The sequence below is a fragment of the Pantoea sp. EA-12 genome, from assembly GCF_030053355.1.
Classification (GTDB): domain Bacteria; phylum Pseudomonadota; class Gammaproteobacteria; order Enterobacterales; family Enterobacteriaceae; genus Pantoea; species Pantoea vagans_C.
The window spans coordinates 346,030-461,372 of sequence record NZ_JASGBY010000001.1 but is presented as its reverse complement, the minus strand read 5'-3'; the positions used below and the strand labels follow the sequence as shown (position 1 = coordinate 461,372).

Genomic DNA, 115,343 nt, shown 5'->3' with positions numbered 1-115,343 from the left:
TAATGTCACTTGTTGGATCGCGGGTTTACCCTGCTTGGTACAATTTGGCGTGTAGATTTCACTGATGGCTTTTTCAAAATCAGTGCCCGTTTGTACGCCCACTTTCAGACCGCATAAAGTCAGTGGATCGTTGGTGATCGACTTCTCCGTAGCCAGCGTGTAAACCTCGCTTGTGGCGTAGGCATAATTGACGAACGACACCTGTTTTTCGCGTTCGGCACTGTCAGAGATGCACTCCATGGCTACGTCATAGCGACCACTTTTCACCCCCGGGATTAAACCAGCAAAATCAATCGAGACAGGTTTTACTTTTACGCCTAACACCTGACCCAGTGCGTCCCACAGGTCAGGCTCAAAACCCACCATGGTTTTATTATCCTCAGCAAAAGACTCACATGGGGGATAGTGCGCATCGGTAACCAGGTTCAGTGTTTTGCTGCTGCGGATCTTTTCCGGCAGTTGTGCATGTAAATCAGCATGCATACTGAGCGGTGTATCAGCACCGTGAGCAACCAATGAAAGAAGTGAAGAAACAGCAAGTGAAGCAGCAACAACCAGACTTTTCATTCTCATGCTTTTAACTCCAGTAGAAAGGCACAATGCCAAAGACCCTGATGACTTAAAAAAGCAAAAAACGAAGATGGTGCATGGGGAGAACTGCAAGCGCTATGCCAAAATTTAAATAATTGATTAATTAATCTTCAGGCCAGAAGGCGCCTGACATGGCCGTTGACAGCGGGTTGGAGCGCAATCGAGGTGGTGAACATAAAATCACCAACAGAGTGCAAAACGGCCTGGTGTGGTGCAGCGGTATGAGGAAGCCGCGGTGCAAAAAGATGAGCCTTAAACAGGTGTACAACGATGTGCAAACGCATTTTTTGTGGCAAGCAAGTAGAGGTGATGTATGACAAAAGCGTATTGGTTCACTTTTGCCATACCAGTCGCAGTGTTAACGGGCGCTTCCCATTTTCCTACGGTTATGGAAACGCCTTTTCTTTTTGCTGTGGACCATAGCGTAGACAGAATAAATAATAATCACGCACAAAATAAATACTAAGGATAATAAACTCACGACAGACATACTCAGCCTTATTATTTCGTCACAATGCCTTTGGCGATATAGATTAATGCACGTTCAGAGAATGTACTTTTAATGTGCAGCCTTCGCTTGCAGTAGGAAAAGTTATTCTTGATCGTCGACCGACTACGTTGCATCAACAACGCAATATCCTCAATCGCTAAGCCTAGTGATTTCATGTAAATGATCTGCATGCTTTGCAGTGAAAGCTTCACTGAACCTTTATCATGCATTATCACTGCGCTCATGATGTAGCACATTAATTCATTAATCGGTGCGTGCATCGAGACGAAATGAATACCCTGATATATCTCGGCGCTGTCTGGATCGCTGGTCAGCACAAAAATATAGGCACTCTTACCGTAGATCTTCCTTAACCTGAACACATCCGATACTTTTGCTTCCAGCGACGTAGAGCAAGCATTAACGATGATGATACTGCTGCATTTATGCTGTTGTGGAAACCTCGCCATCATGGTTTCTGACAAACCAAGCGTAGTGAACTGGCAATCAGAATAGATGATGAGCGAGGTTAATCCGATATGGAAAACCCTGGCGTTTTTGAGTGGCACGTTTATACCTAGACTAAGCTATTTCGCTTAGAAATTATTTTAAATGATTAGCTGCTGTGCACAGTAAAACATACGCTGCAACTCACCCAGGATAAAGGTTATTTCATTATAATTTCGTTGTCTTTGCGAAAAACTTACGCATCACTCTAAGTCTTACTTAGGAAGTATATTCATTCAAATTAGTATTCGTCCTAATAAAAATTCCATCAGTATGGAATCAAAGAGTAAAATAACCCACCAGATATAATGACGATATTAATTATTCATTGAACGGCGATAAGCATGTCGGCATGTAAGTCTGCCGTAGAGCAGCATCCTAATTGGGCCAGTGTGCGGTCGATTTCCTGAATAAAATTTGAAATGGTCTGGCTTGCTCTCTCTTCGCCGCCACTGGCAACGGCATATAAAAGTGGACGCCCTAGCAAAACGGCGTCGGCTCCCAAGGCCAGTGCTTTGACTATATCGGTTCCGCGACGAAATCCGCTATCAATCATCAGCTTAAAATGACGGCCCACAGCACGACGGACATCCGCGAGGATCAACATCGGACTGATGCAACTGTCTAACTGGCGACCACCGTGATTTGACAACACCACACCGTCAGCACCTGCCTGTTGCGCCTTAATCTCATCTGCCACGGTCGTAATGCCTTTGATATAAAGCGGTCCAGACCACAATTCGCGGATCCACTTAAGGGTTTGCCAATTGATTGTCTGGTCCATCTGGCTGGCGAAATAGGCTGCAGCACCCATGCCTTGCTGATACTCCGCGGGTAAATAGGGCGTCAGATTTCCAAAGCCAGGCATGCCGTGTGGAATCAAAGTGCGGGCCAACCATCGAGGATGAAAGGCTGCATCACACAGGGCATTTAACGATAATTTCATTGGGCGGCGATAATGTGCTTTGTCGCGCTCACGGTTACCAAAATGCACCGCATCCACAGAAACCACTAAAGCCTCACAACCTGCTTGCTGTGCCCGCTGGATAAGGTCACTGGTTACACGACGGTCTTGCAAAACGTAGAGTTGAAACCATCGTGCTCCCGAGGATACCTCCGCCAGTTGTTCAAGAGAGGCAGTCGAAACCGTACTTTGAATATGCCCTATCCCCTGTTGGGCAGCGGCACGTACCAGCATCATATCGGCTTGATGGCGCAACATGCCGTTATAGCCAGTAGGTGCCACCAGCAGAGGGGCGCGCAGTTTAGTGTCTCCAATCTGACAACTCAAATCGCGCTGACTGACATCTTTAAGCACCGACGGAGCAAACTGCCAGCGATCAAACACACTCTGATTCAGCGCTAACGTCTTCTCATCATCCGCGCCACCGTCAACATAGCTGAAGACAAATGCCGGTAAGATACGTTTTGCCTCACGCCGCAATGATTGCCAGTTCAGGATCATGGTGCTGTCTCTTGATATGCAGCATAACTGCGCTGAATCGCAATTTGGTCGGCGATATACTTCGCGTCGTGCCATACACCCCAGATAAAGGTCGATCCGCGTCGTGACTGCCACGGTAAACCAAGAAAATAGATCCCTGATTCGCGTGACACTCCGCGCTGATGAATCGGACGCTGCCGATCGTCAAAGCAGTCCACATCCAGCCAACCATAATCCGTAGCGTATCCCGTGGCCCAAATGATGGTTTGAATATTTTCGTCTGCGAGGTTAAGAGCCAAAACCGGATGAGTCATACATTCGGGATCATCGAGCAAAATTCGCGCTTCGGGCTCTGCTGGCAAGTCGGCTCCATTTCGCTCAACCCAAGCGTCTGCCGCGTCCAGCACCGAGAGGTAGTTTTCGTCGCCGTTACGAACATTTTCGCGCAGGTCATCGGCAAACTGCACATTGCCATCGTTGAACTGGCGCGTCACACCCGTCAGACGAATTCCTTGTTGGGCGAGGCGTCGGAAATCGATAGTTTCTCCTCCGCGTGCGCCACTCACCGCGATGGTTACGTGCTCTTTATGCGCCTCTTTGGTTACCGCATCCCACATGCCTAACACGCCCAACCACCAGCAATAATCTCTGCCTCGGTAAGCTCGAGGTGGGCGGTCGTGCGGACCAACCGATAACCAAACCTGACGTCCGGCGCGTTGCAGCTCATCGGCAATCTGCACCCCGGAGGATCCCGCACCCACGACTAACACCTCACCCTCAGGAAGTTGCTGTGGACTTTTATATTCGGCTGAATGCAGTTGATGAACACGCTGCTTATCGGGGGCGATCGCCGGAATTAATGGGCGATGGAAGGGGCCAGAAGCCGCCACCACGCGTTGTGCCTGAATAGTCCCTTCACTGGTCTCAACGGTAAAACCACTGCAACCCGAGTTGCGCGTGACTTTATTGACTGAGACACCCGTGCGGATAGGTGCTTTGAATTGTTCAGCATATTTTTCAAAGTAATCCGCTACCGCATCTTTAGCCACAAAACTGTCTGGATGCGCATCAAATAAGCGGTTTGGAAAGCGATCGTGCCATGCAGGGCCGTTCGCGACTAAAGAATCCCAACGCCCGCTGCGCCATGCTTCCGCGATGCGTTTCTTTTCCAGCACCAGATGGGGAATTTTCAATGCTGTCAGGTGCTCACTCATGGCAATGCCCGCCTGCCCTGCGCCAACCACTAATGTATCAATTTCAGTTGGCATAATCGGGCTCCTCACGATCCAGAATACGTTTCATTTCTTCAAAGTGAGCGATGGAGAAATCACGAATTCCCTCCCAATCCTGAGCGGTCTTTTCTGCCACCCCTGCGGACAACACTTTCAGGGGTTGTTGCGTTGCATACGCCTGAACCAAAATCTGACACGCACGTTCCAGCGTATACATATCGTCAAAGGCTTCACCAATGGTTTCAGATGTCACCATGACGCCGTGATTCCCCATCATCAGACGCGATTTATTACCGAGCAGAGCGACCAATCGTGCCCCTTCATCTTCTGTGTCAGCCATTCCACCAAACGCCCGGTCTACGGCCACGCGATTAAAGTAACGCGCGGTATTCTGCTCAATGGGCATGATGGTGGGATCGGCTAAGGTTGAAAGCGTGGTGGCAAAGACGGGATGCAGGTGCATCGCCACACGAATATGTGGGGCACGTCGATGCAATTGACCATGAATCGCCCAGGCGGTGGGATCAACCACGCCATTTTCCATGCTGCTGGCATCATCCGCATCAAGGAGAATAAGATCGCTGGCGCGCACGGTGGAGAAATGCTGCCATTTTCGGTTCATCAAAAAGCGACGCCCATCAGCAGATACCGCAGCACTGAAATGATTGGCCACGGCTTCATGCATGCCTAACCGGGCAAAAAGTCGAAATGATGCGGCCAAATCAATACGAATCTGTTTTTCATTCATTACGCTTTACCTCAACTGGACACGCGTTTACTGCGTGGTTTCACCATTTGCATCGCAGCAAACAGTACGATGACCACTAGCAGCACCATGGTCGAAGCTGCCGCCAGTGTTGGACTCACCTGCAACAGGATGTCGTCCCACATTTGTTTGGGAATGGTGGTTTTCATCCCGCCGCCCATGAACAATGCAACGGTCAACTCTTCAAAGGAGGTCAGGAAACCAATAACAAATGCGGCCGCTAAGCCCCCTTTGATCGACGGCAACGTGATACGCCGCAATACTTGCCACTTACTGGCACCGAGCGTGGCAGCCGCGTGATCCAGTCGCCAGTCATGCCCTTGGAAGGTCGTCAGCAGAATCACAAACACCATAGGTAAAGCAATCACCACATGCCCTATGGCGATACCGGTATTCGTCGCCACCAGGCCCAGTTGCGCGGCGAAATAAAACAGCGCAATGGCAATCACAATCGAGGGGATCATCATCGGCAGCAGGAACAAGAAGAACAGCCAGCCTCGGACGCGGCTTTGAGAACGCGAGACGCTCAGGGCAGCCATCGCGCCCAGTGCGCAGGTCACCAGGCCAACGACAATACCAATACCAAATGAGCGTATTGTGGCCCCTACCCACAGCGGCGAATTAAACCAAACCTCAAACCACTTCAGGCTAAAGCCCTGTGGCGGGAAGGTGAGAAAGCTGGCGTTGGTAAAGGACATGGGAATGACCGCCAGCACGGGGAAAAGCAGGACCATCAGGGTAAAACAGGCATAAATACCCAGCATGTTTATGCGTAGAATGCGCCCCACACTGTTGTCATAAAGGCGCATCCACATTGATGCGAGCAGCGCCAGGCTATTGACCAGCCATAAGCCCAGCCGACGCAACAGGCGACTGCGCGAAGACGGCACATGCTGACTCTCACCAGCTAATGAAGAGAGACCAAAGATCAGGTTGTAGACGATACAACTGATCAACGCGGCCAGCACCAGCACCACCGCCAGCGCACTGCCCAATTGCCAGTTTTGCAATTCATTGATCTGCATAATGATCATCTGACCCAACATCATTTCACGCGGACTGCCCAAAAACGTTGGAGTAATAAAGAAACCCAGACTGCTGATAAAGACTAATAAACCCGCCGCTGCCACACCCCGCATGGATTGAATAAAGAACACACGCCAAAAAGCTTGCGCACGATCCGCTCCGAGGGTTGCGGCTGCCAGGGTGAGACGTCGATCGAGCTGATTCATCACTGGCAGCATCGTTACCACGGCTAACGGCAGCAACGTGTGCACCATGGCGAAAATCACGATGCTGCGATTAAACAGAAAGTGAACGCTGCTGAAACCCAGCGCCTGCATCACGCTTTCTGCGAAACCATTCCGTCCCAGCAGAATCAGCCAGGTAAAGTTCTTTACCAGCGTGCTGCTCCAGAACGACAGCAGGACCACCAGCGAGAGAATCTGTTGACTGCGCTTTGACAATCCTGCCAACCAATACGCCAACGGATATCCTAATACCAGGCACCACGCTGTAGTCCAAAAAGCGATATTGAAGGTATTAAGCAACACACGGTTATACACGCCCGATCCAAAAAACCGGGCGAATGCAGAAAATGAGAAGGCCCCGCTGCGATCAAACAGGCTCAGGCTGAAGATGCGCAGAGACGGCCAAATCAAGAAGAGCAGCAGAAAAATTACCCCAGGCAGTGCCAGCCACAACGGGCCTAATCGAGGAATCTGCAGTGTTCTGCGCGGTTTTTTGCCGACTTCAACCAGGCTGGTCATGGTTTTACCCTCCACCCCTTATCGGCTATGGCGATTAGCTGGACGCGCCAATCCCAGATGCTCTCGCAGGGTATTACCGCTATAGGCAGTGCGGTAAACGCCTCGACGTTGCATCTCGGGAATCACTTTGTGAATAAAGTCCGTGAGATCGTCTGGCACGACATGGAAGCTCATCATGAAGCCATCCGCCGCACCACTCTCCATCCACTCCATCATGTGATCAGTGATCTGGTTGGGGGTCCCACACAAGGTCACTTTGCCGCGCTCATAGCTGGAATAGAGCTGACGCAGCGTGAGTTTCTGCTCGCGAATCATGCCGGCGATCTGGTTGAAATAGGCCTGATGGAAATTCGCCTTTGCTGGAATGAGATCAACCGGCACGGGCTCATCCAGAGGCAATCCACTGAGGTCGGTCTCAAGATCGGCGCTAAGGCGCATGCGACCCACATCAGGATGAATCAGACGTTGCAGCTCCTGATACTTATCGTGCGCTTCTGCCTCACTCTCCCCGACCATTACCGACAGTCCGGCCATTATCTTCATAGAATCAGGATCGCGGCCAAATTGCGGCAAACGACCTTTTAGGTCAGCATAGAACTTCTGCCCAGCGGCCAGCGTCGGGTCCGACGCAAACACCACCTCAGCGGTTTCAGCCGCGAAGTTTTTCCCAGTCTCAGAGGAGCCCGCCTGAATAATCACCGGACGCCCCTGCGGCGTGCGCCGGATGTTGAGACCGCCAAACACTTTGAAGTATTTACCCTGATGATCGGTGACGTGATATTTCGCCGGGTCGTAATAAGTCACAGACTCACGGTCATAGACAAAGGCGTCGTCTTCCCAGGTGTCCCACAAGCTTTCCACCACCCGATAAAACTCATGTGCTTTCACATAGCGCTCGTCATGCGGCGGCAACTTGTCGAGCCCATAATTGCGGGCAGCATAATCATTGGCCGAGGTGACAATATTCCAGCCAGCACGCCCATGGGAAATATGGTCAAGCGAGGCGAACAAGCGCGCAATGTTGTACGGCTCGTAAAAGCTGGTTGACGCCGTCGCACCCAAGCCAATGTGTTGGGTTGCGCCCGCAATCGCCGACAGCAACGTGACGGGTTCAAAGCGGTTGTTGTATTCCGGATTACGGCTGTGAACATGCAAATTATCGGTGCGTGTAGCCGGGGTATCTGCAATGAAGAAAAGGTCAAACAACCCTTTTTCAGCCAGTTGTGCCACCGAACGGTAGTAATCGATATCGGTGGCCGCATCCAGTGGTGCACTGCTTTTTAGCCAACAGGCGGGATGGTCCCCTTGTGGTTGGGCTAATAAACCAAGATGGATCTGTCGTTGGGTCATGGCAACACTCCTGAACAGTGATGATTAGCCCTCAAGGAGCCATTCCTGGAAACGTTCATTCACGGCATCGTAGTTTTTCGACCACCACGCTTCATCACGACGCTGCAAGCCTTCCAGATTTTCTGGATAAGTGGTCAGCAACTGCGCTTTACTCTGTTCCATCATTTTCAACGCATTCGGGTTACTCGGCCCGTTGCTGGTCATCGCCGAGTAAATCGCCTGACGTTCTGGGTGCATGCAATAGCGCACAAAAGCCTGTGCCTGTTTGAGATTTGGCGTGCCGGCGACTATCGACCAACCGTCCACGCTGTAGGTGCCTTGCCACGCGATATTGACCGGCGCACCCGATTTGATTGCCGCAATGGCACGCGCATTCCAGGTATCCGACATATCCACTTCGCCGCTCTGCAGCAGTTGGGTGTTCTGCGCACCGTTCGACCACCAGACCGAAACAGACTGGCGAATCTTGTCCATTGACTTCATGGCCCGTTCCACATCCAGCGGATAAAGATCTTTCGGCGCGACGCCGTCTGCCAGCAGCGCCATTTCCAGCGTGCCGCTGGGTGAGCGGTAGAGTGCCCGGCGGCCGGCATATTTTTCAGTATCCCAGTAGTCTGCCCAGCCCTTCGGCGCATCGCCCTTGAACTTGTCGGTGCGGTAAGCCATCACCGTGCCCCAAACCGAGAAACCAAACCAATTTGGTGTCACCATGCCAGGGAGAATGTCTTTGCTGTCTGGCATGTCCAGCGGAGCGATATAGTTTTTATCTTGTGTTAAACGCTGCACGTTATCTGGCGTGACCATGGCCAGGTCCCAGATATGGGACCCCGCATCAACCGCCACTTTAAACTGGGTAACGGGATCGGATTCATGTGCCACATTAGTGATACGAATCCCGGTTTCTTTCTCGAAAGGATCGTAAAACGCAGCGCGCAATGCGGGTGCCAGTGCGCCGCCGTTGTCGGCAACGATTAAAGTGTTGTCAGCTGAGAACGCGCGAGGAATCCACAATGAAGGCGCAGACAGGGCTGCACCGGTTACGGCAACGGTCTTGATAAAATCCCGTCTGCTGGCTGGTTTTTTCAACATGAATCATCACTCCAGATTATTGATAAACAGGAAAATCAATGAAATGTGCCACTGTTGCGACACTCAGGATCCAATCAGGCGTACATCGGTGGTTTGCCACTGCAGCCCAACCCGATCTCCCAGCTGACGCGGCAGATGGCCCGCGCTCTGACGAGCGGTCATCAGGGTGCCGCTGGCGAGTTTAATCAGCAGGCGTGTTTCCGATCCGACGTAGATGCTTTCCACCACTTCACCTTGCAGATAGCCCCCTTGCTCGGCCAACGCGATGTACTCCGGTCGAATAACCATCGTGGCGTGCTTCTGGCCTGCAGGCAGCGTCGCGGGAAGCGGCAATTCGCCATCTGCACAACGAAGGAAACCTTGCGCTGTCACTTCGCCACTAAGTTTGTTAGAGATACCGATAAAGTCCGCGACGAAGGCGGTTCGCGGGCTCTCATAAATCTCAAACGGCGTACCAATTTGTTCGATTTTTCCGGCATTCATCAGGCAAACGCGGTCAGACAGGGCCAGCGCCTCTTCCTGGTCATGGGTGACGAAGATAATGGTGGCGCCGGTTTCGCGGTGAATGCGCTTGATCTCGACCTGCATGTTTTCACGCAGCTGTCGGTCCAGCGCAGACAGCGATTCATCCATCAGGATGAGTGAGGGCTGATATACCAGGCAGCGGGCCAGAGCGATGCGTTGTTGTTGGCCACCTGACAGTTCACGGGTAAAACGATGTCCGAAATTTGCCAGGCCAACCATCTCAAGCGCGTGTGCGACTTTATGGCGAATTTCCGCTGCGGAGGCGCGGCGCATTTGAAGCGGAAAAGCGATGTTTTCATCGACGGTAAGATGGGGAAACAAAGCGTAGTTTTGGAAAACCACACCGATGTCACGCTGATGCGTGGGTGCACAGGTTTTATTCACGCCATCAATAAATAGCTCACCCCCACTGGGTGTTGTCAGGCCACAAATGAGTTGTAGCAGCGTGGTTTTACCCGAACCGGATGGCCCCAGCAAAGTGAGTAACTCACCGGTGCGAACCTCAAGGTCGACAGGGTGTAATGCTGTGGTTGCACCATATTGTTTGCTCAAGCCAGCAGTGCGCATTTTTATTTCCGGCATGGCAACAGAAGAATGAATTTCCTCCCGGAGAGAGAAATAGGACATAGTGCGCTCCTGATGCAGGTGAACATTATCAATTTATAATCATCTGGCAATCACGGGCTTAGTTAGCGATGTCCGCGTGATAATAAAGCGTGCATTTCTTCTCGAGGACACTATGCGATCGATAAACAAAATCATGCAATTAGCAATTATCTTCACTGACCATTTAAAAAAACTATAACATGATTAAAGTCAACGATTACAGGCACATACCAAATCCAGACGAGAACATCAAAGTAATAATTAATAATTAATTCACTTTCAAACTCAAAAAATAAATATAAAACACGCCCTGTGATGACGCAATTAACGCGCAAAAAAGAGGCGTAAGGCATGATGGTAGTGCAAAGGCACTAATATAAGAAAAGTGTATCTTAACCATATGGCACAATAATTAATAACCCCGTTCTTTCTCGAATAACAAAGGCAAGGGCTGTCCGGCGCGGTCGGCTTTAATCACCGCAATCGCATGATCTGCTTTAGATTGATTCGATATCAAAGAAGCCACGTGGCTGGTAATGATGATGTTGGGGTGTCGCCACAACCGATCATTAAATGGCAGAGGTTCCTGAGGAAACACATCCAATATGGCACTCGTTAGATGACCACTCTCCAGCGCACGCAGCAGAGCGTCACCATCGAGTTGCTGCCCACGACCAGCATTAATCAAACTGGCACCAAACGGAAGTTGATGGATGACCTCATCATTAATGAGATTTCGCGTTTGCGGCGTATCAGGTAACAAATTGACCAACACATCACTCTCAGCTAAGAACGCGGGCAAGTTTAAGTAGCCACTAAACGCGTTAATCCCCGGCAATACGCTTGCACTGCGCGACCAGCCATTTACGACAAATCCATTTGCCAGCAACCGTTGTGCTGCCGCCTTGCCCAGATTGCCCATGCCAAGGATGCCCACACGCGTGTGACTGACTCTTCCACCACGTAGCTGATTTGCCCAACGCTGTTCACGCTGTGCCGCAATGATCTGCGGCATCTGCCTTACTAACATGTAGGCCGCCATTGTGACGTAATCGGCCATGCGCGCTGCAGTTTCATCTGTCACCATGCGCGTCACAGGAATGTGAGCAGGGAGCATTGGATCACAGGTTATATGATCGACACCCGCACCTTCACTGATAATAACCCGCAGATGAGGAAATCGCGCCAGCCGTCCAGGTTCTGGCTGCCATACCAGAGCGTAGCTTACTGATGAAGGATCTACCGTTGTGTCATCCCATAACGCCAGTTGGATACCGGGAATTGCGCGATCAAAATAGGTTTGCCATTCCGCCAACTCATCACAATGAATAAAATTCAGCAGTAAGACCGAAGAGGCACTATTCATCACCGGGTACGCCATAACTAGGGGCTTCTCGCGGGTCAAGGGCACGGGTCACGTAGGCTTCCATCTGCGGTTCGTAGGCTTGCCAGAGCTGTATAAGTGACTGAACCGGATTTTGCTCAACCCAATCCACGCGCAGATCCACCAGCGGCCAGGCATAGTCATCCACGACTTTGACTGCTGCTGAATGCTCGGGTCCCATTTCGCCGCCGCGATCAATTCCCGCCTGTAATGCCGCCAGTAAGCGCGTGGTCAGCTCTCCCTGCGTCTCCACAAAAGCTGTCACCATGGCATTGATGACTGCGCGATCCGCTAACATATTGCCTGCCGCAACGCAGTTGTCGCCTTCCACCACATGCCAAATTCCCAGCATTTTGCTGCCGCTGGCATGCGCGGTGTTTCCTGCCGCATCAATGACGGCAACCTGACGATATTCTCTGAAACGGTCTTCCGCCAGAGTCATGTTTAGCGCTTGCTGAATCGACAGGCCATGTTCTAACTGCGTCAGAATTTGTTGCCCTAATAAAGGCAGTGTGATGTTTTGACTCGACACGGCTCCCACACCGGCCATCAGCCACGGGCAACGCGCACCAACGGCAATACTGGACGAACTAATGGCAATACCCAGTTGCCCAGATTCCACGCAGCGCGCCGTAATCGAAAGCGTCATATATCCTCCCGGAAATACAATGTTGGAGAAATAGGCGATGAAGTGATTAATGTGAATGTTGAGACTATGTGAATTAATTAAGGGTTAAAACTATTAAAAATTTACTTAGCCTATATAAAAATTATTAACCTCACCTTCATATTATTTTATTATCACCCTGATTTAGTCGGCCTTAACTCTGCCTTGCGGCAGTACTCCATAAACAATCGGGCGGGATGTGTGGGTTCATTATTTTCTAGATAGGCCATAATCAACGTTGAGGCTTCCATTTCATCTTCAATATCCAGTTGAACTAACCTCTCTCCGTCGTAGGTTTGATCGGTAAATGGACGCGTCACCAGTACAGAAAACCCCAATCCCTGACCTACCATGCAGCGAACCATTTCGATTGAAGGCGAACTGTAAGCCACCTCGGGATGATAACCTTTGGATTTAAAAATGCTGATAAAGTAATTTTTGCTTGGCACTGCATCTAACAAAATCATGGGTTCCTGACTTAATTCCTTTAGGGTAACCTGAGTCTGTTGCGCCAGTCGATGATGCGCGGGTAACAAGGCGTAAGGTTTGTGTGGCGCGTTGAGCTTCTCCTTGTAGATAGAATTATCCAGTTCTAAATCATAGAGAAAGGCGAGATCAAAGCGCCCACGATGTAAGCCATGCATGATTTCGTGCTGTTCACCGTCATAGAGTTGGATTCTGATCTCCGGGTAAAGGCGGCTAAAACCAGCGATCAATCGCGGCAAATAGAGTGGAGCCGCAGACTCAAAGCAGCCAATCGCTATCGTTCCTGATATCAATTCATTATCTGCACGTGAGTTCTGTTCAAATTCATAGGACAACCGCAGCAACTCTTTGGCTTTTTCATAAAATCGTCGCCCTGCAGGCGTAAGCGAAACGCCTTGCGCGTGATGACGCATTAATAATTGCTGTTCAAACGTTTCTTCAAGGTTTTTTATTGCGATTGATATTGAGGGTTGCGCGATATGCAATTGCCGGGAGGCCTCTGCAAAACTTTCAGTCTCTACCACCGTAACGAAATATTTGAGTTGCTTTAGAGTGAAACGCGTCATATTCACACCGCCAATGATGATGACCAGGCGAAATGAGTTCACCCATGAAAGGGTCATAATGCAAGCGATGTGCCATCAGGCACTAAGAGACAAATATTGAGGCAGAATTTCAGAGTAAGGCATAATAAATGGCACTTTTTATCTACTCATGACGTCATCGCATTTTTTTGACGCACTACAATCACGCATGATGAATATAAATCGGATGCAAAGTGCGCTGTGATTGTGCACTTGCATCCGACTTGGGACACTCGGTTAATGCTTCACACTCACCAACCTTTTACCCGCACCCGCCTCACACGGTGCAGAAGGATTGATATCGCAGTTGCGTGGCAGCAATGCGGTGATAATGCCAGCGACCACCAGCGATCCCGCCAACCAGCATACGGCCACATTCTGTCCATACAGCATCGTCATGATGCCAACCAAATAGGGTCCGCAGAATCCACCCAGGTTACCCAACCCGTTAATCACCCCACGCGCGCTGCCTGCTACTTCAGGCGCAGCAAGACGGCCAGGAATGGACCAGAATGGACTGGTTGCGGCTTTCAGGAAGAAGCCACACACCACCAGCGCGATGTAGGACGCCACGACATTGCTGTGCAGTACCACAGAAGCCAGCAGCGCGGCAGCAAAACAAAACAGCGAGACCATCACCCATAAGCGGCGTTTGCCGGTACGGTCGCTGAGCCAGGAGATGGCATAGATCCCGAGAATGGTCGCCACAAAGGGCACTGCCGCTAACAGGCCTACGCCAGCCATATTGCTGCCGGTCAGGTTTTTCAGGATGCTCGGCAGCCACAATGTGTAGCCGTAATCACCGGTTTGATAGAAGAAGTTCAGGGCGACCAGTTTCATCAGACCTGAATTGCGGAAGACGGCGCTCAGCGGTGCTTTGGTCACTGCCTCGATACTGCGATGCGCCGCACGCTCGCGGGTTAACTGTTCAAGCAGATAGGCCTTCTCACGGGCAGGTAACCAACGTGCCTCTTCGGGACGGTCTGCAATCACCAGCCACCACACCAATAGCACGACTGCAGACAGCAAGCCTTCAATAATAAACAGCCAGCGCCAGTCGAGGGCATTAATGATGTAACCGGAGATCGGTGCGGTAAACATGCCACCAAGCGGCGCAAACATCATGACGAAGGCGTTCGCACGCCCCAACTCTTTTTCCGGGAACCAGTTACTCACCATGGTTAACACCACCGGCAGCATGCCACCCTCTGAGATGCCGAGGACAAAGCGCAATGCCAGCAGTTGGTAGTGATTGGTGACAAAGCCAGTAGCAATCGATACCACCATCCACGCCACCAGCGACCAGGCGATAAAGCGTTTACCGCTGCCATTCACCGCAATACGCCCGCCCGGCACCTGTAAAAACAGATAACCAATAAAGAAGATGCCGCTGACCATACCGGCCATCTGGCTGGTGATCGCCAGGTCCTGATCCATGCCGCCCGGCAGCGCGAAACTGATGTTCACGCGATCCATAAACGAGATAATGCAAGTAATCAGAATCGGGGCAATAACGCGATACCAACGTGTTCCGGGGATTTTCTCGTGCATAACGCCCTCTCTCTTAACGCAACACTACGTAAGCTCAATGGCTTCTTATTAAAGAGAGTTTGGGAATTATTATTGCGATCCTAATCACTCGGATGAATGTTAAGAAACTGTGTTACTTATGGCGTGATCGAGAGTGCACAAATCAATGTGATAAGGGTAGTTGAGCGCGGCAATGCCGCTTCAAGCGAGGAGGATTCATTAAGAAAGGTGATAAAAAAGGCACGGTGTAACTTGCTGGTGTAACACACGTGCCAATGAGGTCGCCATTAATGGTGTAATACTTCTGACGATAACGCCGTCTGGGCTATCTGCAACGCTGAGACTTTTACGTTGGGCCAGGAGCCCCACGCTTGCGGCGCATCACACGCCAGACGGCAATACCCGCCAGCAATATGATGATCGCGCCAATCATTCCCGGCAGCATCAGCGGTTGCAGACGCGCCAACAGCGGCGGATGCCCCCCTTTCCTCACCCACGCCACGTCGCCAGCGGTCACCGTCACAGCGGCATTACCGTAATGCGCCAGTACGAAGTTACTGATGTCCGCGACTTGCTGATCGTTCAGCTTGTCGACGTATGACGGTGAACTGAAGCCGGGCATCAACACCTGATGGTCCGCGGTGTCACGCTGTACGCCAAACAGGATGGCGGCAATCAGGTTATTGGGATTGCGCAGTCCGGTTGCGGTGTTGTGGAACAGCGAAGGATAGGCCTGATTGCTGCTGCCCGCTCCATCCGGCTGATGACAGCTGGCACAGTTACCGCTAAACAGCGCGGCACCGTTATCCAGCGAGTGATTCGCGTTATTTGGATTGCGTCCGCGCACACTATTTTCCACATCATAAGGCGCACCGTAGCTGAACGCCGGGAGCGTATCGCCGGCATCACGAATTGGCGTCGTGCCTTTCAGGTAAGTGGCAATCGCGCGCAGATCGCTGTCCGACAGATATTGCAGGCTGTGCTCGACCGCTTCCGCCATTCCGCCCGCCGCCTGATTTTTGCCTGGGGCGCGTCCGGTTTTCAGATACTGCACCAGTTCGTCATCGCTCCAGCCGCCAATCCCGCTGATGGCATCCGAGGTGATATTGGGCGCATACCAGCTACCGAGCGGCCCGCCCGCCAGCGGCTGATCTTGCTGCTCCTGCATCATAAAACCGCGTGGCGTGTGGCAGGTGTTGCAGTGTGCCAGGCCGTTCACCAGATAGTTACCGCGATTCCACTCGGCACTTTTGCTGCCGTCGTTCTGCCACATCTTGTCGTTGGCAAACATCATGTTCCAGAAGCGCATGCTAAAGCGCAGGTTGAACGGGAATGGCAAATCGGTTTCTGGATTGTGCTGCGCCTGCGCTTTCACGCCATGCATCATGTAGTAATAGAGCGCATGCAGGTCGCTATCGGTCATCATGCTGTACGAAGTGTACGGCATTGCCGGGTAGAGTTGCGCCCCATCCGCACGTACGCCGTGACGCACCGCATCCGAGAATTGCGCCTCGGTATAGTGACCGATACCGCTGCTGTCCGGCGTGATGTTGGTAGCGTAAATCGTGCCCATCGGCGAAGCGATACCGTATCCACCGCTGTAGGCGGTTTTGCTGCCCGGCGCGGTGTGGCAGGCCTGGCAGTCCGCGGCAATGGCCACCTGCTCGCCCTGATGTAGCAAACTCACATCAAGCGGTTCCGCCTGCACGCCACAAGCGATCAACGTTGCTAACAGAAGTGATCTCATGCGAACTCCTTCATGCGCAGGCTGATGTCATGTGCGGCTTTCAGGCCGAGAGCTGCCATGGTCAACGTGCTGTTCACCACGCTAGCAGAAGGGATCGCGCCGCCACCTGGCAACCACAGGTTTTCATGGTCAAACGCGCGGCAGTTGCCATCCACCACCGCATCCTTACCGCTGGTGCCCATGATCACGCCGCCCATAATATGGTTGTTGGCGTTCAACCCTTTGCTGATGGCAAACTCTTTGCCGTTGAACAACTTGCCTATTTTTTCCAGCTGCTCGTGCGACACTTCCGCGCCTTTGCGCACGTAATCCCCCACGTCGTAGTAAATATCCGGGCAGGCCAGTCCATGTGGATCTTTGCGTGTTTTGCTCAGGGTTAGACGGTTCTCTGGATCGGGCAGTGGCTCCAGGCTGATGGAAATGTCGACGCTGTGTACTGAGCGATAGCGAATCTCTTCATCCAGCGCTTTGCCCACCAGCCCTTTCTTTAGCGCTTGCTGGGTGGCGGCTACCACACGAGAAATGTTATTCAGAATCATTTTGTTAGCGGAATAATCACGACGGAATTCCCCATCGCGATAGCCCACCATACAGCTGCTCTGCGCCGGGCCACGTCCCAGCCACACCGGCTCTTCGGTGAGGAATGAACAGTGGAAACCGGAGTGATCCATCATGTTGCGGCCCACCATATCGGAACCGTTGGCAATGCCGTTCGGATTACCGCCGTTAGCCGCCAGCAGCAGCAAACGCGGGGTTTCAATTCCGTTACACGCCAGTGCGAAGGCTTTGCCGCTGGCCTTATGCGATGCGCCAGAGGCATCCTTCCAGTGCACGGCAGTGATACGGTTGTTGCCATCAGTATCGATTTTGTAGACGACCGCCTCGGCCAGCACTACTGCACCGTTACGCTCAGCACGTTCAATGTGGTGAATGCCGTTATACATGGCGCCAATCGGGCAAATCGGCTGACAGTTATTGTTGCCGCAGCAGGTAGGACGCCCTTCCCACGGCCGCGTGCTGCGCCCCTGTGGAATCGGCACCAGGTTATAGCCATGCGGATTCACCACGCTGGCGAAGTAGTTATCGCCGTGCGCGAACGGCACCATATCCATCGGATAAGGCTGGCTACGTTCAGTCGGCGACTGCATGCTGGCATCATTCGGGCCCGCCACGCCAATCTCGTTCTCTGCCCGGCAATACCAGGGCTCCAGTTCGTCATAGCTGATCGGCCAGTCACGCCCGACACCGTATTTGGATTGCATCACGAAATCGCTGGGATGATGACGCCAGCACGATGCCGCCCAGTGCCAGGTGGTGCCGCCCACAGTACGGAGGTAACCCTGCTGGAAACTGGACGCATTCGGTCCCGTGACGTTGACATAGTTGTTCGGCGGGAAATACAGCGGCGCAGGGGCAAATTTGGATTGCGGATACAATCCCTGAAAATCTGACCCGGCACGATTGGCGAACGGCATGTTGCGCCAGTTTTCGACTGCTTGAGCACGATCAATACGTAAACCTGCTTCCAGTACCAGCACCGAGTAGCCCTGGCTGACGAGTTCGTTCGCCATCAAACCACCGACCACACCTGAGCCCACAATGACAATATCTGCGGAGGCATCACCCTGCGCAGTAAACGTTGGTTTTTTCATGATTTTTCGTCGTTTTAGTTTTTAGGAAATTACAGCTGTTCGAGATGACCGTTGTGCTCATCCGGTACCGGCGCAGTCCACCAGATCGGGCCGTTGCCGCAGTAGGTCGGCACCACCAAACCATCGCTGACCGTCTGATACATCAGCGCCTGTTTGTAAGCCACCAGGGTGCCGTGATAGTCATCCCCTACCGTGCCGGTGTACCAGGCGGTGACGATTTGATAGAGGAAATCGTGCAGCCCCGCGCTGCTGGCCTTAGCCAGGAAATCCTGTGCGTTGATTTGCGTGGTTATCAGGGTCGTGAGTTGCGCCAGTCGCGGGACAAACTGCGCGTCACGCGTGGCCATCACCTCGTAAAAACGTGCTGCCAGCGCCACATCCAGATGCTGGTGTTCAGTGATGGCTTGTGAGACGCGAACAAACTGTTTTACCGCGTCACTGGCATGAATCACGCCCGCGGCCAGTGCCCGTCCTGGCAGGGCGGCGACCGCGCCCGTCACGGTTAAGCCAAGCGTAGCCAGCAGGAATTCCCTGCGAGTGGAACCGGTTCCATTTTTACTGACAGAAACGGTTTCGGGTGCAAAATGTCGTTTCATGGGGTTACCTGATGCTGAGAAATGAGGAGAAAGCCGAACGGCGCTATCCTAACGACTAAGTTGCAAAACTGTTATCAGGATTTGAACGAAATCCCATTATTCAGTGTGGGAATAGCTCTAAATGATAATTTAGGTCAAAAATTGTTGGGTCTGATGATAGTTGCAGTGCGCAATGTAGGTGCCGCAGAAACGCTATGGCCCCAGACGGCGTTATCGTCAGTCGCTTAAGAGGCCAGCATGAGTCCCGCTCATCTCACTCAGGCAAAATACGAATAGCGGTGATAGATCAACAGCGGGGTTTTGATGTCATTGACTGACCGTTCACTGATCGGCTGGTCGAAAATCGCCAGACACTGCTCGATCTCGCGCCGCATATCATGACCCAACACCATATCCATTACGCCACGCTCCAGAAGCACACGGCTGGACTCGCTGAGTTCGTGACCGATAAAGATCACCTGATCCTGCACGCCGTAAGCTTCCAGCGCTTTTGCCACCCCTTCATTCCCCCCGGCAGTGTTGTAAATGCCCGCCAGCGGTTTCCCCTCGTCGAGCCATTTTTTTACGCTGTGCCAGGCGGTCTCCGCTTCGTCGTTGATATTGACGCGATCGCGAATTGTCAGCCACGGGAAGGCTTCACGTAACACGCGGCGGAAGCCAATTTCTCGCTCTTCTTGCGTGCGATAGGTCGAGCTGCAGATCAGCAGAATGTTACCTGGCTGCTGTGCCGGCAACATGCGGCCCATAAACCAGCCCGCCGTCGCGCCCGAGGCGATTTGATCAATGCCGACGTATGCAGTACGGCGAGAGTTGGGCAGATCGCTGGTGAGACAAATCACCTGCACGCCGTCAGCGATGGCGGCTTTGACCGCACGATTGATCTTTACATCATCGCGACACACCAGAATGATACCGCTCGCCTCAGCAGCGCGGCGCTCAATCAACTGGCTAAAACGTTCAGCATTGAACTGGGCGCTCGGTAAAGTATCAATGCTGATGCGCAACTGGGGGCGTTCCGCCATCACCGCACGCGCCTGACGCTCCAGATGCCCGAGAAAGCTGGTGCCGGATTCACACAGAATAGCCACGCGCTGTACACCTGCATTGCGGCTCTCCTCTCCGGCAAGCATGCCCAACCGCGCCATGGCGCTTTCGACCTTCTTACGCGTCACCTCGCGTACGCCTTCACGTCCATTGAGTACCCGGTCTACCGTAGCCGGGCTGACGTCCGCTTCCTGCGCAATGTGCTTAATGGAAGGCGATTTCCAGTTGTGTTGCGTCATGACGATTCCTGATGTCTTCCACCTCGATGGGCACACAATATCCCGATAAGCTGAAGTAAATCAAATTGATATAACATCATGAATTTCAATCATTAACTGCCTTTTGAGGTAAAAAACATCAAATTTTCATGTGATCAGCCTCATCTTTTCACTCTCCTTTTTCGGCTTTGTTTTGACTTAAAAGCAGGCAAAATCGATTAATAGCGCCATCACCTGTTGCCCTCAAAGGAAATAAAAAATGCTCAATGTTGCTCTGTTAGGTGCTGGTCGTATTGGTCAGATTCACGCTGGGAATATCGCTGCGCATCCTCAATGTCGTCTTGCTTACGTGATGGATGTCTATGCGCCGGCTGCCAACGCACTGGCTGAAAAATACGGCGCCACGGTGGCGGATCTGGACACTATTCTGGCGGACAGTTCCATTGATCTGGTGGCGATTTGCAGCGCCACTAACACCCACGCTGATTTGATTGAAGCCGCCGCGCGCGCCAAAAAAGCAATCTTTTGTGAGAAGCCGGTGGACTTAAGCCTGGCGCGCGTCGAGAAGTGCTTAGCCACGGTGCGTGATGCGGGTGTGCCGTTGATGATTGGATTTAACCGTCGTTTCGATCCGAGCATGGCGCATTTGCAGGCCTGCCTGCGTGACGGTGAAATCGGTGAGACGGAGTTGGTCACCATCAGTTCACGCGATCCAGGCGCGCCGCCTGCCGACTATGTCAAAGTCTCAGGCGGTTTGTTCCGCGACATGACGATTCATGACTTTGATATGGCGCGCTGGTTGCTGAATGAAGAGCCGGTATCGGTTTACGCCAGTGCCGCAGCACTCACAGACCCGGATATCAAGGCGTTGGGCGATGTGGATACCGCAGTGGTCACACTCACCTGCGCCAGCGGCAAAATGGCGGTGATCACCAACAGCCGTCGCGCCAGCTACGGTTACGATCAACGTATTGAAGTACACGGCAGTGAGGGGATGTTACAGGTCACCAACCAGTTAGAGTCACAGTTGGTGAAATCGGTCGCTAATGGCGTGGTGGCCCAAAAACCGCAGCACTTCTTCCTGCAGCGTTACGCCGATGCTTATCGCAATGAGTTAGCGACCTTTATCGAAGCCTTAGCTAAAGGTGAAGGCCACTACCCAAGCGGCAATGATGGCTTGCAGGCACTGTTGTTGGCGGATGCGGCGTTGGCTTCTCTGCAAAGCGGTAAGCCGGTAACCCCGCAATCGCTGTTGTCGTAACCCCGCACAGCTCGTAGCGGCACGATTTATCGTGCGATTCGAAAAGGCGCGCAATGAATGTCGCCGCTACGATTTAGCCATTAACGCTGTGGATGATTCACTTCCAGTGGACGCAGATCGAACAGCAGTACTTCGGCATTATCGCCATTGCTGAACTGCAGCGCAGTTTCATTGCGCACGCGCGCACCGTCACCTTCTTTGAACTTCACGCCGTTCACTTCGATGCTGCCGCGTGCCACATGAATGTAGGCGTAACGGTCGGCACTTAACTCGAAGGTTTGCTGCTCTGCACCATCAAACAATCCCGCGTAGATGCGGATATCCTGGCGCACGCTCAAGCTGCCATTCTGCCCTTCTGGCGAGATGATCAACCGCAATTGGCCACGTTTGTCACTCTCAGCTACTGAAACCTGCTGATAGCCGGGTTGGCTGTTGCGCTCGGCGGGCACAATCCAAATCTGCAGGAAGTGCACGTTATCGCTTTTTGAGTGGTTGAACTCGCTATGCGTCACGCCGCTGCCGGCACTCATCAACTGCACATCGCCAGGGACGATAACCGAACCGGTACCCATGGAATCTTTATGTTCCAGCGCGCCTTCCAGCACATAGGAGATGATCTCCATGTTGTTGTGCGGATGCGCACCAAATCCGCGACCCGGCGCAACACGGTCATCGTTGATCACCAGCAGATCGGAAAAACCGCTCTGTTTTGGATCCCAATAGTTAGCGAAAGAAAAAGTATGATGCGAGTTCAGCCAACCGTGGTCACCCACTCCGCGTTGCTCTGACAGACGTTGTTCAATCATGGTGTGCTCCTCAAATGTGCTGTGGATTGGCGGTTGCCCTTCCGAATGAGGATAAGTATACGTAAACTGATTCGCTCAACAATGCACTGAAATGACAATGACTGTCACATTTGAGTGGACAATATGCAGATAGAAGATCTCCGTATTTATGTTGCCGTGATTCAGGCCGGCAACTTCACCGCCGCCGCCGAACAGTTAATGCTGTCGAAGCAATATGTCAGCCGCCGCATTGCGGCATTAGAGGAGTCACTTGGTGCCCGCTTGCTGAATCGCAATACGCGCAAATTATCCGTGACGGATAACGGCCAGATCTTTGCCCAGCACGCGCAGCGTATTCTGGATGATGTACAGGAAGCCGAGCAGGCCGTTTCCGGGCGGCAGCAGGTATTACAGGGCTGTTTTCGTCTTAGCGTACCGATGTCTTTTGGCATCAGCCATTTGTCACCCTTTATCGCCGAATTCCTCAGCCAACATCCGGGATTACAGTTCCAGGTGGAGTTGGCCGACCGCTATGTCGATATGGTGGGTGAAGGCTTCGACATGGCGATTCGAATTGGCACCCTGCCCGATTCCAGCCTGATCGCTAAACGTTTGGGGGTGTTCCGTCGCGTAATTTGTGGCAGCCCGTCTTATATTCAGGGCGCGGGCGCACCGCGTGAACCCGAGGATCTGTTGCAGCACGCCTGCCTGCGCTATGGGCGCGAAAGCCAGACCGGTTGGGAGGTGTTTAACGGCGACCAACGTAAAGTGATGGCGGTACAGGGGCCAATGGTCAGTAATAACGGAGAGATGCTGCGCGATGCGGCTGTGGCGGGACTGGGATTGATTTTGCTGCCCGAGTTTATTGTCGCGCCGGCCATAGCCCGCGGTGAATTGATGACAGTTCTCGATGCGTGGCAACCCGCGTCGCTAAACCTGAATGCGCTCTATCCGCAGCATCGACAACGCAGCGAAGTGAACCGGGTGTTTATGGCATTTTTGCAGGAAAAGCTGGCGGGGGCCTGAAAACCAGGGCGCCATAAATGGCACCCCTACAACGGATTAGACCCCATGGATGCATATTTATGTGCATTAATGGCATTTGAGGCGCCATTAATGGCACCCTACGGCGGATTAAACCGTAGGGTGTGCATTTATGCGCACCAGGTTAGATGCCGCTTTCGTGCGCAAAAGTGATCGACTTCTTGCGCGCATCGCGTACCGCAATGCCGTGGATCAGCAAACCAAACACCGCGAGGATCGCACCGACCCAACCGGTGGATTGCCAACCGAGACCAGCAGAGATGGTCACGCCACCGAGCCACGCCCCCAGGGCGTTTGCCAGGTTAAACGCCGAGTGGTTGAGCGCTGCCGCCATGGTTTGCGCATCGCCCGCCACATCCATCAAACGGATTTGCAGCACGCTTGCCAGCGCGACCATGGTGCCTACCAGCATCACGTTAAGCGAACCCGCAAACGCATAGTGTGCGGTGAACACGAAAGCACTCAGCACCAGTACCGACCAGATCAGCACCAGACGAATGGTTTTCTCCAGACCGCGATCGGCCAGTTTTCCGCCCACCACGTTGCCGATGATCATACCGAAACCAAACAGCGCCAGTACCGCCGGGATCCAGCTAACCGGCATTTGCGCCAGTTCGGTCAGCGTTGGCTTGACGTAGCTGAATACCGAGAACAGGCCACCACTGCCGATGGCACCAATCGCCAGCGTTAACAGCACCTGCTTACGCGTCAGTGCGGAAAGCTCTCGCAGCGGGCTGGCCAGTTTGTCACCGGCGACATTCGGCACCCACATCCCGACCAGTACCAACGTCAACAGCGCCAGCACCCCGACAATCGCAAAGGCTTCGCGCCAACCGAATATCTGACCAATCGCGGTCACCGCAGGCACGCCGAGCAGGTTGGCGATGGTCAACCCAAACAGCACCATCGACACCGCCTGCGCGCGCTTTTTGCGCTCAACTAATCCGGCGGCTACCAATGCGGCGACACCGAAAAAGGTGCCATGCGGGAAACCGGCGAGGAAACGCGCCAGCAGCATTGAGTAGTAACCCGGCGCGATGGAACTCAGCAAATTACCTGCCGCAAACAGGCCCATCAATGTCATCAGGAAGTTACGGCGTGAAGCACGCGCGCCGAGTATGGCTAACAGCGGCGCACCAATCACCACGCCCAGCGCGTAAATACTGATCAGATGGCCCGCTGAAGGAATCGAAACGTTGAGCCCTTTAGCTGCATCAGGCAGCAAGCCCATAATGACAAACTCGCCGGTACCAATGGCAAAGCCACCGGTGCCGAGCGCAAACAGCGCTTTCAGCACGCTGGCGCGCGGCAGCGATGCCTCGTCCGGCAGCTGATTAAGTGGGGGTTGAACAGATGACATGTTTTTCCAGAAACGCAGGTGAAGAATTCAGTACAGATCGTGGCCACGCCATCGTCAGACTGAAAGGATTTAGCGGCATATGATAACTGATTTAGGGGTGAATTGAATGACAGACAATTATGTGGCGGCTAATTAATTCTTTGCGGTCACCATAAATGATGCCCCTACATGAAAGGATACCGTTTTACGTAGGGTGCACCTTTATGCGCATCAGGCGTTTATCGTTGCTGGGCCAACAACGCCGCTCCCATCATCCCGCCATGATGGGCAAACACACCCGGCACCACCAACGGGTGCTGCGTACTGCGCAGCACATAGCGCTGCACTTGCTCATTCAGCGCATTGATCAGCGGCGTCACTGAAGCCAACCCACCACCCACCGCCACCAGCGATGCGCCGGTGATATTAATGGTGTACGCCAGCGGCTGGCTCACCAGTTGCAACCACACCTGAATCGTACGCACTGACTGAGCTTCCTGCTGCTGCCAACCCGTGATGATATCAATGCTGCTGGCATTCAACTGATGCAATGTACGATGCAAATTCTCCAGTCCACGCGCACCGCCATAACTGTCAAGACAGCCTTTTTGCCCGCACGGGCAGGTCTGGCGCGGCAAACGGAGGGTTTCACCTGCGATTTCCACCTCCGTCAGAGTAATGGGGCCATGGCCCCACTCACCGGTCAGGCCATTCTGTCCGGTAATAATGCGCCCATCGGCCACCAATCCACCGCCCACCCCGGAACCAAGAATGGCACCAAACACCACTTTGTGCCCTTTGCCCACGCCTGCCAGCGCTTCGGCAAAAGTAAAACAGTCGGCATCATTGTGTACAATCACGTTACGTTGTAACGAATCGCCAAGCGATTGACTGAGGTTACGCTGATGGAAAGCCGGAATATTGCTGGCAAATATTTCACCTGTGTCAGGTGCCACAATGCCCGCGGTGGAGATCGCCAGTGGAGAATCGGTGCAGAAATGCGCTTGATGTTGATCGATCATGCGAACAATCAGCGCGGTAAAATCTGACCAACTGTGCGCGGGAATTTTTTGCTGATCGAGTATCGTTAACTGCTGCTGCGCATCCATCACGCCCAGCTTGACGAACGAACCGCCGAGGTCGAGGCAGATCACTGCCGGTATTGTACTCATAAACGTTTATCCATCACATCGCGCAGACCATCGCCCAGCACATTAAAGCCCAGCACCGTAATCAATATCGCCAGTCCGGGGAACAGCGACACGTAAATATTCAGGCCAAGAAAGTTACGCCCATCGCTCATCATGGTGCCCCACTCTGGCATCGGCGGTTGCACCCCTAACCCCAGAAAAGACAAACTGGCCGCCGACAGCACCACCGCACCCGCCGTCAGCGTCGATTGCACAATCAACGGGCCAATCGAGTTCCGTAAGATGTAATGGGTGATGATGCGTGGATAGCGCACGCCCAGCATGTGCGCCGCCTCAATGTATTCCATATTTTTCAGGCCGAGCGTCAGGTTACGACTGAGACGGGCGTACACCGGAATCGAGAACAATGAAATCGCGATTAACATATTGGCCAACCCTTCGCCGAGCACACTCACGATCAGAATCGCCAGCACGATACCGGGAAAAGCGAAAATAATATCCATCACCCACATCACCAGCGCATCGATTTTACGTCCCGCCAACCCGGAGATGATACCGAGCGGAATGCCGATCACCATTGAGATCGCCACGCTCAGGCAGACTTCAAATAATGTAATGCGCGCGCCGTAAATCACGCGGGAGAAGATGTCCCGACCGTAATCATCGGTACCAAACCAGTGTGCGGCGGAAGGAGCTTGCAAGGTGTTCAGCAAATCCTGCTCCACCGGATCCCAATGCGTCAGCAACGGTGCCAGTACGGCGGCCAACACCACCAACAACACCAGCCCGCCACCGATGGCGATCGATGGGTTACTCAGCAGAAAGCGCAGCATTTGACGGGGACGCGAACGCGCCGGCAGCACCGAAGTATCGAGGCCGTTCATCAGTCGAACCTTATTTTTGGATTGAGCAGACCAATCAGGATTTCACCCAGCAAATTCATCAGCACCACGCCCGTCACCGCTACCAGCGTGACGCCCTGAATCACTGGATAGTCACGGTATTTCACCGAATCCACCAGCAGACGGCCAATACCGGGCCAATTAAACACCGATTCCGTCACCACCGCGCCGCCAATCAGGCTGCCGAAGTTGAGCGCCACAATCGTAACGATCGGGATCAGCGCATTACGCAATGCGTGTTTCCAGTGAATGCTGGCGGAAGGTAATCCTTTGGCCTTGGCGGTGCGAATGTAGTCCTGACTCAGCACATCCAGCATGCTGGAGCGCGTCATGCGGGCAATCATCGCCATCGGCAAAATCGCCAGCGTGACGGTGGGCATCACGTAGTTTTTCCATGAGTCCGCCCCTAACAGCGGCAGCCAACCCAACTCCACCGCAAAATAGTTCATCGCTAACAGCGCCAGCCAGAAGTTGGCGATGGAGGCCCCGGCGATGGTGAGCACCATGACGATTTGATCGGGAATGCGTTGGCGATAAATAGCACCGGTCATCCCTGCGGGCACACCAATGGCAATCGCCAGCAAATACGCCAGCGCCGCCAGCGATAGGGTGTAAGGCAGTCGTTCGCTGATTTCAGTGATCACCGGACGCTGAGACTGTAAGGATTCACCCAGATTGCCATGCAGAGCATCGGTGGCGAACTTGACATATTGCAGCGGCAGTGGCTGATCCAGCCCCAATCGGAGGCGCATATTGTCTACCGCTTCCTGCGGCGCTTCCGGCCCCGCCATCAGGCGTGCCGGATCGCCCGGCAACGCGCGGATGGCGATGAACACGATGATCGAGACGCCGAAAATAATCAGCGGCAGCGAGAGCACCTTCTTCGCAACGTACGCTTTCATCGATCAGTTCTTCACCGCATCGCGAACCACAATCTGTCCGCCGGGCTGCATAGTGACGCCGCTGATATTTTTACGCGAGGCGTAGAGATCGTCCTGATAGAACAGCAACACCTGCGGCGCTAATCCGCTGATCTGTTTCTGTGCCTGTAAGTAGAGATCTTTGCGTTTGGCATCGTCAAGGGTAGAGGCTGCGGTATCGATTAAATCATCGGTTTTCTTGTCGCTGAAGAAGCCCAGATTCGCCCCGCCTGGCGCAAAGCTGGCGCTGTGATAGAGCGGGCGCAGCTGCAAGTCAGAGCCATACAGACCCGATGACCATGAAGCCAGCACCGCATCGGTACCCTGCTGGGCTTTCTCTTTGGCGTCCGCAAAGGCGGCTTTGGTCCAGACGCCGCTTTCCATCTGGCGCACGTTGAGTTTTACACCGATTTTACTCCACATCCCCTGCAACACCTGTGCGGTACGCGCATCCGGTGCCTGCACCGCAATCGACATGCTAAAGCCATCGGCATAGCCTGCCGCTTTCAGCAGATCTTTGGCTTTCTGCACATCATACGGGTAATCATGCAAACTCTTGTCGTAGTTGGCATCCACGGGTGCCAGTGCGGAGTTGGCCGGTTGCGCATAACCAAACATAATCGCCTTCACCAACGCCGTCTGGTCGGTTGCCAGGTTAAGGGCCTGGCGCACGCGCACATCACTCAGCGCTTTGCTCTGCGTATTGAGATCCACCCAGAACACCGCCGCTCCCGGTGACTGTTTTAAATTCACGTTGGGATTGTTTTTCAACATCCCGGCAAATTGCGGCGGCACCGGGTTAATAATATCCACCTGACCTGACTGCAGCGCCATGTTCATAACCGAAGGCTCACTGCTCCACGTCCATTTAATTTCATCAGGCCCGCTGGATTTGCCCCAATAATCGCTGTTCTTCTGCTCCAGCACGTATTCACCGGATTTATATTGCACCAACTTATAAGGCCCGGTTCCGTCAGCTTTATTGTTGATGCTGCCCGCTTTATCGGCGGTTGGGCTAACCATTAAACCAGGGCCGGATGCCAGCACGGTTAAAAACGCCGGATTAATTTTCTTCAGCTGGAATTCAACGGTTAAATCATCGGTTTTCTTCACGTCCTGAATAAAGGTGCGGATTTTGCCGCTGCCCGCCAGTCCGCGTTTGGTGTCTAAGTGACGCTGGAAGTTTTCCACCACCGCATCGGCATTAAACGGCGTGCCATCATGGAATTTCACGTTAGGACGCAGCTTAAAGGTCCAGTGCAATCCACTGCTGTCCGCGCTCCACGACAGTGCCAGTGCGGGAATAATTTTTCCGTCATCACCCAGACGCGTCAGGCCTTCGTACATCGGGTCCAGTACCGTGCCGGTGAAGGTCGCCGTTTGGTTGCCGGGGTCCATGCTGCGAGGAGGCTCGTTCTGCATGATAACCAACTGACTCGCCAGTGCGGCGGAACTCATCATCGACGCCACAATACAACCGGCCAGCGTCAGTACCTTGAAATGCTTAAGTGTGCTTTCCATGAAGGCCCTCAATGAATCATTGAAACGTTCGGTGAAATAACCTCGCTATATAAGGCACATTCTCTAAACAAAAGCCAAGATGCTGGTTCATATATTTTACTTATAGTTAGATCTACGTTCAGAAAATTAACTAAATAACGTTGAATTTGTTTTTCAGCCTTATTATTGTCAGGGCATATCGCTATTGCAGTGAGAACCTGAATGCTCAATGCCCACCAGCAACAAATTCTGCGCCTGCTTATTGCCTCACACGGCTTAAGCCGCACCGCTATTGCGGAAAACATGAAATTGAGCAAAGCCGCCATTAGCACGCTGGTTAAAGAGATGCTGAATGCCGGATTACTGGAGGAGAGCATTCCAGAATCAAACGGTCAGGGGCGTCCTTCTGTATTACTTAAAATGCGTGCTGACAGCGCCTATTTCCTCGGTGCCTCGTTGCTGGGTGAACAGGTTGTGTTGGTGCTGATCGACATGCACGGCTTGGTGTTGGCCAGCACCCAAATGGCACTCAATCCTGATCCGCAACAGTTGAGTGCTGCCCTGGCTGCGGCCATTCCAGGCTTGATAAAACAGCAAGGAATTTCAGCCGACCAGTTAATTGGCTTGGGCGTGACGCTGTCTGGCTTTGTGGATGAAAATCAGGCTGTTTGCGTGCAGTCCGCCCTGCTTGGCTGGAAGGACGTGCCGCTGGCTGAGATGCTAAAACAGCAAACGGGTCTCGAGGTATCGCTGGAGAACGATGCCAAAGCACTGGCTGTCAGCGAGAAAATTTTTGGCGTGGCGAAAAAAGCCCGTAACTTCACCCTGATTTCGCACGGTGATGGCATTGGATCGGCCCACTTTTTCCAGGGCCAGTTGCATCGCGGCGCACACGGCGGCGCGGGTGAAATTGCCCACTGCACCATTGAACCTGGTGGTCGCCCTTGCCGCTGCGGCAAACGCGGTTGCCTCGACACCCTCGCCTCGCTCACCGCTATTCGCGAAAGCGCGCGGGAGAAGTCGCTGGACGCGCACACCCTTGCGGCGCTGGAAACCCTGGCGGTGAAAGGCAACAGCGCGGCGATCAGCATTTTGCACCAGGCAGGACATGCGCTGGGCCTCGCCATCGCCAATATCATCCAGATGAACGATCCGGAGCTGATTGTCATCGCTCATCAACCTCGGGCTTTCGACGGCCTGCTGAAAACCGTGGTGATGCAATCAATAGACAGCCACGTGCTGCCATCCATGATGGGCAAGACACCGATTTCTACCATCGAAATTCACACCGAGAGCTGGGCGCGTGCAGCGGCCAGCGTGGCGGCATATCGATTTATCATTCAATTACCTGACTAGCGGAGGCTGTATGCGCATTGCTTTTGGTGGCATTCATACGGAGTGCAGTACGTATAACCCGGTGCTGAACTATGCCGACGACTTCCGCATCGTGCGCGGTCAGGATCTGCTGACCAATCCGTACTTTGCCTTTTTGCAGGATTACGAAGCGGAGTTTCTGCCGACCTTTCATGCGCGCGCCATCGCCGGTGGTCCCGTTGCCCGCATCACCTACGATGATTTCAAACAAGATTTCTTAACCCGCCTGCAGGCCCATCTGCCGGTTGACGGTGTGTATCTCGCTATGCACGGTGCGGTGTATGTTGAAGGTATGGAAGATGCCGAAGGTGACTGGATCAGCGCCACGCGTGAGTTGGTGGGGCCAGATTGCCCTATCACCGTGAGCTATGATCTGCACGGCAACGTCACGCAGCGCATCATCGATGCCATCGACATGTTCTCCACCTATCGCACTGCCCCGCACATTGATGTGGAAGAGACCATGCGCCGTTCGGTATCGATGCTGATGAAAAGCCTGCAAACCGGCGTCAAACCGGGCGTGGTATGGGCACCGATTCCGGTGGTGCTGCCGGGTGAACGTACCAGTACCGAAGACGAGCCGGCAAAAAGTCTGTATGCGCGCTTGCCGGGCATCAACGACCTGGAACACATCTGGGATGCGTCACTGATGGTGGGATATGTCTGGGCCGATGAGCCTCGCGCCACGGCTGCCGCGATCATGACCGGCACCGACGCCGATGTGCTCTCGGAGCAGGCAGCAAAGCTGGCACTGGCTTACTGGCAAGCGCGTGATGAATTCTGCTTCGGTTGTGTGACAGGCAGCACTGAAGAGTGCGTCGCGATGGCGATAGCCAGTGAAACTGCGCCCGTGATCCTCGCTGATTCGGGTGATAACCCAACCGGAGGCGGCGTGGGCGATCGCGCTAATATGCTGGCGGAGCTGATGCGCCAGGGTGCACAAGGCGTGATCGTCGCAGGCATCACTGATAAACCGGCTACCGAAGCGGCTTTTGCTGCCGGAGTCGGGGCAAAACTGCACCTGACGGTGGGCGCCACTCTCGATCCCGCTGGCGGTAAAGTCAGTGCGGAATTTGAAGTGTTGTTGTTGAGTGACGATCCCCGCTCGCTGGCGAAACAGGCGCTGCTGAAAACCGGCGATATCACGGTAGTGGTGGCCGATCGTCGTCGTCCTTACCACAATATTGCTGATTTTGAACTGCTGGGTCTGCATCCCGCTCAGGCCAAAATTGTGGTGGTGAAATCGGGTTATCTGTCACCCGAGTTAGCCCCGCTGGCCAATCCGAACCTGATGGCACTGTCAGAAGGTGTGGTCGATCAGTACGTGGAGCGTCTGGAGCGTAAACGTAAACTGCAACCCGCCTACCCGTTTGATACCGACTTCGACTTCCTGCCAGTCAGCACCCGCTCGGCTCGCTTTGTGGCGGCAAAATGAGTCAGCAACCGGTATTGCAGGTAGAAAACCTCACCGTTGCCTTTCGTCACGACGATCGCTGGCGCGAGGTGGTTAGGAACGTTTCACTGACCATCAACGCCGGTGAGACACTGGCGATAGTTGGAGAATCCGGCTCAGGAAAAAGCGTCACCTCAATGGCGATCATGCGCTTGCTGAATATGCGCCACGCGCGCGTGACCGGCAAAGTGCTGCTGAACGGCGTAGACCTGTTGAGTCTAAGTGAAAAAGCGATGCGGGACATTCGCGGCAATGCGGTGGCGATGATTTTTCAGGAGCCGATGACCAGCCTTAATCCCTCTTTCACTATCGGCAATCAAATTGCCGAAGCGCTGATTAACCATCGCAATATCAGTAAACGCGCGGCGCGTGAAGAAACCATCCGCCTGCTGGAAAAAGTGCGTATTCCCAATGCGGCCAAACGCTTTGAAGATTATCCACATCATTTTTCAGGCGGGATGCGCCAGCGTGTGATGATTGCGATGGCGCTGGCGTTACGGCCCAAACTGCTGATTGCCGATGAACCCACCACCGCGCTGGATGTCACCATTCAGGGGCAGATTCTCGACCTGATTAAAACGTTGCAAGAGGAAGAAGGCACCGCCGTGCTGTTTATCACTCATGATATGGGCGTGGTGGCGGAAGTGGCAGATCGCACGCTGGTGATGTACCAGGGCGATGTGATGGAAACCGGCAGCACAGCGGATATTTTCTCCGCCCCCGCTGCGGACTATACCCGTACGTTAATCGCCACTGTGCCGCAGCTCGGCGCAATGCGTGGCATCGCGGGTCCACAGAAGTTCGTGTTTAAAGGTGATGTTAGTGCGCCACAGGTCGCACACCCCGACGCTTCGCAACCGTTGCTGTCGGTCAAAAATCTCAGTACCCGTTTCAGCATCCATGAAGGGCTGTTCAGCCGCAAAACCGGCGCGGTGCACGCGGTGGAAAACATCTCGTTTGACCTGATGCCCGGCGAAACGCTGTCTCTGGTGGGTGAGTCCGGCTGTGGCAAATCCACTACCGGGCGCTCCCTCACCCGCCTGGTGAAGTCGGATGCGGGTGAAGTCGCTTTCGACGGTTATGACGTGTTGAATTTATCGCATCAGGAACTGCGCCAACTACGCTGTTCAATGCAGATGATTTTCCAGGATCCGTTTGCCAGCCTTAATCCGCGTATGTCGGTGCTGGAAGCGCTGACTGAGCCGTTCCTCCAGCACCAACTCGGCAGCAAACAGGCCGCGCAGCAAAAGGCCGCTGAGTTGATGGAGCGTGTGGGTTTATCGTCTGCGATGATGAAACGCTACCCTCATGAATTTTCCGGCGGTCAGCGCCAGCGTATCTGTATCGCGCGGGCTTTGATGCTCGACCCTAAAATGATCATCGCCGATGAGTCCGTCTCGGCCTTAGATGTCACAGTCAAAGCGCAGATCATCAATCTGCTACTGGACCTGCAAAGCAGTCTGGGTCTGTCGTATCTGTTTATTTCGCACGATATGGCGGTGGTTGAACGCATTAGCCATCGCGTGGCGGTAATGCTATTAGGTGAGATCGTCGAGATTGGCCCGCGCGCCGCCATCTTTGAAAATCCACAGCATGATTACACGCGTAAGCTGCTGTCATCGGTACCTTTGCCCGATCCCTCACGCCGCCATCTCAAACGCCATCTCGACGTCAGTGAACTGAAAAGCCCGGTGCGTCCGCTGGGATTTGTGCCCGAAGCGCGACGGTATCGCGAAGTGAGCGCGGGCCATTGGGTGATGGAGAGTTAGAGCAGACGTAATAGACGCGCCGGGTTTCCGGCGTAAACGCCTTTCTGGGTAATATCTTTGGTCACCACACTGCCAGCCCCGATCACCGCGCCGTCGCAGATGGTCACGGCCAGTATGGTCGCGCCACTGCCAATCGACACGTCATTCCCGATACGGATGCGACCCCAACTGGCGCTGTCAGCGTTGGGTTTGCCGTCGCGAAACATGTCGTTGGCGAACATCACACCGTGGCCGATAAAGCAGTTTTCCCCGATCGTGACGTACTCACAAACAAACGTGTGCGATTGCACCTTGCTACCACGGCCAATCACCGTATGTGGCTGGATTTCAACAAACGGACCGATAAACACGTCATCATGCAGAGTACAGCCATAGATATTGCTAGGCTGGTAGATGGTCACGTTACTGCCTATTTCAACGTTTTTGACTGCTGCTTCGCGTAAATTCGCCTGCATTCTTGCTCCTTTCTAACTGGTGCGCTTCAATGCGCACCCTGCAATATCCATCCACCATTATCGTAGCGGCGCGATTTATCGCGCGTATTTGAAGCCGCATTGTCGCGCGATTTTTATAGCCGTATTGCCTTTACTTTACACGCAATAAATTGCGCCGCTACTGGTACGGCAATCTATTGATTACTATAGTAATCACCTCATAAACCTGTTATATAAGTTCGCTAATTTCGGCGCAACATCCTATAAAGGTTACACGATTTAAGAATGAGCCATGACTTTCTTATACAACGCGCAGGAAGCGATTACGAGTCACGGCTAACCTCCTAAAAGTCAGAAAAAGCGATTTACATCATTTCATGTTCTAGCCTTCAAACCCTATTGCGAGATGATGTAACACATTGATTTAAAATCATATTATTTTTATAGATCAACTCATTTTCTATTGCACATGCTTCAGCGGGTGATAAGATGACCACAGATTTTTTTATTGGCTTGCCGTTAAATTTCAATAGAAGGTGCAATTTCCGTCATCTATAATCGAAGAGCATTTTTTTGATTGGGAGTCTGTATGTTTAAATTTGACATGCAAATAGAACAGAATTACGCCTCGTTTTTTGATGCTGAAAGCGGTAACGCTGTCTTTGTCGATTCATTTGATAATGAAGAGTTCGATGTCAGAATGGGAACGTTAAGTTTTAGCACCCACATCGCCACTGTTCATGCCTTATCAAATGAAGAGCTCAATAGGAAACTGAGCGAGATTGCTGCACAGCATTATGACCATCACGGAACAACAACTTCTCGATTTACAAGCTGATATCAATGACATCCTCGCTGAGGACTGCGCCAGAATTCATTTTACTTTCCATGCAGCATTTGAACGCTTAAATGACCCGCGAATTAATCCACCTATTACCTTGAATGAACTGAATAAAGTTTTTCAATCATTCATTGAGCGCCATCTCACCACTATTTTAGATTACGAGGAAGGAACGCGTTTTGTATTAAAATGCAATAAAACACACTTGCATTTTCCCTGCGCTATCACTCATGACCGCCAATTAGGTAAATTATGGGTTGTACAAAATGTCATTACGGTCATGCGTAAAAAGGATTTTAAATCGCCCGACAATTTTCTGGTTATAAACTGATTAATTCATCATATGCTTATCTCTGATCCTGACCTTCAATAACCACGCCAAGGAGAGACGATGACGCAACTGAATCAATACGGTCAGCCAGTGGGATTTGCCCTGCCGGACTGGCAGCCGCTGGACGTTCCGCCTGCCGAGACGCTGAAAGGGCGATTTTGTACTCTGGCACCGCTTCATATCTCCCATGCCCCAGCCCTGTTTAGCGCCTTCTCCCTGGCACCAGACGATCGTGACTGGACGTGGTTGGGCGCAACCAAGCCGACATCACTGGCTGAGATGCAAGCGTGGATCAACGTCAAATGCCATGACGGTGGATTGGTCAGCTATGCGGTGATCGATCATCGTAGCCAGCAGGCGGTGGGTGCCGTGTGTTTCGCCAATATTGACGGACAAAACGGTGCGATTGAAATTGGCCATGTCACCTGGTCACCCTTGATGCAGCGCAACGTGCTGGGCAGTGAGGCGATCTTTCTGCTGCTTCAGCAGGCGTTTCAACTGGGCTATCGCCGCGTGGCATGGCGATGCGATTCCACCAACCTTGCCTCTCGTCGCGCAGCAGAACGTCTTGGCTTTACTTTTGAAGGGCGTTTTCGTCAGGCGATGACACGCAAACAGCGCAATCGCGATACCGACTGGCTTTCGATGATAGACAGTGAATGGCCACAGGTTGAGCGCGCATTAAAAGCATGGTTGTCGCCTGCAAACATTGATGACAACGGGCGCGAACAGAGTAAGTTGCGTGCATTTTCGGGCAAGTGCGCCTCTACTACTTCATCAACACCTGAAACTGCGGGTTAAACTCGTCAAAAATCGGCAGCGCCGCCGCGCCAAGTGCGGCGGTGTCACTGCCGGTCATGCCGATTTTCAAACGTGACCCGGTCAAATAGCGCCCGCGCACCGACTGATAAAGCGGTGGCAAGCGTTGGATGATCTTATCCAGCAGTGCCGCTGGCATCATGCCGCCGATTATCACGCTCTCCGCATCAAAAATGCACTCCAGCATATTGATAGCCTGACGCAGTGGCGTCAGCATGGTATCGATCCAGCGATCGAACAGCGCCGCATCGACCTGCAGTAAATCTTCCGGCAGTGCGGTCATCGGGTCCAGACCACAAAACTCATAGGCGGCCTGTAAGGAGACATAGCGCTCCAGACACCCCTGATTGCCGCAATAGCATTCGCGTCCGCCCGGTTCCACCACCACGTGACCGATTTCACCGGCGTTATGTGCATGACCGCTGTAAACATGACCATCCATCAGAATACCCGCGCCCAAGCCGGTACCAATATAGAGATAGATAAAGGAATTCAGTTGACGCGCCACGCCATGAAAGCGCTCGCCGATCGCCGCGACGGTGGCATCGTTCTCCAGCGTCACTGGCAAATGACTCAGTTCGCCCAGCCGCGCTTCAATATCCACCTGTTCCCAGCCGTGCAGCGTGGTTGGCCCAACCGAAGAGATGCCCTCTACGCCAAACGGGCCCGGCATCACCACGCCAATCCCCAGCACTTTTTGCCAGCGGGCACCCAACTGGGTTTTCATCTCGGTCAGCACTTCCGCAATGCGCGCTAAAGTGGCATCGGGCTGGGGCTTTTGCACCAGTATAAGGCGACGAAAGTGAATTTCACCGGTGAGATCCATCAGCACAATTAACAGCGTTTGGTGATCCAGATGAATACCGATGGAGAAGGCGCTGGCAGGATTCAGCGTGACGGGAATCGCGGGTTGTCCCCGCCCCTGCTTGCGCGGTTGTCGGCTAGAGAGCAGTTCCGCCTCTTCAAGTTCAGCGACGATATTCGACACGGTTTGTGGGGTGAGCGCAGTCAGGCGGGCCAGCTCAGCCCGCGTCAGTTCGCCGTGCAAGCGGATCGCTTCGATGATCACGCGTCGATTGTGCGCGCGTGCATGTTCCAGATTGGTTCCCGATGTTTTCATCCTGCTTCCCTCTCCTCACCCGCGACTGACCGCGCATCAATATCTATGATCGGCGGCACATTTTACAACCTGTTTACCTGACAGCGGCAAAAATCTGTGCAAAGTAGTGTGCAGCGGCAACACGATTTATGCCCTGGCACGTCACTTGCTTAAGCTTACCGATGTCAGCCGCAGCAATCTGACAACCTGTGCGCGTTATTAAATCAATCAAATTGATTTAATTAAACACCCTCTTCTTGCATCAAGGCGGAAAATGTTATGAAAACCCGGTTCTCGACCACATTGAAAGGCTGTGCCATCGCGGTTTTACTCGCCAGTGCCGGTCACGCGGCAGCAGCGACCACGCTTAATGCGCTGTTCATGACTCAGGCGGCGTACAGCGAAAATGATATCCGCGCCATGACGCAGGAGTTCCAGAAAGCCCATCCGGACGTACAGGTGAATCTGGAGTTTGTGCCTTACGAAGCGCTGCATGACAAGATTGTGGCGGCGCGTGGCGCAGGCGGTAATGGCTACGATGTGGTGCTGTTTGACGCCATCTGGCCAGCGGAATTCACCAAGTTCGACCTGCTGCAAGACGTCAGCAGCCGCATCGCGGCGGATGAAAAAGCACAGATCTTCCCCGGTGCCATGAACACCGTGGTGTTCAACGGTAAAACTCTGGGCATGCCGTGGATACTCGATACCAAATATCTCTACTACAACAAAGCCATGCTGGAGAAAGCCGGTATCACCACCCCGCCACAAACCTGGCAGCAGGTGATCGACGACTCGCGCATCATCAAGCAGAAAAATATCGTCAAATATCCACTGGTCTGGAGTTGGTCGCAGGCTGAAGCCCTGGTGTGTGACTACACCACGCTGGTCTCTGGCTTCGGTGGCAAGTTCTACAACAATGGCAAACTCGACTTCTCTTCTCCAGCCTCGTTGCAGGCGGTTAAGCTGATGAAAAGTTCGCTGGATGAGGGTCTGACTAACCCGGCTTCGCGTGAATATCTGGAAGAGGATGTGCGTAAGGCGTTCTCCAACGGCGATGCGGCCTTCGCGCTGAACTGGACCTACATGTACAACATGGCTAACGATCCAAAACAGAGCAAAGTGGCCGGTCAGGTCGGTATTGTCCCTGCGCCAGGTGATGCACCGGGTAAATTTGGTGCGGTCAACGGGTCGATGGGCCTGGGTATTGCTAAAGGCAGTACCCATCCTGATCAGGCCTGGCAGTACATCAGCTACATGACCTCTCAGCCGGTGCAGAACAAATACGCCACATTGAGCCTGCCGATCTGGAAAAGCTCCTATCAGGACCCTGCGGTGCTGAAAAACCAGGAAAGCCTGATCGCCGCCGCTGACAAATCGCTTAACGTGATGTTGTCGCGTCCTGAAACCGCCGATTATTCCCGTCTCTCCAATACCTTGCAGCAGCAGTTGCAGCAAGTACTGGTAGGCAGCGCCACGCCGGACGCCGCCATGCAGACGGTGGATAAAAGCGCGGCGCGTCTGCGTTAAGGAGTGAGCATGCTGAGTTTGCGTCAACGCGAACAACGGCAGGCATGGGTGCTGTTAGCACCCATGTTACTGGTGATGCTGTTGCTCACCGCCTGGCCGCTGCTGCGCACCATCTGGCTCAGCTTCACCGATGCCGCCTTAATCGGCAGCGGTGAAGCCCCCGGCTGGGTGGGCGTGGAGAACTATCTGTTCGCCCTTACCGATCCCGATTTCCAAAGCTCACTGTGGCGCACGCTCTACTTCACCGTAGTGTCGGTGGCGTTTGAAGGGGTGTTCGGCGTGCTGGTGGCGCTGCTACTGAACCAGAAATTTGCTGGCCGCAATGTCCTGCGCGTGCTGGTGATCCTGCCATGGGCGCTGCCCACCATTGTTAACGCCATGATGTGGCGTCTCAATTTCAACCCCGATTACGGCAGCATCAACGCCCTGCTGACCCAGCTTGGCATCATTGATGGCTATCGCAGTTGGCTCGGCTCGCCCGATTCGGCGCTCAATGCCGTGATGTTTGCCGATATCTGGAAGAACTATCCTCTGGTCACTCTGCTGGTGCTGGCGGCATTGCAATCCATTCCGGAGGATCTGTTTGAAGCGGCACGTCTGGATGGGGCATCGGCATGGCGGCGTTTTCGCGCCATCACGTTACCGGCAATTGTCGGCCCTCTTAGCGTGGCCCTGGTATTGCGCACCATCGATGCCTTCAAGATCTTCGACATCATCTATGTGATGACACGTGGCGGCCCGGTGGACAGCACCAAAACCCTGAGTTTTTACGTGTACCAGGAGTCGTTCAGCTATCTGCGCGCGGGCAGCGGTGCGGCTTACGCCATGTTGATGACGTTGCTGTGTGCCGTGCTGATCACGCTGTATATGTTGTTACTGTGGCTTCAGCGCCGCAAAGGGAGCGCGTATGAAGGCTAAATTGCGCAGCACCGCGAAGTACGCTGCCGCGTTGCTGGTAGCGATTTCCGTACTGGCACCGATGGGCTGGCTGTTTTTAATGAGCGTCAGCGCCACCAGCGATCTGACGCGTGTACCGCTGGAGTGGCTACCGCGTCAGTGGGATTTCAGCCGTTACGGCAGATTAATGTCGCTTGAACCGGGTCAACCTGGCGCGCTGTTCCTGCACGCCATGGGCAACAGTTTGCTGGTGGCGACTGGCGCAACGATCATCTGCCTGCTGCTGGCTATCCCGGCCGCATTCAGCTTCTCTCGCTATCGCGGTCGTGATGGTTGGCTGTTCGCCTCACTCGCCATTTACATGGTGCCGCCGGTGGCTTTTGTGCTGCCACTCTACTTCTTGTTGCAGCAGTTTGATCTGCTGAACACCCGACCGGGTTTGATCATCGTGTACTGCTCGCTGATCCTGCCGTTTCTCACCTGGATGCTGAAAAACCAGTTCGACACCTTACCGCAGGATATCGAGCAAGCAGCAAGGTTAGATGGGCTGCGCGTCTGGCAAGTGCTGTTGCGCATTACGCTGCCGCTGGCAAAACCGGTGCTGGGTGCTGCAGCGCTGTTTGGCTGGCTGTTAGCGTGGGATGAGTTTTTCTATGCCTTGCTGTTCACCAGCAATATCGCCGCGCAAACTCTGCCGGTCACCATTGCAGGCTTTACGGCTGGCCGTGCCACCGATGATGGATTAATCGCCGCTGTCGGTATTCTGGCCTCCGTGCCCCCCTTATTTATTGCTATCTGGCTGCAGAAAACGCTGGTCAGCGGCCTGGCCAGTGGCGGGAGTAAAGGATGATCGCGAACATGGACTCCACCGCCACCCTGTATGTGGTGGGCAATATTAATGTCGATTTGATTATGGGTACGCTCGACAGCTGGCCACAGCGCGGCACCGAAGTGATGCTCAATCACAGCGAACTGCGCCCGGGCGGATCGGCGGGAAACTGCGCACTGGCGCTGGAAGCAATGAAGGTACGTCATCGCGCGGTAGCCAACCAGGGTGATGACGGATTGAGCGCCTGGCTGGCGAGTCACTTTCCGCATAGCGCTGAACACTGGAAACGCTATCGCTGTGAAACGTCACTCACCGTGGGCGTCACGCACTCGGATCATGAGCGCTCGTTTCTCAGTAACCTCGGTCATATCGTGCGACTCACCGCTGCCGATGTGCTGGACCAGTTGCCGCTGCGTGCAACCGAAGGTGATATCGTGCTGCTTTGCGGCACCTTCTTATGTCTGCATCTTTATGACGAGTATCCGCAGTTGCTAAGTGAGTTGCAGCAGCGCGGTTATCTGACCGCTGTCGATACTGGCTGGCCGCCGCAAGGCTGGACGGAGACCGTGCGCGAGCAGTGTGCCCGCTGGCTACCGCTGTGTGACTGGCTGCTGTTGAATGAGGTCGAAACCTTAGGCTTAGTGGGTCAGGACGATCTTGCTACCTGCGCTCAACAGCTAACGCAACAACTCAGCGGACGAGGTGGCTGCGTGGTGAAATGCGGCGCACAAGGCGCGGGCTGCTGGCAAGCGGATCAGCAAATCAGCCAGTTGGCACGTCCGGTGACAGTAGTGGACACCATCGGCGCGGGCGACAGCTTTAATGCCGGATTTCTCACCGCGCTACTGCATCAGCAAGACATCACCACCGCTTTGCAATGGGGCATCGCTGTGGCATCACTGGCAATCAGTACCCTGCCGCGTCGCTATCCCGACTGGCATCAACTGCAACTTTCTGCACAGGAGCGCTAAATCATGGCCAGTGTTGAACTCGTTAAAGTGGCCAAGCGCTACGGAAAACAATCGGTTCTGCATCCGCTCGACCTCACTATTCCCGACGGCAGTTTTACCGTACTGGTCGGTCCGTCCGGCTGTGGTAAATCCACCCTGTTACGCCTGCTGGCGGGGCTTGAGAGCCTGTCGGATGGCGCGATCCTGATGGATAAAGTCCAGATTAACGATCGCGATCCCGCCGACCGCGATATTGCCATGGTGTTTCAGAGCTATGCGCTCTATCCGCATCTTACCGTGGCGGAAAACCTCGCCTTCCATATGCAGGTCAAGAAAGTAAAGCGCGAAGAGCAGCAGAGCAAAATCGAGCGCATCGCCGGAATTCTCGGCATTGATAAGCTGTTGCAGCGCTATCCTCGCGCCCTGTCTGGCGGTCAGCGACAACGCGTCGCCATGGGCCGTGCCATGGTGCGCAATCCGCAGGTGTTCTTGTTCGATGAACCGCTCTCTAACCTTGATGCGCAACTGCGCATGGAACTGCGTGCGGAGATCAAATCCCTGCACCAGCGTTTCAAAACCACCATGGTGTATGTCACCCACGATCAGGTGGAGGCGATGACGCTGGCGGATCAGATTGTGGTGATGCGCGAGGGCCGTATTGTGCAACAGGGTGCGCCTCTGGCGATATACGATCGTCCAGCAGACACTTTCGTCGCCCGCTTTATCGGTTCCCCGCCAATGAACCTGTTACCAGCCCAATTGATCACGCGTGATGGCGTGTGCGGCGTGCAGTGCCAAGACTTGTGGCAACCGCTACCTGCCCGTTGGCAAGCAGCGGGACGTGAACGCGAGGGTGCTCACGTGACGCTCGGCGTGCGTCCCCACGACCTGATTGAGGCCGAAACCAGCGCGCTGGCCACGGTTAAAGTGGTTGAAATTACAGGGGAATCGACACTGCTGCACCTGGAGTGGCACGGACATGCGCTGCATATGCAAATCGCCGGACGCCACGCGGCAGTGAGTGGCGACCAGATTCGTATTGGGTTGAGAGCCGAAAAGATGCACTTGTTTGATGCCGAAACCGGATTGCGATTACCTGATATCGCCTGATAGCCATTTAAAAAATAAAAAAGCCACCCAATTGGGTGGCGAAAAAGATATTTAATTTGATGCATAACAACGATGGTGGCAGGCACTCATTCCTTAAGCACCGTACCCTGACTATTTTACCGATCCGGCTATTTTATTCTGTCATTGCGGTTTAAAGAAAGCGTAAAACTTACTTCGCACGTTAACAAAATAATATAAATCACCAGGTCTTACCGATATTAAACTGGAACTGTTCCGACTTATCGCCATCATATTTCTTCAGCGGTAAGGCGTAAGAGAATACTAAAGGCCCAAGTGGTGATTGCCATTGCAATGCCAGACCGCTGGAAACACGAATATTCGTGGCATCACCGTAATCCGGCACGCCTGCGGCTTCCGTTGCGGCAGTATTTTGCCATTTGGTATCCCAAACTGTACCGGCATCAACGAAGAACGAGGTGCGTAACGAATCAGCGTAACGGTCGCTAACAAACGGCGTCGGCACAATCAGCTCGGTGCTCAACACCGCCATGGCGTTACCGCCCACCGCATCGTCCGATTTGTTCACCGCACAACCGCTATAGCTGCTCTCGCTGCCGCTGCAGCTGTAGTACGCCGCTTTAGGACCGATGGTGTTGGATGAGAAGCCACGCACTGAGCTGGATCCACCTGCATAGAAGTTGTCGTAAAACGGCACTTCTTTCCCGCCAAAACCGTCCGCATAACCCGCCTTGGCGCGGCCCATTAACACCCAGCGATGGTCTTTGCTGATGGGCACATAGGCATTGGCATTCAGCGTCGTTTTGTAATAGCTGTTGGTGGAACCCGGAATTGTGACTTTGGTGTTAAACCCAGCACTCACGCCTGATGTCGGGAAGAAACCACGGTCCAGTGAGTTATAGCCCCAACCCACATTCCAGAAGAAGTCGTTGGCGGTGAATTTATCACTGCTGGTTGAGTAGTCATCATCATCGTCGTCATCCGTTTCAATCACTTTCGGATGGATGCCCTGCGAGCCGAGATAACGCCACATCGCCACCTGCGGTGCCATATTACTGACGCGGTTATAGCTGTAATCCAGCCCGGTGCTGAGGTTGCTGTTTTCGCTGATCGGGAAGCTTAAGGTACTGCTGGCGCCGAGGCTTTTCAGCTTGTACTCAGACAGGTCGTTGTCTTCCGCGCTGTAGTCGTTGTAGAACAGCTTGCCGCCGAGGCTGACGCCATCCACAGTGAAATACGGATCGGTGGCGGAGATCTCCACATAGGTCTGGTAATCGTTTTTGGTGCCGCTGAAGCCGACCGTATTACCGGTGCCCATCCAGTTATCCTGGCTCACGCCAAGCTGATAACTGATGCCGCTGTCGGTGCCGTAGCCCAGCCCGACGTTGAAGGTACCGGTGTTGCGCTCCTTCACTTTGTACACCACATCAACCTGATCTGGACTGCCCGGCACACGTTGGGTATCTACATCCACGGATTCAAAATAGCCGGTACGATTGAGTCGCGCCTTACCTTGATCCACCTGATCGCTCGCCAGCCATGCCCCTTCCATCTGACGCATCTCGCGGCGCAGCACGGAGTCTTTCGAGGTGTCATTACCGGAGAACTTCACCTGGCGCACATAGAAGCGACGGCCCGCATCCACATTGAGATGCAGCTTCACCGTTTTATCGGCATCGTTAATTTCCGGCTGGGTGCTCACCTGCGGGAAGGCATAACCGTAGCGTCCGAGCAGAGTTTTAATCGCCCCTTCGTTCTCGGTAATTTTGGCACCGCTGTATAATGAACCTGCCGGTATATGCGCAAGTTTCTCAATTTCTGCTGAATGGCCCGCCATATCACCGGTTAAAATAACGTCGGAGATATGGTAAACATCGCCCTCATGAATATTCACCGTCAGATAAATACTTTTTTTATCTGGCGTTAAACTCACTTGGGTCGAATCAAGATTAAAGCGTGCATAACCGCGATCAAGATAATAACTGCGCAGCGTTTCTAAATCGCCCGCCAGTTTCTGTTTCTGATATTTCTGGTCGGCGACCAAATTCCACCACGGCACATCATCGCGCAGCTGGAAATGCGAAATCAGTTCGTCGGATGAGAACGCATGATTGCCAACGATATTGATCTGTTGGATTTTAGCGGAGACGCCTTCGGTAAAGATGAACTTCAGGTCGACGCGGTTGCGTGGCAACGGCGTCACCACCGCTTTTACGCTCGCGGTGTATTTGCCGACGCTGTAGTAGAAATCTTCCAGTCCTTTTTCAATATCCGATAATGTGGTGCGGTCCAACGCTTCGCCCACGCGGACGCCTGATGCGTCGAGGTTTTGCTTCAGCTGGTCGTCTTTGATGGCTTTATTGCCCGAGAACGAAATGCTGGCAATCGCCGGACGCTCTCGCACTTTGATCAGCAGGACATCGCCGTCGCGCAGGACCTGAACGTCTTCAAAGTTGCCGGTGGCGAACAGTGCGCGGATGGTGCTGCGAATATCATCATCACTGACGCGATCGCCCACACGCACCGGCATACTCAGCATCGCCGCACCCGGTGCAACGCGCTGTAAGCCATCAAAGTGTATGTCTTTGAGGGTGAAATCATCTGCACCAAAGGCAGTGGTGGTTACCATGAAAAGTAACCCGGTTAACATCTTTTTCATCTGCTATGAGCCTGCCGTTTTTCCTGTGCCTGATTCAAACGCCTGTCTTCCGCACCACATAAAAACGGGCTGAACACGCGGTTCAGCCCGTTAGTTGCGGCGATATGTTCCGGAAAAAAGACCACTGAGCCAAAGGTAAATTCAGCGCGACTTACGGATTTTCGCTTACCTTACAATAAGCTGAAAGGCTCCTGCTTAAATCTCACCAGAAGAATTACCCTTCTGCTGTGACAGGCTGGAAAGTCCGACGGTTAAAACCAGTGACAACCACCACCAAGACCATCATTAATAGCTCGACACCCAAGGTGCCCGAGATGGCCGCCAGATGGTTACCGTGCAGATTAATTTGCGTGAACACGCCACCCAGCAACATCGGGCCTAACCCCAGTGCCGACTGCTGCACCGTGGATAACACGGCACTCCCCGCGCCGGCTTGATGATGTGGTACGCCACTCATGCCAATACGATAGAAAGTGCTGACGATAAATGACTGACCAAAGCCAATCAGGATGGTGGCTGGGATCAGCGTGAACACGCCAACATTCGGCCAGGCAAGCTGGAAAGTGGCGATCAGCGCCAACAGGCCAATCATCTGAATGCCGCAACCTGTCAGCAGCGTGGCGCGTTTGCCAAAACGCTCGACGATACGCGTTGAACGCATCGCACCGATAAAATAGGCCGCCCCCAAAGCGATAAAGGCGTTACCGGACTGGAATGCGCTCAGGCCGATGCCTGATTGCAGCGTCAGCGCCACCGCAAACATAAAGCCGCTCCAGCAGGAGAAGAACAGCACCGCCAGGGTTAAACCGAAGCGCACACTCGGCAGACGCAGCAGTGAAGGTGGCAACAGGGGCGCACCACCACTGGCTTCAAGACGCAACGAACTCTGACGCAAACGGTGTAGCAGCACCGGGAACAGCACTAATAGCAGAATGCACGGCCAGGACCAGTGCAGCAGCGGACCGAGCGCCAGCGCCAACATCAGGCAGCCTATCGCCCCCGCAAGCAGCAAGGTGCCACTGACATCCACCTGCACGCGCTGGTTGTTATGCGTTTCGGGTACAAAGCGACGGGCGGTGATCAGCACAAACAGGCAAATTGGCAGGTTAATCAGGAAGACGCTGCGCCAGCCGTAACCGCCAATATCCGCTTTGATGAGAAATCCGCCCAGTACTTGCCCGATAATAAAGGCCAGTCCACCAATGCCGCCATAAAGCCCGATGGCGCGCGCGTGCTCCCTGCCCTTCATGGTGACATGCATGGTGGCGAGTATTTGTGGCACGATAAATGCAGCACCCACACCCTGCAGTGCGCGGGCAAACATCAACAGTCCGACGCTGTTGGCAATGCCGCATAATAAAGATGCAATACCGAAGATCCATACTCCTGCCAGGAACACGCGACGCCGACCGTAGTTGTCCCCCAGACGTCCACCCATCGCCAGGCAGATGGCAAAGGCAATGCCATACACTGCGACAATTAACGCCAGTTCGATGGCGGTGGCGCGCAGCGTGTGCGCCATGGCATCTAACGCCACATTAACAATGGAAAAATCGATCATGGGCAAGAGTTGCCCTGCCAGCAGGACCACCAGTCCCGCGCGTTGAAGTTGCGATGTGTGCATCGGTTTTAACCTTGTTTTTAGTTGCAGTACGGCATAGCATCACCTAACAATTAAACGGGTACCAGTCTTTGTTTATCATGGTATAAATACTACCCGTCTCGCCTGGAGATCCATTCATGAGCACCGCTGCTGCGTTCGTCACCGCTGAACAGAATAACCGCAAACTGTTGGGCACTTTTTTACGCACGCGTCGTGAAAGCCTCGACCCCAATCGCCTCGGTTTACCGCATATGCGCCAGCGCCGCACACCGGGTTTGCGACGCGAGGAAGTGGCGCAGTTAGCCGACGTGGGCGTGACCTGGTATACGTGGCTGGAGCAAGGGCGCGATATCAAAGCTTCACCCAAAACCTTGACGGCGATTGCCACCGCATTGCAGTGCAATGATGTGGAAACCCAGCATCTGTTTTCTCTGGCGGGGCATTCGCTGCCTTCGGTGCGCGTTGCCGCTGCCTGTTGCAAAATTGCGGCGCACAATCAGCAGATGCTGGATGCCATTCAGTTACCCGCCATTATTGAAACGCCGCGCTTCGATATTCTTGGCTACAACGCCGCATGGTGTGCACTGATGGGTGTCGATCTTGCGGAGATCGCCGTGGAGGATCGCAACTGCATCTGGCTGGCCTTCAATCATCCTGGCTGGCGCAAGGCTTTGAATGACTGGGATGAGGTGATGCCACAGATGGTGGCGATGTTCCGCGGGCAGATGGGAGAGCATTTGGGCGATCCTCACTGGGAGAGTTTCCTCGCCCGCCTGTTGAATAGCTCAGATGAGTTTGCTCAAACTTGGCAGCGCTATGAATTGGGCCAGGTCGAGAACCGCGTGAAGCGTTTTTATCGTGAAGAAGTCGGCGAAATGACGCTGCGCCAGAATAACTGGTGGTCAGCCTCACGCAACGGCGATCGCTTGCTGGTGTATGTGCCTGATGATGATAAGAGTGCGGTATCGTTGCAGAGGTTGATCGGGTAGGCGGTACCCGCAACGCCATCTGGGGGCGTACCGGGGCCACCATTTAATTTACCAGCGTGGCACCGAAAACCACTTCACCAGCCAATCGGTTAACGCGCTGATTTTCGCCGACTGTAGCTGACTGGAGGGTTTCACCAGCCACACGCCATCCTCTCCTGCGGGCTGCCAGTCTGTCATCACGGTGACTAACGAACCTTCGGCCAACTCTTTTTGCACCAGCCAATTCGCGGCCATCAAAACACCCAGGCCTGCTTTCGCCGCCTCTTTCAGGGTATCAATATCATCACTTTCATAGCGGGTCTTCACGGGCACTGAAACCTGTTGTCCCTCCTTCACCAGCCGCCACTCCGGCCAACTGTGCATCGGTGTAAAACCGAGGCAATCATGATCGCGCAGGTCCTGCGGTTTGAGTAAAGGCGGATGCTGCGCCAGATAATCGGGGGCAACGCACAGCACCCGACAGGTATCAGCCAGTTTACGCGCGATGAGGCGGCTATCGGCCATCACGCCAATGCGGATCGCCATATCAAAGTTATCACCCAGCAAATCGACATAGTGATCGCTGCAGTTTAACCACAGGCGAATATCCGGATAGGTTTGCAGAAATTCCGGTAGCGCGGGAGAGACCCAGCAGCGGCCAAAAGCCGCGGGCATGGCAACGCGGATCGTGCCTGCTGGCCGCACGGCCAGTCGACGCGCTTCTTCTTCGGCTTCGCACAACAGCTCATCGGCCAGTTCAATTTTTTGTCGATAACGTTGCCCCTCTTCCGTGGGACGAATGCGTCGCGTGGTGCGTTCAATCAAGCGTATGCCTAGCCGTTTTTCCAGTGCCGCAATACGCCGTGAAACCACTGAAACATCGCGCCCCAACGCGCGCGCACCCGCACTAAAACTGCCTGCACGTACCACGGCCAGAAAGGCTTCGCGTTGGCGAAAATCGTCATCCTGCATTATTGCTCCCTGTGCAACGTTGATTTGGTTTTGGTATCGATTATAGCGCCATTTCCACGCCACACTGGATGGACTTATTACACAGGAGATCACTATGCGAGCCATTCAACTCACCGCCCCATCCATCGACGCACTGAATCTGACCGAACTGCCCTGCCCGCAGCCAGGCTTTGGTGAAGTGCTGATCCGCCAGCATGCCGTAAGTCTCAATTATCTTGATTTAGCGCTGGCCACCGGACAGTTTGGCGCCATCGCCAAACCCATTATTCCCGGCGCAGACAGCGCGGGAGAGATCGTCGAATTAGGCGCAGGCGTCAGTGGTTGGCAAGTTGGCCAACGTGTCGTGCCGGGCATGATGTACCACTGGCATGCCGGAGCAATTCGCGCTGAACATCATCACGCGTTACGCGGCGTGACCAACCATGGCGGGCTGGCAGAGTACGCCATCGTTCCAGCCGAGTCTCTGGTGCGTATTCCTGATTTCCTCAGTTGGCAGCAGGCCGCCACCTTACCGATCGCCGCCACGACGGCATGGAACGCGATCACACGCGGCAAAGTCCAGCCGGGCAGCACAGTGCTGTTGCTGGGCACCGGCGGCGTCAGCCTGTTTGCCCTGCAATACGCGAAAGCGGCAGGTGCGCGCGTGATTATGCTCTCCTCTTCCAATGAGAAACTGGCAAGAGTGAAAGCGTTGGGTGCCGATGAGGGGATTAACTACCGCGAAGAGCCAGAATGGGATAAGCGCGTGCTGGATTTAACACAAGGCCAAGGCGCAGATCTGGTGCTGGAATCGGTGGGCGCGGCAACCTTTGCAAAATCGATCGCCGCCGCAGCTTATAACGCCACGATATTTGTGATTGGCTTTGTGGGCGGCGCGGAATTAACCGTTCCTGTGCTGCCGATTATGCAGAAGATGTTGAACATTATCGGGAATAATACTGGCTCGACCGCGGACCTGAGGGCAGCAGTCAGAGCGGTTGAAACTGCTGGGATTGTGCCTGAGATTGACCGTGTATTTGCGTTTGATGAGACGCAGGCAGCCTACCGCTACCTGCAATCTGCCGGACATGTGGGGAAAGTGGTGATTGATTTGGGTGTGAATGCTCATTAAACCTACGTTATGTTGAGCTACGCACTTCCTGTACCACTGGCGCAGCGCCTGCTGTTGGCTGCGCTGTTGTGGCGGTTTCTACGCCATATTTGCGCTGCAACCAATGCTGCACTTCATCCAGTAATTTCCCGTCTAACGGGTAGTAGCGCAGATAGACAAAAACGGTGATGGCAAAGAACAGCAGCGGCGCTCCCACCATAATGACTTGCATGCCGAACAGCGTATTCGCAGTCTGGACCGCATTAGGAACATAACCCACCAGACCCAACATCGCGCCAATAAACAATCCGGCAAAGGCCGCACCCGCTTTTACCACCATGGTTTGTACCGAATAAGCGATGCTTTCAATACGCACGCCCAACGCGTAATCGCCGTAATCTACGGTATCCGCCACCATAATCACCAACATCACCCAGAACAGCGCGTTGCCAATGTTCACCAACACACCAGAAAGGGAAATCAACACCGCGCTCTGTGGTGACCACAAGGCAATGGCCACCAGCAACATACAGCTCAGTACCGGCAACACCGACGCGCTGAGCCACAGCACGCGACGCGAGAAGATGCGTACTAAACGCGGGAACAGCACAATCGTTACCAAATTGGCGACCCCTGCAAACGCCATATACCACGGGAATAGATCTTCGCGATCAAACACATATTTAAAGTAATAAACGGCAAACGCATTAATGATGCTGTAAGCCAGATTCCACGCCAGCGCCATAATCAACAGCACAAACAGCGGCCGATTGCGGGTAATCATGCGCAGCACCGCGCCAAGGCTGTGCTTTTCATCGTGAGCCGCCGCATTAGCGGATGAATAGCGCTCATGCACATTGATCAGCGTCACCAGGGTGCAGATCAAGAAGAAGAACACGATGATGTAGGTGAAAAAGAGGAAGCCATCCCCCTGATTGCCATTACCGAGCCAGCGAATGGCTGGCAGCCCAATCACGCCGGTTAAATAGCCTGCGCAGCTGGCGAAAAATCGTGGCCACGGGATAAGGGCTTCTCTTTCACGTTTATCCAGCGTAATGCACGGCACCAGCGACCAGAACGGCACATCCATAATGGTGTAGGTGAATCCCCACAGCAGATAAGTCAGCCATATCCACAGGATCTGTTCGGTACCGTGAAAGTGATGTGCACTAAACACCGCAATCAGCATCACTGAATTGACCAGGGTACCGACCAAAATCCAGGGTTTGAATTTCCCCCAGCGCGTGCGGGTGCGCTCGACAATCCAACCCATGATGGGATCGGCCAACGCATCCAGGAAACGCGCGACCAGAAACAGGGTCGCCACCATACCCATCGAAATACCGGCCACATCGGTGTAGTAAAACATCAGGTACATATAAATGATGCCAATCGCAAAATCCTTGCCGAAGGCACCTATGCCATAGCTGATTTTCGTTTTCAGAGACACACTCATTGTTCACTCTCCTGCGGCGCGTGGCTGCAACCGACAGCCATGAAGCAGTTGTCAGCCAGCGCGAGTAATTTACCTGAAACACACGGGAAATCAGCTATATGACGGCAACCAATCGCCATGTGCAGCGATAAGCTCGTCACAAAGTCGAACGGTATCGTCAATCGACAATTCAGCGGAAGTGTGCGGATCGAGCAGCGCGGCGTGATAGATATGCTCTTTTTTACGCGTCACGGCGGCTTCAATGGTGAGTAACTGCGTGTTGATATTGGTGCGATTGAGCGCGGCGCACTGCGGCGGCAAATCGCCGACGTAGCACGGTGTAATGCCCTGCGCATCGACCAGACAGGGGACTTCCACGCAGGCTTCGCGCGGCAAATTGGTGATCAGACCGTTATTCAACACGTTGCCACCAATTTTGTACGGCTTATCCAGCATCATGCTTTCGATAATGTATGACGCGTACTCAAGGCTGCGCGTGTGCGTCAGGTTTTCATTATTGGTAAGCTGCTCACGCTGCATATGCCAGCGGTCAATTTGCTCAACACATCGACGGGGATACTCATCCAGCGGAATGTTAAAGCGTTCAATCAACTCGGGATAATGACGCTTGATCCAATACGGCATGTACTCTGCGTTATGCTCAGAGGATTCTGTGACGTAATAACCAAACTGGTGCATGATCTCATGGCGCACCATGTCATCGTGCCTGGTGTTAAGCACACGCGAACGACGGCGAATTTCGGGATACAAATCCTCGCCGTTACGGCGAATATCCAGCAGCCACGCCATGTGATTGATGCCCGCGATATTAAACACCACGTTATCGGTCGGCATATCAACGCTTTTCAGTAACGTCTCTGCGCACACTTGCACGCTATGGCACAGACCGACGGTTTTCACGCCAGTGTGTTGCAGCATCGCGCCAGTTAACGACGCCATCGGATTGGTGTAATTCAGCAGCCAGGCATTTGGACAGACCTCTTCCATGTCACGCGCTACATCAAACATCACCGGCAAGGTGCGCAGCGCCCGGAAGAGTCCGCCGATGCCAAGCGTGTCAGCAATGGTTTGGCGTAAACCAAACTTCTTAGGTATCTCAAAATCAATTAGCGTGCTCGGTTTATACCCCCCCACCTGAATGGCATTAATAACAAAGTCCGCCTTATTTAAGGCTGCTCGACGTTGCTCTACTCCTACATATTTTTCAATGCGCGCACGACCTGCGTTAATATTGGCATTAATATTCGTCAGCATTTTGTAAGATTCATCAAGCCGCTGCGCGTCAATATCGTACAGTGCAATTTCGGTGTCAGAGATACTCCCCGTTGCTAATACATCGCCCAGCACATTTTTGGCAAAAACAGTGCTTCCCGCTCCAATGAACGTTATTTTCATCTCATCACCTTTATTAAGTCATTCTCGACTGAGTGACTTAAACATAATTGCGCTGAGCAGGAAGTGATATGTATAAATGTGACATCGCTATGGCAGAAAAAAACGACGCATAACAAAGTGTGATGTGCTTCTCACTATGCTTTCCCTTTGCTTTAAAGCCGCATCTGCCGTCTGGTTTGTGTGCTACAAAGGCATGTAAAACGTCAAGTTAACGGGTGCGATATGGAGAAATACTTACTGCCGGAACACATGCTGCATTTTGGACTTAATATTTATCAGTTCGGTCATGAAGCCTGCACCTCCTCACACCGTTTTGGTCCAGCGGTGCGGCAACATTATTTGCTGCATTATATTGTCAAAGGAAAAGGCAGCCTGACCTCTGAACAAGGCAGCTGGAACGTCACTGCGGGCGAAGCTTTTTTAATTTATCCACATCAAATTACCACTTACATCGCGGATAAAAAAACACCCTGGGAATATATGTGGCTGGAAGTGGATGGCCTCATTGCGCAGCGCACCTTTGAACTGTGCGGATTACGCCGCGAGAATCCGCTATGGACCGCAAAAAATTCGCAGGACAGTGGTGAAATAAAGCAAACTCTCGACTCATTAATTGCCGAAGACACCACGCGCCCGATTAAACTTGCCGGGCTAACCTGCCTGTTATTTGATGCTTTAATCAGCCATGGCAAAGGCAATGTTGTTGCTTCAAATGGCGACAACAAGCATCTCGAACAGGCCACGACCTTTATTGAACGTAACTACCAAAATCCGATCAACATCGGTGACATTGCCAACCATTGTCGTCTCGACCGCAGCTATCTCAGCCGCCTGTTTCAGAAAGCATTCAGCATTGGCCCCAAACAATATTTGCTCAATGTGCGCATGAGTATGGCGAAGAACCTGCTGCAGGATGCGTCGTTGCCGATTAAAGTTATTGCTTGTTCGGTCGGCTACAATGACCAACTGCACTTCTCTCGCGCCTTCAAACAGTACTTTGATCTGGCGCCGACAGAATGGCGTAAGCGCCATCCACCGAATAGCGAGTGTATTGAACTTTAAAACCAATTTTTAGCGGTGTATCAGTTGCAGAATGGGTACGCGGTGCATTCGGGGATGCGATTTCTGGGGCCGCCATAAGACGCGGTTCTGTACTGGGTGCGAGGGGTGTTTGTTTTCCGTCGGGTAGGGAACGGATGATGTTGCTTAAAATTTGAAGGGAATGACGGGTTAGTGCCAGGAGCGGACGTTGCACACGATCTTATATATTAAAATATAGTGGCTGGGCGACTGTGCCCGAAACCTGACGGAGGGATAAATCATGTCTGATAAGAATGAGTTCGCTGAAGGAAAGGCCATCTGTAACGAGATCGGCGGCGCGGTGCTCGAGGTGTTGGGTAATAAACGTGAGTTTTCCGTTCAGTCGCTTATCGACGTCATGCAGGACGCACAGCATGACGGGAACAACTACGGCGAAGAACGTGAGAAAGGCATGGATCTGGCGATCAGGATACTGAAGAAGTTTGCATGAAAGCCGCTCGGAGGCGAGTTCGCCGCCGAAATGTAACGCTCCAAAAAATACTAAGTAATCATCAGCAAACGTCTGTTGTTCGCTCACAGCTGCCGGTCAACTTGATAAGGAGCCTGTCTCTATTTACTGTTAGAGATGGCTAAGAGAAATGCAAATGGGTAGGTAAGTGAATGGAAATACCCATTTCTGGGCAGGCTTAGCACTACTCGCCTCCCTAAGTTCATCCGCTATAAGCTGTGCCTGATCATCAGGCTTTTTGCTGCTGTTCATCAGTAACATAACTGGCGCGATTAGCATTTCCCCATTCGCAGAGCGGCTGCAATGCACGAGCAAGCGAGCGTCCGAAATCGGTAATCTTGTACTCAACCCTGGGCGGCAGCTCCTGGAAATCGTGCCTGATTAAAATCCCATCCTCTGTTAGATCCTTTAGCTGTTGGATCAAGACTTTCTCACTGATGCCCCCAATCAACCGTTTAATCTCACCGAAACGGTGAGGCCCAGACTGCATATGAAACAGAATAATGGGTTTCCATTTCCCGCCAATGTAATGCAAGGCCACATCGAGGCCGCAGACGTTATTCATCATTATTTCCATACTTACCTTTTGGTAGGTACTAGTATGCATGAAAGTATGCCGTTATCCTGTTTTTTTATTTAACAACTGGGGAAGAATGACGGGGAAGCCAAACGTCATCAGAGAGGCTGACTTCTGTCCTCAGCTGATATGAAGGTGGGTCAACTGGATTGATATTTAAGAAAATCAATTAGCCTACGACTTGTTTTTAATTTTAATGAGGCAGGAAAATCATGACATATCGCACGCCGCAGGAAGTAACTGAAGATTTTTTTAATCGTATCGCCACAGCTGAAGACGTCCATGACATAGCTGAACTGGTCAGTGAAAATGTAGACTGGCTAGTTGCAGGAAACACTCAGATGGTTCCTTGGATTGGCCGCAAACATGGAAGAAAAGGTGCAGCAGAGTTTTATGCACAGATCCGTGAGCAGCTATCATCAGAACGCTTTGAAATTAATGACATATTATTTAAAGATAAGCGAGTTATTGCCATCGGCCAGCTTGCATCTCGCGTGATAAAAACAGGAAAGCTGATTGAAACAGAATTTGTACTCGATATGTACGTTGAAGATGGACTCATTACCCGTTTTCGCATGTTTGAAGACAGCCACGCAGTCTCCGAGGCCTGCATTTAACATGACCTGGTCCCCTTTATTTCACGCAGAATGCTGTTCGCAACGTCCTCAGATCGCTCTAAACTGACATCGTGCCCAGACGAGATGCAAGCGCCACCATAACGGCGACCGGTGCAATTAAAACGACCAGCGCACGCCCGCGTTGTAACGCCAGCCTTTCGCGCCGTTGCCGTCGATCTCTTTGCGGTAATCCGCTTCGGCGTACAGCGCCACATCCTTATTCACCGTTGCGGTGCCGCCCAAGCCGACATCCCACATTTTGCCGAACTTGCCGCTGTCGAAGGTTTCACCGCCGCCAACATCCGCCGCGCCGATCTTCGCTTTTGCAGTACCGCCCCAACCCTGCGTGTAATTCACGCGCAGATACGGCGTGTACTGATTCGCGCTGCCGTCCTGCCAGGTTTTATCCACGCGCGCACCAACGCGGCCAATCGTCTGGCTGTAATCGTCGTAGGAAACGCGGGTGTTATCGCGGTCGGTGAAGCTCTCCATCTTCATTTGCAGCCAGGTGATCTGTGCCTGCGGTTCGATGCGCACGCCGCCGCCCAGTTCCAGCGGATAACCCGTCTCAATTGAAGCCGTCCAGCCGTTGCCTTTGGGTTTGGCGACATCTTTTTGCCGTGCAATGTCAGTCGCGCCGCGATGCCAGCCCCAGCTCAGCGAGCCGTCCACGTAAAAGCCGCTGTCGCGCAGCCAGGTGCCGTACAGCGAAAGCGTGTCGCTGTCGAAGTTGGTCGAGCTATAGCCATCTGCTGCGTGCGGGCGAATACGCGTGTTGCCGCGTGTGTAGGCCACGCCGCCGCGCAGGCTGCTGTCCGCGCCATCCACGCGAATGACGTTGCCGCCGAGTTGCACCGCGCTGTAGTCGAGATCGAAGTCGTAGCCGTAATGGCTGACGCTTTGACTGGTCTGGTATTTCAGGTTGGAGCCGATGTAGCGGATAAACATCTCGCCGCCAACCGCATCCGGATTGGCCTGCTGCTGGCGCAGTTCACCGAGGCGTTTATGCAGATCGTCGGTGATTGCCAGCGAGTAATAAGCCAGGCCAACCGGCGCAGAGATGTAGGACGGCACCTGCGGCGTTACCGCCAGACGCGCAACGCTTTGTGCGCTGCCTGCTGTCGGCTGGCACAGGCCGCCGTCTTCGCACACGAGGACGTTCGCCAGTCGATAATCCCACGCGCTGCGGGCTGCGTCATTGCTGCCCGGTGCGAAGCTGTATAAACCGTATTGCCACGGTCCGGATGCGATATAGCTGCTTTTCAGCGCAAAGCTGTTGGCATTCGCGCTGCCGGAAACCTGCGCCAGCGACACACCTTCGTTCGCAGTGATCACACCATCGCCGTTGCTGTCGAACAGCGGTGCTCCCGCGAGTTTTACTTCAATCTTCGTCACGCCTGATGCCGCGCCATTTACCAGCACCACATCACTGCCTGCTGCTGTGGCGTTCAGCTTGACGCTGCCGCCCGCCGATGCCAGTTCGCCGTCAATCGTCAGCGTATTCGCCGCCGTGTTGCCGCCGTTGGTGAGATCCAGGGTGCCCGCGTTATTCACCACCAGCGAATCGCTGGTTCCGCCCTGCAGCAGCGGATGGACGCTGTCACCCGCGAACAGCGTACTTCCCGCATCCACGTTAATCGTGCTGTGCGCCAGTTTGAGGTTGTCGGTTAACGTCCATTGAGTTTTGTGGAAGTTCAGCGTGCTCCAGCCTGTACCCAGATTGGTCCCTTTTGCCGCATCATCGCTGGCGAACGAACCGCCTCGAGCCTTGAGTTGGCTGAGATTGAGCGTGCTGCCCGCGCCATTTTCCGTGGTGATGTGGCGCGTATCAGCCAGACTCACCTTCCGCACAGTGGCCTGATTAGCCGCGCCACTGCCCATCGTCAAACTGCCTTTGATGGTGCCGCCAGTGACAATCAGTTCATCGCGTCCGTTGCCGGTGTTCACATCGCCGACCACCGCACCATCCAACAGCGCAATGACGTCATCGGTCGCACCGCCTGCCACGACAACCTGATCAGGGAACGGCGCATTAATGGTGCCTTCATTGATAAGCACCGTTTGCCCGCCGCGCATGTCGATCAGCGGCGCCACGCGACTTTGTGAACTGATGGTGCCCTGGTTAATCACCTGGCTGGCGGTTTTGGTGACAATCGCCGAGCCGCCGTTCGCTGCCTGAATATCAATCAAGCCCTGAGAAATCACGTTGCCGCGGGTGTTGGCGATCACGCCATTGCCGGTTCCTGTTACCACAATCGAATATTCCGGCCCAATCACCAGATCGTTGCTGGTGGTTGAGCCATTGGCGTTTTCAAAGCGATAACCGGTGCCAGAACCGCTAACGTTAATTTGTGCACTGCCAGCGGAATTGAATGAGGTCGCCGAGCGAATGCCGTTACCGTTTGCGACCTCTAAACGCACGTTATCCAAATTGATGCTCGGTGTTTCGGCGCGGTTGTTGATCGCGCTGCCGCTGCCGTACGCGCCGATAGTGATGTTGTCAGCTTCGAACCCATCCGCGCCGACATCCAGTAACAAACCGTCGGCGCTGCCGTTGGCCTGCATCTCGCTGTAGCCCTGGCCGTCGCCGTAGATTTTCATCCATGCGCCGCTGCCGACGCGCATCGCCGCAATGCCATCATCGACGCGCAACGAGCTATCTACCGGCACATATTGACCGTAACCGCTGCTGACATCGATGCCGATGCCTGACGCAATGTGCATGCTGCCGCGATTAATGAAGTTGCCGCCGTCATGCACGCGCGCGCCGATGCTGTTCGATCCGCTGAGATCCACCACGCCTTGATACTGGTTAAACAGGCGCGCACCCCCGCTGACATCAAACGCCGTCGCGTTTGCGCCGTTGCCGCTGATGGTGGAGTCGGCGTAGATTTCCGCATCAATGCCGCTGGCAATCGCGGCAGTGGTATTTTCGCCGCTGAGCGTAATGCCGCTGCTGATTACGCCCTCGGCGCGGTTGCTGGCATTCATTACGCTGGCACCTTTGCCGCTCGCGACATAATTGTCGGTGCTGGACACTTGCGTGCCTTCACCACTCAGCACAATGCCGCGACTATTTTCACCGCTGAGCGTCACGTTGCCGGGTGCTTGCGTGTACAACCTCGCGCCATTGCTGATGTCATACAGCGTCGAATTCGCGGTGCGCACATCCACATTGTTGCCATTGCTGATTAATTGCGTGCCCTCATCGGTAGCGCGATAACCGGTTTGATTCGCGTCGTTGAAGGTGATGCGGCTGTCCGGGCCAAAGGTGATTCGACCGCCTAAGAATGCGTTGGCGCCCATCGCCTCTTCGCCATACAGATTGATGGTGCCGTTTTGGTAGATGCGCGCCAACTGGTTGCTGGCGATCAGGCCGATGGTGGTGTTCAACTCAAAACTGTCGCGGTTGTAGATGTTGATGGTGCCGTTGTTGGAGATTTCGGTTAACGCGGTATCATCACTCAAATATGGCATACCATATGCATACAATGCGTTGCTGCGCAGTGTCACGTTAATGGTGCCGCTGTTGAACACCTTCGCACCGCTTTGCGCGTAAATGCCGCCGCTGTCCTCACCAGTAAAAGTGATGCGCCCGGTATTGGTAAGCTGAGCCTGATTGCTGGCGATTAAGCCGATTTGGAATCTGCCGCTTCCGTTTATCTCAGCATGGTTGGTGAGATGCGTATCGGTATTGAATCCGTGTTCGAAATCAATGGCCACGCCTTGTAACGTGTAGGCTAAGCCATCAACTTCTGCCGCCAACACGCTGGAACCATCAAGGTTTAAGCGTGTCGCGGCATCAATCGTCCCTTGCGCGCCATGCGCAATTTTTAGCCCGGTGCCCCCGATGCCGCCGTTTTCCCCATTGCCAATATTTAGCGTTGCGCCGTTAGTATTAACCTGGGTTCCCACGCCGCTGCCATACACGCCCGTTGTCCCCCTTTCGTTCATGGAAAGGGTTAAACCGCGACCATCAAATTCCGCGCCATCCTCCACGCGGAAAATCGTGCCGTCGACAACCGCTGTCGAGAAGCTGCCGTTTTTCGGCAGGTTGATTTTGGCGTTTTCGCCTTTGCTGTAGAAACTGATTTGCCGTTCCAGACCAAAGATTTCGCGCGGTCCGGCAACCGGAATAGCGCTGGCGCTGACATTCACCGTGGCGTTGCCTTCGGCGCGAATACCAATCGCATCGTTGCCGCCAAGCTGAATCGGTCCGCTAACGTTGGCGACGGCCTTACCGCCCTCTTCGCCGATGACCCAAACGGCAGTGGTGTTATCGGTTGTGCCATATTGGCCAGCATCACTGAGGATGTTGATGGCACCGCGAGAATAAGCTTCAGCGCTTTCGCCCTCGTGGGCGATGACTTTGAGGCCGGTGCTGTTGTAGCCGTTGAGGTTGATGGTGCCCGCTTTGCCATTGCCGACATTGCCGCCGCTGCCGGAATCAACCACCAGCATGCCGATATTCTCGCGCGGTTGCCCTTCAACCGTGCCGTTCACATCGATGACACCGTTATTGCGCGCGATGGCACTTGAACCGTATTGAGCCAACATGCCAACGGCATTTTGCACCAGCGAGCCGATCACGATACGGCCATCGTTGACCACGCTGGAACCGAAAAACGCACTGATGCCAGTGACGCCACCACTGAGATTTACCGCCACATCGCTGGATGTATCTGTTTTGCGATTTTGCGGCGTGCGCCCGATGTAAATCGTGCCGTTTTTGGCATTCGTAAAATCGCCGATGACACTCACGCCATCGGTGCCCCAACTGCCTACAGTTTCAGTGACACCGATATTAATGTTGCCGTGATTAGTCGCGCGCGCATCGTAGATCGAAATCGCCTGACCGGGGCCATCGCCGGGTTGGAAGTTGATTACGCCATAATTGCTAAAGCTGCTGCCGTCGCTGACAAGCACGCCGCTTTCCCCACTGCCGATAGTGCTGCTATCCAAGCCTTTGCCGTTAGCGTTGTTGAGGAACCCGGCATTGATCACACCGTTGTTACGGCCACGCGCGTTATTTATTAACTCTAAACCTGTGCCAGTACTGGCGAGCTTGCCATTAATCAACGCTTTCGCGCCACTGCTGGCGCGCATCACTGCGCTGTGGCTATCCAACACTTCCAGAGTTTTATCACGATTGATTTTGACGCTGGCATTCGGGCCATCGGCGCTCAACACCACCTGATCATAAATCTGTTGCGTCACTTCATCGTCAAGGTTGTTAGCGCCCATGCGATAAACCAACTGTGCGTCATGCAGGCTGAAGGCATTGTGGAATTCGGCGTTGTAGCGGTCGGTGCTGAGGTTGGACAAGGTGACTTGCTCAATCAGCCAGTTATTGTAGTGACGCAGATCGTTAACATTGTGGATGTTGAACTGGGTGGTACCACCATCTAAAGTTGAAACGCTGATGGCTCCGGCATAATCCACCACGCTTTCGGCAGTGTACGCCAACTGATCGTCGCTAGAAGGGGGCGTAGCCGCGGTAAAAGTGATGCGATTATTCGCGTTCCAGTTGAGATGACCTTTTTTGGTGGCGGTAAACAGCTGGCTTTGCTTTGCCGCCATCGACCAGCTATTAGTAGAGGAATTAGCCGCTGCGCCATGTTCACCAATATCGATATTTAGCGTGCCATTGCTTACGGAACCGATGCGCGCATTAATATATTGTTTGTCGTTTACATCATAATAATCTGGCACTACGGTATCGAGGCCGACACTCGGTAAATCCACTAATTCAGCGGTGTTATAAACGTCGTACGTTGTATATGTCCAATCCTCGTAATTCGGTATTTGAATGGTGTAATTCTGCTGGCCTATTTGAAGACGCTGCTCGCCAATTAGGTTGTCATGAATTATTCGACCAATAGTTTGTAATTCCCCAAACGTCATCGTGGTTGCGCCGCTTTCACCGGGCGCGAATTGTGGTAATCCGCGCAGCGTTTGCGTCGAGCCATTACATAAGCAATAAGCCCCGACTTTATTGTCATTCATTTCAGGCGTATAAGGCTTTAACTCCGCCGCCCACGACAGTGAGATAGGGAACATCAAACCTTGCGCCGCCACAAGGCTCAGTAACACCGGATTTAATTTGAACACAAAGTATTCCTCAACAGAGAAAGACAACGCGCGCAACGGCGTTTCGCTGCGCTGGAAGTTAAGTCTCTGATATAATTTGTTTCAGAAATTTAATGTTTGGCATCTAGTGTAATGAGTATCTACGTAATGCGCGGAAAACGTCTAGTTTGAGTTAAGGAATTGTGAGGCCGAAAAAGTGATTTAGGAATTTGGCCAAGAAAAGTAAATATATAAATGGACCTTATTATAGAAATTGAGCTGCTTCCTGATAATTCATACAGAAAGCTGTTAGCAATGTTCGCTCCTCGCTTATAGCTGCCCTCTAAACCCTACCTTTTGCCAGCTTTCCGCCAGGAGAGCATCATCCCCCCTCTCTTCGTTACCGTACGAAACAGATGACGGCCTGTCATGATGTTTAGTAAGGTAAGTGCAGATTTTAGAACCGATAAGCACATTGAAATCATTTAAATTAACCCCCTCTATATCCTGCTTACGAGTTTCGCATGCTGACCGGACTTAACCACATCATCCTTGCAGTCAGTGACCTGACAAATAGCCTGAATTTTTACACTGAGACGCTTGGCTTCACGCCCAAGGCAAAATGGGATCATGGTGCTTATCTCGCGCTGGGCGATCTCTGGTTGTGTCTTAATAAGCGCCTTTTATCAACTTGATGCCACAAGCCTGCGTGGACAGCCCATCTCTATGCCCGATTATGCAGGCAAGCTGGTGAGGTGCTTCCCAGCCTGAAACAACATCTTTGAGAAGTTGGTCAACATCCTCTATTAGTGCCGACTGTGAGTTATCTCAATAACGTTATAAACAAGCCCACATCCTGCCACGGCAAGCAAAAAGAGCGATGACGTCATTGCTATTTTCCTGTTATGCCTTGCTGGCATCCATTTTTTCACGGACAGGATGTAGATCGTCAGGATGGCAAAGTCGAAAATCATCCAGACCAGACTCAGCGTCAGAATACTGGTAGTGAAATCCTGCGTGACGGCAATGAACTGAGGAAAGAAAGAAACAAAAAAGAGGATGTCTTTCGGGTTAGACACTCCCGTAACAAAGCCGCGAAGAAAACTTCCCCGGCTCTGCGCAGCTGTCCCGGTATCCGTTGTTCCTGCCTCGGGAGTGCTGAACAGACTGTGCAGTGACGCATATCCGATATAAACACAACCTGCCAGTCCGAGAAAACTCAGCCAGACCGGAGACTGAGAAATCACCCCCTTCAGCATCAGTGTGGCCACAGCGATAAGCATGAGGGAAGCCCCGTTTGTGCCAACAGCAGTGGCAAATGCGCTCCGATATCCATAGCGGGCAGCGGTACCGGTGATGAGCGCCACAACCGGGCCAGGCGTGAAAAGCAGCATCATTACTGAAATGATATAGGTGCTCAGGAGGGGCACATTCATTACGGCGTTTTTTCCTTAGGTATGTTGAAGATCTAGACGGCACGCTTGCCCAGATTTATCCATTAACTTTTTCGGACAGGATTATTCACTCACGTAGAGCGGTTGAAAAACGGATAAAACTCACGCTTAATGTGAGCAAAACTCACATTGGAGTTTCTGATGTCATTACCCCCTCTTTATGCTCTGCGCGCTTTTGAAGCTGCCGCACGGCTGAACTCCTTCAGTAAAGCTGCAGATTTACTCAATATAACGCCGGGTGCGGTCAGCAGGCACATCCGTACGCTTGAAGCGTGGTTTGAATGTGAGCTTTTCGAGCGAAACGGGCCGCGCGTTAAAGTGAATGAGGCGGGACGCACCCTCGCGGGACAGCTTACTGAGGGGTTTATGAGCATAGAGCGGGCCTGCAATGCCTTCAGAAGTCACAGCCAACTTTTGCGTCTCAAAGCCCCCTCAACGCTGACCATGCGATGGCTTCTTGACGTGCTCAACGATTTCCGCAAAAACCATCCTACCCCCCGGGTCGAGATAACCAGCGTCTGGATGGACACGGATGAGGTAGATTTCAGCCGCGAGCCCTACGACTGTGCAATTCTGCTCGGTAACGGTCATTTTGGTGAAGGGACAGAGAGCAGGCTGCTTTTCAGCGAGTGGCTGATACCCGTCTGTTCTCCTGCGATGCTTGTCAAAGCCCGGGAGTCTCTTCCTGACTGCGAGCTTATTCATCCGTCTCCGGACCGTCGTGACTGGCGGAGGTGGCTTAAGAAGACGGGACATTTTGCGGGACTGAGCATCAGTGGAGGGAAGGTATTCGACACGCTGGAACAGGGAAATCTTGCCGCCCTGAGCGGACACGGCATTTCGGTCGGCGACCTACTCCTGAGCACTGACGCGATAAGAAGTGGTCTGCTTTGCCTGCCTTTTCCGGAGGCAGTGGCAACCGGAGACGGATATTATCTGGTGTGGCCAAAAAATTCTGCCATAAAGCAAAACGTCGAAATGCTACTGAACTGGCTAACATCTCATAGCCCCCTGTTTCCGGAGGAGAGCCTGATTTACCTTCAAGCCGGGGAAAAATAGAACTCATGAGCGAGGCTGGCTCAATGAACATTATTTGTTGTGGCAGTGTTTCAGCTTTGACCTGTTCGAGGTTGAGCAATGCTCTATTTTCCATTTGTAGCAAGAAAACTGCAGACCTCCGCTTCGCTCATGGCTGCCCCAACCTAACGTCTTGATGGGCAGCTTCGTGCCAGGAGCGGAAGTAGATAACTACACGAGCAGGTCGCTTAATTATCAGCTAGCAGTGATGTTTGCCGCCAGAGCATGACTGCAACTGGCGGGAAAAAAGGGGTTATTGCAGTTTAAAGCCGCGAGCCTGCACTGTTTCGCGCAGATTCTCTCTTCCGCCCATATAGTCCATGCTGGTCGCAGATTCATAGACACTATCCTGCCAGACTTTAGGCTTCATTGACTGAGCAGTCCTGAAATCAAGGAACACTTTCTCATAGTTTTCAATATGGTCGCGGTAACGCTCACGATCGTACTGGTTATAGTGCAACACTACGGGTTGCTCTGGGCGCGGACGGATGCTGCTTGTGCGACTACTGTCCGGTTTGCCGACGACCATGCCAAAGGTAGCAAAACTGTGCTGAGGCAAATTGATAATCTCCGCCACCTCTTTTGCTGCGTTACGCATCATCCCCATAAAGACAATGCCAAGCCCCAAAGACTCTGCAGCTAATGCGGCATTTTGCGCTGCCAGAGAGGCATCTACGGATGCCATCAAAAACGAGTCGAGGTAGTCAAAAACGAAGGGGTCTCCGCCTTTCTCTTTAGTAATTTCCGCCCCACGGAATAAGTCAGCTACCCACAGCAGTAGTACCGGCGCTTCTTCAAGATATGGGATGCGATCAGTTGGCACAGTGCGGGCTACCGTATCGGAGATTTTCTGCTTCAGCTCCCGGTCAGTTACGGCGACCACACTCCACTGATGCAGATTTGATGAATTAGATGCTGACTGGGCAGCGGCCACCATAGTCTCCAGTGCGCCATCAGGTAAGGAATCCGGCAAGAAAGTACGTACAGATTTGTGGCTCAGCATCGCCTCAACCTGTGGTGTCCAGATAATGTTATCGGGTATCTGCTGGGATTTACCGTAGCGTTGCTCCAGAAGCGCAGCCAGCTTCTCTTGTGATGCAGACATAAAACTTATCTCCTTAGATAAAACGTGATGGCTGCAGAATAACGGCAAAAAACGGTAAGATAATCCCTCTAAAAATGTTTTCTGTTTCCACTGATATGCACAATAGAACATTTAGAGGAAGCTCAACTCATGGATCATCTCATCGCCATACGAACCTTTCAGCGTATCGTTGAAACACGTTCTTTTACCAAAGCGGCTGCTCACCTTGGAATGCCACGTTCAACAGCCAGCAAAGCGCTGCGCGATCTCGAAAATCATCTGGGTGTAAGGCTTATTCAGAGAACAACCCGATCTGTCATTCTGACGACAGAAGGTGCGGAGTATTACCGGCGCATCAGCAGGCTCGTCACTAAAATAGATGAAACCGAAGCTGACATGCGAGACATGGGAACTGCTGCAAAGGGACGGCTTCGCATAGATTTGCACTCTTCAATGGCAGGCTTTGTGCTAATTCCGATGCTTGAAGAGTTCAGGGAGCGTTACCCGGATATTCAGCTCGCGTTTGGCGTGGGAGATCGCCCCGTAAATCTTATTGAAGAGGGAGTGGATTGTGTCATACGCGCCGGTGAGCTTGCCGATTCTTCGCTGAAAGCCAAAACACTCTTCAAAGATCGATTAATTACCTGTGCCAGCCCGGAATATCTTGCCCGCTACGGCGTACCCGAGAGTCTCGCCGATCTGGAAAACAATCATAAGATTGTTGGGTATTTCAGCGCGGCGACCGGAGAAGTGTGGCCAATGCGGTTTCGTAACCGGGGTAATGAAAAGCATATCGTCCGTTTCGACATAGCGGCAAATGACAGTGCGTCTCAGATTAATATGCTTACCTGTGGGCTGGGTGTAGGCCAGACACATGCGTCCGTAGCAGATCGATTTCTTCGCTCTGGGCAATTGGTGACCGTCATGGATGAAATGACCAATTTGCGAATTCCAATTTCCATCATCTATCCGCCCACTCAGCAGCTTAACGTCAGACTCAGATTATTTATCGACTGGGTTGCCGAACGTTTCTCCGCTTTTAACTGAAATAGTGCGGATACGTATTGTAATGCGGTGCTGACCAGAACCCCGTGTTTCACTTAAAACGCTGTTAGTAATGTCTGCTGTTCGCTCTTAGCTGTCCTTCAAACCCGACCTTTTGCCAGCTTTCCACCAGGAGAGCACCATCCCCCCTCTCTTCGTTACCGAACGAAACAGATGACGGCCTATCATGATGTTGCGTAAGGTAAGTGCAGTTTTTAAAACCGGACAGGAGCAATCATGGAAAGGTTTCAAGGTAAACGCATTCTCATTACTGGCGGCACCAGCGGCATGGGCCTGGCTGGCGCTCAACGCATCGTGAATGAAGGTGGCTTGGTTGCCATCACGGGGCTGAATGAAGAACGACTGCAACGCGCCCGTGCGCTATTGCCTGAAACGTCACTGATCCTCAAAAATGATGCGGCCAGCGAATCCGATATCAGTGAGCTACAAGTGGCAATCCACAACTGGGGCTCGCTTGATGGACTTTGGCTTAATGCAGGATTTGCCGAAGTCGGCTCCCCTGAATCAGTAACCGCCGATGCGTTTAATCGCATGATGAATGCCAACGTCCGGGGGCCAATGCTACAACTTGCGGCCCTCTCTGATACCCTCAATGCTGGCGCTTCCGTGTTGGTCACGTCTTCCTCATCGGCATATGAAGGCGCGGCGATGACAAGTCTGTATGCTGCAACCAAAGGTGCCGTTATCGCGATGGTGAAAAGTTGGGCTGCCGCGCTGGCTGAACGGGGTATCCGTGCCAATACCCTCGTGCCGGGCCCGATTGAAACGAACTTCAGGCATTTCATGCCGGAAGCTTCACGCCAAGAGTTTGAAGATTTTGTGGTCAGTCAGGTGCCGCTGGGTCGGGCGGGTACCGCAGAGGAAGCGGCTGCTGTCGCGCTATTTCTGCTTTCCGATGATTCTTCTTTCGTCACTGGCAGTCAGTACGCCGTAGATGGCGGCTTAGTACGTTATTAGGCCGGCAGCAGAGCCTGGATTACAAATTTTGGTGTAAAAGGAGTGTCGCCATGAATGTGCTGAATATTGAAGTCTCGGACTCAATCACCCCTGAGTTCGCGTTACCGATTGAATCAGGACTTAATCAATACAATGATGAGGCCGTTGGATTTAACGAAAATAAACCCCTCGCCGTCGTAGTTCGGGATGAGCATGGGGTTGTACTGGGTGGAATGCTGGGCCGCACCTATCTCGGACTTTTATTTATCGATCTGGTCTATCTTCCCCCTGAAATCAGAGGAAAAGGCATAGGAAGTCAGATCCTAAAATGTGTTGAAGATGAAGGCAGAGAACGAGGATGTAAAACTGCCGTGTTGTATACGATTACTTTCCAGGCACCTGCGTTCTATGAAAAAAACGGCTGGCAGCGCTTCGGCGAAATACCTTGTCTGCCTGAGGGAACCAGCCGTGTATTTCTTAGAAAAGACCTCTGATCACCCTTGACGATTTCAGGCTTAATTTAGTTTTAACAGTGATCGGTACGTCCTTGTTGGCACCTTGCCAGTCGATGGATTGGCGAGAAAGATTTCCGAACCCTGAGCGCTATGGATTGAGAATGGGGTGAAGAAAATGCTCATTTCAAGTTACCTTACGATATCTCAAATAAGTCCTGTCACACGGGTGTCAGGTTGTTGTCGGGTTTTGATCGTGGTGTGACATACCAACTACGGTAACTATGCCCTCTGACGACTAAATGCATGGAGAGGGGCAATGAGTGACACGAATAAATTTAAGGCGCTGCGACTTAAGCGCGCCTGGTCGCAGGAACAGCTTGCTGAATTGTCCGGGCTAAGCACACGAACTATTCAGCGGGTCGAAAACGGTGATCAGCCAAGTCTGGAAACATTGAGTGCTTTGGCCGCCGTGTTTGAAGTAACCGTGGCAGATATTTCTGCACCAGATAATGTCAGCGACAACGCACTCGATCAGCGCATAACCGAAACGAGAAACAGGATTGTCGAAGAGGGCCTATTTTACCGCTCAATCATTAAGGCGCTGTAGTGTGCTTGCTGCTGTTCATACTTAATCACTTCACCTCTCCAGCAAATTACTGGTCGCTATGGGTGGCGGCTATCTGGTTTGCGCTAATTGCGGTGAGAGGCATGAGGATGTTTTTGTTTAATGGACTAATTAGACAATGGCAGCAAAAGAGACTTCAACAATTGCTGCGCAAATAAAATATGGCTAAGACTCTGTGGAATTAACGAAACAATATTAACAGGTTGGATACCGGCTTAAACCTTGCATCCAGAACCGGCTGAGTTCAGCAGCCGAAATATTGGATGCTGGTAATAAGGGTTCAGATTGGTCAGAAAAAATCTTTGTAGCGAATTCTCTTCCAACCTTCTACGCGGATGACTGTGACCGCGAACCCGAGGAGCTGGTGTTATATGCACTGTATTCCGGCAGAAAATATTTAAAGGTTAAAGTGAAGGCGTTTCTGGAGCACCTGCAGCGGGCTATTGCCGATTTGCAGCAGGATTAAGTGTCCGAGGATCTCACTGCTTAAAATCATGGTGTTCTTCGAGTAATCTGTTACACCGAACCGCTTCAGCTTGAGGATCACCACATGAGCCCCTTTTATCAACTTGATGCCACTAGCCTGCGTGGACAGTCCATCGCTATGGCCGATTATGCGGGCAAAGTGGTGTTGGTGGTGAATACCGCCAGCCATTGTGGATTCACACCACAATACGCGGGCCTTGAAGCGCTCTACAAGAAATATGCCGCCCAGGGTCTGGTGATCCTGGGTTTTCCCTGCAATCAGTTCGGTAAGCAGGAACCCGGCAGTGCCGATGATATCGCGCAGACCTGTCATATCAACTACGGCGTGAGCTTTCCGATGTTCGGGAAAGTGGAGGTCAACGGCGCTGCGGCACACCCGATATTTCGTTATTTGAAGGATGAGTTGCCTGGCGTGTTGGGCGGGCGCATCAAATGGAACTTCACCAAGTTTCTGATCGGACGCGATGGTAAACCGATCAAGCGCTTTGCACCATTCACCACTCCAGAGAAAATGGACGCTGTCATTCAGGCAGCGCTCGAAAGCTAGCTCACCCCGTCAGCTAATTTCCGGTTATCACAACGTCATCAGCATCTCATGCCACGCCATACCACCGTGATCCGACTCTGAAGGTTTGATGTACTGGTAACCGAACTTCTTATACAAATCCACGTGGCGGGTTTTGCACATCAGATGGATGGTCTGTTTATCCATCTGCTTCATGGTGTCAATGAAATGGCGCATCATCAGCGAGGCATAGCCTTTCCCTTGATACGCCGGGTCTAAAACCACCGACATAATCACCACATTGGGTGCCGCGGGATCGTGTCCAATCAGCTCTTTGAACGCCTCATCGGACATCACCACATCCCAGGCACAGCCAGCATTAATGAAGCCCACGACCTCGCCCGCGATCTCCAGACAGATAAAGCCTTGCGAATACTGCGCAATACGCGTGGCGATTTTCTCGCGTGTGGCTGCTTCATCACCTTCATAGGCTTCGGTTTCAATGGTGTAGCAACGATCAACATCAGCTAAGGTGGCATTTCGGAAGGTTAAATTCGACACAACAACAACCTGAGATTCAATTTTTGAGGCGGGTATTCTAGCAGGGCTGCATCAAGGAAGGAAAATAGCGCCACCCGCAGGCAGCGCTCCGGGTTTAAGCGACATCCACCACACGATTTTCGCGTGCGCTGATAAAAGCGGCATCCAGCACGGCAAGCACTTCTATTGCTTGCTCAGCGGTGACTGGTGGCGGCGTACCCTGCCGAACCGCCTCGGCAAAGGCTTCGTAGTAAGCATGATAGGCGCCTTGTGCGGAGGGCACACGCTCGCTGCCCTGCTCTGTATTCAACGTCCCCCAGTTTGCCTCTGCCTCATAGCCCCAACCGGCTAAATCATCAGCCGGACGCTTACCAGCGAAGATCGCCTGCGCCTGAACGTCGGTGCCGTAGGAGGTGAAACTGCCTTTTTCGGCATAGACGCGCAGCTCGCGCGCTACCAGGTAATTGATTTTGCTGGATGAGACGTGAGAATGGCTGCCGTTCTGATGTGTCAGAGTAAGGACAAAACTGGCATCCGTGGTCCCTTCGGCCACCTCAACGCGATCTAACTGGGCGTAAACACTCTTCACCGGTCCCAGCAAGCAGATAGCCTGATCGACCAGATGGCTTCCCATATCACGCAGTAGCCCACCGGTGGGTCCACCTTCCAGCGTTTGCGGTTCATCCAGATCCATACGGTTGTGCAACCGCCAGACCTTCCCTAACCGCTGCTGTTCAATCAACTGTTTTAGCGTCTGCAAATCCGCATCAAAACGACGGTTGTGGTAGGCCCCTAGCACCACGCCTTTGGCCTGTGCTGCTGCCGCCAACTCACGGCCGGTTTTGGCATCCGGCGCAAACGGCTTATCGGCGATCACCGCCACACCGGCGGCAATCGCTTCTAATACCAACTCGCGTCGGGTTTGAGGTGGTGTGGTGATGGTAACGATATCGATGCCAGCAGCCAGCATCTCGGTCAGGCTGGCGTAAATCGGTACGTCTGGGAAATCAGCTTTCACTTTCGCAATGGTGGCAGGCGCGCGCGCCACAATTCCCGCCAGTTCCAGTCCTTGTGCTGCTTCAATAAAAGGCGCATGGAAATTTTTCCCGCCCGTGCCGTAACCCACAATACCGATTTTCATACTGCCTCCTTGAGAGTGAATACTGTGTTGATTGCCTTCAGTAATAACATACTTGCAACAAACAAACCCGAGCCCACCCGCAAAAATGGCACAAAAATATCATTATTTCAGAAAATGGCTTTATTGTGCCGCTGGGAAATTACGCTTAATCGGCGCGAAATCACCGGCGCTTCTCCCCATCAGCCGCTGAGGGCGGAAATCGGCGAGCAGATCGCTGGCATGATCTTGTACCAACTCCTCAGCCACCAGCCGGCCAATCAAGGGCGACAGCGTAATACCACTGTGTGTGACCGCAACATAAACGCGCTGCTCTGATGTGACGTAGCCTATCGCCGGTAAGCCATCCGCTGGGCGTGCACGTTGACCCACGACGATCTTTTCAATCTGCAATTCACCGGCATCCGCAAACAGGGATTGATAGCGTTCACGAAACTGCTCGGCAATGGCGCTTTGTGTGGAAGGCGGCGCGGCAGGATCGGCCAAATCATCTAGTTCCAGCGCTTGTAACAGCAAGCGCCCGCCGCCATCTGGCCGCACGTTCAGTTGCGGCGCTATCAGGTTGGCACCCAGAGAAAGCGGCTGCGGTGCGGTACGTGCCAGGAAACTGCAGGCCACGGCATTCGGCTTACTGGTGTCGAGCAGTGCCAGGTCGACATCGAGGGTGTTTAACAGTTGATTGGCCCAGCGTCCGGTGGCAACCACCACACGATCACCCTGCCACTGCTCGCCGTTCTCAAGGTGCAACGTGACGCCATCAGCCTGTTCCGCGATGCGCTGGATAGCCTGATGTTGCTGCAGAATTACGCCATGAGCACGCGCTTCAGACCAAAGCCGCGCCAGATACAGCGCCGGATGCAGCACCGACTCGGTTGGAAAATGCCACACCGCGCCGCTGACCGTTTTCCGCCGCAATTCAGGAATTTCACGTTGCAACTGATCGGGCGTAACTTCGCGCGCCGGATAGCCCAGCGATTGCAGTGACGTGGCGCGTTGCAGCAGGCGCTGCTGGGCCTCACCTTCTGCGGCCCATTCCCAGGTACCGCAGGTTTCCAGCCAGCGCAGGCCATTTGGCTGAGTGAGCTGTAATTTGACGTGTTCTTCCATCGACAGCGCATTGAGCTGATGATAGCTGAGCGGTTGCTTGCCGTTGGAGTTAACCCAGGCGAAGGTGGTGCTGCTGGTGCCTGCACCGATATGCTGTTGTTCGAACAGGGTGACCTGAACGCCTTGCAACGCCAGCGCGCGCGCCACCGCTAATCCGATGACGCCGCCGCCAATAATTGCAATCTTTTGAGTTGTCATGAATGGCTCCCGGTTAAATGGCCATAATCATAACAACTTCAGTAGAGTGAAATTGCAATGGTTAAATAACAATCATTGCGGTGAATATAAGAAAATCTTCTGCCACCAGAAAATTAAATTATATTGCTGTCAGCATTTTTCCAGTTGAGAAAAAGGCCAGCATATTCTCCAGTACATTATTTGCCATGCCTTCACGCGTTTCATGGGTAGCGCTGGCAATGTGCGGGGTTAATAGCACATTATCGAGCTCACACAGCGCTGCAGGAATAACCGGTTCCTGTGCGAAGACATCCAGTGCTGCACCTTTAATGGTGCCTTGCTGCAGCGCCTGAATCAGATCGTTTTCATTGACCACCGTACCGCGCGCGATGTTAATCAGCACGCCCTCTTTCCCTAAAGCGGCCAGTACCCTGGCATCCACCAGCTGAAGGTTTTCCGGGCTACCCGGCAACGACAGCACCAGAAAATCGCTGAATGCGGCCAGCTGCTCAATGTTGTCACAGCGTTTGTAAGGCACATCTTTGGTGCTGCGCGCTGTGTATGCAATCTCCATGCCGAACGCCTCGGCACGCCGTGCAATCGCCAGTCCAATCGCACCTAAACCCGCAATACCCATACGTTTTCCGCTGGCTTTGGTGGCCAGTGACGCACCGGTGCTTTCCCATCCTCCTGACCGCGCGAACAGGTGATTCGCCACCAGGTTACGTGAGAAGGCCAGCGTCAGCGTCATGGCGAGATCGGCCACATCGTCAGTGAGAATATCGCTGGTAATGCTGACCTGAATGCCATGATCAGTGGTGTAACGCAGGTCGATGCGGTCGGTGCCAACACCAAATACGGCAATCGCTTTGCAAACGGGCAGCTGTTCCAGAATGGCCGTTTCCACACCCACATCACCACGCGTCACGATCCCTTGAATATCTTTTCCCTGTCGCTGAAGAAACAGTGCGGGATCCTGATAGTCATATAAACGATGGCACTGGAAATGCTGTGAGAGTTTGGCATCCAATTGCGGCATCAGCGGCTGAATAATCAGAATTTGTGGTTGCGTAGTGCTCATTTTATTTTTCCCGAATGGAGAGTCATTACTCACCAGCCTACCGGAGTAATTGATGTTACGGCACCGCTGTTACTTATTTCGCTAATAGGATCACGCGGAAAATAGTATTCATTGCGCCTTAAAAATATAACGGGTCGACACGACGAGAGAGTCAATCACGCTATCTAACCTGTGCGCCCGGTGGCGAACTCACCTTACGCAGTCTACGGTTAATTAAAAAAACCATAACAATTCAACTAACCATGGAAAGCCACTATGACCGCCCATGTCGACATCACAGCAGACCAGGAAAATGAACTCAGCCAATTGCACCTGACTTTGCAGGCGCACCTGGAGCAATTACTTCCCGCGGGCCAGCAAACCGATCAGGTGCGTGCGGCGATGCGCGCCGGGGCACTGGCGCCGGGTAAACGTATTCGTCCTTTACTGCTGCTGTTGGCGGCACAAGATATGGGGTGTAATGCCAGCGAGCGCGGCCTTCTCGATTTGGCCTGCGCGGTAGAGATGGTGCACGCCGCCTCACTGATCCTCGACGATATTCCCTCGATGGACAATGCGCAGATGCGACGTGGTCGCCCTACCGTGCATCGCGAATTTGGTGAAAGCGTCGCGATTCTGGCCGCTATCGCCCTACTCAGCCGGGCGTTTGAAGTGATTGCCATTGCGCCAGGTTTACCGCCGCTGCAAAAATCGCAAGCCATCGCCGAACTCTCGTCAGCGGTTGGATTACAAGGCCTGGTGCAAGGGCAATTCCAGGATTTGCACCAAGGCGCGCAACAGCGCAGCCCGGAAGCCATTGCCATAACCAATGAACTGAAAACCAGCGTACTGTTCCGCGCCACGCTGCAAATGGCGGCCATCGCTGCCGATGCCACACCACAGATGCGCCAGAAACTCAGCTATTTTGCGCAGGATTTGGGGCAGGCTTTTCAGTTGCTTGACGATCTGGCAGACGGTTGCAAACACACGGGTAAAGACATCAATCAGGATCAGGGCAAATCCACGCTGGTGCAGATGCTGGGCGCAGAAGGCGCAGAACGCCGCTTACGCGATCACCTGCGCAGTGCCGATGCCCACCTGGCCTGCGCCTGTCATCGCGGTATCGCGACTCGCCAATATATGCACGCCCTGTTTAACCAACAGTTGGCGATGTTTCACTGATCGCGGCACCGCCGATGGGGCACTATGCCGTGATTGCGCCACCGCTCTACAGCCATTTCCATGCGCTGCAGGCGTTGTCGCAGATTTTAGTGGCGCGCGGCCATCGCATCACTTTTTTCCAGCAGGCCGATGCGCACAGCCTGTTAAGCGACTCACGCATCAATTTTGCGCCAGTGGGAGAACGCTCACATCCGGAGGGTTCACTGGCAGCCGTGCTGCATCATCTGGCCTCACCGCTGTCACTGTTTCGTGTGATCGGCGATATCGCTGCCAGTACCGATATGCTGTGTCGTGAACTGCCCGCACGCTTTAGAGCCTTACAGATTGATGGTGTGATTGCCGACCAGATGGAGGCCGCGGGCGGACTGGTAGCCGAAGCGATGCAACTGCCTTTTGTCTCGGTTGCTTGCGCATTGCCCGTCAACCGCGAAGCGGGTATTCCGCTGCCCGTGATGCCGTTTCGTTTTGGCCAGGATGAGAAGGCATTGCACCGCTTTCAGGCCAGCCAGGATATCTATGATCGGATTATGCAGCGCCACGGGGAGGTTATCGCCCATCATGCGCGCAGCTTTGGTTTACCGGAACGGCACGGATTACATCAATGCTTGTCTCCACTGGCGCAAATCAGCCAGATCGTGCCTGCGTTTGACTTCCCGCGTCAGCATCTTCCCGCCAGTTTTCACGCGGTGGGCCTGTTACGCGCACCCTTCGCGCAGGCAGCGCTGAGCGCCCCCTGGCCCGATCTGCCGCATCCGGTGGTTTATGCCTCTTTTGGCACGCTGCAAGGGCAGCGTTTCCGTCTGTTTCTCCATCTGGCGCAAGCATGCCGCCACCAGCGCCTTTCGCTGGTGATTGCGCACTGCGGCGGCTTAACTCCGCAGCAAGCCATTGAGTTACAGCAGGCGGGTGCCGCCTGGGTCACCGATTTTCTCGATCAACGCGCAGCTTTGCAGCATGCGCGGTTGTTCATCACCCATGCTGGCCTGAACAGTGCGCTTGAAGCGCTGGAATGTGGCACGCCGATGCTGGCGATACCGCTGGCGTTTGACCAACCGGGCGTGGCAGCACGTATAGAGTGGCACGGTGTCGGCCGTCGCGCATCGCGTTTCAGTCGCGTCCAGCAACTGGAACAGCATCTGCAACATCTGCTGGCTGACGAGGGTGAGGTATTAAGCCTGTCTGCGATTCAGACTCAGCTACAAGGTGCAGGAGGATGTGAACGGGCGGCGGATATTGTGGAGCAGGCGTTGGGCCAGCAACGCGTGGTGTTGGCGGAGGCGACCTGATGCGAGATCACTATGATGTCATTCTCGTTGGGGCCGGTCTGGCAAATGGGCTGATTGCGTTGCGCCTGCGCCAGCGGCAACCGCAGTTGCACATTCTGATGCTGGAGAGCCACACCCATCCCGCGGGCAACCACACCTGGTCATTCCATCAGCATGATCTCAATGCGCAACAGTGGCAGTGGGTTCAGCCGCTCGTCTCGCATCAATGGTCCGGCTATCAGGTGCGTTTTCCAGCATTACGTCGCAATTTCAGCGGTGATTATTGTTCCATTGCCTCCGCTGATTTTGCCCAACAGCTGTATCAAGCTATTGGTGATGATCTCAGAACTGAGTGTGCGGTGAAAGAGGTTAAACCTACTCAGGTGACGCTGGCGAACGGGCAGGTTATGAATGCCACCGTAGTGATCGATGGTCGTGGTTTACAACATACGCCACACCTGCAACTGGGCTATCAGGCCTTTATCGGGCAGGAGTGGCATCTGAAAAAGCCACACGGACTCACCCAGCCCATTTTGATGGATGCCACCGTTGATCAGCAGCAGGGCTATCGCTTTGTTTACACCCTGCCGCTCGGCGTTGACCGCCTGTTGATTGAGGATACGCACTACATCAATCACCCCACCTTAGCAGAGGATAAAACGCGCCAGAATATTGCTGAATATGCGCAAACACATCACTGGGACCTGGGCATGTTATTGCGCGAGGAGCGCGGATCGCTACCGATCACCTTAATCGGTGATATCGATGCCTTCTGGCAACAGCAGCACGGCCAGCCCTGCAGCGGTCTGCGTGCCGGTTTGTTTCATGCCACCACCGGCTATTCGCTACCGACGGCGGTGGTGCTGGCTGACACCATTGCCAATCTGCTCCCGTGTGACGCCGCCACACTCAGCCAACAGATTGAAGCCTTTGCGCGCCAGCACTGGCAGACGCAGCGCTTTTTCCGTGCGCTCAACCGGATGCTGTTTCTTGCCGGACGCCCCGAGCAACGCTGGCGTGTGATGCAACGCTTTTACCAACTTGATCCCGGATTAATCAGCCGCTTCTATGCCGGGCAACTGCGCCTTGCCGACAAAGCGCGCATTTTGTGTGGCAAACCGCCGGTACCCATCGTCGAAGCGGTACGTGCACTGTTGATGACCTCTTCTAATAAACCAGGGAAGAAATAATGAAACGCACCTATGTGATTGGCGCGGGCTTTGGTGGGCTGGCACTCGCCATTCGCCTGCAGGCCGCGGGCATTCCCACCACCTTGCTGGAACAGCGTGATAAACCGGGCGGACGCGCCTATGCCTGGCAGGATCAGGGCTTCACTTTTGATGCCGGTCCGACAGTGGTCACCGATCCCACTGCGATTGAAGCGCTGTTTACCCTCGCCGGGAAATCATTGAGCGATTACGTCGACCTGATGCCGGTCACCCCTTTCTATCGATTGTGCTGGGAGGATGGTAAGCAGCTCGATTACGACAATAACCAACCGCAACTGGAAAAGCAGATTGCCGCGTTTAATCCGGCAGACGTTGCAGGATATCGTCAGTTTCTGGCTTATTCACGCGAGGTGTTCCAGCAGGGCTATCTGAAACTCGGCACCGTGCCGTTTCTGCATTTCAGTGACATGCTGCGCGCCGGGCCGCAACTTGGTCGATTACAGGCATGGCGCAGCGTGTATAGCATGGTGGCCAAATTCCTTCAGGACGACCATTTGCGCCAGGCCTTCTCTTTTCATTCGCTGCTGGTCGGCGGTAATCCTTTTGCAACGTCCTCGATCTATACCTTAATTCATGCGCTTGAGCGTGAGTGGGGCGTGTGGTTTCCGCGCGGCGGCACTGGCGCGTTAGTTGCCGGTATGGCGCGCCTGTTTACCGATCTCGGCGGTGAACTGTTGCTGAATGCCGAAGTGAGTCAACTGGAAACAGAAGGCAACCGCATCAGCGGCCTGCAGTTGAAAGATGGCCGCCGTTTTACTGCCGCTGCGGTGGCGTCTAACGCTGATGTGGTCCACACCTATGACCGTTTGCTGCAGGGTCATCCTGCGGCGCGCAGACGGGCCGCCACGTTGAAACGTAAGCGCATGAGTAACTCGCTGTTTGTACTCTATTTCGGTCTGAATCACCCGCATTCCCAGCTGGCGCACCATACCGTTTGCTTTGGCCCGCGCTATCGCGAGTTGATCGACGAGATTTTCAACAGCAGCCAGCTTTCGGATGATTTTTCGCTCTATTTGCATGCCCCTTGCTCCAGCGATCCGTCGCTGGCACCCGCGGGCTGCGGTAGCTTTTACGTATTAGCGCCGGTGCCGCATCTCGGTACCGCCGCCATCGACTGGCAACAGGAAGGACCGCGTTTACGCGATCGCATTTTTGCTTATCTGGAGGAGCACCATATGCCGGGATTACGTCAACAGCTGGTGACACACCAGATGTTTACCCCCTTTGATTTCCGCGACACGCTGCACGCCCATCATGGCTCGGCGTTTTCGCTTGAACCGATTTTGACGCAAAGTGCCTGGTTCCGCCCGCATAACCGTGATGCTGATATCGCCAATCTCTATCTGGTGGGAGCCGGAACCCATCCTGGCGCGGGCGTGCCGGGCGTGATCGGTTCGGCCAAAGCCACCGCCCAGCTGATGCTGGAGGACCTCGCCGGATGAACCGTCAACCCTTACTGGAACAGGTGACCCAGACCATGGCGGTGGGCTCGAAGAGTTTCGCCACTGCCGCCAAACTGTTTGACGCCCCCACGCGACGCAGCACCCTGATGCTGTATGCCTGGTGTCGCCACTGCGATGATGTGATTGATGGCCAGACGCTGGGCGAAGGCGGCACACAACACCCGGTTGAAGATGCTCAGGCGCGCATGCTGCATCTGCAAATTGAAACCCGCCGCGCCTATAGCGGTGCACACATGGATGAGCCCGCCTTCAAGGCGTTTCAGGAAGTCGCGCTGATCCATCAATTGCCGCCGCAGCTGGCTTTCGACCATCTGGAAGGATTCGCGATGGATGCACGCGAAGAACACTACGCCAGCTTCGATGATACGCTGCGTTACTGCTATCACGTGGCTGGCGTGGTGGGTCTGATGATGGCGCGTGTTATGGGTGTGCGCGACGAAGCGGTGTTGGATCGTGCCTGCGACCTGGGCCTCGCCTTCCAGCTCACGAATATTGCACGGGATATTGTTGAAGATGCGCAGAATGGGCGCTGCTATCTGCCACAAAGTTGGCTGGATCAAACCGGATTGGCCGGTAAAGACCTCGCGGATCCCCAGCATCGTGCGGCGCTGGCCCCCCTGGCAGCTCGGCTGGTTAGTGAAGCCGAGCCCTATTACCTCTCTGCGCGTGCGGGCCTGCCGGGTTTGCCGTTGCGCTCGGCATGGGCGATTGCCACCGCGCGTGGCGTCTATCGGGAGATCGGTGTGAAGGTGCAGCATGCAGGTGCGCACGCGTGGGATGCCAGACAGCGCACCACCAGCAGCGAGAAACTGGCGCTGCTGGTGAAAGGCGCCGGATTGGCGCTTACTTCACGCTTGTCTCGTCCGGCGGTGCGTCCGGACGGCTTGTGGCAGCGTCCGCGTTGAGAGGTTTATGGCGCTGACGCAACGCCGCCTGCAATTTGTGCAGCGGCGGCGCGTAGAGGAAGCCAAACGAGACACAACCTTCACGCCCACGCACCGCATGATGCATGCGGTGCGCCATGTATAAACGCTTAAGATAGCCCTTGCGCGGAATGTAGCGGAATGGCCAGCGTTGGTGCACCAGGCCATCGTGCACCATAAAATAGAGTGCGCCGTAAACCGTGACCCCCGCCCCAATCCATTGCAGTGGCCAAACGCCGTTCACGCCGATATAGATCAGCGCAATCGCCATCAGCATAAACACCACGGCGTAGAGATCGTTGAGTTCAAACTTGCCGTCATGGGGTTCATGGTGCGAGAGGTGCCAACCCCAGCCCCAACCGTGCATGATGTATTTGTGCGACAGCGCCGCAATCACTTCCATCACAACCACTGCTGCCAGCAGAATCAGCGTATTCCATAACCAAAGCATGGTGCGTCCATTTGTTTTGAACCGAGGCTTTAAAGGTGGACGCGGATAGGCTGTGATGCAAGTTAATGTGGGTTTAAAAGAGGGTCGCGGCGCGATTTATCGTGTAATAAATTGCGCCGCTTCGGATCACCCGGTGATGATGTTCACAATCTCACTGACGATTTTATGCCCATCAATCTGTGTACAGACTTGCACGTTAACAGGTGCATCACGCAGTGGCACCGTTTGCCCGACGGTTAGCCGCCCCTGGGTTTCGATACCAATAGCCATGGCCTCGAAAGCGCCAACCTGAGCATCAGCCGCCACGGCAACCGCAAGCGGATCGTACAGCACACAGCCTTCTGACCAGTCAAACATCGGTGCATCGAAGTAACAGGCGCATACCTGCTTAAACAACTGCGTCAACGGCTTATCGTCATCCAACCCTACCAGATGTTCACGCGTCAGCACCAAACCCGCATCCGCGTTAGTGACATCGAGACTCACCATCGCCAAGGGGATACCGGAACGGAACACAATGTCAGCAGCCTGCGGATCAAACCAAATGTTGCACTCGGCTACCGGCGTGATATTACCGCGCCCCCATTTTGCATCCATGCCCAGCGCACCCGCCATCATCACCACGTCTTTAATTAGCGGGGCGATATCCGGTGCTTTGATCAGTGCCAGCGCCAGGTTGCTCTGCGCGCCAATACACACCAATGTAATTTCGCCTGGATGCTGACGCACCAAATCGATAATCAACTCGCTGGCATGCTGACCGCAGTGTGAATCTTGCAAGGCCGGCAGCGCAATGCTGCCCTCTTTACCGCGATCCCCCTGATACTCCTTTTGCAGTAGTTCAGGTAAGGTGCCGCTCATTGGCACCGCCTGCCCTATCGCCACCAAAATCTCACTGCGTCCGGCAACCTGTAAAATTCGTGTGGCACAGCGCGCCCCGAGTGCTGGCGGGCAGTTGCCAAATACGGTGGTGATCGCCAGCAGTTCCAGCCGCGGATCTTGTAACGCCAGCATAATAGCGATGGGGTCATCCGCATCGGTGCCGGGAATACCAATCGCCGGATCGGTATCAATAATGATTTTACGTCTGCTCACGGCGACTCCTTACAGGCCCATTTTGATCAGTTTCGGGAGATTGTCTTTATCCAGACTTTCGAGGCTGTCACCAAACAGCGTGTGGTTGGCGCTATCGACGCGCATTTTGCCCATGCCTTCAATTTGGGTGCCGTCGGTGATGGTTTTTCCCTCCGCGACCATCTTGCCAATTCTGACAAACAGTTCGCCTGCGGTCATCGGGTTCCAGATATAGCCCCCTTTGATATTGCCATTCCGTACCAGAGCCGCAGCCTGATTCGGGCTGTACGCACCCACTACGCAGACTTTATCTTTGGCCCCGCGCTCTTGCACCGCACGTCCGGCACCCACTGGGCCTGGTGAACCAAAGGCCATCATGCCTTTGAAATCAGGATATTTAAGCATCATCTCTTTGGTGACGCGCATCGATTCATCCACCGACTCGCCAGTACCAAGCAGATCGCCTACCTGCTGCATTTTAGGGTAATGCTGTTTCTGATAATCAATTGCCGACTGCGCCCAAACACGGTGCAGAGGAATGGTCAGACTGCCGACAATAATCGAGTATTGCCCCTGTTCATGCATGCACTGCGCCATCAGCTGCATATGGCGCTCGCCAAAGGATTTGGCATCCACCAGTTCAAAATCCCAGTCGGCATATTTCTGGCCTGGAGATTCATGCACAATCACTTTGATGCCCGCGTCTTTGGCTTTTTTCAGCACCGGCTCCAGTGCAGCAGGATCGACCGGCACCACGCCGATGATATCGACCTTTTGCACAATCAAATCTTCAATCGCTTTCACCTGCTGTGCGGGGTCCTGCGCAATTGGGCCGACCTGCCACGCATTGACGCCCTCTTTCGCAGCCTCTTTTTTGATGCCCTCCTCCATAGAGTTGAACCAGGCGTTTCCGCCCACTTTGACCACGACGCCCATTTTGAGCGGTTCAGCGGCAAAGGCGCTGCTACAAAGGGCAAGAGAGATTAAGGCTGCTGATATTTTTTTCATTATGTTCACCATTATTGTCGTTGTAGGTTTTTGAAATGTCGGGGAAGACATAACGTGCAGGTCGGTAAAAAGTGTTGCTATCGAGGAAATAAGTTAGAGGAATCGTTGGGTCAGAAATGTGCACGAGACGAGATAATCGGCACGCGCTTTGGTTGCGCAGTTAAATGTGAACAGTGATGGCTTTAAGATGAAATATCTTGGTGGTTACATTTTGCACAGTGATGGATGTCACGACTGAAAGGATTCGTCTGCGCAGACATTTTCTAGATATGGGTTTGCTGAGCAGGATGCGGTCAGCAATTTATGCCCGAAGATGACGGTTTCTGTGTGGATGACTGTTTGAGTATGATAGGTCGAAGATGGATTTATAGCCGTAAAGTTGCAAGTCTCTTAGAATGACGCATCTTGAGAAAAATCAACTACACACTAACTTAATGGATTATTAATATGGATAAGCGTTCAGAATTAGATGTGGAAGTTACTGTGCAAAAATCCTTGTCGGATGGAGAGCCAAACGAATTCGACACCACCATTGATAAAGTTCATTTTCGTCAACTTAACGCAGACGGGATTAGAGAATTAAATCGAATAACAGAAAAATTTGGGTTATTTTCCGATGAATATCGGAAGTTTTAATAATGATGTGATTAATCGTAACTTTACTTCCCCACTTGCCCTCGCTAGTATTGCCCGCTCTCAGTCAACGTGAACGGCTGCGTAAGCGTTAACGTCAATCAACGCACCATATGCAGCGTCGGCTGCCTCATTTCTATGGTGCGAAAATATGTCCCATACTGCTGTTACGCCACACCCTGCCCTGCAACGCACCGGATTTTTCCTGTTCCTGTTGCTGCTTACCGCTGCTAACCTGCGCACGCCGATTACCGCCACCGGACCGGTGCTGGAAAATATTCGTCTGAGTTTTGGACTGAGCGCCAGTGCCGCCGGGGTGATTAACTTCTTGCCGCTGCTGATGTTCGCGACCTTAGCCCCGCCTGCTGCCTGGTTTGGCAATCGCTTCGGCCTGGAGCGTAGTTTGTGGGGATCGCTGCTGCTGATTACCCTCGGCTCCCTGCTGCGTATTACCGGCAGTGAGAATGCCATGTGGGCCGGCACGCTGATTCTCAGTTCGGGTATCGCCGCGGCTAACGTGTTACTGCCGCCGTTGATAAAACGTGACTTCACTGAACACACGGCACGCTATATCGGGCTGTATGCCATGGTGATGGGGATTTCAGCGAGTATTGCCTCGGGCATTGCGGTGCCACTGGCAGAGATCAGTTCAGCCGGTTGGCGCTTGTCGCTGGCGGTGTGGTTAATCCCGGCGTTTATCGCGCTATTCGCCTGGCTGCCTTACCTGAAAAGACCCACAGCATCACCTCACGTAGCAGCTGCACCCCCGGTGACCCGTTCGCCCTGGCGCTCGGCACTGGGCTGGCAGGTTTCGTTATTTATGGCCAGCCAGTCACTGCTGTTTTACACCCTGATTGGCTGGTTCACTCCTTTCGCGCAGGACAACGGCATCAGCCAGATTGAGGCCGGCGGCATGCTGTTTATCTATCAGATTGTTGCCATCGTCTCGAACCTCGCCTGCATGAGCGCATTGAAGAAACTGCGTGATCAGCGCGCGATTGGTTTTGTCGCTTCACTGCTTATTTTTGTCGCCGTGCTGGGCTTGTTACTGATGCCTTCGTGGTCGCTGCTGTGGTTGATTCTGGCGGGACTGGGCGCAGGCGCATCCCTGGTAATCAGCCTGTCATTGTTCAATCTGCGCACACAAGATCATCGTCAGGCCTCGAAACTATCCGGCATGGCACAGTGTGTCGGCTACGGGCTGGCGGCGCTCGGCCCACTCTGCTTCGGCATGCTGCATGACGCCAGCGGTAACTGGTTGCTGCCGCTGTTCATGTTGCTGGCCATCACCCTGGTACAGATGGTAATGGCACTATTGGCAGGCCGCGCGCGCCATATTTGAGGTCAGACTGACACCAGACTCTGCTGGCGTTCCAACTCTCGCACCCGTGGAATGACTTCACGACCGAAGAACTCGACCTCTTCATGGAAGTGCAAAAACGCCAGCAGCAGCAAATCGACACCCGCGTGTTTTAACGCGATGATGCGCTCGGCTATCTGCTGTGGGGTGCCAATCAGATTGGTTTTGAAGCCATCGTTGTACTGCACCAAATCCTCGAAAGACGATTTTGCCCAGTTGCCTTCTCCCTCAGGGGAGGCGCTTCCGGCATTTTTCACCTCATGCTGGAACCCTTTCACCGCATCTGGATTAGCCTTAGCGATGATCTCCTGTAACACCGCTTGCGCTTGCTGCTCGGTCTCACGGGCAATCACAAAACCGTTTACCCCGATTTTGACCCGATGGCCGTTGATGGACGCTTTCGCCTGAATGTCCTCGACTTGCTGTCGTACGCCGTCTGGTGTGTTGCCATTGGTGAAGTACCAATCCGAAACGCGCGCCGCCATATCACGTGCAGCACGTGAACTGCCGCCCTGGAAGATTTCCGGCAACGGTGACAGCGGTTTCGGTTTTAAGGCGTAATCGCGGAAGCGATAGAAATCCCCGGCGAAAGTGAAATTGCTTTCACCCCAGATACCGCGCAGGCAGCGGATAAACTCTTCAGAACGCAAATAACGCTCTTCGTGATCGAGCCAAGGCTCGCCAATCGCTTTAAACTCGCCACGGAACCAGCCACTGACGATGTTGACCGCAATACGTGGACCGTAAAGATGGCTAATGGTGGCGATTTGCTTCGCGGCTAACACCGGATTCCAGGGGCCCGGTAACAGCGCGGCAATCACTTTGAGTTTGGAGGTGTGACTCAGCAAATCCTGCGAGAAGGTCACGGATTCATGCTGATTATCTGCTCCGTATCCGGCTGTAAAACGAATCTGCGTCAGGGCATACTCAAATCCCGCCTTTTCGGCGATCTTCGCCAGTTCTCGGTTATAGTCTGCGTCCCAGTGTGTGCGCTGTTCGATCTGGCTAATCACCAGTCCCCCGGACACGTTCGGCACCCAATAGGCAAACTGAAGGGGTTTCTTTTCTGACATCGGCTGCTCCTGTCGAGTTATAGCGTAATGAAATAGAAGATTGTCGTGTCCAATCTTTTGGCTATAAACCTCAGTGCAGCCATCGTGCCATTTTTGCAGAATAAGCAGAGAGTTGATTTTGCAGCGTTTAGTGCCAGTCTCAGGGACAAATGCCGCTGCAAATGCAGCAGCGGCTGTCGCGGCATGGTTGCATTTACAACAGCGACGGCTAATTAGCCGCAAAAAGGGCCTGCAGAAACGCCTGAATCAACGGCCTGCTATCGTCCTTGCGCCATACTGCGTACAAGGCTATTTCGAGTGGCAACCAGGGCAGCAGTACCAGTGAAACCGTCTCAGGCACCCTTCCCGCCAGGCTCTGCTGGATAAAGGTAAAACCCAGCCCTGCTTCAACGCACGCTAACGCTGCCAGTGGCCCACTGACTTCCAACGTGATATTCGGCTGGAAACCGGCCTGTTGGCACACAGCAAGCAGTTTTGCGCGAGCGGCAGGATTAAGATGCGCGTGATCGGCTATCCAGCGCTGCCCCTGTAAATCGTCGGGTGTTGGTACGGCGATGGCATGCGCTTTTGGCATCGCTAACAGGATCGGCTCCGTCAGCACTTGTTTCTGCAACAGCAGGCGATTGTTCTCCGGGGGCGTGTACAGCAGCGCCACATCCAACGCCCGCTCTTCAAGCAGTTCACACTGTTGTCTCGAACGCATCGCGTGCAGATGAATGTCGATACTATTCTGCGCGTTGAGCCGGGCAATGGCTTCAGGGAGCAAACGTGAGTGAATTGCCGCCTCAACATAGCCAATATCCAGACGCCTTACGTCAGCCTGCGTCAGGCTCTGCCCATATAATTTCAAACGCTCGTGGTGTTGTAAAAACGGCGTGACCTCATCCAAAAATTTTTGACCCGCTTCCGTCAGCCGCAAGCGCTTTTTCTCGCGATGAAACAGCGTCACGCCTAATTCACTCTCCAGTTGTTGAATCTGTCTGCTCAGCGGAGAGGATGAGATATGCAGTTTTTCAGCAGCCTGACCGACATGTTCCAGCCGGGCCACCGTGGCAAAAGATCGCAGTAATTTAATGTCCACAGCTATTTCGGTCTCAACTCAGTCGTAAATGATGATAGTCACACCGCTTTGTTCACTGCAATATTTCATTGTTCATGCAGGTTGATGATTAAACAGGCCTTTTTTCTCTTCTCATTATCACTAAGGCGGTCATTGTGACGATATCCTTTTCATCCCAGCGCGTAGGGCAGTACCAGGTCACCGCCATCAGCGATGGCACCATGCAAGCCAGCCTGGAACTTCTCTCGGGGATTGACCTACCCGCAGCGGAAAAGATTCAATCGCAATCCGGCATCACTGTACCCGGTGATATTCACATCTACTGCTATTTAATTCGCGGTGCAAGACGCACGATATTGATAGATAGCGGCAGAGGCGCGGTCGGTGAGCTGCAGCGCAACCTGCAGGCGCTGGGGGTGACGCCGGAGTCTATTGATACCCTATTACTCACCCACGCTCATCCTGATCATATCGGCGGTTTATTGAATGAAGCTGGCCAACCCGCTTTTATCAACGCACAACTCTATGTGCATCCGGCGGAAGCCGCATTCTGGCTGGATGATGGGCAGCATACGGGCAATGAACGTACGCAGAGAAACGCCTTATTGGTACGACGAGCGTTAGAGGCTTATCGCCCAACGCTTCGCTTGATTGAAGAGCCAGCCATTACCCCCGACATCCAGGCCGTGAGTCTGCCGGGCCACACGCCAGGCCATACCGGCTACCTGATTCACTCTGGTAACGAGAGCGTGTTGATTTGGGGCGATATCGTGCATTACCCGCACATTCAGTTGGCGCGACCCGAAGTGTCTATTGTATTCGACCATGATCCCATACTGGCCGAAGCCACGCGCAAAGCCATTGTTGAGCAGGTAATTCGGGACAAGACTTTGGTGGCAGGCATGCATTTTGGTGAATCGGCATTTGGCTATATTGAGGGTGACTCGACAACGGGTTATGTCTTGCGTGGAATACCTCAGGATGCTTCGCGGTGAAAATCGCTAACCGTATCGCGCGTCAGCCCATCTTGCGCAGTAGCGGTGAGAAGCGCGTCCAATAGCCCAGGAAAACGTGCGTCTAAATCTTCGCGGCGCAGTGACAATAAGTTTTCGCGCCCTGATGGTTTCTGCCAAATGACGCCGCTGTCACGTAGCACCCGCCAGTGATGGGTTAAGGTCGATTTGGATACGCCTTTCAACAACGATCCGCAGGTGTATTCGCCACCTGCAGCCAGAGTGCTGACGACGCTCATGCGCATCGGATTACCGAGTGCCGCCAGCACATTCTCCAGACGAATATCCGCGCGCTGCGGGTGATTTTCCAGCATTGGCTGCCTCTTAACTGTTCGTATAAATACGAAGTATCAGGCAGCCAACGCGGGATGTACAGCCTCTACTGACTAATCGTCTGTTTCAATGCGGCAATAGATGAAGTCACCCCCGCCTCCACTGACATGGTGAGATCTTCCATCTCCAGCGATACCCAGTCGTTGTAGCCCATCATGCGTACCACCGAGAAGAACTCTTTCCACCACTGCAAATCCTGACCGCAGCCCACGGCAACATAGTTCCAGGCGCGGTTGGCGACATCCTCTACCGGTTTGGTTTCCAGCAAGCCATTCACACTCACCAGACCGCGCTCCAGTCGCACATCTTTACCGTGACAGTGGTGAATCGCCGGGCCCAGTGCCCGCGCCGCGGCAATCGGATCGGCCCCCATCCATAACAGGTGGCTGGGATCGAGGTTTAAGCCCACGCTATCGCCCACCGCATCACGTAGACGGAACAGGGTTTCCGGGTTCCACACCAGCATGGAACTAAAATTCTCCAGCGCAAACTTCTCCACGCCGCTCTCTTTCGCCTGCGCCACCAGCCCCTGCCAGTAAGGGATCGCCACCTCATTCCACTGATAGTCGAGGCAGTTTTTCAGCGTGGGTGGCCAACTCACGGTATAGGTAATCCAGTTAGGGATAGTGTCATTGGGGCTGGCGGGTGGAAGTCCGCTCATCATGACGATCTTTTTCACCCCCAGTTCACCGGCCAATGCCAGAGCGTTGTCGGTATCGCGCTTATGTTTGCTGCCAAGCTCACCCGGGTCGAGCGGATTACCCGACACATTCAGCGCCGCAATCGACATGCCACGGCTTTCCAGCGCCTGCAGCAAATGACGGCGCTGTGTGGCGTTGGCCAACAGCTCTTCGGTGCGCAGATGCGGCGCAGATGACCAGCCGCCGGTGGTCATTTCAACGCCATATACGCCGAGCTCCAGTAACTTATCCAGCATCTGCTCAAACGGCAAATGCCCAAGGCTATCAGTACAAAATGAGAGTTTCATGGCTGTCCTTATTGATAGTTAACCCAGCTCGCACCGTTGTCGGCAGAGCGCACACAGTTTTCAATCCAGCGCACCCCTTCCAGCCCGGCATTGATATCGGGATAAACGAGATTATCGAGGGTGTACTGATCGCCGCGCTGCGTAGCACTGATCGCAATAGCAAATTTCAGGTAAATGTTGGCCCAGGATTCAGCCAGTCCTTCGGTATGCAGCGCACCCAGACGCTCATCTGCCAGCGCACTTTCGTGCAGATAAGGCATGCCGTGATGCATAATTTGGTTCGGCTGGCCCTGCACCTCGAACTTCAGTTCGCCCGGGTTGTAGTCGCTCCACTCCAGGCTGGCGCGCGAGCCGATAACGCGAATGCTTTGGCTATCCATCGAACCCGCATTGATTGATGACGCCCACATGCGCCCGACCGCACCGTTGTCGTAGTGCATCAGCACCATGGCGTTGTCCTCCAGCGGCGCACGCGAAGGGATGAAACTCTGGCGATCGCACAGCAACGACTTCACCTTTAACTGCGGCAACACCAATTGCGAGATGTAGAAGGTGTGCGTTGAGATATCACCCAAGACAAACGAAGGCCCGGCGATTTTTGGGTCAACACGCCATTTTTGCGCTTCACTGAATTTGTCGGCGCTGTCATTGGCGCTGAAACCATGGGTGTACTGCAGTTCAACCATACGCACGTCACCGATTTCGCCATTGGCGATCATCGCACGCATCTGCATCAGCAACGGGTGCCCCGAGAAGCCGTAGGTCACGCCTACAATAAGCTTTTTCGCTTCGGCCAGCGCTTTGATCTCCAGTGCCTCAGCGGTGGTGAAGAACAGTGGCTTTTCGCAAATTACATGAATACCGGCATTCAGCGCCGCCTTGGTGATCTCGAAATGAGTGCCGTTGGGGGTGGCAATCGACACCACTTCGACCCCATCGCTACGTTTTGCCTCTTCTGAGAGCAGTTGCTGGTAATTGTCATAGCAACGTTCAGGATCAAGACCAAGATTGACACCGAACTCGCGTCCGCGCGCCGCATCAATATCAAACGCGCTGGCCACCATCTGGTAGGCAGTGTTGTCTCGCAGCGCGCCCGATCGGTGTTTATACCCGACCTGACTCAGGCGACCACCGCCGATCATCGCCCAGCGCAGTGGGCGAGGAATACTTTTTTCACCGTTGAGCATATTTCACTCCTGTTATTTTGCACCCGGGTGCAAAATGGGTCGAGGTTAGATGTCTGTATGTTTCTCTGTTTATTATTGTTATGGCCTGAATGACCCGTAAGGGCGGGCGAATTCATCATTCATGTTGCCATCGAGTGCAAAATGGGTGGTTTTAAGGTGATAAAAGGATGATTCTTGTCATTCATTCAGCACAATGTCTTTGAAGGCGAAGTTTTAGTCAATTGTGAAATGCATAAATCAGTGGGTGTGATCACAAAAAGCTCACAAACTGCACCCGATTGCAAAAATCATTGCAATCGGGTGCAAAGATCAAACATAATCGCAACATCGCAAAAACAGGGTTATTCGATCGCATTTGCACCATTTGCTTGCGCTTAGGTGTTTATTTTCAGTTGGCTTTCACGTTCAATGCTGGGGTCTCCGCTTTTTCCCTACGCAGGTGCTATGAGTAAACCAACCATAAAATCCCATAAAGCCACAGCAAGCGATGTTGCACGCCTGGCGGGCGTCTCAAAATGGACCGTATCGCGTGCCTTCACGCCCGGCGCATCGATATCCGACAAAGCGCGCGATCGGGTACTGAAAATTGCCGGTGAGCTGGGTTACCGCCCTAACCTGCTGGCACGCAGTCTGTCGCAAAAAAAGACGCACATTATGGGTGTGGTGATTGATGAGCTGAAAAATCCACACTCCATGCTGATGCTGGATACCGTGACCCGACAGCTGCAACAGCGTGGTTATATGGCGCTGTTACTGAATATCGGCAACGGCGAGAATCACAGCGCGGTCATGACCTTAGCTGACCAGCTACAGGTGGACGGATTGCTGTTTCTCGGCACGGTATTGACCGATGACATGATCGGCATTGCGCGCGAAATGCACCAGATTCCGCTGGTGCAGGTGTGCCGCAATAATGACGAGCCGGATATCGATGTGGTCAACATTGATGGTTTACGCGCCGGTAAACAGCTTGGCGAACTGCTGCTGGCACAAGGTTTTACCCGCATCGGCTACATGATGGGGCCAGACACCAGCAGCCATCACACCCAACGCCTGGATGGGTTGCAGCTGGCACTCAAAGAGGCTGGGCTTGAGCTGGAGCTGCTGCTCACCACCGGTGTGTATTCGCGAGAGCGCAGTTATGAAGTGTTGTGTGATTACCTCAACAGCCACGCACCGCAGCAGCGCATTGATGCGTTGTTTTGCGAGAACGACATTTTGGCGTTGGGTGCGCTGGCGGCTTTGCGCGACCACGCAGGCAACCGCTTTATGGCGGTCGTGGGCTTCGATGATATCGAAGAAGCCAGTTTGCCAAGCTGGCAGTTGACCACTTTCAGCCAGCGTATTGATTTAATTGTCACAGAAGCCCTCAACCGGCTGATTGATGAACGTGCCACTCCGGGTGGTGTTTGGTCTCAGGGAGAATTGCGCCTTCGACGCTCTCACCTGAAGCCGTGAGGTAACAAGGAGGAGAGATGAAGTTGTCGTTGCATGGTGTTTCTGTCTGGTACAGCAATGCCGTCACTCAGTTACGTATCGCCCATGAAACAGGCTATAGCGGCCTGGAGATTTTGCCCGAGCACCTTTATCGCTATTTGGATAACGGCGGCAGTTACGCTCAGTATCGTGAGCTAATGGCTCAATATAAAATTGAGATCACCTGCATCAACGCCCTAAAACGCATTGGGCGCTTCCAGCCTGACGAACGCGCGGCGATGCTGCGCGAAGCCGAAAAAGTGGTGCAGGCTGCGGTTGAACTGCACTGTCCGGTGGTGCAAATCATGGCGCTCACCGAATTGGATCATCTGCCAGACGCCGCACGTGATGCCATTCTCCTGGACAATATCTCCGCCATTGCCGATATCGGTAAACCTCACGGCATCAAATTCCAGATTGAGGTGGTGGCCTTCACCGCCTTCAACTCACTGCAACATGCTTTGGATTTGATTAAACAAAGCGGCAAAGACAACCTTGGCGTGGTGGTGGACTTTTGGCATCTGCATGCGGGTGGCGGCACCACTCCAAATGACGTGGCGCGCATGGATAAAGATCTGATTTACGGCGTCCATTTCTGTGATGGCCGGGCCGCGCATCCGGGTGAAATCTGGGACGAATGGGTCCAGCGAAACTACGCGCCAGGTGAAGGTGATGTGGATATTCCCGCCTGGGTCGCAGCCGTTAAGGCCACCGGTTATCACGGCGTCTGGTCCCCTGAGTTATTAAGTCCTCGCAACTGGGAAGATGATCTCTGGGATATCGCGCGTCACAGCATTGATGACATGAAAAAATATATCTATTAAAAAATAAAGGAGACCCGAATAACGGGTTTTCCGTGAAGACAATTGGCAATGGCGGGAATACTCCAGCCTGCGGAATCGCGTATTGATTAACAGTGCGCGCTCACGCTTTTTCAATACCTTCTGAAAATAAATAATAACGAACGCGGATTCGTCGTGAACGGCTGCGCGCGATATCGCGCGCGGCATTTCAGTGTCTGAATGCCCGGAACGTCGTGCTCTGTAATAACATTCATCTGTTGTAGGGAAAGAAGTATGAACCGAAGAGAAGCGCTCTTTTCGCTCAGCGGCATTGTTGCGTCACTCGCCGTGGCACCGCAACTGCGCGCCAAAGAGTTACACAATGTACCGCTGGAAACTCAGCTCAGTGCCGACCATCTGCCACAACCGGCGTGGCAAGAGGGTTATCAGGTGCTCACTAACCCATTGGATCGCCAAAATCTGCAAGCCATTTTTGATCGTTTGATCCCTGCCGATAAGCTTGGCCCGTCCGCCACCGAAGCGGGTTGTATTCAGTTTCTCGATAACCAGCTAGCCGGTGATTACGGCTCAGGTGCCGCACTCTATTTGCAAGGGCCGTTGCATCCAGAAAATGAAGAGAAAATCATGGGCAGCCCGCAATTTCTCTCCGCGCCTAAACAACGCTATTTAACTGGACTTCAAGCACTGGAAAACTGGGCACAGAAAAATCATCAATCGTCATTCCATCACTTAAATGCCGACCAGGTAGATGATTTTCTGACAAACATGGAAGCCGGAAAAATCGATTTAGGCACGGAAGTGAATAGCCAGGCCTTTTTTGAATTAATGCTGCAAAACGCGCGTGAAGGATATTTAGCGGACCCGATTTATGGCGGCAATAAAAACATGGCGGGCTGGAAAATGATCGGCTTCCCTGGCGCACGCTATGACTATCGCCCTTATATTGAGCGTCGGAATGAAAACCTCGCACTTATTCCCGTCAGTCTGATCCCCAACGATTAATTACCCGGAGCTGAGTCAATGTCATTAGTTAGAAATAAAGCTGACGTGGTTATCGTTGGTATGGGTTGGGCCGGTTCAGTGATGGCCGAAGAGTTGACCCGCGCGGGACTGAACGTGGTCGGCATTGAGCGGGGCGCATGGCGTGACACCTCAACCGATTTCCCGGTGGCGATTGATGCCGATGAACTGCGTTTCCACACGCGCCGCAAAATTCTGCAGCCGATGAGCGTCGAAACCACCACCTTCCGCAATCGCAGCGATCAGCTTGCCGCACCGGTACGTAACTGGTCGGCGTACCAGTTTGGCTGGAACGTGGGGGGCGCAGGCACCCACTGGGCGGGCATGTCGTGGCGCTTTACCCCCTGGGATTTTGAAGTGGCGACCCAGACGCGTGAACGCTACGGCGCGAAGAAAATGGCGGGCTTGCAACTGCAAGACTGGGGTGTGACCTATGACGAGATGGAGCCGTACTACGATCGTTTCGAGCGTATTGCTGGCACCTCTGGCTACGCAGGCAACCTTAAAGGCGAGAAACGCGCGGGTGGCAACGTGTTCGAAGGCGAACGTCAACGTGACTACCCCACCCCGCCGCTGAAAGATACGCACTGGATGAGCAAGTACCGCAAAACCACCGAGCGCATGGGCTACAACCCCTTTACGGTGCCAGCGGGTAATCTGTCGCAGGCATACGTCAATCCGCTGGGCGTCAGCATGGGACCCTGCACCTACTGCGGATTCTGCGATTTCCACGGCTGCGGCAACTTCTCCAAATCGTCACCACAGGCCTGCATTTTACCGGTACTGATGCGCCGCCCAAACTTCACGCTGCTGACAGAAACAGAAGTGCTGCACGCGGTGAAACACGAAGATGGCAAAACGGTGACAGGTGTGAAGTTTGTCACTCAGGATGGCGTTGAAGGTTTTCAGCCTGCTGATGTGGTGTGCTTCACCGCTTACCAGATGGACAACGTGCGCCTGATGCTGCTTTCGGGCGTGGGTGAGCAATACGATCCGCTGACTGGCCGTGGCACTATTGGGCGTAACTACAACTATCAAACCTGTTCCAGCGTCACCGGTTTCTTCGATAACGAATACATGAATCCGTTTATCGGCGGCGGTGCGTTGGCGGTGCAGATCGATGACTTCAACGGGGATAATTTCGATCACAGCGACCTCGATTTCATCGGCGGCGCGGGCATTATGGGCTTCTCCACCAATGGACGTCCGATTCAGAACATGAACGGCCTGCGTCCCGGCACCAAGCGCTGGGGCAGCGAGTGGAAAGCCGGTTATGCCCGTGATTACCAAACCGCCGGGACCATCTTCTGCCAGGGCACGTCGATGCCAATGCGTGAAGCTTACCTTGACCTCGATCCCAACTATAAAGATCGCCACGGCCAGCCCCTGCTGCGCCTGACGTTTGACTGGAACCAGAATGATCAGCGCATGGCGAAATTCGTTACCGATCGCGCCATCGACATCATGAAAGAGGTGGGCGGCCAGCATTTGGTGGTCGACAACCAGGCGGAGAAGAGCTGGAACCCCTATATGCAGCACAGTTCGCACACCATTGGCGGTGCGGTGATGGGGGCCGACCGCAGTACTTCGGCACTCAACCCGTATCTGCAAAGCTGGGATGCACACAACCTGTTTGTGGTTGGGGCGTCGGCATTCCCCAACAACGGCGGCTATAACCCAACGGTCACGGTCGGCGCGCTGGCGGTACGTGCCGCGCAAGCCATCCACCAGAAGTACATTCACAATCCGGCACCGCTGGTGGGAGCATAATCATGGCGAAGGCAAAAAAGATCACTTATACCCTCGCTGCGTTAGCGGTGGTGGCCGCCATCGGCGTGACCGGCAGAATGTGGGTGGTAATGGACAGCTCACGTTCAAATGTGGCGGATGACCGGGTTAAACTGGCCGATTTTCACAGCAGTGATACCGACGCGATCAAACGCGGTGAGTATGTGATGCGACTGGCGGATTGCGCCGCGTGCCATAACGCGGACTTCTCCGGCGGCTACAAAATCGATACCCCGTTTGGCGCTCTGCAAACCTCCAACATTTCTCCTGACCGCGAAACCGGCATCGGTAATATGACCGAGCGCGACTTCTTCAATGCAGTCCGCCAAGGGCGCGGCGAGCACGGATTCCTTTATCCGGCGATGCCCTACACCGCCTATACCCAGATGAGCGATGCCGACATGCACGATCTCTGGGCCTATTTCTCCGCGCAGAAACCGGTGAAGAACGCCATCGACGAAAATGCGGGCATGCACTTTCCGTACAATATTCGACTGGCGATGGCGGGCTGGAACCTGCTGTTCTTCGATAACCGCGCCTTCAAACCGCAAACGGCGCAAAACGATGAGTGGAATCGCGGTAAGTATATCGTTGACGGCCCCGCGCACTGCAGCGTTTGCCATACCGCGCGCAATGCACTGGGTGGCGAGATCAGCAGCCAGTATCTGCAAGGCGGCAACCTTGGCACCTGGTATGCGCCGGATATCTCAACCAACCCCCATGCGGGCATTGGTAAATGGAGCGATGAGCAGATCGCCGATTACCTGAAAACCGGCTCCAATGGCGAGAGCGTTGCTGCCGGTCCCATGGCGGAAGCGGTTGAACACTCAACGCAGTATTTCAACGATCAGGATCTGAAAGCGATTGCCACCTATCTGCGTAGCTTGCCCGCCTCTCCGACCGCCCAACCCACTGTGTTTGTGATGGAGAAGGCAAGGCATGATCAGGCCGCGCTGCGTTACGAAGTGGATTGTTCAGCCTGCCACGGCTTGTCGGGCGAAGGAATCACCGGGATGGTACCCGCTTTTGCCGGTAACACCGCGATGCAGAACGATCCTACCAATATGATCCACGCACTGTTGGACGGCGCCCGCGCGCCCTATACTGAAGGACGCCCAACGGCTGCCGGGATGCCTGCGTTTTCATGGAAGTTAAACGATCAGGAGATGGCTGATGTGCTCAACTATGTGCGGAATTCCTGGGGCAACCAGGCTGCCGAGGTGAAAGCCAGCGATGTTGCCACGCTGCGCAAAGCGACTCATGCAGGAGAAAAATTGCAGGTGCCGACGATGAAATAGCGTTAAAGCGGGCGGCCCAAGGGCCGCTCCTACAAGTTGAGAGATCAGCGTAATAGCTGAGTAATCCCCCACAACGCTAACGCGTGGTCGTCTTCGGACGGCAAACCACTGATACTGACCGCACCAATAATCGCGCCTTGTGGGCTGAGCAGCGGGAATGAACCGCCGTGATCGGTGTAATCTTCTTGGCGAATATTACGCTGCTGTGCCATACGCTCACCCTTCTGCTCATTAGCGAACCCAACGTACATCGACGAATGACCGGTCAGCAGCACGGTATTACGCTTGCGACGCATCCACTCCAGGTTTTCAGGGGCCGATCCGGGCAAGGCCGCCAGAAACAGCACCTGGCCAAACGCATAAACCTCAATAGCGATTGGTGCATTCATTTCACGTCCGCGGTCGCGCAGGCTTTGTCCAATTTGCCATGCCAAATCGAAATCAAACTGCGGTAAACGGTGCTCAGCTTCTTGCTGCAACAGGGTTTCTAACGAAGGCAGTGCTGACATTGATAGCTTCCTCTCAAAAATGAAATTTATCTTCCACTTTTTATAACATGGAAGATATTTTCCGAAAGTGATGAGGATCGCAGTTCAGCCTGGGTTAGCCGGAATCACGCGGCACCATGGTAAACCCCATATCGATAATCGGATTGTCTACCACTTGATTTTGTAGACGCTTTAACAACTGATCTGCCGCCAGTTCGCCCATACGCTGACGATCAATACGTACAGTAGAGATGGAGGGGAAATTCGCTGCGGCGAAATCGAGATCGCCAAAACCAATCACCGCAAGCTGTTGTGGAATATTTAAACCGCGAGCCTGCGCCGCCATCAGTGCTCCCTGTGCCAGCGTATCTGAACTGCATACCAACACGTCAACCTCAGGATGGCTATCCAGCAGTTGTACAGTCGCTTCACGGCCACGCGCCATCAGTGCCGGCAATGCGACGGGCACATCCGCGCAAGGTGCAAGGTTGCGTCTGGCAAGCGCATCCACCAGACCCTGTTTACGCTGCAGTGCGCGACGGTCATCCGTCCATATCAAACCTGGCTTTTGATAACCCCGTTCAGCGAGGTACTCCGCCACGCTTGCGCCAATTTTCTCATGGGAAAAACCCACCAGCATATCGATGGGCGTCGGCGTCATATCCCATATTTCCACCACCGGCACACTGGCCTGCAACAGCACTTTTTTCAGCTGCGTGCTGTGATGAATACCGGTAAGAACTATGCCATCCGGTCGACGGGACAGCAGCGTGGAGACGGTTTCGGCTTCCGTTTCCGCCTCATAACCGGTCACGCACAACAGCATGTGATAGCCGCGCGCGCTCAACGTATCGTTCAGGCTCTGAATGGTATCAACGAACATATTGTTGTTGATTTGCGGTACCACCACCGCAATCAGGCGACTGCGGTTGCTGGCGAGACTGCCCGCTTGTGCGTTGGGGATGTAACCTGTCGCGCTGATGGCGGCCTTCACTTTCGCGACGGTCGCCGGGCGTACCTGCTGCGGGGAGTTGAGGGCACGGCTCACCGTCATCGGCGAGATACCCGCGACGCGAGCGACATCTTCCAGCGTGGGCGCAGTGTTGCGCTCAGGATTGCGTTGTTTCATGGCGGCTCAGGATGCAAACAGATAGCGCTAGCATAGCAGGCCGCGGTGGCAAATCCAGCGCATATGTCCACAAATGTTAGGGCTATCATTATTCATAACCGATTGCCGATTTTGTGATCGATAAGGCATTAATGATTCTGCTTAGTGGCGCATAGTCTGCTTCGAAGATAAATGTTAGCGCAATCATTTACAGGAGAACGTCATGTCGAGTGTGAATTCCAGTGCCGTCAGCTATGCCAAATCTCAAGGCGCGGGCAACGCCACCGAAAGCGGTGACCGTATCGTTTGGGTCAATCTGTCGCTGGCATTTTTGCCGCTGGCAACGCCAGTGAGTGATGCCAAAGTGCTGACCGGGCGCCAAAAGCCGCTCACGGAAGTGGCGATCATCGTGGCGGAGATCGAAACGCGTGACGGATTCCAGGGCATCGGCTTCAGCTATTCAAAGCGCGCGGGTGGTCAGGGTATTTATGCGCATGCCTGTGAAATTGCGGACGCGCTGATCGGCGAAGATCCTAACGACATCGACAAGATTTACACCAAACTGCTGTGGGCAGGTGCCTCAGTGGGCCGCAGCGGCATGGCGGTACAGGCGATATCACCTTTCGATATTGCGCTGTGGGATATGAAAGCACGGCGCGCCAAATTGCCTCTGGCCAAGCTACTGGGCGCGCATCGTGATTCGGTGCAGTGCTACAACACCTCGGGCGGTTTCCTGCATACCCCGCTGGATCAGGTCATCAACAACGTGGCGATTTCGCGGGAAAACGGCATTGGCGGTATCAAACTCAAAGTCGGCCAACCCAACACCGCGGAAGATTTGCGACGCCTGACGGCGGTACGTCAGACGCTGGGGGATGACTTCCCGCTAATGGTTGATGCCAATCAGCAATGGGATCGTGAAACAGCGATTCGTATGGGACGTAAAATGGAGCAGTTTAACCTGATCTGGATTGAAGAACCGCTGGATGCCTATGACGTCGAAGGCCATGCTGCGTTAACGGCCGCGCTGGACACGCCAATCGCCACCGGTGAGATGCTGACCAGTTTCCGTGAACATGAGCAGTTAATTCTGGGCAACGCCAGTGACTTTGTGCAGCCGGATGCGCCGCGCGTCGGGGGCATTACGCCGTTCCTGCAGATTATGGATTTAGCAGCCCGCCACGGACGCAAACTGGCGCCTCACTTCGCGATGGAGATCCACATACACCTGGCCGCTGCCTATCCCATTGAGCCCTGGCTTGAACACTTTGAGTGGCTCAACCCGCTGTTTAACGAACAGCTGGAACTGCGTGACGGTCGGATGCTGATCTCCGACCGCCACGGTTTGGGCTTCAGCCTGAGCGAACAGGCACGCCGATGGACCACGCTGACCCACAGCGTGGGCAAGCGTCCTTAAGGACTTTTGGCGTGGGCGCTCAGCTGTGCTTTGGCAAGCGTGCGCGCCAGAATAGACGAATAAAGCGGTTTGCCACCAAATAATTGTGCCGCCAGGGTAGCACCAAGACAGGTGATGATCATCGGCAGGATAAGTTGATAGTTGTTGGTCATCTCCAGCACCAAAACAATACCCGTCAGCGGAGCGCGCACCGAGGCCGCAAACAATGCCCCCATCCCCGCCACCGCAAAGGTGGCGGCTTCCAACTGATAGTCCGGGAACCAGTGCATACACAGCTGACCAAAACAGGTGCCGAGCAGCGTGCCCAGCGTCAGCATTGGGGCGAAAATGCCACCGGGCGCACCCGAGGAAAAGCAGCAGATAGTGACCAACGTGCGCAGTGCAAACAGCCCGAACAACGCCAGCGCACCAAAGTGTCCGGAGGCAAAATCAGGAATCAGCGTGGTACCGCCGCTCACCGCGTGAGGTAGAAAATACCCCAATACGCCGCATAAACCCGCCAGCACACTGCCCCACATCACCCAAGATGCAATGCGGCCTTGGTGCAGACGCTGGAACTGATCCTGCGCGAGGAAAATCATTCGGTTGAATGCCACACCGCAACCGCCAAACAGCACCCCGAGCAGCAGGTAGAGCCACAGCGTATTGGTAGGCGCATCGCGCAACTGGCCGATGTTGATAATGGCTTCATTACCATTACACACCCGAAAGACGATGCTCGACACAATCACGCCGACAAACACCGCTTTTATCGAGATTAAGCTGTAGCGAAACTGCGGACGCATCTCTTCAATAATAAAGAGAATACCCGCCAGCGGCGCGTTGAAGGCGGCGGACAAACCCGCCGCCGCGCCAGTGGCCAGCAACGTGTGACGTGACTCTGACGATTTGACCCGGAACAGATCCAGACACATGCCGCCGATGTTGCCACCAATTTGCACTGTCGGACCCTCGCGCCCCAGCACCATGCCGGAACCCAGCGCGCCAAGGCCGCCAATAAATTTCACTGGCAGCACGCGCCACCAGCGCACCGGGCGCAACTCTTCCAGCGCGCCTTCGATCTCGGGAATGCCCGATCCGCCCGCTTCCGGCGCAAAGCGACGCACCAGATAGTAGCCCACGGCACCTAACAGCGCCGCCGTGATAAAGGCAGAAATCACACCTAACAACGGGTTGCTGATGGCATCGTCCAGCCAATCGAGGCGCAGATGCAGGATGAAATTGACTGCGCGATCGAAGGCAACACCCACCAACCCGGTAAGTACACCCACCAACGCAGCCAGCAATAATAAGGCCACTGGCGTTTTGTCACGGCGCAGCAGCTTTTGCAGCAGCATAAAGCGCCCGGCACGCATCCCATTATCAGGCTGAGTGGCATTGTGTGAAACAGACATGCAGATCCTCAATAACTTCAGCGCCGCGCATCCCGCGACGGAAAACCGTCAGCATAGCCAAAGCCGACGGCAGCGTAACGCAATCATTAGCAACAGAATTTTACGGTTGATCTGAGATCTCACCGTAATGCACCGCCAGCCAGACCGTCGGCCCGCCGCTGTCGGTCCAGTTAACGCGATGGCGACATTGGGGCGGAATATTCACGCAGTCGCCAGGGTACAGCGTGCGCTCTTCGCTCTCCCCTTCCAACTGCAAACCGGCCGCGCCCTGCAAAACCAACACCCATTCGCCTTGCGTCTGGCAATACCAAAAATCCGGCGGGCTGGCCTGTCCGGTGGAGACAATACGTTCAATGCGTAAACCCGGCTGCGACAACAGGCTTTCAAAGGTCTCGGCTGTGCCGTTTTGCGCTGCTGCCGGAAAATCGCGCAGGAGATGGCTGATCATGAGTTGGCTCGCTGTTGTGTGCAGGATATTGGCACTGTAACGCAGGCTTCACCCGGAAACCTCACAGATTTTTGCGCCGCCCGTTGACGCGCAACAGGCAAAACACCATGATCCTGGCCTGCATGATACGTTGACTGGTGCGCATCAATGCGCATCCTACGAAAATCGCACGAAGTCTTTGTCGTGTCGCCATGCATGGCGACCAAAATGAAATGATTGGCGATTCTCCTCAAACGACAACATTATCCCCCGGAGCATCAAGGTGTCAGAACTCACTAATGGATTACTGGAAGAGATCGTTGACGAAGTTAGACCGTTAACGCGTCAGGGAAAAGTTGCCGACTACATTCCTGCACTGGCGGGAGTCGAAGCCGATCAACTTGGCATCGCGATCGTCACCTCTGACGGCCAGCGTTTTCAGGCCGGCGATGCCTCAACGCGGTTTTCCATCCAGTCGATCTCTAAAGTGTTGTCGCTGACCGTGGCACTGACTCTGTATGAAGATGCCGAAATCTGGCAACGGGTAGGCAAAGAGCCTTCAGGTCAGGCGTTCAACTCACTGGTGCAGCTTGAACTGGAGCAAGGCAAACCGCGTAATCCGTTTATCAATGCGGGGGCGCTGGTGATGTGTGATTTGCTGGAGAGTCGTTTAACCGCCCCTCGCCAACGCATGCTGGAAATTGTGCGTCGTCTGGCCCAGCAAAATGACATCCATTACGATCGGGTGGTCGCACGCTCGGAGTATGAACACTCAGCCCGCAACGCGGCCATTGCCTGGCTAATGAAGTCTTTCGGCAACTTCCATAACGACGTCAGCAAAGTGATGGAGACCTATTTCCACTACTGCTCGCTGGCGATGAGTTGTGAAGAACTGGCGCAAACCTTCCTCTATCTCGCCAATCACGGTCGTAGCCAGCAGGACGAATGGGCAGTGATTTCACCCCGTCAGGCGCGACAGGTGAATGCCTTGATGATGACCAGCGGTATGTATGATGGCGCAGGCGAATTTGCCTGGCGCGTGGGGATGCCCGCGAAGTCAGGCGTGGGTGGCGGTATTGTGGCGGTGATCCCAGGGGAAATGAGCATCGCCGTCTGGTCACCCGCACTGGACAATTCCGGTAACTCGCTGGCGGGCACCGCCCTGCTGGAAAAACTCACAGAGCGGCTTGGCCGATCGATTTTTTAAGCGCTCAACTCACCACGTGACGCGCCTCACCGGCGGCAAAGGCGGCAAGATTTCCCTCAATACCGCGCAGCAGGTTTGCCACACCCTGCTGGCTGGCCCAGGCAATGTGCGGTGTCAGCAGCAGATTGGGCACATCGGGTTGCAACAAAGGATGGTCTGCTGGCGGTGGCTCACGGGTTAACACATCCAGCGCGGCCCCTGCAATCACACCCTGGCGCAACGCATGCGCCAACTCGGATTCATTGATAAGTCCACCACGTGCAGTGTTAATCAATAAGGCGGAGGGCTTCATCTGCGCTAACGCGTGCAGATTAATCAGCTGTTGGGTTTGTGGCGTTAACGGACAGTGCAGCGTTAACACATCACTGCGCGCCAGCACCTCTTCAAACGGCACATAATTCGGGCGCGACTTGGTGCTGCCCTTGCGATCGGCATACAACACCGTCATGCCCAACGCTTGCGCCATTGTCCCCACGGCACTGCCGATATCCCCCTTGCCGACCACCCCTAAGGTGGCACCGAAGATATCCTGAATCGGTTGGCGATGTACGCAGAAGTGCGATGAAGCGGGCCAGACACTGCGCGTACTCGTGGCGTAATCCATTAACTGACGACGTAGCGCAAACAGCGCAGCAATGACGCCTTCGGCCACACTGCGCGTGGAGTAACCCGGCACATTGCTGACCACAATACCCTGCTCGCGGCAGGCCTCTAAATCGATACAATCATAACCGGTGGCCGCCACGCAGATGTAGCGCAAGTCAGGCAACTGCCGCAGTGTCTCCGCACGCAGGGGGACTTTATTTGTTATGGCGATGTGCGCGCCGCGCAGCGCCGCAACAATCTCATCGGGCTGAGTGGTACCACGAAAGCTCCATTCCGTACACCATTCAGGACGTGCAGGGGGTTGCGGCAAGGTGTCGCCATCCAGCATCACTATCTTCATCGCGTCTCCGTTTATTGTTTCCGTACTGTTCTCATCAGGTTGCATTAAGGTTAACAAATGCAGCCCGTAAAGTGACTTTTTTCAAAAGGTGCGAATTTTTTCTAAAATAGCCTGAGTTTTTTTAACCCTTACACGGCAATGGCGTTACACTTCGGCCTCATTTGTTGAATCAATCCGTACTCACCATGACGTTTTCACACCAACTTCGCCAGCGCCTGACTGCCTGCGTCGCCATTGTGGCGGTGCTGTTGCTGTTTGTCGCGCCGATCGTGTCGAAGACGTTGATGGAGCAGCAAAACCGCATGATGGCGATGCCGTCGCACGGCACGATGTCGGGCATGTCGATGCAACATCATGAAATGATGATGGATATGGCGATGCCAGGCATGGACCATCACATGATGGATGACGGCGAGTTTGCCTGCGGCTACTGTGATTTGCTGGTGCATGTGCCCTTGATGATATGGGTGTTTGTCCCCTTCATCTGGCTAATCACGGTGAGCTCACGTGCCCCGCCGCTGCCGCATGTGGTCACGCCGGTGCTACGCCGCTACAGCGGTAACCATCGTCCACGCGCGCCACCACAACGCCTCCTCCTGACTGAACAATATCTATAAACGGCACAACGGATTGTTGCGCCACGTCATTCTCTAAACGGAAGGAAGACGGCTTTGTCAGCTGCTCACTCTGCAGCACCGCGCGGTGCGGTGCTTAATCTACTACGTCGCTTACATTTCTATATCGGTCTGTTTGTTGCGCCTTTTATCTTTGTGGCGGCACTCAGCGGCACCCTGTATGTGCTCACGCCGCAACTGGAAAACCTGATTTATGCGGATGCGTTAACGGCACAACCCCAGGGAAGCGCACAGCCGCTATCAGCACAAATCAGCGCGGCGCGTGCCTGGGCGGGCGAAAAACAGCACATTTATGCGGTGCGACCTGCGCCGGGAGCCACTGACACCACCCGTGTGCAGTTCAGCGATGCTTCGCTGGGCGCATCGCAATCGCGCGCGGTGTTTATCGATCCCTACAGCCTGAAAGTGAAAGGCGATATGACGGTGTACGGCACCAGTGGCGTACTGCCGCTGCGTACGACCCTCGATCTGCTGCACAGTAGCCTGCTGCTGGGGGATTTTGGTCGTAACTACAGTGAGCTGGCAGCTTCGTGGTTATGGGTCGCCGCGCTCGGTGGCGTGTTGTTGTGGCTGGGGACGCGTCCTAAACGCAAGTTGAAAACGGCACGCACCGGGTTTGCCTTCAGCCGCCACTGGCACATCACATTGGGGTTCACCTTGTTGCTGGGGCTAGTGTTCTTCTCAGCCACCGGGCTCACCTGGTCACAATGGGCAGGCGGTAATATTGATCGCTGGCGTACCGAACTCAACTGGCTGACACCCCAGGTGAACACGGCGTTGAGCAGTGATGCGCCTGCCGCTCCAGCCGATCCTCATGCCGATCACCACAGCATGCCGGGCATGCCCGATATGGATATGCCGGATATGAGCATGCCGATGTCTGCCATGACTAAACCGGTCGCCGCTCCCGCAAAACCGATGCCGAATAACCTGCCTGACGCTGACTGGGACCGGGTATTGAATGCGGCACGCCAGGATGGACTCCAAGCCACCAAACTGGAGTTGCGCCAACCGAAAAGTGCAGACAAAGCCTGGACGGTGTCGGAAATTGATCGCAGTTGGCCCACCCAGGTGGATGCGGTTTCGGTGAATCCACAAAGTTTTGCCATTGTCGATCATGTCTACTTTGATCGATTCCCGCTGGTGGCGAAGCTGACACGTTGGGGTGTAGATGCCCATATGGGCGTGCTGTTTGGCCTGCCTAATCAGCTACTGCTGGCGTTCTTTGGCCTGGGCTTGTGCAGCATGATCGTGCTGGGGTATCGCATGTGGTGGATACGTCGTCCTAAGTTGGTTGAGGCGAGTCCGGCGCAGACGCTGACCGAAACCTGGCTGGCGATACCACACTACAGCAAAGCGACCTGTTTAATTGTCGCGCTGGCGCTGGGCTATGCGTTGCCGGTGATGGGCGTCAGCTTACTGGCGTTTTTGCTGGTGGATATCATGCGCTGGCGCAAGCAGCAACGCGTGCCGATGACGGAAGCAGAGATTCTGGCATCGCAGCAATCCCCGCTGGGCATTATTCGTGCTCGCTTTACGGTAAAGCGTAAAGAGATGCGCTATTTCCTGCGTGGCGTCTGCATCCTGGCAATCATCGTTGTCTCTGTGATGAACAATGCAATTATTGGCGGGGTAATCGATCAGTACGGCATTCCGTTCAGCCACTGGTCATTGACGATGTACATCACGCAGGGCTTTATGATTGCGCTGTATAGCTCGGTGTTTACGGCCTTGATGTCGATTCCGCTGTGGTACTTCTTCCTTGGCGAGAATGATCCTCGCGGGTAATGCGTTGCCTGGGCGCCATTAATGGCGCCACTACGAAGACTTTGCACCGTTTATATGGCCGGGTGCACATTCAGGTGCACCCGGTTTAAGGTTAAAAATCTGCTTTCAACACCACGCGGTAATTGGCTTTCCCCGCCCGTACGTGTTCCAGCGCGGCATTGATTTGTGACATCGGAAACGTTTCCACCTGTGGAGCAATATCCACCCGCGCCGCCAGCTTGAGCAAGGCTCGCAATTGCGCCGGTGAACCGGTCGAAGATCCCGTCAAAGCCCTATCTCCCACAATCAAACTGAACGCGGGTACTTCAAAGGGTTTCATCACCGCGCCCACGGTATGGAACGTGCCCTGACGTGCCAGTGCCTGATAGTAGGGCTTCCAGTCGAGATCTACCGCCACAGTGCTGATGATCAGATCGAACTGTCCGGTCAATTCACTTAACGCTTCGACATCACGGCTGTTTATTACGCGATTAGCGCCCATGGCAAGAATGGCGTCGGTTTTACTGGCATTCGAACTAAACGCGGTAACGTCCGCCCCCATGGCGCGCAGCAGTTTAATCGCCATGTGCCCTAATCCACCGATGCCAATCACGCCCACTCGGCTGGTGGCGTTGATGTTGTGCATCAATAAGGGTTTGAACACGGTAATTCCGCCGCACAACAGTGGACCGGCTGACACGATATCCAGGGTTTCGGGCAGCGGGATCACCCATTGCCAGTTGGCGCGCAGATGGCTGGCAAAACCGCCGTGGTTGTTGATGGTAGAAACTTTGCCGCTCAGGCAGTTGACCTGATCGCCGGCAATGCAGGCGTCACAGTGCTGGCAGCTTTTCGCCGTCCAGCCAATGCCAACCCGCTGACCGATGCTCAGTCCTTTATTCTGCGCGGCATCACCCAGTGCCACTACACGCCCAATCACTTCATGACCGGCGATCAGTGGATAGCGTGAACCGCCCCACTCGTTATCGATCATCGAGAGATCGGAATGGCACACGCCGCAGTATTCGACTTCAACCTGCACATCTTCCGCTGCCAACGGACCGGCATCATATTCATAAGGCACCAACGCCTCACCGGCTTGCAGCGCGGCATAGCTGGAAATCTTCATCGTTGTCCTTGGGGTTTTGCTTGAGAGAACAGCAGATTAGCAAAACGGTGGGCAATATAATGCTGAATAGTCAGAGGATTAGGGCGCTGAATGCTGTTTTAGAACGGTGCGCAGAGCTGCGCACCGGAAAGGATCAAAGCGAGGTTAGAAATCCGCTTTCAGTACGACACGGTAATTGGCTTTACCCGCGCGCACGTGATCCAATGCATCGTTGATTTTGGACATCGGGAAGGCTTCTACCGTGGGTGCAACATCCGCACGCGATGCCAGTTTCATCAGTGAACGCAACTGGCCGGGAGAACCGGTTGACGAGCCAGTGACTGCGCGGTCGCCCATGATCAGGCTGAAGGCAGGCACTTCAAACGGCTTCATCACCGCTCCGACGGTGTGGAATTTGCCGTGTGGAGCCAGTGCCTGGAAGTACGGCTGCCAGTCAAGATCTACCGCCACGGTGCTGATGATCAGATCAAACTGTCCTGCCAACGCATTTAACGCCTGCGGGTCACGGCTGTTTACCACACGGTCCGCACCCATCGCCAGGATGGATTCGGTTTTGCTGGCGTTAGAACTGAACGCAGTCACTTCCGCTCCCATCGCCCGCAGCAGTTTGATGGCCATATGACCGAGACCGCCAATGCCAATGACGCCCACGCGGCTGGTAGCATTGATGTTATGCATCAACAGCGGTTTGAATACCGTGATGCCGCCACACAGCAATGGGCCGGCGGTGGTGATATCCATCGATTCTGGCAGTGGGATCACCCATTGCCAGTCTGCACGCAGATGGCTGGCGAATCCGCCTTTATTCATGATGGTGGGCACGGAGCCATTTTCACAGTTGACCTGCTCGCCGTTGATGCAGGCATTGCAGTGCTGGCAGCTCTTCGCCGTCCAACCGATGCCGACACGCTGGCCCACTTTCAAGCCTTTGTTCTGCGCCGCATCACCCAATGCGCTGATGCGGCCAATCACTTCATGACCCGCAATCACCGGAAACGCAGAGATGCCCCACTCGTTATCAATCATCGACAGATCGGAATGGCATACGCCACAGTAATCGACCTCAACCTGTACCTCTTCAGCTGCCAGCGGACCGGCCTCATATTCAAAAGGCACCAGTGCTTCGCCAGCATTCATCGCGGCATAACTTTTGATTTTCATTACTGTCCTCTGTTTCAGCGTTTTCGACCACACAGTCTAGCAGAGCATCATTTAGGATTATGACGATTAATCAGTCGATTAGACTGAAACAGGCGATAACAGAGACGAAAAGCATCCAGGGTTAAAGCGGTCAGTGATTAACAGGCCCGCGATACGCGAGGCGCGCGGCTTCCACCAGTTGGCTGGCCGTAACGGTGGGAGGTAAGCGCATCAGGACCTTACACGCCTGCCAGTAGCACAACACCATCTCCTCGTCTGTCTCGTTTTCAGCCATCTCGCGCAGCCGACGATGCAGGGTTAACACATCCAGAGTTTGCTGCTCATCCACCATCTCCGCAATGGTTTGATTGATCACCTGATGGATGATTTTCCAGGAAAGTTCGGCAAACACATTTAACCTCGTTGCTTGACTATTGGCTCCAGGCAAATGAATAAAACGTGCGGCGAACACCGCACAAAAAGAAAATCCAGAATGGCATAACTATAGTCGGTTATTTTCTGCGCAGACGCTGCAACGGCGGGTTTTCTCGTAGTTAACGGATCTATAAAACGATTTTTCTTTGAGGCGGTTTACGCCCAGCGAATGCCCTTGTAACAAAAAAGCCTAAGCCGATGCTGGCTGTCGCTTTCGCATTTTGCCAAATTAGGGCAACGTCCATCCTCGCAACAGGGAATGAAAATGAGTCAAACCACTGCTTTACATGCTGATCCGCTGGTCTGGGGCCATGGCCCTAAAGTCTTCGAGGTGTTTTTGGAGCCTACCTGCCCGTTCTCAGTGCGTGCATTCAATAAGTTAGACGCGCTACTGGCATTGGTCGGCGAAGATAAGATGACGCTGAAGATTCGACTGCAATCGCAGCCGTGGCATATGTATTCAGGGCTGATCGTGCGCTATATTCTTGCCGCTTCGACGCTGCCAGAGGGCAAAGCTGCCGCGAAGCGTGTGTTACAGGCGGTCGCCGATCACCGTGAAGAGTTTGAGTTTACCGATCACAGCCATGGCCCCAATATGGATGCCACGCCGAATCAAATTCTTGCGCGTTTACAACAGTATAGTGGCGTGGATGCTCAGGCGCCTTTCTTGCGTGCTGAGTTGCAGAACGAGATCAAATGGCATTGTAAGTACTCACGCCAGAACGGAATTCATGTCTCACCGACCTTTATCACCAATGGCTTAGTGCAGCTGGATATCGGCAGTGGCGACGATATCGAATCCTGGGCTCAGCGCATTCTCGCCTAGTATTTCAGCCCGCCACGGCGGGCTATCCCCATATTTCGCAACAGATTTCAGCTTGCACTGCCGACACAATTTCCGATAATCGTTATCTACATAATTATATAGCGAGAAAGGGAATGCACGTTAAATACCTCACAGCACTGTTGTTAACCACCGCCGCTGGGCTCAGCCTGCAGGCGCAAGCCAATACCGATATTCGTGTGACTTACGCGGGTTCGATGGGCAAAGTGATGGACCAGTCTTTAGGTCCAGCCTTTGCTAAACAAAATGACGGCAAATATGAAGGCCAGGGCCAGGGCGCCTACGGTATGGCGCGTCTGCTGGCGAGCAAGAAAATCACCGCTGACGTTTTCGTTTCCATCACGCCAGGTCCAATGCAAATTCTAAAAGATGCGGGATTGATTGATGATGCGGTGCCTGTTGCCAGCACCAGCATGGTGATCGCCTACAGCCCGAAAGGCAAATTTGCGCAGCAGTTCGCGCAGGCTAAAGGCAGTGATGCGAGCTGGTTGAAAGTATTGGCGACGCCAGGCATCAAGTTCGGCCGCACCGATCCCATCAACGACCCGAAAGGTCAGAACATCGTCTTTACCCTGTTGCTGGCGGAGAAATATTACAAGCAGCCGGGCATCGCCGATAAAATTATGGGTGGCTACCAGAATCCTGCCCAGACGCATCTGGAAGGCGGCCTGCTGGCGCGTTTAGAGAGCGGCCAGGTGGATGCGGCTGCGGGTTATGAAAGCGAGGTGATCTCGGCACATCTGCCGTATGTGGCCCTGCCGGATGAGATTAACCTGAGTAATCCAGAGATGGCGAAACAGTGGTATGACACGGTGAGCTTCAGTGTGAAAGATAGCGCGGGCAAAGATAAAGAACTGCACACCCAACCGCTGGTTTACTACGCTGCCGTGCTGAAAAACGCGCCTCATGGCACCGCAGCAGGCAAAGCGTTTGTTGATTTCATGCTGAGCCAGCCGGGTCAGACGCTGTTTAAACAGAATGGCTATGCCGCGCCGAAAGGCGGTGCTATTTACCCATAATGAAAACCGGCCATGCCACCGCGCTGTGGCTATCACTGCCAGCACTTTTGTTGCTGGCAGTGCCGTTTGTCACCCTGATTGGTGTGACGCAGTGGCAGCATCTACATCTTGCCTGGGGAGACGGCAACGCCATCACCACCTCTCTGGGTTTGGGCGCGATTGCACTGCTGTTGATTTTTATCAGTGGGCTACCGGTGGCGTGGTGGCTTTCACAGGCGCAAGGACGTGCACGTGCGATTGTCGAACTGCTGGTCATGGTGCCGCTGCTGACGCCGCCGCTGGCGATGGGCATTCTGCTGGTCAGTGCTTACGGCCCTTACAGCGTGCCGGGCGAGTTGCTGGGTAAATTCGGCTGGACGTTGGTCAACAATCCAGCGGCGTTTATTCTGGCGCAATGGTACGGCGCACTGCCCTACTTCATCACCACTGCGAGGTCCGCGTTTGCGGGTGTTCCGCAGGATATTCTGGATGCGGGTCGCACGCTGGGAGCATCATCCTGGCAGGGGTTTTGGCGTCTTTCTGTACCGCTGGCAGCGCCGGGTTTGGCTTCCGCTACGGCGTTGGCGTGGGTTCGGGCGATGGGTGAGTTCGGCATTGTGATGATTTTTGCCTATTTCCCGCAGGGGATTCCGGTGCAGCTTTACAACAATCTGCAAAATGACGGCGTGGACGCGGTGTATGTTTTGCTGTGGTTACTGCTGCTGTTTACCTTGCCGGTGCCGCTGTTGTGTTTTATGGCGTCGAAGCGGGTAAGGCCAATGTAAGGTGCGCATTCATGCGCACCTTCTCAACCCTCTGATTAATCACTCATTACTGAATCGCTTTTAACGCATCCAGCGCGCAGGCTTCATCCAGATTACCGCCCGGTGCACCGCCAATGCCGATGGCGCCAATCACCTGATCGCCACTCTTCACTGGCACACCACCTGCCAGCAACAGGAAGCCGGGGATGTCACGCATGTTTTGTGCGCCAGCATTGTTCTGTGCCGCTTCCATTACTTTACCGCTTGGGTTTTTGCTGCTCAGTGCGGTGAAAGCCTTCATACGGCTGGCATCAACGGTATGGGGTCCAGCGTTATCCATGCGTTGTACGGCTTTCACCAGACCGGCACGGTCCACCACTGTAACGGTGACATTGTAGTTTTTTGCCGCGCAGGATTGGATCGCTGCGCTAGCCAGCTTCTGCGCTTCAACGAGTGACAGATTGGTTTCAGTCACAGCTGCATAGCTGCCAAAAGATGCAAATGCTGCCGCAGCAGCAATGAATGAAAGACGAATGTTCATGTGTCACTCCTGAATTAAGTAGAGCGACACTTTAAGGCTTGAAAGGGTGAATAAACATTCGGGCGATTACGCGGCAAACCAGGTAGTTATACCTGGTTGAGCTGCTGCCAGGCGTGAATCAATTGCGCCAGGTTATCCATTTCCAGCTTAGCCAATACTGCCGCACGGTGCGCTTCAACCGTGCGCGGGGATAAAGCCAGATCACGCGCAATCTCTTTGCTGGTTTGCCCGCCGATCATCAGTTGCATCACTTCATTTTCTCGCGCAGACAAAAGCGCAAAACGCGTCTGCAGTGCCTGCTGTGCTTCCCAGCGCTGCGCGCGCTGTTCACTCTCATGCATCGCCTGATGCAGGGTTTCCAGCAGCGGTTCTATATCCAGCGGCTTGGTGTAGAACTCAAACGCCCCCTGACGAAACGCACGGCGGCAGGCCTCGATAGTGCCATGGCCGGTCATGATGATCACCGGCAGCAGCGGATGGCGTGCCCCCTTTTCCGCCAACCAGCTGAGACCACTGATGCCCGGCATTCGCACATCCAGCAGTAAACAGCCGCGCAGCGGTTCCTCCGCTTGGGTTGCCGCTTCAAACGACGCTAAATCGGCAAAATCGGCAACGTCATACTCCAGTGTTTTCAACAAAAAACCCAATGATTCACGTACTGATAAATCATCATCCACTAACCAAACTTTTGCGCCCATTCCGTTACTCCGCCAGTGGAAATATTAAGGTGATTTCCGCGCCACCGTCGGCGCGATTTGCCAGCCGCAGCTGACCGTTCATGCGTAACATCAGGCTTTCGACCAGCGTCATGCCCAACCCCATGCTTTGTGGGCGCGTGCTGTAGAACGGCATACAGGCCTGCGCTAATCCTTCGGCAGAGAAGCCCGGTCCGTTATCACTGATGATGATTTTGATTTCGTGCGGTAGACACTCAGAGGTTATGCTCACCCCTGCGTCAGCCCGCCCCTGCTGCATGTGGATGGCATTCTGTAAAAGGTTATGAAATACCTGCTCAAGCCATTGATCGTCGCCAATCACACGCATGTGTTCGTGCCGAAAGTGTGTGTGGATCTCAATGTCCCCCGCATCCAACTCCTGTTGTAGCAACACGGTGACGCGCCGCCACACCACTTCAGGGCTGATGGCTTTCATCGCCACGGGTCTTTCGCTGACAATGTCACGAAAGCGCTGCAGCAAACCCGCGAGGCGTTCAGTTTGCAGATTGATGGCATTGAGCGCTTGCGGCAAATTTTCGTGCTTACCCTGTTTCAGCAGCAGTTGGCTGCTGTGCAACCAGGTGTTAATAGCTGTCAGCGGTTGATTGATCTCGTGGATGATGCCCGCTGTAAATTCCCCTAAGGCTTCGTGTCGCGTGCGCTGGAAGTAATCGGCGCGCAATCGCATCTCGACGTTACGTCGCCAGTGGCGCAACAGACTCCAGCCCAGCACACCGATAATCAGCCACAACAGCAGGGCCAGCAGGAAAGGAACCGCATGCAACGCATGCCAGTCGGGGTTTGCACTGCCCTTGATCAGAAAGGGCTGATAGAGATTGATAAAGGGTCGTTGCCACTGCCAACGCGCTTGGTCTGAATAGGTCGGCGCGGAAATCACCGGCTGCGCATGTATGTGAAATGCCAACGCCAGCGCGACATCCGGTGATTGCACGGCAAAGTGCAAATCCACCAGCATGCGAAATTGTCGATAAGGGTTATAAAGCCAGTAGCGACCAGGGCTGACTTCTTCAAATCTTGGCCCCGTCAGCGAGCGATTTTGCGTGTGTTCAAGTTTGATAATCTGAGGAAACTTCTTCTGCAACTCGGCCACATCCTCATCACCCGTTAATAACGGCAATAAGGTTTCGTTTTGCGTTAAATAGGCCGCAATGCGGTTAAACTGCTGATGAAACTCTGCCTCCCGCGTACGCTGCTGCTGCAGGATTTGGTCGGCGAACAACGCCAGTAGCGTGACCAGCGTCAGGAGTAGCCAGACCAGCCAATACCTTTTCATCCATCGGCGCTGTTTATGTGGCATGGTTTTCCGTTGTCAGGCAGTAAAAAAAAGCCCTCCGTGAGAGGAGGGTTGTCGAGAACGCACAGGCGTCCGGTCATATGATTTGCAACGTTTTAACCTGCTCAACCAGCGGATTCAATCTGTTTTGCACGCAGATCACTTATTTCAGAAGTCTGCCGCATACGACTTTGATTTAGATTGGCTTTTTAGTGCATCGGTGCTGGTTTGGGCTTTTTCCTGCTTCAAAAGCTGATAGCGCAGCGTTAATTGCTCCAGTAACAATTCCGTTTGCGACTCATCACTCAACTGATTTCCGCTTCCCTCGGCATAGCGTCGCAGTTGCTCTTCCACGGGAATCCGTTGATTAAAAGCCTGTATCGCGGAAAATATCCCCGTTTTAAGCTCGCTCACGGTGAGATACTTACCTTTGACCTTGTCCAGACCATTAAGTTGCTCAGCCATGTTTTCCAACTGTGCCATACCGCGATGCCAGCTCTGCAAGCGATCCATCGGTATCGCCTGTTTGGCTCGGTACTGCTGTTCGATCAGCGCTTGCGCAGCCACAGCGCGCTGATGATGTTCAAAGCGATACCAGCTGCCGCAGGCTAATACCACAGCCCCGGCAAGCAAGGCACAGCAGGCACCGCCGACAAAAGATTTCAGTGAAAAAGTTTGGGGGGGAGCATCTTGCTGCACTTCGGCTTCAGGATAGACGACATAAACGTGGGTGCTGCTTTCCGGCTGATTTTGGATCGGTACCCGTTGAACTGGCATCGGTGAGGCGGGTTTTGCCCGCAGACGAACGAGTGAATGCTTGACCTGGTGCAACAGGGTAGTCGCGGCTGAGGTTAAAGATGAAGTCCTGGCCGCGCATGCCGTGCCGGTCGCGCAGGATGGATTCCACAATCTGCGGCACCGACTTGTCCTGCCAGATGGCGTTCTGCCGGGTACGCGCCAGCAGTGCCAGCCGCGGCTGCAGCGTAATGGCGTAGCGCGCTTCATCGGCCGAGACGCCCAGCGCCTCAAAGCCGGTCACCACGCCCTGCACCACGCGCAGCGGCTCAGCTTCCGGCAGGTACGTGGCCTGAACGGCGGAGGTCTTCAGCGTCAGCGCCGCCGTTTTCAGCAGCATGGCGTCACGGCCCAGCTGTTTATCGACGCTGGTAAAGGTGATGTGCCAGTTGAAGGGTTCGCTCAGCGACTCATGCCCGGTAAAGCTGAGCACGTCGAGTGGAGAGGAACATTCGCGCACGGTCAGGTGGTGGTGACTGTGGCTGAAAAGATGAGTAGCCTGTTCTGTCATGGTGAATTCCTTTTGAGTCGCCGCCCTGGCGTGATCCTTCTCCCGCTATGCATCTGGCAGCGGGAGTACCTGAAAAATCAGGGTTGCGGTTCCTGATATTCTGTAGCATTGCTGTCCGTCACGCCGTGCATGCCGTCACGAGTGTTTTTCTGCACGGCAACGGCACCGAACAGAGCCATAAAGAATGACACGCCATAGAAACCCTTTTCACTCGACTGGAGGGTGGCATTCCACAGACCGATCACCAACAACACTACCGCAATGGTAAATGCCAGCAGACAAACCATATGGTAAAGGTGCGTAGTGGGAATGCCCTCCAGTCGATCGCGTACAGTCTTTTGCAGTGAAACCGCTGCAAACAGGCCGAGGATAAGCACGGCGAAATAGTAGCCTTTTTCATTCAGCTGCATTTCCGCGCGCCACAGACCGGCCATATAAACCAGCGTGCCGCCGAGCATGGCAATCCAGGAAATGGCAATAAAGGCAGGTGATACCGGGATATTCTGAGTTTTCATACACACTCCTTGTTGTTAAAAATGAACGTCTCACGTTCAGAAAATGAAGGACACTTCGCCTTCGTCATTTGTATCCAGCGTCAGGATGTTGCTCAGGGTGCCATCGGCGCGGTGCTGCAAGAGCATCTGACTCAGCACCGGCAAAATCTGCTGATTGAGCAGGCTGTCGACGTTGCGCGCGCCGGTGTCCGGCAGCAGGCAGGCTTCGGTAAGCATCTCGTACAAACCCTCCCCGATGGTTGTGCGGATACCGTAATGCCGTTGCAGACGTTTGCTGACCTGATTGAGCTTCATCTCCACGATGATGCGCATCGCTTCCTGTGCCAGCGGGCGGTAAATTACCGTCTGGAAACGCGCCAGCAGCGCGGGCTGGAAGTGGTCGCGCAGTAT

General features: G+C 53.9%; 104 protein-coding genes and 3 pseudogenes (2 of these 107 only partly in view). 46 read left to right on the top strand and 61 right to left on the bottom strand.

Features of this window, described 5'->3' with window-relative positions; genetic code table 11:
- The 17 genes from QMZ30_RS02140 to QMZ30_RS02060 all read right to left on the bottom strand — a co-directional run.
- Window positions 1–573, bottom strand: partial view of an ABC transporter substrate-binding protein gene (locus QMZ30_RS02140; protein ID WP_283226184.1) — the 5' portion only. The gene continues 315 nt to the left of window position 1, outside the view; 573 of the gene's 888 nt are visible here — the first part of the coding sequence; its start codon is at window positions 571–573; its stop codon lies beyond the left edge, outside the window.
- Window positions 574–1,092: 519 nt separating this feature from the next.
- A complete protein-coding gene (locus QMZ30_RS02135) occupies window positions 1,093–1,650 on the bottom strand; it encodes a hypothetical protein (protein ID WP_283226183.1) in 558 nt (185 codons plus the stop codon).
- Between the two features lie 263 nt (window positions 1,651–1,913).
- A complete protein-coding gene (locus QMZ30_RS02130) occupies window positions 1,914–3,053 on the bottom strand; it encodes an alpha-hydroxy acid oxidase (protein WP_283226182.1) in 1,140 nt (379 codons plus the stop codon).
- Complete coding sequence (locus QMZ30_RS02125; protein WP_283226181.1) at window positions 3,050–4,300, bottom strand: flavin-containing monooxygenase; 1,251 nt, start codon at window positions 4,298–4,300, stop codon at window positions 3,050–3,052. The genes QMZ30_RS02130 and QMZ30_RS02125 overlap by 4 nt, the downstream gene beginning before the upstream one ends.
- Window positions 4,290–5,012: a class II aldolase and adducin N-terminal domain-containing protein gene (locus tag QMZ30_RS02120; RefSeq protein WP_283226180.1), complete on the bottom strand. Its 723-nt coding sequence runs from the start codon at window positions 5,010–5,012 to the stop codon at window positions 4,290–4,292. Before QMZ30_RS02120 ends, QMZ30_RS02125 begins: the two co-directional genes overlap by 11 nt.
- Before the next feature lie 11 nt (window positions 5,013–5,023).
- Window positions 5,024–6,799 (bottom strand): ABC transporter permease subunit, encoded by a 1,776-nt coding sequence (locus QMZ30_RS02115; protein WP_283226179.1) that lies wholly within the window; start codon window positions 6,797–6,799, stop codon window positions 5,024–5,026.
- Window positions 6,800–6,817: 18 nt separating this feature from the next.
- Window positions 6,818–8,149 (bottom strand): LLM class flavin-dependent oxidoreductase, encoded by a 1,332-nt coding sequence (locus QMZ30_RS02110; protein ID WP_283226178.1) that lies wholly within the window; start codon window positions 8,147–8,149, stop codon window positions 6,818–6,820.
- Window positions 8,150–8,173: 24 nt separating this feature from the next.
- Window positions 8,174–9,238: an extracellular solute-binding protein gene (locus QMZ30_RS02105; RefSeq protein WP_283226177.1), complete on the bottom strand. Its 1,065-nt coding sequence runs from the start codon at window positions 9,236–9,238 to the stop codon at window positions 8,174–8,176.
- Between the two features lie 63 nt (window positions 9,239–9,301).
- Window positions 9,302–10,330 carry an ABC transporter ATP-binding protein gene (locus QMZ30_RS02100; protein WP_283226176.1) on the bottom strand — a complete coding sequence of 343 codons (1,029 nt, stop codon included), beginning with the start codon at window positions 10,328–10,330 and terminating at the stop codon, window positions 9,302–9,304.
- A gap of 451 nt (window positions 10,331–10,781) precedes the next feature.
- Window positions 10,782–11,774, bottom strand: coding sequence for a 2-hydroxyacid dehydrogenase (locus QMZ30_RS02095; RefSeq protein WP_283226175.1), 993 nt, complete (start codon window positions 11,772–11,774; stop codon window positions 10,782–10,784).
- On the bottom strand, window positions 11,728–12,402 hold the full coding sequence (locus QMZ30_RS02090) for a DUF1028 domain-containing protein (protein WP_283226174.1): 675 nt from the start codon (window positions 12,400–12,402) through the stop codon (window positions 11,728–11,730). Before QMZ30_RS02090 ends, QMZ30_RS02095 begins: the two co-directional genes overlap by 47 nt.
- A 152-nt stretch (window positions 12,403–12,554) precedes the next feature.
- Window positions 12,555–13,472: a LysR family transcriptional regulator gene (locus tag QMZ30_RS02085; protein ID WP_283226173.1), complete on the bottom strand. Its 918-nt coding sequence runs from the start codon at window positions 13,470–13,472 to the stop codon at window positions 12,555–12,557.
- Window positions 13,473–13,727: 255 nt separating this feature from the next.
- Window positions 13,728–15,041 carry an MFS transporter gene (locus QMZ30_RS02080; protein ID WP_283226172.1) on the bottom strand — a complete coding sequence of 438 codons (1,314 nt, stop codon included), beginning with the start codon at window positions 15,039–15,041 and terminating at the stop codon, window positions 13,728–13,730.
- A gap of 325 nt (window positions 15,042–15,366) precedes the next feature.
- The gene (locus QMZ30_RS02075; RefSeq protein WP_283226171.1) at window positions 15,367–16,767 is read right to left on the bottom strand and encodes a c-type cytochrome; all 1,401 of its coding nucleotides are present in this window, start codon (window positions 16,765–16,767) and stop codon (window positions 15,367–15,369) included.
- Entirely contained in the window at window positions 16,764–18,419 is a 1,656-nt protein-coding gene (locus QMZ30_RS02070; protein ID WP_283226170.1) for a GMC family oxidoreductase, read from the bottom strand. The genes QMZ30_RS02075 and QMZ30_RS02070 overlap by 4 nt, the downstream gene beginning before the upstream one ends.
- 29 nt (window positions 18,420–18,448) lie before the next feature.
- Window positions 18,449–19,015, bottom strand: coding sequence for a sugar dehydrogenase complex small subunit (locus tag QMZ30_RS02065; RefSeq protein WP_283226169.1), 567 nt, complete (start codon window positions 19,013–19,015; stop codon window positions 18,449–18,451).
- A 257-nt stretch (window positions 19,016–19,272) separates the two neighbouring features.
- Window positions 19,273–20,298, bottom strand: coding sequence for a LacI family DNA-binding transcriptional regulator (locus QMZ30_RS02060; protein WP_283226168.1), 1,026 nt, complete (start codon window positions 20,296–20,298; stop codon window positions 19,273–19,275).
- A gap of 238 nt (window positions 20,299–20,536) precedes the next feature.
- Between QMZ30_RS02060 and iolG the strand changes: the two genes are divergently transcribed.
- Entirely contained in the window at window positions 20,537–21,538 is a 1,002-nt protein-coding gene (gene iolG, locus QMZ30_RS02055) for an inositol 2-dehydrogenase (protein WP_283226167.1), read from the top strand.
- Window positions 21,539–21,618: 80 nt separating this feature from the next.
- On the opposite strand, the gene QMZ30_RS02050 is transcribed toward iolG, so the two are convergent.
- Entirely contained in the window at window positions 21,619–22,344 is a 726-nt protein-coding gene (locus tag QMZ30_RS02050; protein ID WP_039332571.1) for a pirin family protein, read from the bottom strand.
- Between the two features lie 123 nt (window positions 22,345–22,467).
- Here QMZ30_RS02050 and QMZ30_RS02045 point away from each other — a divergent pair, with 123 nt between their 5' ends.
- Entirely contained in the window at window positions 22,468–23,349 is an 882-nt protein-coding gene (locus QMZ30_RS02045) for a LysR family transcriptional regulator (RefSeq protein WP_283226166.1), read from the top strand.
- 142 nt (window positions 23,350–23,491) lie between these two features.
- Here QMZ30_RS02045 and QMZ30_RS02040 read toward each other — a convergent pair whose 3' ends face one another.
- The 5 genes from QMZ30_RS02040 to QMZ30_RS02020 form a co-directional block, all read right to left on the bottom strand.
- Window positions 23,492–24,727, bottom strand: a complete 1,236-nt coding sequence (locus tag QMZ30_RS02040; protein WP_283226165.1) for an MFS transporter — start codon at window positions 24,725–24,727, stop codon at window positions 23,492–23,494.
- Between the two features lie 218 nt (window positions 24,728–24,945).
- Window positions 24,946–25,878, bottom strand: coding sequence for an ROK family protein (locus QMZ30_RS02035; protein WP_283226164.1), 933 nt, complete (start codon window positions 25,876–25,878; stop codon window positions 24,946–24,948).
- Complete coding sequence (locus tag QMZ30_RS02030; protein WP_283226163.1) at window positions 25,875–26,741, bottom strand: ABC transporter permease; 867 nt, start codon at window positions 26,739–26,741, stop codon at window positions 25,875–25,877. Before QMZ30_RS02030 ends, QMZ30_RS02035 begins: the two co-directional genes overlap by 4 nt.
- Window positions 26,741–27,661 (bottom strand): ABC transporter permease, encoded by a 921-nt coding sequence (locus tag QMZ30_RS02025; protein WP_283226162.1) that lies wholly within the window; start codon window positions 27,659–27,661, stop codon window positions 26,741–26,743. Before QMZ30_RS02025 ends, QMZ30_RS02030 begins: the two co-directional genes overlap by 1 nt.
- Window positions 27,662–27,664: 3 nt before the next feature.
- Window positions 27,665–29,200, bottom strand: coding sequence for an ABC transporter substrate-binding protein (locus tag QMZ30_RS02020; RefSeq protein ID WP_283226161.1), 1,536 nt, complete (start codon window positions 29,198–29,200; stop codon window positions 27,665–27,667).
- Window positions 29,201–29,401: 201 nt separating this feature from the next.
- Here QMZ30_RS02020 and QMZ30_RS02015 point away from each other — a divergent pair, with 201 nt between their 5' ends.
- From QMZ30_RS02015 to QMZ30_RS02005, 3 genes are read left to right on the top strand one after another with little or no spacing between them, the layout of a single operon-like run.
- Window positions 29,402–30,535, top strand: coding sequence for an ROK family transcriptional regulator (locus tag QMZ30_RS02015; RefSeq protein WP_283226160.1), 1,134 nt, complete (start codon window positions 29,402–29,404; stop codon window positions 30,533–30,535).
- A 10-nt stretch (window positions 30,536–30,545) separates the two neighbouring features.
- Complete coding sequence (locus tag QMZ30_RS02010) at window positions 30,546–31,988, top strand: M81 family metallopeptidase (protein WP_283226159.1); 1,443 nt, start codon at window positions 30,546–30,548, stop codon at window positions 31,986–31,988.
- Window positions 31,985–33,775, top strand: a complete 1,791-nt coding sequence (locus QMZ30_RS02005; RefSeq protein WP_283226158.1) for an ABC transporter ATP-binding protein — start codon at window positions 31,985–31,987, stop codon at window positions 33,773–33,775. The genes QMZ30_RS02010 and QMZ30_RS02005 overlap by 4 nt, the downstream gene beginning before the upstream one ends.
- Here QMZ30_RS02005 and QMZ30_RS02000 read toward each other — a convergent pair.
- Entirely contained in the window at window positions 33,772–34,230 is a 459-nt protein-coding gene (locus tag QMZ30_RS02000; protein WP_283226157.1) for an acyltransferase, read from the bottom strand. The two genes, QMZ30_RS02005 and QMZ30_RS02000, sit on opposite strands and share 4 nt — an antisense overlap.
- 568 nt (window positions 34,231–34,798) lie before the next feature.
- On the opposite strand from QMZ30_RS02000, the gene QMZ30_RS01995 reads away from it, so the two are divergent.
- From QMZ30_RS01995 to QMZ30_RS01985, 3 genes are read left to right on the top strand one after another with little or no spacing between them, the layout of a single operon-like run.
- A complete protein-coding gene (locus tag QMZ30_RS01995; protein ID WP_283226156.1) occupies window positions 34,799–35,047 on the top strand; it encodes a hypothetical protein in 249 nt (82 codons plus the stop codon).
- Entirely contained in the window at window positions 35,007–35,381 is a 375-nt protein-coding gene (locus tag QMZ30_RS01990) for a hypothetical protein (RefSeq protein ID WP_283226155.1), read from the top strand. The genes QMZ30_RS01995 and QMZ30_RS01990 overlap by 41 nt, the downstream gene beginning before the upstream one ends.
- A 60-nt stretch (window positions 35,382–35,441) precedes the next feature.
- A complete protein-coding gene (locus QMZ30_RS01985) occupies window positions 35,442–36,182 on the top strand; it encodes a GNAT family N-acetyltransferase (RefSeq protein ID WP_283226154.1) in 741 nt (246 codons plus the stop codon).
- Here QMZ30_RS01985 and QMZ30_RS01980 read toward each other — a convergent pair.
- Complete coding sequence (locus tag QMZ30_RS01980) at window positions 36,151–37,320, bottom strand: ROK family transcriptional regulator (protein ID WP_283226153.1); 1,170 nt, start codon at window positions 37,318–37,320, stop codon at window positions 36,151–36,153. The two genes, QMZ30_RS01985 and QMZ30_RS01980, sit on opposite strands and share 32 nt — an antisense overlap.
- Window positions 37,321–37,578: 258 nt before the next feature.
- Here QMZ30_RS01980 and QMZ30_RS01975 point away from each other — a divergent pair, with 258 nt between their 5' ends.
- Genes QMZ30_RS01975 through QMZ30_RS01955 form a run of 5 tightly spaced genes read left to right on the top strand, consistent with a single transcriptional unit; the run spans window position 37,579 to window position 42,612 of the window.
- Window positions 37,579–38,826 (top strand): extracellular solute-binding protein, encoded by a 1,248-nt coding sequence (locus tag QMZ30_RS01975; protein WP_039332608.1) that lies wholly within the window; start codon window positions 37,579–37,581, stop codon window positions 38,824–38,826.
- 9 nt (window positions 38,827–38,835) lie between these two features.
- Window positions 38,836–39,744, top strand: a complete 909-nt coding sequence (locus QMZ30_RS01970) for a carbohydrate ABC transporter permease (protein ID WP_283226152.1) — start codon at window positions 38,836–38,838, stop codon at window positions 39,742–39,744.
- Window positions 39,734–40,573: a carbohydrate ABC transporter permease gene (locus QMZ30_RS01965; RefSeq protein ID WP_039332612.1), complete on the top strand. Its 840-nt coding sequence runs from the start codon at window positions 39,734–39,736 to the stop codon at window positions 40,571–40,573. Before QMZ30_RS01970 ends, QMZ30_RS01965 begins: the two co-directional genes overlap by 11 nt.
- A gap of 8 nt (window positions 40,574–40,581) precedes the next feature.
- Complete coding sequence (locus QMZ30_RS01960) at window positions 40,582–41,523, top strand: carbohydrate kinase family protein (protein WP_283226311.1); 942 nt, start codon at window positions 40,582–40,584, stop codon at window positions 41,521–41,523.
- Between the two features lie 3 nt (window positions 41,524–41,526).
- Window positions 41,527–42,612: an ABC transporter ATP-binding protein gene (locus QMZ30_RS01955; protein ID WP_283226151.1), complete on the top strand. Its 1,086-nt coding sequence runs from the start codon at window positions 41,527–41,529 to the stop codon at window positions 42,610–42,612.
- Window positions 42,613–42,811: 199 nt separating this feature from the next.
- Here the strand turns inward: QMZ30_RS01955 and bamA are convergent, their stop codons facing one another.
- Both bamA and QMZ30_RS01945 read right to left on the bottom strand, forming a co-directional pair.
- Window positions 42,812–45,250, bottom strand: a complete 2,439-nt coding sequence (bamA, locus tag QMZ30_RS01950; RefSeq protein WP_283226150.1) for an outer membrane protein assembly factor BamA — start codon at window positions 45,248–45,250, stop codon at window positions 42,812–42,814.
- Window positions 45,251–45,464: 214 nt separating this feature from the next.
- Window positions 45,465–46,874 (bottom strand): MFS transporter, encoded by a 1,410-nt coding sequence (locus tag QMZ30_RS01945; RefSeq protein WP_283226149.1) that lies wholly within the window; start codon window positions 46,872–46,874, stop codon window positions 45,465–45,467.
- A 116-nt stretch (window positions 46,875–46,990) separates the two neighbouring features.
- Between QMZ30_RS01945 and QMZ30_RS01940 the strand changes: the two genes are divergently transcribed.
- Entirely contained in the window at window positions 46,991–47,842 is an 852-nt protein-coding gene (locus QMZ30_RS01940; RefSeq protein WP_283226148.1) for a helix-turn-helix transcriptional regulator, read from the top strand.
- A 48-nt stretch (window positions 47,843–47,890) separates the two neighbouring features.
- On the opposite strand, the gene QMZ30_RS01935 is transcribed toward QMZ30_RS01940, so the two are convergent.
- The gene (locus QMZ30_RS01935) at window positions 47,891–48,793 is read right to left on the bottom strand and encodes a LysR family transcriptional regulator (protein ID WP_283226147.1); all 903 of its coding nucleotides are present in this window, start codon (window positions 48,791–48,793) and stop codon (window positions 47,891–47,893) included.
- Between the two features lie 94 nt (window positions 48,794–48,887).
- Between QMZ30_RS01935 and QMZ30_RS01930 the strand changes: the two genes are divergently transcribed.
- Window positions 48,888–49,904 carry a zinc-dependent alcohol dehydrogenase family protein gene (locus QMZ30_RS01930; protein WP_283226146.1) on the top strand — a complete coding sequence of 339 codons (1,017 nt, stop codon included), beginning with the start codon at window positions 48,888–48,890 and terminating at the stop codon, window positions 49,902–49,904.
- A gap of 7 nt (window positions 49,905–49,911) precedes the next feature.
- On the opposite strand, the gene melB is transcribed toward QMZ30_RS01930, so the two are convergent.
- Both melB and QMZ30_RS01920 read right to left on the bottom strand, forming a co-directional pair.
- Window positions 49,912–51,339, bottom strand: a complete 1,428-nt coding sequence (gene melB / locus QMZ30_RS01925; protein ID WP_349306821.1) for a melibiose:sodium transporter MelB — start codon at window positions 51,337–51,339, stop codon at window positions 49,912–49,914.
- A gap of 90 nt (window positions 51,340–51,429) precedes the next feature.
- On the bottom strand, window positions 51,430–52,734 hold the full coding sequence (locus QMZ30_RS01920) for an alpha-glucosidase/alpha-galactosidase (RefSeq protein WP_283226145.1): 1,305 nt from the start codon (window positions 52,732–52,734) through the stop codon (window positions 51,430–51,432).
- Between the two features lie 222 nt (window positions 52,735–52,956).
- Between QMZ30_RS01920 and QMZ30_RS01915 the strand changes: the two genes are divergently transcribed.
- Window positions 52,957–53,796 (top strand): AraC family transcriptional regulator, encoded by an 840-nt coding sequence (locus QMZ30_RS01915; RefSeq protein ID WP_283226144.1) that lies wholly within the window; start codon window positions 52,957–52,959, stop codon window positions 53,794–53,796.
- 259 nt (window positions 53,797–54,055) lie between these two features.
- Window positions 54,056–54,265: a hypothetical protein gene (locus QMZ30_RS01910; RefSeq protein ID WP_283226143.1), complete on the top strand. Its 210-nt coding sequence runs from the start codon at window positions 54,056–54,058 to the stop codon at window positions 54,263–54,265.
- A 247-nt stretch (window positions 54,266–54,512) separates the two neighbouring features.
- Here QMZ30_RS01910 and QMZ30_RS01905 read toward each other — a convergent pair whose 3' ends face one another.
- Window positions 54,513–54,851 carry a winged helix-turn-helix transcriptional regulator gene (locus QMZ30_RS01905; RefSeq protein WP_283226142.1) on the bottom strand — a complete coding sequence of 113 codons (339 nt, stop codon included), beginning with the start codon at window positions 54,849–54,851 and terminating at the stop codon, window positions 54,513–54,515.
- 221 nt (window positions 54,852–55,072) lie between these two features.
- Here QMZ30_RS01905 and QMZ30_RS01900 point away from each other — a divergent pair, with 221 nt between their 5' ends.
- Window positions 55,073–55,477, top strand: coding sequence for a nuclear transport factor 2 family protein (locus QMZ30_RS01900; protein WP_283226141.1), 405 nt, complete (start codon window positions 55,073–55,075; stop codon window positions 55,475–55,477).
- Between the two features lie 117 nt (window positions 55,478–55,594).
- On the opposite strand, the gene QMZ30_RS01895 is transcribed toward QMZ30_RS01900, so the two are convergent.
- A complete protein-coding gene (locus tag QMZ30_RS01895; RefSeq protein ID WP_283226140.1) occupies window positions 55,595–61,588 on the bottom strand; it encodes an autotransporter outer membrane beta-barrel domain-containing protein in 5,994 nt (1,997 codons plus the stop codon).
- A gap of 482 nt (window positions 61,589–62,070) precedes the next feature.
- Here QMZ30_RS01895 and QMZ30_RS01890 point away from each other — a divergent pair.
- Window positions 62,071–62,220 (top strand): annotated as a pseudogene (locus QMZ30_RS01890) (VOC family protein); the annotation flags it as partial.
- A 132-nt stretch (window positions 62,221–62,352) separates the two neighbouring features.
- Here the strand turns inward: QMZ30_RS01890 and QMZ30_RS01880 are convergent.
- Window positions 62,353–62,982 (bottom strand): LysE family translocator, encoded by a 630-nt coding sequence (locus QMZ30_RS01880; protein ID WP_283226139.1) that lies wholly within the window; start codon window positions 62,980–62,982, stop codon window positions 62,353–62,355.
- Between the two features lie 159 nt (window positions 62,983–63,141).
- On the opposite strand from QMZ30_RS01880, the gene QMZ30_RS01875 reads away from it, so the two are divergent.
- On the top strand, window positions 63,142–64,059 hold the full coding sequence (locus tag QMZ30_RS01875) for a LysR substrate-binding domain-containing protein (protein WP_283226138.1): 918 nt from the start codon (window positions 63,142–63,144) through the stop codon (window positions 64,057–64,059).
- Between the two features lie 271 nt (window positions 64,060–64,330).
- On the opposite strand, the gene QMZ30_RS01870 is transcribed toward QMZ30_RS01875, so the two are convergent.
- The gene (locus QMZ30_RS01870) at window positions 64,331–65,182 is read right to left on the bottom strand and encodes a nitroreductase family protein (RefSeq protein WP_283226137.1); all 852 of its coding nucleotides are present in this window, start codon (window positions 65,180–65,182) and stop codon (window positions 64,331–64,333) included.
- Window positions 65,183–65,311: 129 nt separating this feature from the next.
- Between QMZ30_RS01870 and QMZ30_RS01865 the strand changes: the two genes are divergently transcribed.
- From QMZ30_RS01865 to QMZ30_RS01840, 6 genes and pseudogenes are all read left to right on the top strand, one after another.
- The gene (locus QMZ30_RS01865; protein WP_283226136.1) at window positions 65,312–66,208 is read left to right on the top strand and encodes a LysR family transcriptional regulator; all 897 of its coding nucleotides are present in this window, start codon (window positions 65,312–65,314) and stop codon (window positions 66,206–66,208) included.
- Between the two features lie 234 nt (window positions 66,209–66,442).
- A complete protein-coding gene (locus tag QMZ30_RS01860; RefSeq protein WP_283226135.1) occupies window positions 66,443–67,183 on the top strand; it encodes an SDR family oxidoreductase in 741 nt (246 codons plus the stop codon).
- Between the two features lie 50 nt (window positions 67,184–67,233).
- Complete coding sequence (locus QMZ30_RS01855; RefSeq protein ID WP_283226134.1) at window positions 67,234–67,656, top strand: GNAT family N-acetyltransferase; 423 nt, start codon at window positions 67,234–67,236, stop codon at window positions 67,654–67,656.
- A gap of 277 nt (window positions 67,657–67,933) precedes the next feature.
- Window positions 67,934–68,400, top strand: a pseudogene (locus QMZ30_RS01850) (helix-turn-helix domain-containing protein).
- A 101-nt stretch (window positions 68,401–68,501) separates the two neighbouring features.
- Window positions 68,502–68,708 carry a hypothetical protein gene (locus tag QMZ30_RS01845; RefSeq protein WP_283226133.1) on the top strand — a complete coding sequence of 69 codons (207 nt, stop codon included), beginning with the start codon at window positions 68,502–68,504 and terminating at the stop codon, window positions 68,706–68,708.
- A gap of 84 nt (window positions 68,709–68,792) precedes the next feature.
- On the top strand, window positions 68,793–69,275 hold the full coding sequence (locus QMZ30_RS01840; protein ID WP_283226132.1) for a glutathione peroxidase: 483 nt from the start codon (window positions 68,793–68,795) through the stop codon (window positions 69,273–69,275).
- Between the two features lie 27 nt (window positions 69,276–69,302).
- Here QMZ30_RS01840 and QMZ30_RS01835 read toward each other — a convergent pair whose 3' ends face one another.
- The 4 genes from QMZ30_RS01835 to QMZ30_RS01820 all read right to left on the bottom strand — a co-directional run bounded on the left by QMZ30_RS01835 (window position 69,303) and on the right by QMZ30_RS01820 (window position 73,276).
- On the bottom strand, window positions 69,303–69,794 hold the full coding sequence (locus QMZ30_RS01835; RefSeq protein ID WP_283226131.1) for a GNAT family N-acetyltransferase: 492 nt from the start codon (window positions 69,792–69,794) through the stop codon (window positions 69,303–69,305).
- 94 nt (window positions 69,795–69,888) lie between these two features.
- Window positions 69,889–70,914, bottom strand: a complete 1,026-nt coding sequence (locus tag QMZ30_RS01830; protein ID WP_283226130.1) for a Gfo/Idh/MocA family protein — start codon at window positions 70,912–70,914, stop codon at window positions 69,889–69,891.
- Between the two features lie 120 nt (window positions 70,915–71,034).
- Window positions 71,035–72,216 carry an NAD(P)/FAD-dependent oxidoreductase gene (locus QMZ30_RS01825; RefSeq protein WP_283226129.1) on the bottom strand — a complete coding sequence of 394 codons (1,182 nt, stop codon included), beginning with the start codon at window positions 72,214–72,216 and terminating at the stop codon, window positions 71,035–71,037.
- A 118-nt stretch (window positions 72,217–72,334) separates the two neighbouring features.
- Entirely contained in the window at window positions 72,335–73,276 is a 942-nt protein-coding gene (locus tag QMZ30_RS01820; RefSeq protein WP_283226128.1) for a 2-hydroxyacid dehydrogenase, read from the bottom strand.
- A 255-nt stretch (window positions 73,277–73,531) separates the two neighbouring features.
- On the opposite strand from QMZ30_RS01820, the gene QMZ30_RS01815 reads away from it, so the two are divergent.
- Genes QMZ30_RS01815 through crtB form a run of 5 tightly spaced genes read left to right on the top strand, consistent with a single transcriptional unit; the run spans window position 73,532 to window position 79,299 of the window.
- Entirely contained in the window at window positions 73,532–74,437 is a 906-nt protein-coding gene (locus tag QMZ30_RS01815) for a polyprenyl synthetase family protein (protein ID WP_283226127.1), read from the top strand.
- Window positions 74,438–74,451: 14 nt separating this feature from the next.
- Window positions 74,452–75,723, top strand: coding sequence for a glycosyltransferase (locus QMZ30_RS01810; RefSeq protein ID WP_283226126.1), 1,272 nt, complete (start codon window positions 74,452–74,454; stop codon window positions 75,721–75,723).
- Window positions 75,723–76,892, top strand: coding sequence for a lycopene beta-cyclase CrtY (crtY, locus tag QMZ30_RS01805; protein ID WP_283226125.1), 1,170 nt, complete (start codon window positions 75,723–75,725; stop codon window positions 76,890–76,892). Before QMZ30_RS01810 ends, crtY begins: the two co-directional genes overlap by 1 nt.
- Window positions 76,892–78,373, top strand: a complete 1,482-nt coding sequence (locus QMZ30_RS01800) for a phytoene desaturase (protein ID WP_283226124.1) — start codon at window positions 76,892–76,894, stop codon at window positions 78,371–78,373. The genes crtY and QMZ30_RS01800 overlap by 1 nt, the downstream gene beginning before the upstream one ends.
- Complete coding sequence (gene crtB, locus QMZ30_RS01795) at window positions 78,370–79,299, top strand: 15-cis-phytoene synthase CrtB (protein WP_283226123.1); 930 nt, start codon at window positions 78,370–78,372, stop codon at window positions 79,297–79,299. The genes QMZ30_RS01800 and crtB overlap by 4 nt, the downstream gene beginning before the upstream one ends.
- On the opposite strand, the gene QMZ30_RS01790 is transcribed toward crtB, so the two are convergent.
- The 3 genes from QMZ30_RS01790 to QMZ30_RS01780 form a co-directional block, all read right to left on the bottom strand.
- Window positions 79,238–79,768, bottom strand: coding sequence for a sterol desaturase family protein (locus tag QMZ30_RS01790; RefSeq protein WP_283226122.1), 531 nt, complete (start codon window positions 79,766–79,768; stop codon window positions 79,238–79,240). The two genes, crtB and QMZ30_RS01790, sit on opposite strands and share 62 nt — an antisense overlap.
- A gap of 126 nt (window positions 79,769–79,894) precedes the next feature.
- Window positions 79,895–80,863, bottom strand: a complete 969-nt coding sequence (locus QMZ30_RS01785; RefSeq protein WP_283226121.1) for a nucleoside hydrolase — start codon at window positions 80,861–80,863, stop codon at window positions 79,895–79,897.
- Between the two features lie 9 nt (window positions 80,864–80,872).
- A complete protein-coding gene (locus QMZ30_RS01780; RefSeq protein ID WP_283226120.1) occupies window positions 80,873–81,850 on the bottom strand; it encodes a substrate-binding domain-containing protein in 978 nt (325 codons plus the stop codon).
- 447 nt (window positions 81,851–82,297) lie between these two features.
- Between QMZ30_RS01780 and QMZ30_RS01775 the strand changes: the two genes are divergently transcribed.
- The gene (locus QMZ30_RS01775) at window positions 82,298–82,486 is read left to right on the top strand and encodes a type II toxin-antitoxin system CcdA family antitoxin (protein WP_283226119.1); all 189 of its coding nucleotides are present in this window, start codon (window positions 82,298–82,300) and stop codon (window positions 82,484–82,486) included.
- Window positions 82,487–82,634: 148 nt separating this feature from the next.
- The gene (locus QMZ30_RS01770) at window positions 82,635–83,825 is read left to right on the top strand and encodes a CynX/NimT family MFS transporter (RefSeq protein ID WP_283226118.1); all 1,191 of its coding nucleotides are present in this window, start codon (window positions 82,635–82,637) and stop codon (window positions 83,823–83,825) included.
- Window positions 83,826–83,827: 2 nt separating this feature from the next.
- Here QMZ30_RS01770 and sfnG read toward each other — a convergent pair whose 3' ends face one another.
- Window positions 83,828–84,916 (bottom strand): dimethylsulfone monooxygenase SfnG, encoded by a 1,089-nt coding sequence (sfnG, locus tag QMZ30_RS01765; RefSeq protein ID WP_283226117.1) that lies wholly within the window; start codon window positions 84,914–84,916, stop codon window positions 83,828–83,830.
- 208 nt (window positions 84,917–85,124) lie between these two features.
- Entirely contained in the window at window positions 85,125–85,997 is an 873-nt protein-coding gene (locus QMZ30_RS01760; RefSeq protein ID WP_283226116.1) for a LysR family transcriptional regulator, read from the bottom strand.
- A gap of 131 nt (window positions 85,998–86,128) precedes the next feature.
- On the opposite strand from QMZ30_RS01760, the gene QMZ30_RS01755 reads away from it, so the two are divergent.
- Complete coding sequence (locus QMZ30_RS01755; RefSeq protein ID WP_283226310.1) at window positions 86,129–86,971, top strand: MBL fold metallo-hydrolase; 843 nt, start codon at window positions 86,129–86,131, stop codon at window positions 86,969–86,971.
- On the opposite strand, the gene QMZ30_RS01750 is transcribed toward QMZ30_RS01755, so the two are convergent.
- The 3 genes from QMZ30_RS01750 to QMZ30_RS01740 form a co-directional block, all read right to left on the bottom strand.
- Window positions 86,953–87,303: an ArsR/SmtB family transcription factor gene (locus QMZ30_RS01750; RefSeq protein ID WP_283226115.1), complete on the bottom strand. Its 351-nt coding sequence runs from the start codon at window positions 87,301–87,303 to the stop codon at window positions 86,953–86,955. The two genes, QMZ30_RS01755 and QMZ30_RS01750, sit on opposite strands and share 19 nt — an antisense overlap.
- A gap of 65 nt (window positions 87,304–87,368) precedes the next feature.
- On the bottom strand, window positions 87,369–88,310 hold the full coding sequence (locus QMZ30_RS01745; RefSeq protein WP_283226114.1) for a sugar phosphate isomerase/epimerase family protein: 942 nt from the start codon (window positions 88,308–88,310) through the stop codon (window positions 87,369–87,371).
- A gap of 8 nt (window positions 88,311–88,318) precedes the next feature.
- The gene (locus QMZ30_RS01740) at window positions 88,319–89,497 is read right to left on the bottom strand and encodes a Gfo/Idh/MocA family protein (protein WP_283226113.1); all 1,179 of its coding nucleotides are present in this window, start codon (window positions 89,495–89,497) and stop codon (window positions 88,319–88,321) included.
- A 444-nt stretch (window positions 89,498–89,941) separates the two neighbouring features.
- Here QMZ30_RS01740 and QMZ30_RS01735 point away from each other — a divergent pair, with 444 nt between their 5' ends.
- From QMZ30_RS01735 to QMZ30_RS01715, 5 genes are all read left to right on the top strand, one after another.
- Window positions 89,942–90,955 (top strand): LacI family DNA-binding transcriptional regulator, encoded by a 1,014-nt coding sequence (locus QMZ30_RS01735; RefSeq protein ID WP_283226112.1) that lies wholly within the window; start codon window positions 89,942–89,944, stop codon window positions 90,953–90,955.
- A gap of 17 nt (window positions 90,956–90,972) precedes the next feature.
- On the top strand, window positions 90,973–91,797 hold the full coding sequence (locus tag QMZ30_RS01730) for a sugar phosphate isomerase/epimerase family protein (RefSeq protein WP_283226111.1): 825 nt from the start codon (window positions 90,973–90,975) through the stop codon (window positions 91,795–91,797).
- A 252-nt stretch (window positions 91,798–92,049) separates the two neighbouring features.
- Window positions 92,050–92,778 (top strand): gluconate 2-dehydrogenase subunit 3 family protein, encoded by a 729-nt coding sequence (locus QMZ30_RS01725; protein WP_283226110.1) that lies wholly within the window; start codon window positions 92,050–92,052, stop codon window positions 92,776–92,778.
- A gap of 18 nt (window positions 92,779–92,796) precedes the next feature.
- On the top strand, window positions 92,797–94,566 hold the full coding sequence (locus QMZ30_RS01720) for a GMC family oxidoreductase (RefSeq protein ID WP_283226109.1): 1,770 nt from the start codon (window positions 92,797–92,799) through the stop codon (window positions 94,564–94,566).
- Between the two features lie 2 nt (window positions 94,567–94,568).
- The gene (locus QMZ30_RS01715) at window positions 94,569–95,882 is read left to right on the top strand and encodes a cytochrome c (RefSeq protein ID WP_283226108.1); all 1,314 of its coding nucleotides are present in this window, start codon (window positions 94,569–94,571) and stop codon (window positions 95,880–95,882) included.
- 44 nt (window positions 95,883–95,926) lie between these two features.
- Here QMZ30_RS01715 and QMZ30_RS01710 read toward each other — a convergent pair whose 3' ends face one another.
- The gene (locus QMZ30_RS01710; protein WP_283226107.1) at window positions 95,927–96,391 is read right to left on the bottom strand and encodes a heme-degrading domain-containing protein; all 465 of its coding nucleotides are present in this window, start codon (window positions 96,389–96,391) and stop codon (window positions 95,927–95,929) included.
- A gap of 94 nt (window positions 96,392–96,485) precedes the next feature.
- Window positions 96,486–97,499 (bottom strand): LacI family DNA-binding transcriptional regulator, encoded by a 1,014-nt coding sequence (locus tag QMZ30_RS01705; RefSeq protein ID WP_283226106.1) that lies wholly within the window; start codon window positions 97,497–97,499, stop codon window positions 96,486–96,488.
- A 202-nt stretch (window positions 97,500–97,701) separates the two neighbouring features.
- On the opposite strand from QMZ30_RS01705, the gene QMZ30_RS01700 reads away from it, so the two are divergent.
- Window positions 97,702–98,895 carry an L-talarate/galactarate dehydratase gene (locus QMZ30_RS01700; protein ID WP_058973902.1) on the top strand — a complete coding sequence of 398 codons (1,194 nt, stop codon included), beginning with the start codon at window positions 97,702–97,704 and terminating at the stop codon, window positions 98,893–98,895.
- Here QMZ30_RS01700 and clcA read toward each other — a convergent pair.
- Window positions 98,892–100,289 (bottom strand): H(+)/Cl(-) exchange transporter ClcA, encoded by a 1,398-nt coding sequence (gene clcA / locus QMZ30_RS01695; RefSeq protein WP_502921461.1) that lies wholly within the window; start codon window positions 100,287–100,289, stop codon window positions 98,892–98,894. The two genes, QMZ30_RS01700 and clcA, sit on opposite strands and share 4 nt — an antisense overlap.
- Window positions 100,290–100,389: 100 nt before the next feature.
- Window positions 100,390–100,737, bottom strand: coding sequence for a cupin domain-containing protein (locus QMZ30_RS01690; protein WP_283226105.1), 348 nt, complete (start codon window positions 100,735–100,737; stop codon window positions 100,390–100,392).
- A 262-nt stretch (window positions 100,738–100,999) separates the two neighbouring features.
- Between QMZ30_RS01690 and glsB the strand changes: the two genes are divergently transcribed.
- Window positions 101,000–101,923, top strand: a complete 924-nt coding sequence (glsB, locus tag QMZ30_RS01685; RefSeq protein ID WP_283226104.1) for a glutaminase B — start codon at window positions 101,000–101,002, stop codon at window positions 101,921–101,923.
- Window positions 101,924–101,927: 4 nt separating this feature from the next.
- Here glsB and QMZ30_RS01680 read toward each other — a convergent pair whose 3' ends face one another.
- Window positions 101,928–102,869: a D-2-hydroxyacid dehydrogenase gene (locus QMZ30_RS01680; RefSeq protein WP_283226103.1), complete on the bottom strand. Its 942-nt coding sequence runs from the start codon at window positions 102,867–102,869 to the stop codon at window positions 101,928–101,930.
- Between the two features lie 185 nt (window positions 102,870–103,054).
- On the opposite strand from QMZ30_RS01680, the gene QMZ30_RS01675 reads away from it, so the two are divergent.
- Together QMZ30_RS01675 and QMZ30_RS01670 are read left to right on the top strand one after the other, a co-directional pair.
- Window positions 103,055–103,486: a DUF2946 domain-containing protein gene (locus QMZ30_RS01675; RefSeq protein WP_283226102.1), complete on the top strand. Its 432-nt coding sequence runs from the start codon at window positions 103,055–103,057 to the stop codon at window positions 103,484–103,486.
- 54 nt (window positions 103,487–103,540) lie between these two features.
- Window positions 103,541–105,292: a DUF2534 family protein gene (locus QMZ30_RS01670; RefSeq protein WP_283226101.1), complete on the top strand. Its 1,752-nt coding sequence runs from the start codon at window positions 103,541–103,543 to the stop codon at window positions 105,290–105,292.
- A 91-nt stretch (window positions 105,293–105,383) separates the two neighbouring features.
- Here QMZ30_RS01670 and ahr (QMZ30_RS01665) read toward each other — a convergent pair whose 3' ends face one another.
- From ahr (QMZ30_RS01665) to QMZ30_RS01655, 3 genes are all read right to left on the bottom strand, one after another.
- A complete protein-coding gene (ahr, locus tag QMZ30_RS01665; protein WP_283226100.1) occupies window positions 105,384–106,400 on the bottom strand; it encodes an NADPH-dependent aldehyde reductase Ahr in 1,017 nt (338 codons plus the stop codon).
- Between the two features lie 144 nt (window positions 106,401–106,544).
- On the bottom strand, window positions 106,545–107,561 hold the full coding sequence (ahr, locus tag QMZ30_RS01660; protein ID WP_283226099.1) for an NADPH-dependent aldehyde reductase Ahr: 1,017 nt from the start codon (window positions 107,559–107,561) through the stop codon (window positions 106,545–106,547).
- Between the two features lie 130 nt (window positions 107,562–107,691).
- Complete coding sequence (locus QMZ30_RS01655; RefSeq protein ID WP_039330318.1) at window positions 107,692–107,952, bottom strand: hypothetical protein; 261 nt, start codon at window positions 107,950–107,952, stop codon at window positions 107,692–107,694.
- A 288-nt stretch (window positions 107,953–108,240) separates the two neighbouring features.
- Here QMZ30_RS01655 and QMZ30_RS01650 point away from each other — a divergent pair, with 288 nt between their 5' ends.
- The 3 genes from QMZ30_RS01650 to QMZ30_RS01640 all read left to right on the top strand — a co-directional run bounded on the left by QMZ30_RS01650 (window position 108,241) and on the right by QMZ30_RS01640 (window position 110,602).
- Window positions 108,241–108,801, top strand: coding sequence for a hypothetical protein (locus QMZ30_RS01650; RefSeq protein WP_039330317.1), 561 nt, complete (start codon window positions 108,241–108,243; stop codon window positions 108,799–108,801).
- 113 nt (window positions 108,802–108,914) lie between these two features.
- Entirely contained in the window at window positions 108,915–109,838 is a 924-nt protein-coding gene (locus QMZ30_RS01645) for an extracellular solute-binding protein (RefSeq protein WP_283226098.1), read from the top strand.
- Window positions 109,838–110,602 (top strand): molybdate ABC transporter permease subunit, encoded by a 765-nt coding sequence (locus tag QMZ30_RS01640; RefSeq protein WP_283226097.1) that lies wholly within the window; start codon window positions 109,838–109,840, stop codon window positions 110,600–110,602. Before QMZ30_RS01645 ends, QMZ30_RS01640 begins: the two co-directional genes overlap by 1 nt.
- A 46-nt stretch (window positions 110,603–110,648) precedes the next feature.
- On the opposite strand, the gene QMZ30_RS01635 is transcribed toward QMZ30_RS01640, so the two are convergent.
- From QMZ30_RS01635 to QMZ30_RS01605, 7 genes and pseudogenes are all read right to left on the bottom strand, one after another.
- Window positions 110,649–111,122 (bottom strand): GlcG/HbpS family heme-binding protein, encoded by a 474-nt coding sequence (locus tag QMZ30_RS01635; protein ID WP_283226096.1) that lies wholly within the window; start codon window positions 111,120–111,122, stop codon window positions 110,649–110,651.
- Between the two features lie 86 nt (window positions 111,123–111,208).
- Window positions 111,209–111,820: a response regulator transcription factor gene (locus QMZ30_RS01630; protein WP_283226095.1), complete on the bottom strand. Its 612-nt coding sequence runs from the start codon at window positions 111,818–111,820 to the stop codon at window positions 111,209–111,211.
- Between the two features lie 4 nt (window positions 111,821–111,824).
- Complete coding sequence (locus QMZ30_RS01625) at window positions 111,825–113,156, bottom strand: sensor histidine kinase (RefSeq protein ID WP_283226094.1); 1,332 nt, start codon at window positions 113,154–113,156, stop codon at window positions 111,825–111,827.
- Window positions 113,157–113,300: 144 nt separating this feature from the next.
- Complete coding sequence (locus tag QMZ30_RS01620; RefSeq protein WP_283226093.1) at window positions 113,301–113,909, bottom strand: VasL domain-containing protein; 609 nt, start codon at window positions 113,907–113,909, stop codon at window positions 113,301–113,303.
- Window positions 113,839–114,438: a contractile injection system protein, VgrG/Pvc8 family gene (locus tag QMZ30_RS01615; RefSeq protein ID WP_283226092.1), complete on the bottom strand. Its 600-nt coding sequence runs from the start codon at window positions 114,436–114,438 to the stop codon at window positions 113,839–113,841. Before QMZ30_RS01615 ends, QMZ30_RS01620 begins: the two co-directional genes overlap by 71 nt.
- Window positions 114,439–114,515: 77 nt before the next feature.
- Complete coding sequence (yiaA, locus tag QMZ30_RS01610) at window positions 114,516–114,953, bottom strand: inner membrane protein YiaA (protein ID WP_283226091.1); 438 nt, start codon at window positions 114,951–114,953, stop codon at window positions 114,516–114,518.
- Window positions 114,954–114,989: 36 nt separating this feature from the next.
- Window positions 114,990–115,343 (bottom strand): annotated as a pseudogene (locus tag QMZ30_RS01605) (AAA family ATPase) (its annotated part continues 801 nt past the right edge of the window); the annotation flags it as partial.

What these genes read in the sequence shown, in the direction of transcription:
- QMZ30_RS01715 (WP_283226108.1), top strand. Translation starts at nt 94,569, where the DNA reads ATGGCGAAGGCAAAAAAGATCACTTATACCCTCGCTGCGTTAGCGGTG.
- QMZ30_RS01955 (WP_283226151.1), top strand. Translation starts at nt 41,527, where the DNA reads ATGGCCAGTGTTGAACTCGTTAAAGTGGCCAAGCGCTACGGAAAACAA.
- QMZ30_RS01640 (WP_283226097.1), top strand. Translation starts at nt 109,838, where the DNA reads ATGAAAACCGGCCATGCCACCGCGCTGTGGCTATCACTGCCAGCACTT.
- QMZ30_RS01990 (WP_283226155.1), top strand. Translation starts at nt 35,007, where the DNA reads ATGACCATCACGGAACAACAACTTCTCGATTTACAAGCTGATATCAAT.
- QMZ30_RS01710 (WP_283226107.1), bottom strand. Translation starts at nt 96,391, where the DNA reads ATGTCAGCACTGCCTTCGTTAGAAACCCTGTTGCAGCAAGAAGCTGAG.
- QMZ30_RS01860 (WP_283226135.1), top strand. Translation starts at nt 66,443, where the DNA reads ATGGAAAGGTTTCAAGGTAAACGCATTCTCATTACTGGCGGCACCAGC.
- QMZ30_RS01615 (WP_283226092.1), bottom strand. Translation starts at nt 114,438, where the DNA reads ATGACAGAACAGGCTACTCATCTTTTCAGCCACAGTCACCACCACCTG.
- QMZ30_RS02100 (WP_283226176.1), bottom strand. Translation starts at nt 10,330, where the DNA reads ATGCGCACTGCTGGCTTGAGCAAACAATATGGTGCAACCACAGCATTA.
- QMZ30_RS02120 (WP_283226180.1), bottom strand. Translation starts at nt 5,012, where the DNA reads ATGAATGAAAAACAGATTCGTATTGATTTGGCCGCATCATTTCGACTT.
- QMZ30_RS01920 (WP_283226145.1), bottom strand. Translation starts at nt 52,734, where the DNA reads ATGAAAATAACGTTCATTGGAGCGGGAAGCACTGTTTTTGCCAAAAAT.
- QMZ30_RS01995 (WP_283226156.1), top strand. Translation starts at nt 34,799, where the DNA reads ATGTTTAAATTTGACATGCAAATAGAACAGAATTACGCCTCGTTTTTT.
- QMZ30_RS01840 (WP_283226132.1), top strand. Translation starts at nt 68,793, where the DNA reads ATGAGCCCCTTTTATCAACTTGATGCCACTAGCCTGCGTGGACAGTCC.
- QMZ30_RS02110 (WP_283226178.1), bottom strand. Translation starts at nt 8,149, where the DNA reads ATGACCCAACGACAGATCCATCTTGGTTTATTAGCCCAACCACAAGGG.
- QMZ30_RS02040 (WP_283226165.1), bottom strand. Translation starts at nt 24,727, where the DNA reads ATGTCATCTGTTCAACCCCCACTTAATCAGCTGCCGGACGAGGCATCG.
- QMZ30_RS01625 (WP_283226094.1), bottom strand. Translation starts at nt 113,156, where the DNA reads ATGCCACATAAACAGCGCCGATGGATGAAAAGGTATTGGCTGGTCTGG.
- QMZ30_RS01980 (WP_283226153.1), bottom strand. Translation starts at nt 37,320, where the DNA reads ATGAAAACATCGGGAACCAATCTGGAACATGCACGCGCGCACAATCGA.
- QMZ30_RS02065 (WP_283226169.1), bottom strand. Translation starts at nt 19,015, where the DNA reads ATGAAACGACATTTTGCACCCGAAACCGTTTCTGTCAGTAAAAATGGA.
- melB (WP_349306821.1), bottom strand. Translation starts at nt 51,339, where the DNA reads ATGAGTGTGTCTCTGAAAACGAAAATCAGCTATGGCATAGGTGCCTTC.
- ahr (WP_283226099.1), bottom strand. Translation starts at nt 107,561, where the DNA reads ATGAAAATCAAAAGTTATGCCGCGATGAATGCTGGCGAAGCACTGGTG.
- QMZ30_RS01875 (WP_283226138.1), top strand. Translation starts at nt 63,142, where the DNA reads ATGTCATTACCCCCTCTTTATGCTCTGCGCGCTTTTGAAGCTGCCGCA.
- bamA (WP_283226150.1), bottom strand. Translation starts at nt 45,250, where the DNA reads ATGAAAAAGATGTTAACCGGGTTACTTTTCATGGTAACCACCACTGCC.
- QMZ30_RS01810 (WP_283226126.1), top strand. Translation starts at nt 74,452, where the DNA reads ATGGGGCACTATGCCGTGATTGCGCCACCGCTCTACAGCCATTTCCAT.
- QMZ30_RS02090 (WP_283226174.1), bottom strand. Translation starts at nt 12,402, where the DNA reads ATGACGCTTTCGATTACGGCGCGCTGCGTGGAATCTGGGCAACTGGGT.
- QMZ30_RS01745 (WP_283226114.1), bottom strand. Translation starts at nt 88,310, where the DNA reads ATGAAACTCTCATTTTGTACTGATAGCCTTGGGCATTTGCCGTTTGAG.
- QMZ30_RS01650 (WP_039330317.1), top strand. Translation starts at nt 108,241, where the DNA reads ATGAGTCAAACCACTGCTTTACATGCTGATCCGCTGGTCTGGGGCCAT.
- ahr (WP_283226100.1), bottom strand. Translation starts at nt 106,400, where the DNA reads ATGAAGATTTCCAGCTATGCCGCGCTGCAAGCCGGTGAGGCGTTGGTG.
- QMZ30_RS01830 (WP_283226130.1), bottom strand. Translation starts at nt 70,914, where the DNA reads ATGAAAATCGGTATTGTGGGTTACGGCACGGGCGGGAAAAATTTCCAT.
- QMZ30_RS01825 (WP_283226129.1), bottom strand. Translation starts at nt 72,216, where the DNA reads ATGACAACTCAAAAGATTGCAATTATTGGCGGCGGCGTCATCGGATTA.
- sfnG (WP_283226117.1), bottom strand. Translation starts at nt 84,916, where the DNA reads ATGTCAGAAAAGAAACCCCTTCAGTTTGCCTATTGGGTGCCGAACGTG.
- QMZ30_RS01645 (WP_283226098.1), top strand. Translation starts at nt 108,915, where the DNA reads ATGCACGTTAAATACCTCACAGCACTGTTGTTAACCACCGCCGCTGGG.
- QMZ30_RS01780 (WP_283226120.1), bottom strand. Translation starts at nt 81,850, where the DNA reads ATGAAAAAAATATCAGCAGCCTTAATCTCTCTTGCCCTTTGTAGCAGC.
- QMZ30_RS02080 (WP_283226172.1), bottom strand. Translation starts at nt 15,041, where the DNA reads ATGCACGAGAAAATCCCCGGAACACGTTGGTATCGCGTTATTGCCCCG.
- QMZ30_RS01735 (WP_283226112.1), top strand. Translation starts at nt 89,942, where the DNA reads ATGAGTAAACCAACCATAAAATCCCATAAAGCCACAGCAAGCGATGTT.
- QMZ30_RS02115 (WP_283226179.1), bottom strand. Translation starts at nt 6,799, where the DNA reads ATGACCAGCCTGGTTGAAGTCGGCAAAAAACCGCGCAGAACACTGCAG.
- QMZ30_RS02085 (WP_283226173.1), bottom strand. Translation starts at nt 13,472, where the DNA reads ATGACGCGTTTCACTCTAAAGCAACTCAAATATTTCGTTACGGTGGTA.
- crtB (WP_283226123.1), top strand. Translation starts at nt 78,370, where the DNA reads ATGAACCGTCAACCCTTACTGGAACAGGTGACCCAGACCATGGCGGTG.
- QMZ30_RS01960 (WP_283226311.1), top strand. Translation starts at nt 40,582, where the DNA reads ATGGACTCCACCGCCACCCTGTATGTGGTGGGCAATATTAATGTCGAT.
- QMZ30_RS01905 (WP_283226142.1), bottom strand. Translation starts at nt 54,851, where the DNA reads ATGATGAATAACGTCTGCGGCCTCGATGTGGCCTTGCATTACATTGGC.
- QMZ30_RS01675 (WP_283226102.1), top strand. Translation starts at nt 103,055, where the DNA reads ATGACGTTTTCACACCAACTTCGCCAGCGCCTGACTGCCTGCGTCGCC.
- QMZ30_RS02130 (WP_283226182.1), bottom strand. Translation starts at nt 3,053, where the DNA reads ATGATCCTGAACTGGCAATCATTGCGGCGTGAGGCAAAACGTATCTTA.
- yiaA (WP_283226091.1), bottom strand. Translation starts at nt 114,953, where the DNA reads ATGAAAACTCAGAATATCCCGGTATCACCTGCCTTTATTGCCATTTCC.
- QMZ30_RS01985 (WP_283226154.1), top strand. Translation starts at nt 35,442, where the DNA reads ATGACGCAACTGAATCAATACGGTCAGCCAGTGGGATTTGCCCTGCCG.
- QMZ30_RS02060 (WP_283226168.1), bottom strand. Translation starts at nt 20,298, where the DNA reads ATGACGCAACACAACTGGAAATCGCCTTCCATTAAGCACATTGCGCAG.
- crtY (WP_283226125.1), top strand. Translation starts at nt 75,723, where the DNA reads ATGCGAGATCACTATGATGTCATTCTCGTTGGGGCCGGTCTGGCAAAT.
- QMZ30_RS01725 (WP_283226110.1), top strand. Translation starts at nt 92,050, where the DNA reads ATGAACCGAAGAGAAGCGCTCTTTTCGCTCAGCGGCATTGTTGCGTCA.
- QMZ30_RS01730 (WP_283226111.1), top strand. Translation starts at nt 90,973, where the DNA reads ATGAAGTTGTCGTTGCATGGTGTTTCTGTCTGGTACAGCAATGCCGTC.
- QMZ30_RS01690 (WP_283226105.1), bottom strand. Translation starts at nt 100,737, where the DNA reads ATGATCAGCCATCTCCTGCGCGATTTTCCGGCAGCAGCGCAAAACGGC.
- QMZ30_RS01930 (WP_283226146.1), top strand. Translation starts at nt 48,888, where the DNA reads ATGCGAGCCATTCAACTCACCGCCCCATCCATCGACGCACTGAATCTG.
- QMZ30_RS01870 (WP_283226137.1), bottom strand. Translation starts at nt 65,182, where the DNA reads ATGTCTGCATCACAAGAGAAGCTGGCTGCGCTTCTGGAGCAACGCTAC.
- QMZ30_RS01965 (WP_039332612.1), top strand. Translation starts at nt 39,734, where the DNA reads ATGAAGGCTAAATTGCGCAGCACCGCGAAGTACGCTGCCGCGTTGCTG.
- QMZ30_RS01970 (WP_283226152.1), top strand. Translation starts at nt 38,836, where the DNA reads ATGCTGAGTTTGCGTCAACGCGAACAACGGCAGGCATGGGTGCTGTTA.
- QMZ30_RS01700 (WP_058973902.1), top strand. Translation starts at nt 97,702, where the DNA reads ATGTCGAGTGTGAATTCCAGTGCCGTCAGCTATGCCAAATCTCAAGGC.
- QMZ30_RS01880 (WP_283226139.1), bottom strand. Translation starts at nt 62,982, where the DNA reads ATGAATGTGCCCCTCCTGAGCACCTATATCATTTCAGTAATGATGCTG.
- QMZ30_RS01855 (WP_283226134.1), top strand. Translation starts at nt 67,234, where the DNA reads ATGAATGTGCTGAATATTGAAGTCTCGGACTCAATCACCCCTGAGTTC.
- QMZ30_RS02020 (WP_283226161.1), bottom strand. Translation starts at nt 29,200, where the DNA reads ATGGAAAGCACACTTAAGCATTTCAAGGTACTGACGCTGGCCGGTTGT.
- QMZ30_RS01770 (WP_283226118.1), top strand. Translation starts at nt 82,635, where the DNA reads ATGTCCCATACTGCTGTTACGCCACACCCTGCCCTGCAACGCACCGGA.
- QMZ30_RS01775 (WP_283226119.1), top strand. Translation starts at nt 82,298, where the DNA reads ATGGATAAGCGTTCAGAATTAGATGTGGAAGTTACTGTGCAAAAATCC.
- QMZ30_RS01935 (WP_283226147.1), bottom strand. Translation starts at nt 48,793, where the DNA reads ATGCAGGATGACGATTTTCGCCAACGCGAAGCCTTTCTGGCCGTGGTA.
- QMZ30_RS01910 (WP_283226143.1), top strand. Translation starts at nt 54,056, where the DNA reads ATGTCTGATAAGAATGAGTTCGCTGAAGGAAAGGCCATCTGTAACGAG.
- QMZ30_RS01815 (WP_283226127.1), top strand. Translation starts at nt 73,532, where the DNA reads ATGACCGCCCATGTCGACATCACAGCAGACCAGGAAAATGAACTCAGC.
- QMZ30_RS01620 (WP_283226093.1), bottom strand. Translation starts at nt 113,909, where the DNA reads ATGCCAGTTCAACGGGTACCGATCCAAAATCAGCCGGAAAGCAGCACC.
- iolG (WP_283226167.1), top strand. Translation starts at nt 20,537, where the DNA reads ATGCTCAATGTTGCTCTGTTAGGTGCTGGTCGTATTGGTCAGATTCAC.
- QMZ30_RS02105 (WP_283226177.1), bottom strand. Translation starts at nt 9,238, where the DNA reads ATGTTGAAAAAACCAGCCAGCAGACGGGATTTTATCAAGACCGTTGCC.
- QMZ30_RS01705 (WP_283226106.1), bottom strand. Translation starts at nt 97,499, where the DNA reads ATGAAACAACGCAATCCTGAGCGCAACACTGCGCCCACGCTGGAAGAT.
- QMZ30_RS02030 (WP_283226163.1), bottom strand. Translation starts at nt 26,741, where the DNA reads ATGAACGGCCTCGATACTTCGGTGCTGCCGGCGCGTTCGCGTCCCCGT.
- QMZ30_RS02050 (WP_039332571.1), bottom strand. Translation starts at nt 22,344, where the DNA reads ATGATTGAACAACGTCTGTCAGAGCAACGCGGAGTGGGTGACCACGGT.
- QMZ30_RS02005 (WP_283226158.1), top strand. Translation starts at nt 31,985, where the DNA reads ATGAGTCAGCAACCGGTATTGCAGGTAGAAAACCTCACCGTTGCCTTT.
- QMZ30_RS01940 (WP_283226148.1), top strand. Translation starts at nt 46,991, where the DNA reads ATGAGCACCGCTGCTGCGTTCGTCACCGCTGAACAGAATAACCGCAAA.
- QMZ30_RS02125 (WP_283226181.1), bottom strand. Translation starts at nt 4,300, where the DNA reads ATGCCAACTGAAATTGATACATTAGTGGTTGGCGCAGGGCAGGCGGGC.
- QMZ30_RS02045 (WP_283226166.1), top strand. Translation starts at nt 22,468, where the DNA reads ATGCAGATAGAAGATCTCCGTATTTATGTTGCCGTGATTCAGGCCGGC.
- QMZ30_RS01865 (WP_283226136.1), top strand. Translation starts at nt 65,312, where the DNA reads ATGGATCATCTCATCGCCATACGAACCTTTCAGCGTATCGTTGAAACA.
- QMZ30_RS01820 (WP_283226128.1), bottom strand. Translation starts at nt 73,276, where the DNA reads ATGAGCACTACGCAACCACAAATTCTGATTATTCAGCCGCTGATGCCG.
- QMZ30_RS01750 (WP_283226115.1), bottom strand. Translation starts at nt 87,303, where the DNA reads ATGCTGGAAAATCACCCGCAGCGCGCGGATATTCGTCTGGAGAATGTG.
- QMZ30_RS01680 (WP_283226103.1), bottom strand. Translation starts at nt 102,869, where the DNA reads ATGAAGATAGTGATGCTGGATGGCGACACCTTGCCGCAACCCCCTGCA.
- QMZ30_RS01635 (WP_283226096.1), bottom strand. Translation starts at nt 111,122, where the DNA reads ATGAACATTCGTCTTTCATTCATTGCTGCTGCGGCAGCATTTGCATCT.
- QMZ30_RS01720 (WP_283226109.1), top strand. Translation starts at nt 92,797, where the DNA reads ATGTCATTAGTTAGAAATAAAGCTGACGTGGTTATCGTTGGTATGGGT.
- QMZ30_RS01800 (WP_283226124.1), top strand. Translation starts at nt 76,892, where the DNA reads ATGAAACGCACCTATGTGATTGGCGCGGGCTTTGGTGGGCTGGCACTC.
- QMZ30_RS01740 (WP_283226113.1), bottom strand. Translation starts at nt 89,497, where the DNA reads ATGCTCAACGGTGAAAAAAGTATTCCTCGCCCACTGCGCTGGGCGATG.
- QMZ30_RS02070 (WP_283226170.1), bottom strand. Translation starts at nt 18,419, where the DNA reads ATGAAAAAACCAACGTTTACTGCGCAGGGTGATGCCTCCGCAGATATT.
- QMZ30_RS02035 (WP_283226164.1), bottom strand. Translation starts at nt 25,878, where the DNA reads ATGAGTACAATACCGGCAGTGATCTGCCTCGACCTCGGCGGTTCGTTC.
- QMZ30_RS02025 (WP_283226162.1), bottom strand. Translation starts at nt 27,661, where the DNA reads ATGAAAGCGTACGTTGCGAAGAAGGTGCTCTCGCTGCCGCTGATTATT.
- QMZ30_RS02010 (WP_283226159.1), top strand. Translation starts at nt 30,546, where the DNA reads ATGCGCATTGCTTTTGGTGGCATTCATACGGAGTGCAGTACGTATAAC.
- QMZ30_RS02075 (WP_283226171.1), bottom strand. Translation starts at nt 16,767, where the DNA reads ATGAGATCACTTCTGTTAGCAACGTTGATCGCTTGTGGCGTGCAGGCG.
- QMZ30_RS02015 (WP_283226160.1), top strand. Translation starts at nt 29,402, where the DNA reads ATGCTCAATGCCCACCAGCAACAAATTCTGCGCCTGCTTATTGCCTCA.
- QMZ30_RS01900 (WP_283226141.1), top strand. Translation starts at nt 55,073, where the DNA reads ATGACATATCGCACGCCGCAGGAAGTAACTGAAGATTTTTTTAATCGT.
- QMZ30_RS02000 (WP_283226157.1), bottom strand. Translation starts at nt 34,230, where the DNA reads ATGCAGGCGAATTTACGCGAAGCAGCAGTCAAAAACGTTGAAATAGGC.
- QMZ30_RS01975 (WP_039332608.1), top strand. Translation starts at nt 37,579, where the DNA reads ATGAAAACCCGGTTCTCGACCACATTGAAAGGCTGTGCCATCGCGGTT.
- clcA (WP_502921461.1), bottom strand. Translation starts at nt 100,289, where the DNA reads ATGTCTGTTTCACACAATGCCACTCAGCCTGATAATGGGATGCGTGCC.
- QMZ30_RS01790 (WP_283226122.1), bottom strand. Translation starts at nt 79,768, where the DNA reads ATGCTTTGGTTATGGAATACGCTGATTCTGCTGGCAGCAGTGGTTGTG.
- QMZ30_RS01915 (WP_283226144.1), top strand. Translation starts at nt 52,957, where the DNA reads ATGGAGAAATACTTACTGCCGGAACACATGCTGCATTTTGGACTTAAT.
- QMZ30_RS01945 (WP_283226149.1), bottom strand. Translation starts at nt 46,874, where the DNA reads ATGCACACATCGCAACTTCAACGCGCGGGACTGGTGGTCCTGCTGGCA.
- QMZ30_RS01630 (WP_283226095.1), bottom strand. Translation starts at nt 111,820, where the DNA reads ATGGGCGCAAAAGTTTGGTTAGTGGATGATGATTTATCAGTACGTGAA.